This window comes from Streptomyces sp. XM4193 (assembly GCF_023072595.1).
Classification (GTDB): domain Bacteria; phylum Actinomycetota; class Actinomycetes; order Streptomycetales; family Streptomycetaceae; genus Streptomyces.
In genome coordinates this window covers 288,358-402,191 of sequence record NZ_JALLGK010000002.1, presented here as the reverse complement: position 1 = coordinate 402,191, position 113,834 = coordinate 288,358, and the positions used below count along the sequence as shown (strand labels likewise).

At 72.1% G+C, this 113,834-nt stretch carries 100 protein-coding genes, 1 tRNA gene, 2 pseudogenes and 1 riboswitch (2 of these 104 only partly in view); of the genes and pseudogenes, 46 read left to right on the top strand and 57 right to left on the bottom strand.

Annotated elements, in window-relative coordinates; all coding sequences use genetic code 11:
- From MTQ01_RS09015 to MTQ01_RS09000, 4 genes are all read right to left on the bottom strand, one after another.
- Positions 1–23, bottom strand: partial view of an alpha/beta fold hydrolase gene (locus tag MTQ01_RS09015; protein WP_247488390.1) — the start only. Its footprint begins 877 nt before the window's first position; only the first 23 of its 900 coding nucleotides appear in the window; it begins with the start codon at positions 21–23; its stop codon lies beyond the left edge, outside the window.
- A 162-nt stretch (positions 24–185) separates the two neighbouring features.
- A complete protein-coding gene (locus MTQ01_RS09010) occupies positions 186–401 on the bottom strand; it encodes a DUF397 domain-containing protein (RefSeq protein WP_247488387.1) in 216 nt (71 codons plus the stop codon).
- A 111-nt stretch (positions 402–512) separates the two neighbouring features.
- Complete coding sequence (locus tag MTQ01_RS09005; RefSeq protein WP_247488385.1) at positions 513–725, bottom strand: DUF397 domain-containing protein; 213 nt, start codon at positions 723–725, stop codon at positions 513–515.
- Positions 722–1,555, bottom strand: coding sequence for a helix-turn-helix transcriptional regulator (locus MTQ01_RS09000; RefSeq protein ID WP_247488383.1), 834 nt, complete (start codon positions 1,553–1,555; stop codon positions 722–724). Before MTQ01_RS09000 ends, MTQ01_RS09005 begins: the two co-directional genes overlap by 4 nt.
- A gap of 173 nt (positions 1,556–1,728) precedes the next feature.
- On the opposite strand from MTQ01_RS09000, the gene MTQ01_RS08995 reads away from it, so the two are divergent.
- The 3 genes from MTQ01_RS08995 to MTQ01_RS08985 all read left to right on the top strand — a co-directional run bounded on the left by MTQ01_RS08995 (position 1,729) and on the right by MTQ01_RS08985 (position 3,480).
- On the top strand, positions 1,729–1,929 hold the full coding sequence (locus tag MTQ01_RS08995) for a hypothetical protein (protein ID WP_247488381.1): 201 nt from the start codon (positions 1,729–1,731) through the stop codon (positions 1,927–1,929).
- A complete protein-coding gene (locus MTQ01_RS08990; protein WP_247488379.1) occupies positions 1,926–2,336 on the top strand; it encodes a hypothetical protein in 411 nt (136 codons plus the stop codon). Before MTQ01_RS08995 ends, MTQ01_RS08990 begins: the two co-directional genes overlap by 4 nt.
- A 376-nt stretch (positions 2,337–2,712) precedes the next feature.
- Entirely contained in the window at positions 2,713–3,480 is a 768-nt protein-coding gene (locus tag MTQ01_RS08985) for a hypothetical protein (protein WP_247488377.1), read from the top strand.
- A 51-nt stretch (positions 3,481–3,531) separates the two neighbouring features.
- Here MTQ01_RS08985 and MTQ01_RS08980 read toward each other — a convergent pair whose 3' ends face one another.
- From MTQ01_RS08980 to MTQ01_RS08970, 3 genes are all read right to left on the bottom strand, one after another.
- A complete protein-coding gene (locus MTQ01_RS08980) occupies positions 3,532–4,734 on the bottom strand; it encodes a bifunctional RNase H/acid phosphatase (RefSeq protein ID WP_247488375.1) in 1,203 nt (400 codons plus the stop codon).
- Positions 4,735–4,828: 94 nt separating this feature from the next.
- Positions 4,829–5,572, bottom strand: a complete 744-nt coding sequence (locus MTQ01_RS08975) for a zinc ribbon domain-containing protein (RefSeq protein WP_247489156.1) — start codon at positions 5,570–5,572, stop codon at positions 4,829–4,831.
- Positions 5,569–6,432, bottom strand: coding sequence for a Nif3-like dinuclear metal center hexameric protein (locus MTQ01_RS08970; protein ID WP_247488373.1), 864 nt, complete (start codon positions 6,430–6,432; stop codon positions 5,569–5,571). Before MTQ01_RS08970 ends, MTQ01_RS08975 begins: the two co-directional genes overlap by 4 nt.
- A gap of 172 nt (positions 6,433–6,604) precedes the next feature.
- On the opposite strand from MTQ01_RS08970, the gene MTQ01_RS08965 reads away from it, so the two are divergent.
- Positions 6,605–8,293, top strand: coding sequence for a hypothetical protein (locus MTQ01_RS08965; RefSeq protein ID WP_247488371.1), 1,689 nt, complete (start codon positions 6,605–6,607; stop codon positions 8,291–8,293).
- A gap of 251 nt (positions 8,294–8,544) precedes the next feature.
- Here MTQ01_RS08965 and MTQ01_RS08960 read toward each other — a convergent pair whose 3' ends face one another.
- Entirely contained in the window at positions 8,545–10,014 is a 1,470-nt protein-coding gene (locus tag MTQ01_RS08960; protein ID WP_374207697.1) for an MFS transporter, read from the bottom strand.
- A 182-nt stretch (positions 10,015–10,196) separates the two neighbouring features.
- On the opposite strand from MTQ01_RS08960, the gene MTQ01_RS08955 reads away from it, so the two are divergent.
- The 3 genes from MTQ01_RS08955 to MTQ01_RS08945 all read left to right on the top strand — a co-directional run bounded on the left by MTQ01_RS08955 (position 10,197) and on the right by MTQ01_RS08945 (position 12,971).
- Positions 10,197–10,838, top strand: a complete 642-nt coding sequence (locus MTQ01_RS08955; protein ID WP_247488368.1) for a class I SAM-dependent methyltransferase — start codon at positions 10,197–10,199, stop codon at positions 10,836–10,838.
- Complete coding sequence (locus MTQ01_RS08950; protein ID WP_247488366.1) at positions 10,835–11,908, top strand: N-acetylmuramoyl-L-alanine amidase; 1,074 nt, start codon at positions 10,835–10,837, stop codon at positions 11,906–11,908. The genes MTQ01_RS08955 and MTQ01_RS08950 overlap by 4 nt, the downstream gene beginning before the upstream one ends.
- A gap of 184 nt (positions 11,909–12,092) precedes the next feature.
- Positions 12,093–12,971 carry a DUF5336 domain-containing protein gene (locus tag MTQ01_RS08945; RefSeq protein WP_247488364.1) on the top strand — a complete coding sequence of 293 codons (879 nt, stop codon included), beginning with the start codon at positions 12,093–12,095 and terminating at the stop codon, positions 12,969–12,971.
- 316 nt (positions 12,972–13,287) lie between these two features.
- Here MTQ01_RS08945 and MTQ01_RS08940 read toward each other — a convergent pair whose 3' ends face one another.
- The 3 genes from MTQ01_RS08940 to MTQ01_RS08930 form a co-directional block, all read right to left on the bottom strand.
- Entirely contained in the window at positions 13,288–14,376 is a 1,089-nt protein-coding gene (locus MTQ01_RS08940; protein WP_247488362.1) for a prenyltransferase/squalene oxidase repeat-containing protein, read from the bottom strand.
- On the bottom strand, positions 14,373–15,113 hold the full coding sequence (locus MTQ01_RS08935) for a class I SAM-dependent methyltransferase (protein ID WP_247488360.1): 741 nt from the start codon (positions 15,111–15,113) through the stop codon (positions 14,373–14,375). The genes MTQ01_RS08940 and MTQ01_RS08935 overlap by 4 nt, the downstream gene beginning before the upstream one ends.
- 114 nt (positions 15,114–15,227) lie before the next feature.
- On the bottom strand, positions 15,228–16,550 hold the full coding sequence (locus tag MTQ01_RS08930) for a glycosyltransferase family 4 protein (RefSeq protein WP_374207661.1): 1,323 nt from the start codon (positions 16,548–16,550) through the stop codon (positions 15,228–15,230).
- Between the two features lie 292 nt (positions 16,551–16,842).
- Between MTQ01_RS08930 and MTQ01_RS08925 the strand changes: the two genes are divergently transcribed.
- The 6 genes from MTQ01_RS08925 to MTQ01_RS08900 all read left to right on the top strand — a co-directional run bounded on the left by MTQ01_RS08925 (position 16,843) and on the right by MTQ01_RS08900 (position 23,732).
- The gene (locus tag MTQ01_RS08925) at positions 16,843–17,472 is read left to right on the top strand and encodes a TetR family transcriptional regulator (RefSeq protein ID WP_247488359.1); all 630 of its coding nucleotides are present in this window, start codon (positions 16,843–16,845) and stop codon (positions 17,470–17,472) included.
- Positions 17,473–17,637: 165 nt separating this feature from the next.
- A riboswitch (cobalamin riboswitch) is annotated at positions 17,638–17,747 on the top strand.
- A gap of 172 nt (positions 17,748–17,919) precedes the next feature.
- Complete coding sequence (locus MTQ01_RS08920; protein ID WP_247488358.1) at positions 17,920–19,209, top strand: prenyltransferase/squalene oxidase repeat-containing protein; 1,290 nt, start codon at positions 17,920–17,922, stop codon at positions 19,207–19,209.
- Positions 19,209–19,988 (top strand): SCO2322 family protein, encoded by a 780-nt coding sequence (locus MTQ01_RS08915; RefSeq protein ID WP_247488356.1) that lies wholly within the window; start codon positions 19,209–19,211, stop codon positions 19,986–19,988. The genes MTQ01_RS08920 and MTQ01_RS08915 overlap by 1 nt, the downstream gene beginning before the upstream one ends.
- Positions 19,985–21,142 (top strand): energy-coupling factor transporter transmembrane component T, encoded by a 1,158-nt coding sequence (locus MTQ01_RS08910; protein ID WP_374207659.1) that lies wholly within the window; start codon positions 19,985–19,987, stop codon positions 21,140–21,142. The genes MTQ01_RS08915 and MTQ01_RS08910 overlap by 4 nt, the downstream gene beginning before the upstream one ends.
- A complete protein-coding gene (locus tag MTQ01_RS08905) occupies positions 21,139–22,749 on the top strand; it encodes an ABC transporter ATP-binding protein (protein WP_247488355.1) in 1,611 nt (536 codons plus the stop codon). The genes MTQ01_RS08910 and MTQ01_RS08905 overlap by 4 nt, the downstream gene beginning before the upstream one ends.
- On the top strand, positions 22,746–23,732 hold the full coding sequence (locus MTQ01_RS08900) for an ECF transporter S component (RefSeq protein ID WP_247488353.1): 987 nt from the start codon (positions 22,746–22,748) through the stop codon (positions 23,730–23,732). The genes MTQ01_RS08905 and MTQ01_RS08900 overlap by 4 nt, the downstream gene beginning before the upstream one ends.
- A gap of 119 nt (positions 23,733–23,851) precedes the next feature.
- Here MTQ01_RS08900 and MTQ01_RS08895 read toward each other — a convergent pair whose 3' ends face one another.
- Positions 23,852–26,059 carry a bifunctional glycosyltransferase 87/phosphatase PAP2 family protein gene (locus MTQ01_RS08895; RefSeq protein WP_247488350.1) on the bottom strand — a complete coding sequence of 736 codons (2,208 nt, stop codon included), beginning with the start codon at positions 26,057–26,059 and terminating at the stop codon, positions 23,852–23,854.
- 349 nt (positions 26,060–26,408) lie between these two features.
- Here MTQ01_RS08895 and MTQ01_RS08890 point away from each other — a divergent pair, with 349 nt between their 5' ends.
- Positions 26,409–26,786, top strand: coding sequence for an antibiotic biosynthesis monooxygenase (locus tag MTQ01_RS08890; protein ID WP_247488347.1), 378 nt, complete (start codon positions 26,409–26,411; stop codon positions 26,784–26,786).
- Between the two features lie 60 nt (positions 26,787–26,846).
- On the opposite strand, the gene MTQ01_RS08885 is transcribed toward MTQ01_RS08890, so the two are convergent.
- Positions 26,847–28,868 carry an MFS transporter gene (locus tag MTQ01_RS08885; protein WP_247488345.1) on the bottom strand — a complete coding sequence of 674 codons (2,022 nt, stop codon included), beginning with the start codon at positions 28,866–28,868 and terminating at the stop codon, positions 26,847–26,849.
- Between the two features lie 521 nt (positions 28,869–29,389).
- On the opposite strand from MTQ01_RS08885, the gene MTQ01_RS08880 reads away from it, so the two are divergent.
- Positions 29,390–30,061 carry an HAD-IA family hydrolase gene (locus tag MTQ01_RS08880; RefSeq protein WP_247488343.1) on the top strand — a complete coding sequence of 224 codons (672 nt, stop codon included), beginning with the start codon at positions 29,390–29,392 and terminating at the stop codon, positions 30,059–30,061.
- A gap of 96 nt (positions 30,062–30,157) precedes the next feature.
- Here MTQ01_RS08880 and MTQ01_RS08875 read toward each other — a convergent pair whose 3' ends face one another.
- Positions 30,158–30,739 (bottom strand): TMEM165/GDT1 family protein, encoded by a 582-nt coding sequence (locus MTQ01_RS08875; protein ID WP_247488341.1) that lies wholly within the window; start codon positions 30,737–30,739, stop codon positions 30,158–30,160.
- Positions 30,740–31,448: 709 nt separating this feature from the next.
- Between MTQ01_RS08875 and MTQ01_RS08870 the strand changes: the two genes are divergently transcribed.
- A complete protein-coding gene (locus tag MTQ01_RS08870) occupies positions 31,449–32,123 on the top strand; it encodes an HNH endonuclease family protein (RefSeq protein WP_247488339.1) in 675 nt (224 codons plus the stop codon).
- Positions 32,124–32,311: 188 nt separating this feature from the next.
- Here the strand turns inward: MTQ01_RS08870 and MTQ01_RS08865 are convergent, their stop codons facing one another.
- On the bottom strand, positions 32,312–32,995 hold the full coding sequence (locus MTQ01_RS08865) for a superoxide dismutase family protein (protein WP_247488338.1): 684 nt from the start codon (positions 32,993–32,995) through the stop codon (positions 32,312–32,314).
- A 205-nt stretch (positions 32,996–33,200) separates the two neighbouring features.
- On the opposite strand from MTQ01_RS08865, the gene MTQ01_RS08860 reads away from it, so the two are divergent.
- Positions 33,201–33,845 carry a VTT domain-containing protein gene (locus tag MTQ01_RS08860; RefSeq protein ID WP_247488337.1) on the top strand — a complete coding sequence of 215 codons (645 nt, stop codon included), beginning with the start codon at positions 33,201–33,203 and terminating at the stop codon, positions 33,843–33,845.
- 166 nt (positions 33,846–34,011) lie between these two features.
- On the opposite strand, the gene MTQ01_RS08855 is transcribed toward MTQ01_RS08860, so the two are convergent.
- Both MTQ01_RS08855 and MTQ01_RS08850 read right to left on the bottom strand, forming a co-directional pair.
- The gene (locus MTQ01_RS08855) at positions 34,012–34,563 is read right to left on the bottom strand and encodes a flavoprotein (protein ID WP_247488335.1); all 552 of its coding nucleotides are present in this window, start codon (positions 34,561–34,563) and stop codon (positions 34,012–34,014) included.
- A gap of 203 nt (positions 34,564–34,766) precedes the next feature.
- A tRNA-Val gene (locus tag MTQ01_RS08850) sits at positions 34,767–34,838 on the bottom strand.
- Between the two features lie 111 nt (positions 34,839–34,949).
- Here MTQ01_RS08850 and MTQ01_RS08845 point away from each other — a divergent pair.
- From MTQ01_RS08845 to MTQ01_RS08835, 3 genes are all read left to right on the top strand, one after another.
- A complete protein-coding gene (locus MTQ01_RS08845) occupies positions 34,950–36,209 on the top strand; it encodes a hypothetical protein (RefSeq protein ID WP_247488333.1) in 1,260 nt (419 codons plus the stop codon).
- Between the two features lie 198 nt (positions 36,210–36,407).
- Positions 36,408–36,629 carry a zinc ribbon domain-containing protein gene (locus tag MTQ01_RS08840; RefSeq protein WP_247488331.1) on the top strand — a complete coding sequence of 74 codons (222 nt, stop codon included), beginning with the start codon at positions 36,408–36,410 and terminating at the stop codon, positions 36,627–36,629.
- Between the two features lie 190 nt (positions 36,630–36,819).
- On the top strand, positions 36,820–37,422 hold the full coding sequence (locus MTQ01_RS08835) for a DUF4383 domain-containing protein (RefSeq protein ID WP_247488329.1): 603 nt from the start codon (positions 36,820–36,822) through the stop codon (positions 37,420–37,422).
- Here the strand turns inward: MTQ01_RS08835 and MTQ01_RS08830 are convergent.
- The 3 genes from MTQ01_RS08830 to MTQ01_RS08820 are packed head-to-tail and all read right to left on the bottom strand — an operon-like array spanning position 37,346 to position 41,981.
- Positions 37,346–38,191 (bottom strand): HAD family hydrolase, encoded by an 846-nt coding sequence (locus MTQ01_RS08830; RefSeq protein WP_247489150.1) that lies wholly within the window; start codon positions 38,189–38,191, stop codon positions 37,346–37,348. The two genes, MTQ01_RS08835 and MTQ01_RS08830, sit on opposite strands and share 77 nt — an antisense overlap.
- A gap of 47 nt (positions 38,192–38,238) precedes the next feature.
- Positions 38,239–40,815 (bottom strand): phosphoribosyltransferase, encoded by a 2,577-nt coding sequence (locus MTQ01_RS08825; RefSeq protein ID WP_247488326.1) that lies wholly within the window; start codon positions 40,813–40,815, stop codon positions 38,239–38,241.
- Positions 40,812–41,981 (bottom strand): HpcH/HpaI aldolase/citrate lyase family protein, encoded by a 1,170-nt coding sequence (locus MTQ01_RS08820; RefSeq protein WP_247488324.1) that lies wholly within the window; start codon positions 41,979–41,981, stop codon positions 40,812–40,814. The genes MTQ01_RS08825 and MTQ01_RS08820 overlap by 4 nt, the downstream gene beginning before the upstream one ends.
- A 257-nt stretch (positions 41,982–42,238) precedes the next feature.
- Here MTQ01_RS08820 and MTQ01_RS08815 point away from each other — a divergent pair, with 257 nt between their 5' ends.
- Positions 42,239–43,240: a TerD family protein gene (locus tag MTQ01_RS08815; RefSeq protein WP_247488322.1), complete on the top strand. Its 1,002-nt coding sequence runs from the start codon at positions 42,239–42,241 to the stop codon at positions 43,238–43,240.
- A gap of 277 nt (positions 43,241–43,517) precedes the next feature.
- On the opposite strand, the gene MTQ01_RS08810 is transcribed toward MTQ01_RS08815, so the two are convergent.
- Together MTQ01_RS08810 and MTQ01_RS08805 are read right to left on the bottom strand one after the other, a co-directional pair.
- Entirely contained in the window at positions 43,518–44,267 is a 750-nt protein-coding gene (locus MTQ01_RS08810) for a Tellurium resistance (RefSeq protein ID WP_374207658.1), read from the bottom strand.
- A 176-nt stretch (positions 44,268–44,443) separates the two neighbouring features.
- Complete coding sequence (locus MTQ01_RS08805) at positions 44,444–45,592, bottom strand: DUF475 domain-containing protein (RefSeq protein ID WP_247488320.1); 1,149 nt, start codon at positions 45,590–45,592, stop codon at positions 44,444–44,446.
- Here MTQ01_RS08805 and MTQ01_RS08800 point away from each other — a divergent pair.
- A complete protein-coding gene (locus MTQ01_RS08800) occupies positions 45,537–45,692 on the top strand; it encodes a hypothetical protein (protein WP_247489238.1) in 156 nt (51 codons plus the stop codon). The two genes, MTQ01_RS08805 and MTQ01_RS08800, sit on opposite strands and share 56 nt — an antisense overlap.
- Here the strand turns inward: MTQ01_RS08800 and MTQ01_RS08795 are convergent.
- The 4 genes from MTQ01_RS08795 to MTQ01_RS08780 all read right to left on the bottom strand — a co-directional run bounded on the left by MTQ01_RS08795 (position 45,679) and on the right by MTQ01_RS08780 (position 48,318).
- Positions 45,679–46,257 carry a TerD family protein gene (locus tag MTQ01_RS08795; RefSeq protein ID WP_247488318.1) on the bottom strand — a complete coding sequence of 193 codons (579 nt, stop codon included), beginning with the start codon at positions 46,255–46,257 and terminating at the stop codon, positions 45,679–45,681. The genes MTQ01_RS08800 and MTQ01_RS08795 overlap by 14 nt on opposite strands.
- A gap of 174 nt (positions 46,258–46,431) precedes the next feature.
- Complete coding sequence (locus MTQ01_RS08790; protein ID WP_247488317.1) at positions 46,432–47,007, bottom strand: TerD family protein; 576 nt, start codon at positions 47,005–47,007, stop codon at positions 46,432–46,434.
- Between the two features lie 108 nt (positions 47,008–47,115).
- The gene (locus MTQ01_RS08785) at positions 47,116–47,574 is read right to left on the bottom strand and encodes a peroxiredoxin (RefSeq protein WP_247488315.1); all 459 of its coding nucleotides are present in this window, start codon (positions 47,572–47,574) and stop codon (positions 47,116–47,118) included.
- A 303-nt stretch (positions 47,575–47,877) separates the two neighbouring features.
- Positions 47,878–48,318 (bottom strand): DUF3052 domain-containing protein, encoded by a 441-nt coding sequence (locus MTQ01_RS08780; RefSeq protein WP_211041986.1) that lies wholly within the window; start codon positions 48,316–48,318, stop codon positions 47,878–47,880.
- Between the two features lie 581 nt (positions 48,319–48,899).
- On the opposite strand from MTQ01_RS08780, the gene aceE reads away from it, so the two are divergent.
- Positions 48,900–51,632, top strand: a complete 2,733-nt coding sequence (gene aceE, locus MTQ01_RS08775; RefSeq protein ID WP_247488313.1) for a pyruvate dehydrogenase (acetyl-transferring), homodimeric type — start codon at positions 48,900–48,902, stop codon at positions 51,630–51,632.
- Positions 51,633–51,901: 269 nt separating this feature from the next.
- Here aceE and MTQ01_RS08770 read toward each other — a convergent pair whose 3' ends face one another.
- The gene (locus tag MTQ01_RS08770; RefSeq protein WP_374207657.1) at positions 51,902–52,264 is read right to left on the bottom strand and encodes a peptidase inhibitor family I36 protein; all 363 of its coding nucleotides are present in this window, start codon (positions 52,262–52,264) and stop codon (positions 51,902–51,904) included.
- A 574-nt stretch (positions 52,265–52,838) separates the two neighbouring features.
- Here MTQ01_RS08770 and MTQ01_RS08765 point away from each other — a divergent pair.
- From MTQ01_RS08765 to MTQ01_RS08755, 3 genes are all read left to right on the top strand, one after another.
- The gene (locus MTQ01_RS08765) at positions 52,839–53,486 is read left to right on the top strand and encodes a TetR family transcriptional regulator (RefSeq protein WP_247488311.1); all 648 of its coding nucleotides are present in this window, start codon (positions 52,839–52,841) and stop codon (positions 53,484–53,486) included.
- Positions 53,487–53,731: 245 nt separating this feature from the next.
- Positions 53,732–54,937 (top strand): alpha/beta hydrolase, encoded by a 1,206-nt coding sequence (locus MTQ01_RS08760; RefSeq protein WP_308294374.1) that lies wholly within the window; start codon positions 53,732–53,734, stop codon positions 54,935–54,937.
- A 47-nt stretch (positions 54,938–54,984) separates the two neighbouring features.
- Positions 54,985–55,890 carry a DUF4429 domain-containing protein gene (locus MTQ01_RS08755; RefSeq protein WP_247488309.1) on the top strand — a complete coding sequence of 302 codons (906 nt, stop codon included), beginning with the start codon at positions 54,985–54,987 and terminating at the stop codon, positions 55,888–55,890.
- A 498-nt stretch (positions 55,891–56,388) separates the two neighbouring features.
- On the opposite strand, the pseudogene MTQ01_RS08750 reads toward MTQ01_RS08755, so the two are convergent.
- Positions 56,389–56,802: pseudogene (locus tag MTQ01_RS08750) on the bottom strand (MerR family transcriptional regulator); the annotation flags it as partial.
- 302 nt (positions 56,803–57,104) lie between these two features.
- Here MTQ01_RS08750 and MTQ01_RS08745 point away from each other — a divergent pair.
- Positions 57,105–57,923: a serine hydrolase gene (locus MTQ01_RS08745; protein ID WP_247488307.1), complete on the top strand. Its 819-nt coding sequence runs from the start codon at positions 57,105–57,107 to the stop codon at positions 57,921–57,923.
- Between the two features lie 152 nt (positions 57,924–58,075).
- On the opposite strand, the gene MTQ01_RS08740 is transcribed toward MTQ01_RS08745, so the two are convergent.
- On the bottom strand, positions 58,076–58,789 hold the full coding sequence (locus MTQ01_RS08740; RefSeq protein WP_247488305.1) for a pirin family protein: 714 nt from the start codon (positions 58,787–58,789) through the stop codon (positions 58,076–58,078).
- 71 nt (positions 58,790–58,860) lie between these two features.
- Between MTQ01_RS08740 and MTQ01_RS08735 the strand changes: the two genes are divergently transcribed.
- From MTQ01_RS08735 to MTQ01_RS08715, 5 genes are all read left to right on the top strand, one after another.
- Entirely contained in the window at positions 58,861–60,066 is a 1,206-nt protein-coding gene (locus MTQ01_RS08735; protein WP_247488303.1) for a helix-turn-helix domain-containing protein, read from the top strand.
- A 94-nt stretch (positions 60,067–60,160) separates the two neighbouring features.
- The gene (locus MTQ01_RS08730) at positions 60,161–61,147 is read left to right on the top strand and encodes an ACP S-malonyltransferase (protein ID WP_247488302.1); all 987 of its coding nucleotides are present in this window, start codon (positions 60,161–60,163) and stop codon (positions 61,145–61,147) included.
- Entirely contained in the window at positions 61,144–62,148 is a 1,005-nt protein-coding gene (locus MTQ01_RS08725; RefSeq protein WP_247488300.1) for a ketoacyl-ACP synthase III, read from the top strand. Before MTQ01_RS08730 ends, MTQ01_RS08725 begins: the two co-directional genes overlap by 4 nt.
- A gap of 41 nt (positions 62,149–62,189) precedes the next feature.
- Positions 62,190–62,435, top strand: coding sequence for an acyl carrier protein (locus MTQ01_RS08720; RefSeq protein ID WP_247488298.1), 246 nt, complete (start codon positions 62,190–62,192; stop codon positions 62,433–62,435).
- Between the two features lie 85 nt (positions 62,436–62,520).
- Positions 62,521–63,786 carry a beta-ketoacyl-[acyl-carrier-protein] synthase family protein gene (locus MTQ01_RS08715; protein ID WP_247488296.1) on the top strand — a complete coding sequence of 422 codons (1,266 nt, stop codon included), beginning with the start codon at positions 62,521–62,523 and terminating at the stop codon, positions 63,784–63,786.
- A 343-nt stretch (positions 63,787–64,129) separates the two neighbouring features.
- Here the strand turns inward: MTQ01_RS08715 and MTQ01_RS08710 are convergent, their stop codons facing one another.
- The 4 genes from MTQ01_RS08710 to MTQ01_RS08695 all read right to left on the bottom strand — a co-directional run bounded on the left by MTQ01_RS08710 (position 64,130) and on the right by MTQ01_RS08695 (position 67,869).
- Positions 64,130–64,438, bottom strand: a complete 309-nt coding sequence (locus tag MTQ01_RS08710) for a hypothetical protein (RefSeq protein WP_247488294.1) — start codon at positions 64,436–64,438, stop codon at positions 64,130–64,132.
- The gene (locus tag MTQ01_RS08705; protein WP_308294373.1) at positions 64,435–64,794 is read right to left on the bottom strand and encodes a WhiB family transcriptional regulator; all 360 of its coding nucleotides are present in this window, start codon (positions 64,792–64,794) and stop codon (positions 64,435–64,437) included. The genes MTQ01_RS08710 and MTQ01_RS08705 overlap by 4 nt, the downstream gene beginning before the upstream one ends.
- A gap of 147 nt (positions 64,795–64,941) precedes the next feature.
- Entirely contained in the window at positions 64,942–65,322 is a 381-nt protein-coding gene (locus MTQ01_RS08700) for a hypothetical protein (RefSeq protein ID WP_247488291.1), read from the bottom strand.
- A gap of 249 nt (positions 65,323–65,571) precedes the next feature.
- Positions 65,572–67,869, bottom strand: coding sequence for an ATP-dependent DNA helicase UvrD2 (locus tag MTQ01_RS08695; protein WP_374207656.1), 2,298 nt, complete (start codon positions 67,867–67,869; stop codon positions 65,572–65,574).
- 228 nt (positions 67,870–68,097) lie between these two features.
- Here MTQ01_RS08695 and MTQ01_RS08690 point away from each other — a divergent pair, with 228 nt between their 5' ends.
- A complete protein-coding gene (locus MTQ01_RS08690) occupies positions 68,098–68,352 on the top strand; it encodes a glutaredoxin domain-containing protein (protein ID WP_216815021.1) in 255 nt (84 codons plus the stop codon).
- A gap of 165 nt (positions 68,353–68,517) precedes the next feature.
- Here the strand turns inward: MTQ01_RS08690 and nudC are convergent, their stop codons facing one another.
- The 5 genes from nudC to MTQ01_RS08665 all read right to left on the bottom strand — a co-directional run bounded on the left by nudC (position 68,518) and on the right by MTQ01_RS08665 (position 78,780).
- Entirely contained in the window at positions 68,518–69,459 is a 942-nt protein-coding gene (gene nudC, locus MTQ01_RS08685) for an NAD(+) diphosphatase (protein ID WP_247488289.1), read from the bottom strand.
- A gap of 69 nt (positions 69,460–69,528) precedes the next feature.
- Entirely contained in the window at positions 69,529–70,959 is a 1,431-nt protein-coding gene (locus tag MTQ01_RS08680) for a dipeptidase (RefSeq protein WP_247488287.1), read from the bottom strand.
- Positions 70,960–70,968: 9 nt separating this feature from the next.
- The gene (locus MTQ01_RS08675) at positions 70,969–74,553 is read right to left on the bottom strand and encodes an ATP-dependent DNA helicase (RefSeq protein WP_247488286.1); all 3,585 of its coding nucleotides are present in this window, start codon (positions 74,551–74,553) and stop codon (positions 70,969–70,971) included.
- 144 nt (positions 74,554–74,697) lie between these two features.
- Positions 74,698–78,168 (bottom strand): ATP-dependent DNA helicase, encoded by a 3,471-nt coding sequence (locus MTQ01_RS08670; protein ID WP_308294385.1) that lies wholly within the window; start codon positions 78,166–78,168, stop codon positions 74,698–74,700.
- Between the two features lie 204 nt (positions 78,169–78,372).
- The gene (locus MTQ01_RS08665; protein WP_247488282.1) at positions 78,373–78,780 is read right to left on the bottom strand and encodes an MGMT family protein; all 408 of its coding nucleotides are present in this window, start codon (positions 78,778–78,780) and stop codon (positions 78,373–78,375) included.
- Positions 78,781–78,971: 191 nt separating this feature from the next.
- On the opposite strand from MTQ01_RS08665, the gene MTQ01_RS08660 reads away from it, so the two are divergent.
- Together MTQ01_RS08660 and MTQ01_RS08655 are read left to right on the top strand one after the other, a co-directional pair.
- Positions 78,972–81,935 carry a flippase-like domain-containing protein gene (locus MTQ01_RS08660; protein WP_247488281.1) on the top strand — a complete coding sequence of 988 codons (2,964 nt, stop codon included), beginning with the start codon at positions 78,972–78,974 and terminating at the stop codon, positions 81,933–81,935.
- A gap of 160 nt (positions 81,936–82,095) precedes the next feature.
- Entirely contained in the window at positions 82,096–83,739 is a 1,644-nt protein-coding gene (locus tag MTQ01_RS08655) for an alpha/beta hydrolase (RefSeq protein ID WP_247488279.1), read from the top strand.
- 157 nt (positions 83,740–83,896) lie between these two features.
- On the opposite strand, the gene moeZ is transcribed toward MTQ01_RS08655, so the two are convergent.
- From moeZ to MTQ01_RS08620, 7 genes are all read right to left on the bottom strand, one after another.
- Positions 83,897–85,075, bottom strand: a complete 1,179-nt coding sequence (gene moeZ / locus MTQ01_RS08650; protein WP_247488278.1) for an adenylyltransferase/sulfurtransferase MoeZ — start codon at positions 85,073–85,075, stop codon at positions 83,897–83,899.
- Between the two features lie 68 nt (positions 85,076–85,143).
- Positions 85,144–85,986: a spherulation-specific family 4 protein gene (locus MTQ01_RS08645; protein ID WP_247488275.1), complete on the bottom strand. Its 843-nt coding sequence runs from the start codon at positions 85,984–85,986 to the stop codon at positions 85,144–85,146.
- Positions 85,974–86,888 carry an NAD(P)-dependent oxidoreductase gene (locus MTQ01_RS08640; RefSeq protein ID WP_211039460.1) on the bottom strand — a complete coding sequence of 305 codons (915 nt, stop codon included), beginning with the start codon at positions 86,886–86,888 and terminating at the stop codon, positions 85,974–85,976. Before MTQ01_RS08640 ends, MTQ01_RS08645 begins: the two co-directional genes overlap by 13 nt.
- A 328-nt stretch (positions 86,889–87,216) precedes the next feature.
- Entirely contained in the window at positions 87,217–88,401 is a 1,185-nt protein-coding gene (locus MTQ01_RS08635; protein ID WP_247488274.1) for a hypothetical protein, read from the bottom strand.
- Positions 88,398–90,374, bottom strand: a complete 1,977-nt coding sequence (locus MTQ01_RS08630) for a DUF3492 domain-containing protein (RefSeq protein WP_247488272.1) — start codon at positions 90,372–90,374, stop codon at positions 88,398–88,400. The genes MTQ01_RS08635 and MTQ01_RS08630 overlap by 4 nt, the downstream gene beginning before the upstream one ends.
- 232 nt (positions 90,375–90,606) lie before the next feature.
- On the bottom strand, positions 90,607–91,995 hold the full coding sequence (locus MTQ01_RS08625) for a DUF3152 domain-containing protein (protein WP_247488270.1): 1,389 nt from the start codon (positions 91,993–91,995) through the stop codon (positions 90,607–90,609).
- Between the two features lie 43 nt (positions 91,996–92,038).
- Positions 92,039–93,031 (bottom strand): alpha/beta fold hydrolase, encoded by a 993-nt coding sequence (locus MTQ01_RS08620; RefSeq protein WP_247488268.1) that lies wholly within the window; start codon positions 93,029–93,031, stop codon positions 92,039–92,041.
- Positions 93,032–93,234: 203 nt separating this feature from the next.
- Between MTQ01_RS08620 and MTQ01_RS08615 the strand changes: the two genes are divergently transcribed.
- The 4 genes from MTQ01_RS08615 to MTQ01_RS08600 all read left to right on the top strand — a co-directional run bounded on the left by MTQ01_RS08615 (position 93,235) and on the right by MTQ01_RS08600 (position 95,254).
- On the top strand, positions 93,235–93,480 hold the full coding sequence (locus MTQ01_RS08615; RefSeq protein WP_247488266.1) for a hypothetical protein: 246 nt from the start codon (positions 93,235–93,237) through the stop codon (positions 93,478–93,480).
- Positions 93,481–93,661: 181 nt separating this feature from the next.
- Positions 93,662–94,327: a TetR/AcrR family transcriptional regulator gene (locus tag MTQ01_RS08610; protein WP_247488263.1), complete on the top strand. Its 666-nt coding sequence runs from the start codon at positions 93,662–93,664 to the stop codon at positions 94,325–94,327.
- Between the two features lie 136 nt (positions 94,328–94,463).
- Positions 94,464–94,691, top strand: a complete 228-nt coding sequence (locus MTQ01_RS08605) for a DUF3107 domain-containing protein (RefSeq protein WP_247488261.1) — start codon at positions 94,464–94,466, stop codon at positions 94,689–94,691.
- Positions 94,692–94,957: 266 nt separating this feature from the next.
- Positions 94,958–95,254, top strand: a complete 297-nt coding sequence (locus tag MTQ01_RS08600) for a hypothetical protein (protein ID WP_247488260.1) — start codon at positions 94,958–94,960, stop codon at positions 95,252–95,254.
- 161 nt (positions 95,255–95,415) lie between these two features.
- Here MTQ01_RS08600 and MTQ01_RS08595 read toward each other — a convergent pair whose 3' ends face one another.
- A complete protein-coding gene (locus tag MTQ01_RS08595) occupies positions 95,416–96,144 on the bottom strand; it encodes a ferritin-like fold-containing protein (protein ID WP_247488258.1) in 729 nt (242 codons plus the stop codon).
- A 314-nt stretch (positions 96,145–96,458) separates the two neighbouring features.
- Between MTQ01_RS08595 and MTQ01_RS08590 the strand changes: the two are divergent.
- Positions 96,459–98,030 (top strand): annotated as a pseudogene (locus MTQ01_RS08590) (DEAD/DEAH box helicase); the annotation flags it as partial.
- 30 nt (positions 98,031–98,060) lie between these two features.
- A complete protein-coding gene (locus tag MTQ01_RS08585; RefSeq protein WP_247488254.1) occupies positions 98,061–98,906 on the top strand; it encodes an alpha/beta fold hydrolase in 846 nt (281 codons plus the stop codon).
- Between the two features lie 93 nt (positions 98,907–98,999).
- On the opposite strand, the gene MTQ01_RS08580 is transcribed toward MTQ01_RS08585, so the two are convergent.
- The 4 genes from MTQ01_RS08580 to MTQ01_RS08565 all read right to left on the bottom strand — a co-directional run bounded on the left by MTQ01_RS08580 (position 99,000) and on the right by MTQ01_RS08565 (position 102,252).
- Entirely contained in the window at positions 99,000–99,605 is a 606-nt protein-coding gene (locus tag MTQ01_RS08580) for a MarC family protein (protein ID WP_247488252.1), read from the bottom strand.
- A gap of 190 nt (positions 99,606–99,795) precedes the next feature.
- A complete protein-coding gene (locus MTQ01_RS08575) occupies positions 99,796–100,641 on the bottom strand; it encodes a PHP domain-containing protein (protein WP_247488251.1) in 846 nt (281 codons plus the stop codon).
- A gap of 293 nt (positions 100,642–100,934) precedes the next feature.
- Positions 100,935–101,573 (bottom strand): DUF6758 family protein, encoded by a 639-nt coding sequence (locus tag MTQ01_RS08570; RefSeq protein WP_247488249.1) that lies wholly within the window; start codon positions 101,571–101,573, stop codon positions 100,935–100,937.
- Between the two features lie 43 nt (positions 101,574–101,616).
- A complete protein-coding gene (locus tag MTQ01_RS08565; protein WP_247488247.1) occupies positions 101,617–102,252 on the bottom strand; it encodes a suppressor of fused domain protein in 636 nt (211 codons plus the stop codon).
- Positions 102,253–102,745: 493 nt separating this feature from the next.
- On the opposite strand from MTQ01_RS08565, the gene MTQ01_RS08560 reads away from it, so the two are divergent.
- Together MTQ01_RS08560 and MTQ01_RS08555 are read left to right on the top strand one after the other, a co-directional pair.
- Positions 102,746–103,879 carry a magnesium and cobalt transport protein CorA gene (locus MTQ01_RS08560; RefSeq protein ID WP_247488245.1) on the top strand — a complete coding sequence of 378 codons (1,134 nt, stop codon included), beginning with the start codon at positions 102,746–102,748 and terminating at the stop codon, positions 103,877–103,879.
- 210 nt (positions 103,880–104,089) lie between these two features.
- A complete protein-coding gene (locus tag MTQ01_RS08555; RefSeq protein ID WP_247488243.1) occupies positions 104,090–104,626 on the top strand; it encodes a hypothetical protein in 537 nt (178 codons plus the stop codon).
- A gap of 222 nt (positions 104,627–104,848) precedes the next feature.
- On the opposite strand, the gene MTQ01_RS08550 is transcribed toward MTQ01_RS08555, so the two are convergent.
- A complete protein-coding gene (locus MTQ01_RS08550) occupies positions 104,849–105,547 on the bottom strand; it encodes a hypothetical protein (RefSeq protein WP_247489140.1) in 699 nt (232 codons plus the stop codon).
- A 194-nt stretch (positions 105,548–105,741) separates the two neighbouring features.
- Between MTQ01_RS08550 and MTQ01_RS08545 the strand changes: the two genes are divergently transcribed.
- A complete protein-coding gene (locus MTQ01_RS08545; RefSeq protein WP_247488241.1) occupies positions 105,742–106,914 on the top strand; it encodes an Mrp/NBP35 family ATP-binding protein in 1,173 nt (390 codons plus the stop codon).
- Between the two features lie 117 nt (positions 106,915–107,031).
- Here MTQ01_RS08545 and MTQ01_RS08540 read toward each other — a convergent pair whose 3' ends face one another.
- The 5 genes from MTQ01_RS08540 to sigE form a co-directional block, all read right to left on the bottom strand.
- Complete coding sequence (locus tag MTQ01_RS08540) at positions 107,032–107,697, bottom strand: hypothetical protein (protein WP_374207654.1); 666 nt, start codon at positions 107,695–107,697, stop codon at positions 107,032–107,034.
- 257 nt (positions 107,698–107,954) lie between these two features.
- Positions 107,955–108,449, bottom strand: coding sequence for a sec-independent translocase (locus MTQ01_RS08535; protein WP_247488237.1), 495 nt, complete (start codon positions 108,447–108,449; stop codon positions 107,955–107,957).
- 121 nt (positions 108,450–108,570) lie between these two features.
- Complete coding sequence (locus MTQ01_RS08530) at positions 108,571–110,403, bottom strand: trypsin-like peptidase domain-containing protein (RefSeq protein ID WP_247488236.1); 1,833 nt, start codon at positions 110,401–110,403, stop codon at positions 108,571–108,573.
- A 132-nt stretch (positions 110,404–110,535) separates the two neighbouring features.
- On the bottom strand, positions 110,536–111,465 hold the full coding sequence (locus MTQ01_RS08525; RefSeq protein ID WP_247488234.1) for a zf-HC2 domain-containing protein: 930 nt from the start codon (positions 111,463–111,465) through the stop codon (positions 110,536–110,538).
- Positions 111,462–112,148, bottom strand: coding sequence for an RNA polymerase sigma factor SigE (gene sigE / locus MTQ01_RS08520; RefSeq protein WP_247488232.1), 687 nt, complete (start codon positions 112,146–112,148; stop codon positions 111,462–111,464). Before sigE ends, MTQ01_RS08525 begins: the two co-directional genes overlap by 4 nt.
- Before the next feature lie 316 nt (positions 112,149–112,464).
- Between sigE and MTQ01_RS08515 the strand changes: the two genes are divergently transcribed.
- On the top strand, positions 112,465–113,148 hold the full coding sequence (locus tag MTQ01_RS08515) for an O-methyltransferase (protein WP_247489139.1): 684 nt from the start codon (positions 112,465–112,467) through the stop codon (positions 113,146–113,148).
- A gap of 168 nt (positions 113,149–113,316) precedes the next feature.
- Here MTQ01_RS08515 and MTQ01_RS08510 read toward each other — a convergent pair whose 3' ends face one another.
- A complete protein-coding gene (locus MTQ01_RS08510) occupies positions 113,317–113,484 on the bottom strand; it encodes a DUF3117 domain-containing protein (protein ID WP_181354972.1) in 168 nt (55 codons plus the stop codon).
- Between the two features lie 285 nt (positions 113,485–113,769).
- On the opposite strand from MTQ01_RS08510, the gene MTQ01_RS08505 reads away from it, so the two are divergent.
- Positions 113,770–113,834: the start of an enoyl-CoA hydratase/isomerase family protein gene (locus tag MTQ01_RS08505; protein ID WP_247488230.1), read on the top strand. The gene runs 724 nt beyond the window's last position; 65 of the gene's 789 nt are visible here — the first part of the coding sequence; its start codon is at positions 113,770–113,772; its stop codon lies off the right edge, out of view.

Here is a 113,834-nt window from a genome sequence, read left to right as displayed (position 1 = left end):
GGTTCCCTCACTCCGTGGTCCATGGTCCCGATTGTGGCGCCCGAGGCAGCCCGGGCGCGCCCGGTTTTCGTCCGGTCCGGGCCCACGATCCCTCACCCCGTCCGATGGAACGCGACACTTCAGAACACGGTGACGCCCTTCCGTCCAACGGAAATTGGCGGAATCGAGCGGCTGAGCAAAGCCGTTCAGAACGCGTCGTTCTTCAACGCGGAGACGAAGCCGGTCCATCCGCTGCGCGGAATCCTCAACACCGGGCCATCGGCACGTTTGCTGTCACGGACGGCAACAGGGCCACACCCACCGGCATGCGCCGGATACCACTCCAGGCATTGACCGCCTTCGGAAGTGCTGTGGGACGACTTGATCCACTCGCCCAGTGATGCGTGTTCGTCTGCGTTCATGGACGCTCCTTCAGCAACACGGAGAGAACCGACGTGCAAACCCAAGCCATCGACCCACCCCACCACAAGCACCAAGCGGCCCGGGCCGACACAGAGACACAACGAAGCGCGTCAGAGCACGTCGTTCTTCAACGCACAGACGAACCCGACCCATTCATCCTGCGAAAACCTCAACACCGGACCATCAACGTGCTTGCTGTCACGGACAGCAACAGAGCTGGCTCCACGAGCAAGCGCCGGAGCCCACTCCAGGCACTCGCCGCCCGCCGAGGTGCTGTGGGAGGACTTCCACCACTCGGAAACCGGGCCTCGATTGGCGCTCATAGGTACTCCTTCAGGATTGCGCCTATAAAACTGCGAGAACGTTCGGTCGACAACGCGTTCGCCCGCAATCGATCGTAGCCGCGCTGAGCGTTGCTGACACCAGCTGGATGGTCGAACAGCCGCCCCCCGCGCGGGTCTTCGGAGTAGAGGACAGCGGGAAGATCGGAGAACCTCAGGAGTGTGAACGCCACGCTGTGGGCACCGTCCGCCCCAGCTTCGAAGGGCATGACCTGGATATCGACGCCTGGTCGGTCCGCGAGAGACAGCAGGTGCTGAAGCTGTGCCGTCATCACGGATCGCCCGCCCACGAGCGTGCGCAGACATGCCTCATGCAGCACCGCCCAGAGGTGCGGCGGCCCAGCACCATCGAGGATCCTGCGCCGATCCATTCGAGAAACGGTCTTGCCCTGGATCACCTCTTCCGGCTCGCTCGGATGACCGGCTCGAAAGATCGCGTACGCGTACTCCTCGGTCTGACACAGGCCCATGATCGTTGTGGTGGAGAAACCCAGGATCTCGCTCGCTCTGGGTTCGAGTGCCAGGTAGGGCGTGAAGTTGAGCGGGTGATCGCTCTCCGTCAGACGGTCCAGCAACCCGCCGAACAGGCCGTTCGTACCGAAGACCCGGTCGCATCCGACCGCGAACTTCGTACTGGGCGGGAGTTTCCCGCTCTCGATCTGGCTGACGTACGACTCCGAGTAGCCGATGGCCCTGCCGAGCTGCTTCTGCTTCAGCTTCCGACCCAGCCGCACTCGCCTGACGTCCGCTCCGAATCGTTGAAGCGGAGTGAGACGAGGACTGAAGTCCTCCGGCCCGGTCTCTTCCCCCATCGGGACGACCTCCCCCTCTTTCCTCACAGGGCGTTTCCCATGACATGTCCCCCTTGAGTAAAACAACTGAAGTGTCGCCATTCTAGGGGCAGTTGCGTTCTCTAGGTAGCGGTTCGAGCACAGAGGGTGCTGAGCCCGGCTCCGGTGCGGGCCGACGACGAGAGGACGGCGCCATGGAAGAACCGGACGCGGCAGAGGTCGGCGGAGCGGAGGCGCAGCCGGGCCAGGACGGTGGCGAAGGCGTGGAGAGCCGGGCGCAGTGGCAGATCAAGGAGGTCGGCGGGGTGGAGCCGTTGAGCCTGGCGGAACTGCGTCACCGCTGCGCGCTGCTTTCCGCCGAGATCCGAGCCCATCTGCGCGGACGTGCGCGATGACTTCCGCGTACCGGCACGACGGGCGCCTCCGCACCTACGGCTACCGCTGCGAACTCGTCGCCTGCGCACCCGAATTGGGCACCTCCTGGCTGCTCGCCCGTGAGGTCCGGCCGACGCCGAGACTCGCCGTGCGCTGGCTGCGCGAACAAGCCGCACGGGTGTCCCGCTCGCTCGGCCAACCCGACGAGGCGTTCACACAGACCCTCGCCGCCGTCGCCCGGGAGCCTCTCTCCGCTCTGCCGCACGAGATCGAACTCCACGTCGACCAGAGCCTGTTGACGACACTGACCGCCGGTGAGCCCATCGCTCTCTGCTCAACGGTCGGCGACACGCTCTCGCCGTCCGATCGCAGGTCGCGCGGATTGCGGGTGGGGTACGTGCTGTCGGCGCTGCCGATCCCTTCCTGAGTCCGCCCCGGGGCTCTCCCAGATCCGGGAACGGCGTCCGATGCGTACAGCCGCAAGGGAGGGAGGCGGGCCGGCGGAGCAGTGGCGCAGACCGGATTCGGGGCGAATCACCTGGCGCGGGGTCGCCTCGGGGTATCCGGGATCCGTAGGCTCCGGGGGTCACTTGTGTGTCGTGGAAGGGCGTCCGATGACCGTGAACACTTCCGCGTCGGTGCGCCGGGGCCGTCTCCATGCCCCCGCGGTGCGCACAGCCGCGGTGGCGCTGCTGGGCGCCCTCGCTCTCGGCGCAGGCACGTCGCCGGCAGGCACGTCGCCGGCGGGCGCGGTGTCGGCGGGCGCGGTGTCGGCGGGCGGGGTACCGGCGGGTGCAGCCAAGGTGAGCCCGACCGCGGCGGTGGTCCCGGCGGAACGGGTGACCGACGCCGGGCGCGGGCCCACGGCGGCGGAGCTCACCAAGCCGCAGCGGGACGCCATGAGCGAAGTGGCGGAGCCGCGGGCCGAGTTCTCCGCAATTAGGCTCCTCGTCGAGCGTCGCGACGACGACGCGCTGAGCTCCGAGGTGCTGGGCGTCGTACAGAACAAGGGCGAGCGCCCTCTCCTCGTCGATGCACGGGGGGAGGTCTACCGGGAGGGCATGGACGACTTCCGGCGCAACAACGAGATCTTCGGCACGGACGACGAGTTCGCCTACAACCGCAACTGGGAGGACGAGTCGGCGAAGCTCGATCTCGTCACGGTGTCGGCCAAGGTCGAGCCGGACCGCACCCCCTGGTATCTGGCCGGCGGAGCGGCCGCAGTGCTGGCCGTCGGCGGGCTGCTCCTGTGGCGCCTGCGAGCCCGGCGCAAGCTGGAGGCCCACTTCGACGCCCTGCGTCGCGAGGGGCCGGACCCCGGCCCCGCAGGCCGGAACCCCGCGGACCGACAGTCGGAGCCGCAGTCGGACCGGCCCGGCGAGCACAACGACAGAGCCGCCGGCAACGGAGAACTCCACGACAGAGCCGCCGGCGATGGAGACGGCAGCGACGGCCCCCACGAACGGGACCACCGCGACGAGACCGGCCCGCCCGCCGGCCCCTCCGGCGCGGAGGGCCGACCGCGACCCGACGGGACGGACGGCAACGGCCCTGATCCCGGGGGCCGTTGAGCCGCCGCGCCCCCTTCGGCGGGCGGCGTCAGCGGTCCTGCCGCCGGTCCGTCAGCGCAGGTGTGCGGTGTCGTTGAGGAGGCGCAGCGAGGCGTTGCCGTCGGAGTAGTAGGCGACGGCGGACAGTGAGGCCGCCGACAGCTCCATCCGGAACAGCGCCTCGGGCGGCGCGCCGAGGGCGAGCCGGACCAGGGTCTTGATCGGGGTGACGTGGGTGACCAGGAGGACCGTACGGCCCGCGTATCGGGCGAGCACCTTGTCGCGGGCGACGGCCGTACGGGCGGCGACCTCCGCGAAGGACTCGCCGCCGCCGGTGGGTGCGGCCTTCGGGTCCGCGAGCCAGGCGTCGAGATCGTCCGGGTACCGGTCCTTCACCTCGGCGAAGGTCAGGCCCTCCCAGTCGCCGAAGTCCGTTTCCCGCAGGTCGTGTTCGGTGCGCACCGAGAGTCCCAGGCGCTCCGCCACGGCGTCGGCGGTCTGCGCGCAACGGCGCAGCGGCGAGCTGACGATCGCCTGGACGGTGCCGCGGGCGGCGAGCGAGGCGGCGACGGAACGGGCCTGGCGCAGCCCTGCCTCCGACAGCTCCGGATCGCTGCCGCCGCTGCCGGAGAAGCGCTTGTGCGGGGTCAGCGCGGTCTCGCCGTGGCGGAGCAGGACGAAGGTGGTCGGGGTGCCGAGATCGGCGCCCCAACCGGCCGACGGCGGGGCGAGGGCGGTGGACGCGCTCTCCGCTGCCTCCGCCGCGGCGCCGGCCGCTGCCGCGCTCGCGGACGCGGCGCCCGCAGCCTTCGCGTCGGCGGCCTTCAACTCGGCGGTGGAGCTGGAGGGTTGCCACTGCTCGCCGCGTTTGCCGGCGTCCATGGCCTCGTTGGCGAGCTGGTCGGCGTGCTTGTTCTCGGCGCGCGGGATCCACTGGTACGTCACCGTGCCGGAGGAGTGGATCCGCTGGGCCTCGGCGGCGAGCGGACGCATGTCGGGGTGCTTGATCTTCCAGCGCCCCGACATCTGCTCGACGACCAGCTTGGAGTCCATGCGGACCCGTACGTCCGCCTCCGGGTCGAGCTCGTGGGCCGCGCCGAGGCCGGCGATCAGGCCCCGGTACTCCGCCACGTTGTTCGTGGCACGGCCGATGAACTCGGCGCGCTCGGCGAGGACTTGACCCGTCTCGGCGTCCATGACGACCGCGCCGTAGCCGGCCGGTCCCGGGTTGCCCCGGGAGCCGCCGTCCGCCTCCACGATGAACTGCTGTGCCATGGCTGTGTGTTCTCCCCGCCCGTCACCGTCGTGTGCGTCCTCGACGCTTCAACTCCCCTGCCGCGGAGATGTGTTGAAGCGCCGACCTCCGCGTCTAGAGCCCCGAGTCGGAGGTGCGGACCAGGATGCGGCGGCAGTTCTCGCAGCGCAGCACCTCGTCGCGCGCGGCGGCCCGGATCTCGTTCAGCTCGGTGATGTTCAGCTCCAGCCGGCAGCCCTCGCAGCGCCGCTGGAAGAGCTTCGCGGCGCCGACGCCGCCCTGCTGGGCGCGGAGCTTGTCGTAGAGCTTCAGCAGATCGTCGGGGACCGAACCCGCGACGACCTCCCGCTCCTTGGTGACACGGGCGGTCTCGGCGTCCAGCTCACCGGTGGCCGAGGCGCGGCGCGCGGAGGCGTCGTCCACCTTCGTCCGCACCGAGGCGACGCGGTCCTGGAGCTCGGAGACACGGGCGGCGGCCGCCTCGTTGCGCTCCATGATCTCCAACACCACGTCCTCCAGGTCCTGTTGGCGCTTGGCCAGCGAGGCGATCTCGCGCTGGAGGCTCTCCAGGTCCTTGGGGCTGGTGACGGCGCCGGAGTCCAGGCGCTGCTGGTCGCGGACCGAGCGCTGGCGCACCTGGTCGACGTCCTTCTCTGCCTTGCTCTGCTCGCGGGCGGTGTCGCCCTCCTCGGTCTGCGCGGCGACCAGGAGGTCGCGCAGCTGGGTGAGGTCGGCTTCGAGCGCGTCGATCTCCGCGTGTTCGGGGAGGGTCTCGCGCTTGTGGGCGAGCTGCGACAGCTTGGTGTCCAGGTCCTGTACGTCGAGGAGGCGGACCTGGTCGGCGGGCTCGGAGTTCAGTTGGGGGCTCCTGGGTACTCGTAGTCGTGGTGAAGTCCGGAGGCCGCGTGCGCGGTCCAGGGATCGGTGACCAGCCGGGAGACGTGCGTGCGCAGTCCCCAGCCGTGGCGCTCGGAGAGCGCGTCGAGCTGCGCGGCGGCCTGCTCGCACCACGGCCACTCGGTGGCCCAGTGCGCCGCGTCCACCAGCGCCAGCGGTGAGCGCTCCTGCGCCTCGGAAGCGGGGTGGTGGCGCAGGTCGGCGGTGAGGTAGGCGTCCACTTCGGCGGCCCGCGCCTGCTCGAAGAGACTGTCGCCGGAACCTCCGCAGACCGCGACCCGGCGGATCATCGCGTCCGGGTCGCCCGCGGCGCGCACGCCCTGCGCGGTGGCGGGCAGATGGGCGGCGGCGTGCTGGGCGAACGCGGCGAGCGAGAGCGGGGTGTCGAGCTCGCAGACGCGTCCGAGTCCCCGACGGCCCTGCGGGTCGTCCGGGTCGGGCACCAGCGGCGCGAGCACCCGCAGGTCGAGGGCGCCGGCGAGTGCGTCGGAGACTCCGGGGTCGGCGCGGTCGGCGTTGGTGTGGGCGACGTGCAGCGCGGTGTCGGCCTTGATCAGCGTGTGCACGACGCGGCCCTTGAAGGTGTGCGCTCCCACCGTCGTCGTACCGCGCAGATAGAGCGGGTGGTGGGTCAGCAGCAGATCCGCACCCAGCCGGACGGCCTCGTCGGCGACGGCCTGCACCGGATCGACCGCGACCAGCACGGTGCCCACCTCGGCGTCCGGGTCTCCGCAGACGGTGCCGACGGCGTCCCAGGACTCGGCCCGCTCGGCGGGCCAGAGCGCGTCCAGAGCTGTGGTGAGTTCGGAGAGTGTCGGCACGGGGGAAAGGCTACCTGCCGCGGCGGGAGCCGTCCGACCGGTGGCTCACGCACATATCCGGGTGGTCGCACAGCGGTTTGACGCAGCCACCACGCGTAAGGATGAAGTCGCGTCGCGCCTTCCTGCGCAGCGGTGCGCCACCCCTAGCGTCGTCGCCGGAGGTGTTCGCCCGATGACAGCGTGTGCAAGCGAGATCACGGTACTTGGCGGCGGCAACGACAGTTCGACACGTGGTCCGTCCGGCCGGCCCGAGGTCGACAAGAGCCGGGAGGACGGCCGCGCGGGTCCGCAGGACGGCCGCAGAGGCTGGGAGTTGGCCGCCGACGGCTCGTACGCGGCCCGGCTGGCCGGCACGGCGGAGCGCGGACTGTACGTGGAACGCTGGGCGTTGGGCGACAGCGACGCCTACACCGTGGAACTCCCCGTCGACCGCCCGGAGACGCCCGGCAGCGCGCTGCTGGCGCTGGCCGACGGCCGGGTGCTCGTCGCCCGGCCGGGCGACGGCTCGCACGAGTTCTCGCTGCTCTACCCGACCGGTCCCGGCACCGGCCAACTCCCGCTCGGCGCGGTCGAGTCGGACCGGCTGACGCTGCTGCCGCCGTGCCCGGACGGGAACACCGCCCACGCGCTGGTGCCCGGCTTCGAGACCACGGCGATCTGGCTGGTCGCCGGTGCCGACGCGCCGCGTCCGGTGGCGGACGTTCCCGGTCACTGCCTGGACGGCCAGTGGCTGGACCCCTCCGGCCGCCTGCTGGCGCTGAACCGGCGGGACACCGCCGGGCGCACCACCACGGTGGTGGCCGACCTGGCGCGCGGCGGCGAGGTCAGTCCGCTGCTGGAGCTGGGCGAGCGCAGCAACGACCGACTGCTGCTGGCCGACCCGCACAGCGGGCTGCTGCTGGTCTGCTCCGACGCGCCCGGCCGGATGCGGATGGGCTGGGGTGTGCTCGGCAGCCACCTGCCCGTGCGGTTCCCGCAGGCGCTGCACCAGGAGGAGCTGCGCCTGGTGCCCTTCACCGTGCAGCACGGTCAGCAACTCATGCCGGAACGCTCGTCGGTGGCGCTGCGCGCCCAGGGCCCGAACGGGACCTGGGTCGCGCTGTGGCGCCCCGGGCAGCGCGGGCTGCGGCATCTGACGGCGCCCCCCGGCTGGCTGCCCGGCGCCGGCGCGTTCGGCGCCGACGGCGAGCTGCGACTGCCGTACGCCCAGGGCGGCGTACGCGGGGTGGCGCGCATCGGGCGCACACCGGCGGCACGCCCCGCCGAGGGGCAGAGGCAGCCGGGGGCCGGGTACGGGCCCGGCGCCGGCGGCCGGGGACTCGCCGCGCGCGGACACGACGGCGCGCACGGGCAGGGGCCCGGCGCAGCCGACGGGCCCCGTACGGGCGGTGCGCTTCGTACGTCCGGTTCGGGCGGTGCGTCCGGTGCGGGAGGCGCGGGAGGCGCGCTCCGTACGTCTGGTGCGTCCGGCGCGGGAGGTGCGGGCGGTGCGGGTGCGCCCGGTGGGCCCCGTGCGGACGGCACCTGTGGCGGCGCGGACGCGGGTGGTGAACCGGGAGCGATGGGACGGCCGTTCGTTCCCCAGCCGGTGAGCGGACCGGTGAGCGTCCCGACCGCGCCCTCCGCACGCACGGCGCACGGCGGGCCGACGGCGGCACCGGACAGGTCGGCGACGGTGCCGGCCACACAGGCAGACGGTGCGGGGCACGGATCGGCGGAGCCGTTCCCCGCACCGTCACCAACCGAAGGAAGCGGTACGACGGTTCGCGGCAGCGGCTCCGCGCGTCTGTTCACACCGGTGCCGCTCCAGCAGGCACCGCTGGCCGCCGCCGCGGCCGGGAGCACCGGCACCGGGGGCTGAACCCGCCGCGGAGCAACGGCCGTTCCGGCGGCGGTGCCGGTGCTCCCGGCCGCGGACCGGCCTGCCCAGCCGTACCCGGCGTGCCCAGCCGTGCCCAGCCGTGCCCGTCGACGGTCGGCGTGCCCGTCGAGGACTCTGAGACGTTCGAGGTGCGGCGGAGCGGCGCAGCCGGAACGCCCGGTGCGCCCGCTGCGTACGTCGGCCGCCGGGCCGTCGTGCTGGTGGGAGCGCCGCGGTCGACGGGCGGCGTCTCAGCGGTGGACGCGGCGGAGTCGGTGCGCCAGTCCGCGCTGCCCGCAGCGTCCCGGCAGGAAGCCGAGCATCACCAGTACCGCCACGCCCAGCAGCCCCGCGCTGGCGGCGAAGGCGTGTGCGAAGCCGGCGGCCAGCTCGCCGGGGTCCTCGCTGCCCGCCGTGCGCGAGGCGGCGATGGTGGAGAGCACCGCCAGGCCCAGTGCACCGCCCATCGTGCGGGAGGTGTTGATCAGCCCGGACATCAGTCCGGCGTTCTCCGGCGGTGCGCCGGTGGTCGCGAGGGTGGCCAGCGGCGTACCGGCGAGGCCCGCGCCGAGTGCGATCAGCATGCTGGGGACGAGCACGGTGAGGGGATAGCTGCCGCCCTCGTGCATCCGGGTCTGCCACAGACAGCCGACGAGCGAGACGAACGAGCCCGCCATCGCGAGGTTGCGGGCGCCCGCGCTCGCCATCAGGCGCGGCGCGATCTTGGAGCCGACGACGATGGTGAAGGAGGCGGGCACCAGGCCGAGTCCGGCCTGGACCGGGCTGTAGTCGAGCACGTTCTGCATGTAGAGGGTCAGGAAGAACCACATGCTGAACATGGCGGCGCCGTTCACCAGCATCGCGACGTTCGAGGCCGACACCGAGCCGCTGCGGAAGACCCCGAGCGGCACCAGCGGCGCCCGTACCTTCGACTCCACCAGCACGAAGAGGCCGAGCAGCAGCAAGCCGAGCGCCAGCGGACCCAGCGCCTGCGGCGAACCCCAGCCGACCGTCTCGGTCTCCACCACGCCGTACGCGGTCGCGCCCAGTCCGACAGTCACCAGCAGCGCGCCGGGGAAGTCCAGGCGGCGACCGGTGCGCACCCTGCGCTCCGAGAGCCACAGCGCCGCGGCGAGCAGTACGACCGCACCGACCGGAACGTTGATCAGCAGCACCCAGCGCCAGGAGAGCGTCTCGGTCAGCACTCCGCCGACCAGTCCGCCCGCCGCTCCGCCGCCCGCGCCCACCGCCGTCCAGGTGCCGATGGCCCGCGCTCTGGCGGGACCGTCGGGGAAGGAGGAGGTGAGGATGGTGAGCGTGGCGGGCGAGAGGATCGCCGCGCCCACTCCCTGGGCGCCCCGGGCGGCGATCAGCTGCCATCCCTCCTGGGCGAGCCCGCCCGCCAGGCTGGCGAGGGTGAACAGGCCGAGCCCGGCGAGGAAGGTGCCCTTGCGTCCGAAGAGGTCGGCCGCTCTGCCGCCGAGCAGCATCAGTCCGGCGAAGGTGATGGTGTAGGCGTTCAGCACCCATTGGAGTCCGGCCGCGGAGAGACCGAGGTCGGCGCGCATCGACGGCAGCGCCACGTTGACCACGGACACGTCGAGCACCACCAGGAACTGTCCCGCGCAGGCCGCCAACAGCACCGCCCAGCGCCGGGGCTTCGAGGGCTGCGGGATCTTGGTCAGCGGGGTGTCAGCGGTCGACTGCGGCATGCTGCACATCGTCCCACCTGTCATGCACCCCGCACCCCCGGCGAGGTGTTCCTGCAAGTGGTGCGCCCGGAGCGGACGGCAGGAAGGGTGCGCGCCCCGCCGAGCCCTCCCGCAACCCGGCGCCGATGCGCCGCGGCGGGCCCGCACCCCGGGCTGGGCGGGTGCGCCGGGATGCGGCAGCATGGGCGCCCATGACCACTCCCCCGGCCGAGATCCTGACGGCCTTCGAAGCGGCGAAGGGCTTCATGCCCCGCGACGAGGGCATCGCCCTGTACGAAGCGGCGACGCGGGCCGCCCGGTTGGGGCTGCCGCTGCTCGAAGTCGGCACCTACTGCGGGCGTTCGACGATCCTGATCGCCGAGGCCGCCCGGGCGGCCGGCGTACCGGCACTCACCGTCGACCACCACCGGGGCAGCGAGGAGCAGCAGCCGGGCTGGGAGTACCACGATCCGGAGGTCGTGGACCCGCAGGTGGGGCGGATGGACACGCTGCCGACCTTCCGGCGGACGCTGCACGCGGCCGGCCTGGAGGAGCACGTCGTCGCACTCGTCGGGCGCTCACCGCAGATCGCCGCCTTCTGGACGACGCCGCTGGGCCTGGTCTTCATCGACGGAGGGCACACCGAGGAGCACGCGAACGCCGACTACGAGGGGTGGGCGCCCCAAGTGGCCGTCGGCGGACTGCTGGTGATCCACGACGTGTTCCCCGACCCCGCCGACGGCGGCAGGGCCCCGTACCTCGTCTGGCGCCGAGCGCTCGACTCCGGTGCGTTCACCGAGGTGTCGGCCACCGACTCGCTGCGGGTGCTGCGGCGGGTGGCGGAGGGCGTATGAGGTGGCGCGGGGGCCCGGGTCCCGACGAGGCCGGCGGCGAGCCCACCGACACCTTCGGGCCAGGTGACGGGACCGGCTCCGGGGGCGGTTCCGGGAGCGGACGTTCTTCCACGGCGCGCCGGGTCTTCACCGCCCTCGCCGTGCTGCTGCCGCTGGGGCTGGTGGCCGGGCTGCTGTGGCTCGACGGCCAGCGCGCCGACGACGCGAGCGAGCGGGCCGGCGGCGACGGCGGAACGAGCGCCGAGTCCCCCGAGACGGCCGGTGGTTCGGACTCGGAGGGCAAGGGCGGTTCGCCCGGCCCGAAGGAGTCGGACGGCTCGGACGCCGATGCCTCCGAGCGACCGTCCCCGGGGGCGAGCGGCTCCCCCGAGAGCCGAAAGTCCTTGCGCGGCACCACTGTTGTGCTCGACCCCGGCCACAACCCCGGCAACCGCAACCACGCCTCGGAGATCAACCGGAAGGTCGACATCGGCACCGCCCGCAAGGAGTGCGACACCACCGGCACGGCGAGCAACGACGGCTATCCGGAGGCCACGTTCACGCTCCAGGTGGCGCGCAAGACCCGCGCGCTGCTCGAACAGCGGGGCGCCACCGTGGAGTTGACCCAGGACGACGACCGGCCGTACGGGCCCTGCATCGACGAGCGGGCCCGCATCGGCAACGAGGCGAAGGCCGACGCCGTGGTCTCCGTGCACGCCGACGGCTCGATGGCGCCGGACAACCGCGGCTTCCACGTGATCGCACCGCACCGGGTGCGCGGCGGAGAGGCCGACACCTCGCGGATCGTGGGTTCTTCGGCCAGACTCGCGGGACGTCTGGCGGACAACTTCCGCAAGGCGACCGGGATGCCGGCCTCGAACTACCTCGGCAGCGACGTCGCGGCCACCGGTGTGACAGTCCGGGACGACCTGGGCGGACTGAATCTGTCCAAGGTGCCCAAGGTGTTCCTGGAATGCGGCAATATGCGACACAGCAAGGACGTTGCCTTGCTCACAGATGACCATTGGCAGGGGAAGGCAGCCCGGGGAATTGCTGACGGCATCACTGCCTACCTGGTAGGAAACCGTTAGCGAGCGGTGGCCGCAGCGGTGTGTGCGAGATCCCGGGTGCCACCGGCCCGCTCGACGTCCGCCGGTCGGCGCCCACAGGCAGCCGTCTCCGGGGGGAGGCAGTCGCCCGCTCCGCGCTTCCGTACGATGGTGGCCGCCCCCGTACTGACCAGACCATGACGAGACGACCAATGAAGGATCTGACGTGAACAACCGCTCGCTCACACGAGGCGACCTCATCGTAATCGGAGCAGCGGTACTGCTCTTGGTCGCCTCGTTCCTGGACTTCTACGAATTCAAGGGTGTCGTGGGGGGAGAGTCCGACAGCCGCAACGCCTGGTCGAACTTCTGGTTCCCCGCGCTCTTCTCGATCTACCTGGCCGGTGTCATCGCGGCGGGCCTGACGGCCGGTTCGCGTTTCGTACCCGCGCACCTGAAGGTGCTCGGCCTGACGCTCGACCAGTGGGGCCTCACACTGGCGATCTTCACCGCCTGGACCGCGCTCTGGACTCTGTTCGCCAACCCGCTGGGCGCCGAGGAGGCGCTCGACATGGGGATCGGCCAGATCCTCGGAGCGATCTTCGCCGTGGGTCTTGCCGTGGCCGCGGTCCTGAACCAGCTGCTGGCCCCGCTCAAGCTGCCGATCAGCGGCGGCCCGTCGGCGCCCGCCAGCCCGTACGGCCAGCAGCCGCAGGCCGGTTACGGCTACCCGGGCGCCCAGCAGCCCGGCATGCAGCAGCCCGGTGCGCAGCAGCCGCAGGGCGGCTACGGCTACCCCGGCGCCCAGCAGCAGCCCGGTGCCCAGCAGCCCTACGGTCAGCAGCAGCCGCAGCAGGCCGCCCAGCCGGCCGCGCAGCAGCAGCCGCAGGCCGCGGCGCCGGACCCGAACTTCCAGCCCTTCTGGTTCGCGGTACCGGTCGCCCGTCCGCTCTTCGCCGAGGACGGTTCGCAGACCCCGGTCGCCGAACTCGCCCCGGGCACCTGGTACCTGGCGGTGGAGCAGCGCGGTCAGGCGCTCGTCGCCCAGACCCAGGACAACCGCCGCGGCATTCTGCAGGACACCTCCGGCATCCAGCGCGGCTGAGTCTCCGGCACGCACCACGAGACGGCCCCGCCGCTCCCCCTCACGGGGTGCGGCGGGGCCGTCTCGCTGTGACAGCGCCCGTTGCGGGCGGTACGCCGTACGCCGTGCCCCCAACGGGCGCCCGGCCCGGGGGTGTTGGGGTGCCGGCCGCAGCGCACGGGCCCGGGGACGTTCAGCACCCGCGGGCGCCCGCAGCTCCGGCACGGGCCGGCGGCCGCGTACGCCCGGTCACATCACGACGCTGCACTTGCGGCGTCCCGCTGCGAACGGGCGGTCGTCCCGCAGCCGACGGGCGGACGGACGGCCGCGGGGCGGTTCAGCTCGCGGCGGGCGGGCGGCAGCAGTCCGGCGGGGCGAGGCCGCGCGGCAGGCGCTCGGCGCCGAAGACCTGCACGGTGGCCTCGTCGCCGCCGAGCGCGGCGACCGCCAGCAGCAAGGACGCCGCGGTCCAGGCGGTCTGCTCGCGGGGCCACACCGCTCCGTCGTCGAAGACGTAGCCGGTCCAGTAGAGGCCGTTGTCGGCGCGCAGGTGCTGGATCCAGCGCAACACGTCCAGCGCCCGGTCGGATTCGCCCATCACCCAGAGGGCCAGGGCGAGTTCGGCGCTCTCCCCGCCCGTCACCCAGGGGTTGGGGACGACGCAGCGCACCCCCAGGCCCGGGACCACGAAACTCTCCCAGTCGGCCTCGATGCGCCGTTCGGCGGCGGAGCCGGTGAGCGCCCCGCCGAGCACCGGGTAGTACCAGTCCATCGAGTAGCGGGACTTGTCCAGGAAACGCTCGGGGTGGGCGGCGATGGCGTGGCCCAGCCGGCCGACCGCCAACTCCCAGTCGGGCTGGGGCTCTTCGCGGTGTTCGGCCAGGGCCAGCGCGCAGCGCAGCGCCTGGTAGATCGAGGAGCTGCCGGTGAGCAGCGCGTCGGTCACGGGGGTGCCGTCGCTCTCCCGCTTCCAGCCGATCTCGCCGCCGGGCTGCTGGAGTTCGAGCACGAAGTCCACCGCTCGGCGCACCACGGGCCACATGCGGTCGAGGTAGGCGTCGTCGCCGGTGGACAGGTAGTGGTGCCAGGCGCCGACGGCCACGTACGCGCAGAAGTTGCTCTCCCGGCCGCGGTCGGTCGGTTGGTCGGCGTCGCCGTCGTGGTAGGCGGCGTACCAGGCTCCGTCGGGGAGTTGGTGCTCGGCGAGCCAGTTGTACGCGGCGCGGGCGGCGGTGTGCTCGCCCGCGGTGTCCAGCGCCATGGCGGCCTCGATGTGGTCCCACGGGTCCAGGTGGTGGCCGCGGAACCACGGGATCGCGCCGTCCTCGCGCTGGATCGCCAGGATGCCGGCCACGGTGCGGCCGGCCTGCTCGGCGGTCAGCACCCCGGGCAGCACGAGCCGTTCGGTGCGCTCGGGGCTCGTCACGCGGAGACCTTCGACCGGTGCGGCTTGGTCGCGTAGACCACGAAGCTCTTGCCCATCACCGGGTTGAGCGCCTGCTCGGCGACTCGGGTGAGCAGCGGCTTCTTCATGATGTCCCAGACCAGCAGACGGTGGTACGCGCGCACCGGCAGCGCCGCGTCGTCGCCGTCGCGGTCGACGCCGAAGGCGCACTTGAGCCACCAGTAGGGCGAGTGCAGCGCGTGCGCGTGGTGGCTGCCGTACGGGCGCAGCCCGGCGCCCTTCATCCGCTCGACCAGCTGCTCGCCCTTGTAGATGCGGATGTGGCCGCCCTCGACCTCGTGGTAGGCGTCGGACAGCGTCCAGCAGATCTTCTCGGGGCCGTAGCGCGGGACCGTGACGGCGATCCGGCCGCCGGGGCGCAGCACCCGGACCATCTCGGCCAGTACGCCCTTGTCGTCGTGGATGTGCTCCATGACCTCGGAGATGATCACGACGTCGAAGCTGTCGTCGGGGAAGGGCAGGGCGAGTGCGTCGCCCTCCATGGCGGTGGCGGTGGCGCCCGCGGGTGCCTCGCCGGCCTCCTCCATCGCCGCGAACCACTTGGCGACCTCGCGGATCTCCTCGCTGTTCTGGTCCAGGGCGACGACCTGGGCGCCGCGCCGGTAGCACTCGAAGGCGTGGCGGCCCGCGCCGCAGCCCAGATCGAGCACTCGGTCACCTGGCGCGAGGGGGAACCGGGAGAAGTCGACGGTCAGCACGGTGCACTCTGCTTTCGTCCGGGGGTGCGGGATGGATGTACGGGGGCGATGGATCGGTTGGGGTGGATCGTCGCGCGGTCGCGGGCGGGTCCGCGCCGCGGCTCCGACGGCGGGTCAGCGGGCGGCGGCGCCGCGCGCGACGGCCTCCCGGTAGCGGTCGGCGGTGCGCAGGGCCGCCTGCTCCCAGGTGAAGCGAGCGAGAACACGTTCCCGTCCGGCGGTGCCGAGGCGGGCCCGCAGCTCCTGGTCGCCGAGCAGTCGACCGAGCGCCGCGGCCAGCGCTCCGGCCTCGCCGGGCGGCACCGCGAGGCAGGTCTCCCCGTCGGGTCCGGCCACCTCGGGGATGGCGCCGCCGGTGGTGGCGACCAACGGCGTGCCGGTGGCCATCGCCTCGGCGGCCGGCAGCGAAAAGCCCTCGTACAGCGAGGGAACGCAGGCGACCTGGGCGCTGCGCAGCAGGTCGGCGAGCTCCCGGTCGGAGATGCCCTTGACGAACTCGACGGCCCCGCCCAGCCCGTACCGCTCGATGGCGGCGGCGACCGGTCCGTCCTCGGCGCGCTTGCCGACCACGACCAGATGGGCGTCGGGGTGCTCGGCGCGGGTCTTGGCCAGCGCCTCGACGAGGTGGACAAGCCCCTTGAGGGGCACGTCGGCACTGGAGGTGGTGACGATGCGGCCCGGCACGGTCGGTACGGCCGGGTCGGGCGAGAACAGCCTGCTGTCCGCGCCGATGTGCACCACGTCGACGCGTTCGGGCCGCACACCGAGGTGTTCGACGATCTCGCGGCGCGAGGTCCCCGAGACGGTCAGCACCGAGGGCAGCCGCCGGGCGACCCGGCGCTGCATGCGGGTGAAGCCGTACCAGCGGCGGACCGAGGCGCGGCGGACCGGGCCCTGCGCGGCGTCGAGGTCCAACTGCCGGTCCACGGTGATGGGGTGGTGGATGGTGGTCACCAGCGGCGCGCCGAGATCGCCCAACAGCCCGTACCCGAGCGTCTGGTTGTCGTGGATGACGTCGAACTCCCCGCGTCTGGCCGCCAGATGACGGCGGGCGCGCAGCGAGAAGGTCAGCGGCTCGGGGAAGCCGCCGGTCCACATGGTGGCGACCTCCACGGCATCGACCCAGTCGCGGTACTCGCCGGGCCGGGGCGTGCGGAACGGGTCGGGCTGACGGTAGAGGTCCAGCGAGGGCAGCTCGGTGAGGGGGACGCCCTCGTCGAGCACCGGGTAGGGCTGGGCGCCGATCACCTCGACGCGGTGGCCGAGCCGGGCCAACTCCCGCGAGAGGTGGCGGACATAGACGCCCTGCCCGCCGCAGTACGGATTGCCCTTGTAGGTGAGGAGGGCGATGCGCAGGCCGCCGTCGCCCACCGGACCGTCGGCGAGGTCTGCGGCTGCCTGTCGCGGAGACGGGTCCCGTACGGCCTCAGCGTTCACACGCGGCCCTTTCTCACTGGCCAGCCGGGATTCCACGACTGGTTACTCGCCGGAAGCTTCTGTGTGAGCGTAGTCGCTCGCGATAAGCTAGAACAAGTTACAGAAGTGCGTTCCGGTGAGGCGTCCTCACTGAGTGCGCGTCTTCGGTGCTCACCGCACGAATCTACCGGCCGGTCACCTCGCCCGCCGGGGCGGAACCGGTGATTCCCACCACCACGGGCCGCTTCGCCGGCCCGCCCGGAGTGGGTCTCGTGCTCGCTCACCTCGTCAGATCCGGAGCTGTTCCCCCCTCATGACCACACCGTCGAACCCGTCCGCTGCCACTCCCCTGACCGAGCGCCAGGAGGAGCGCCGACGGCGCATCCTCAAGGCCGGCGTCCGGCTGGCCAGGCGCGGCGGGTTCGACGCCGTGCAGATGCGCGAGGTGGCCGACTCCTCCCAGGTGGCGCTCGGCACCCTCTACCGGTACTTCCCCTCCAAGGTCCATCTGCTGGTCGCCACCATGCAGGACCAGCTCAGGCAGCTGCACGACGGACTCCACCGCAGACCGCCCACCGACGCCGAGCCCGCCGCCCGGGTGGCGAACACTCTGATGCGTGCCTTCCGCGGGCTCCAGCGCGACCCTCAGCTGGCGGACGCGATGGTGCGGGCCTGCCTGTTCGCCGACCGCTCGGTCAGCCAGGAGGTCGACGTCGTCTCCCAGCTGACCAGGCGGATCATCCTGGACGCGATGCGTCTGGAGGGGCCGCCGAACGCGCAGCAGATGGCCGCGGCCCGGGTCGTGGAGCACACCTGGCACTCGACGCTGATCACCTGGCTCTCCGGGCGGGCGTCGATCGGCGAGGTGAAGGCCGACATCGAGACGGTCTGCCGGCTGGTCGAGCTTCCCGCCGCCACCCCGATCCCCGACGACCGGGGCTGACCGCCCGCACCGGCTGCGGAGCCCGCCGCGCACTGCCACCGGACGGGCGGCGCGGGACGTGCGGTGCGGAGCGGGCGTCCGGTGTGCGGGCGATGGGCGGGCGTCCGGCGGGTGGCGTTCGGGCCGGCGCTACAGTGGCCGGTGCACAACGCACGTCCACGCACGGGGGAAGCCGGTGGGAATCCGGCGCTGACCCGCAACCGTCAGCGGACCGTACGCCCCGGGCGCCCGACGCCCGGACCCGGCGGCGTACGCGCCCGCGAGCCGGAGCACCCGCACGTGGACGCCAGGCGGGCGCGTCGACGGCGGTCGGGGTGCCCGCGGCTCCCGGCACGACGGTGCCGGCACCGTCGCGGAACGCGGATGCTGAGCCCGGCAGAGCCCCACACGCGGTGTGGCCTCTCCCGGTGCGCGGTGACCGCGGCCGCTCACCGAAAGGCATCGAGAATGTTCCTGCGTCGCAGCGCGGCGGTCCTCGCCGGCGCGGCCCTGCTGGGCTCGGCCGGTGTCCTCGGGGCGCCCGCCGCTCTGGCCGACGAGTCGCCCTCGCCGAAGCCGAAGCTCCCCTCCGGCCTGTACGGGAGCGCCGACCCGCAGTACGACGGGGTCTACCGACAGTCCCTCGCGCTCCTCGCGCAGGACGCGGTCGGCGTCGTACCGGCGAAGAAGGCGGTGAACTGGCTGGCCCAACAGCAGTGCGACGGCGGGTCGTTCACCGCCTACCGCCCCGACCCCGGCGAGCCCTGCGGCAGCGGCTCGGGCGAGGACGCGGCCGACACCAACGCGACCGGCGCGGCCGTACAGGCGCTGGCCCGGCTCGGCGGTCACGGCAAGACCGTCGCCGCCTCGGTGACCTGGCTGAAGTCCGTGCAGAACAAGGACGGCGGCTGGGGCTACAACCCGGGCGGCGACTCGGACGCCAACTCCACCGCGCTGGTGGTCGGCGCGCTGGCCGCCGCGGGCGAGAAGCCCGGCGAGGTCGTCTCCAGGACCGGTGACCGCACGCCCTACGACGCCCTGCGCGCACTCCAGTTGGGCTGCGACGCGGATGCGGGCGAGCGCGGTGCCTTCGCGTACATGCCGGAGAAGGGCGAGCTGGCGGCCAACGACGCCGCGACCGTCGCCGCCGCGCTGGCTGCACACGGCTCCGGTTTCGCCTCCGTCGCCGCGGACCGGCCCGCGGCGGCCGAGGACGGCGACGCCACCGAGGTCGCCGCGCCCTCCTGCGGCGAGGACGACACCTACGCGCAGAAGGACAGCGCCAAGGCCGCCGCCGCGTATCTGAGCGGCGCGCTGAAGGAGAACAAGGGCTTTCTGCCCTCGGTCACACCCGGCGCGCAGGACCAGCCCGACCACGGCAGCACCGCGCTCGCCGCCCTGGCGCTCGCCGGCATCGGCGAACCGGGCGCGGCGGCACGGCCGCTGGGCTGGCTGGAGAAGAACATCAAGGGCTGGGACGGTGTCGCAGGCAACCCGGCCGCGCTCGCCCAGCTCGTGCTGGCGGTGCACGCCTCGGGCGGCGACGCGACCGACTTCGCCGACACCGACCTGGTGAAGCGGCTGAACGCCACCGGCCCCGAGCCGGAGAAGTCCGAGCCCGAGGACGCCGGCGCGGACGAGGCCGAGGAAGACGACGGAGGATCGAATCTCGTGCTGTGGATCGTGGGAGTGGCGCTGGTCGCCGGTATCGGCCTGGGACTGCTGATGAGCATGCGCAAGGGCGGCAAGAACAGCTGATGCGCATCGAGTGCGTCCGTGCGTCGGTGCGGGCCGGGTCGCTGGTGGCCGTCGCCGCCGTCCTCTCGCTGGTGGCGCCGGTGACCGGCGCCGTGCCGGCGGAAGCGGCGGACGGCGGTTACCGCTACTGGTCGTTCTGGACCGCGAGCGAACAGGGCGAGTGGCGGTACGCCCAGCAGGGGCCCGCCGGGCTGCGGCCCGACGACGGCGAGGTGGTCGGCTTCCGCTTCACCGCGAGCCGCGACGCCGGTGACGGTGCCGGTGACGGCGCCGGTGACGGCGACAGCGAGACCGGAGGAACGGGCGACGGCCGGGGCGACGGTGCGACACCGCGGCCGAGCGCGGACTTCCGGGAGATCTGCGCGGACACCGGCCCCGCGGCCGGGAAGAAGCGCGTCGCACTGGTCGTCGACCCCGGGACCGTGGCCGACGCGCCCTCCGGCGAGAAGCCCCCCGAGCCACACACCGCCTGCGCCCTGCTGGAGCCCCGCGGCAGTGCGGCGGACGCGCTGGCGGCCGAGGCCCCGCCGCTGCGCTACGACTCCTCGGCGCTGCTGTGCGCGATCGAGGGCTACCCGAAGTCCGGTTGCGGCGAACGCATCTCGGGCGCCGGCAAGGACGAACCGGACAACTCCGGGGACGACCGCGACGGTTCGGGCGCCGACGGAGGCGACGCGGTCGAGGACGGCGGGCCGACCGCGCCGCTCTACATCGGTGTCGGAGTCCTGATCCTCCTCGCCGCGGGGGCCGCCCGACAGGTACGGCGCCGCCGCCCGTGAGCCCGGTTCACACCTCGCGGCTGGCGGCCGGTCTGCGCGCGCCCGAGGACAGCCGTGCCGCCGCGCTGCACGCCGGCGCGTGGTGGCTGTGGGCCCTCGGGCTCGCCACCGCGGCCTCCCGCACCACCAACCCGCTGCTGCTCGCCCTGCTCGTCGCGGTCTCCGGGTACGTCGTCGCCGCCCGGCGCACCGACGCCCCCTGGGCACGGGCGTACGGCACCTTCGTGAAGCTGGCGCTGCTGGTGCTGGCGATCCGGCTGGTCTTCGCGGTGCTGCTCGGCTCGCCGATCCCGGGCACCCACACCCTGTTCGTACTGCCCGAAGTCCCGCTGCCCGACTGGGCCCAGGGCGTACGGCTCGGCGGCCGGGTCACCGCCGAGGGGCTGCTGTTCGCGTTCCAGGACGGTATGCGGCTGGCCACCCTGCTGATCTGCGTGGGCGCGGCGAACGCGCTCGCCAATCCCGCCCGACTGCTGAAGTCCCTGCCCGGAGCGCTGTACGAGGTCGGGGTCGCGGTGGTCGTGGCCATGACGTTCGCCCCGCACCTGGTCGCCGACGTGCAGCGGCTGCGGGCCGCGCGACGGCTGCGCGGACGCAGCGACCGAGGAGTGCGGGCGATCCTCCAGGTGGCGCTGCCGGTACTGGAGGGGGCGCTGGAGCGCTCGGTCGCCCTGGCCGCGGCGATGGACGCACGGGGGTACGGGCGCAGCGCCCGAGTGCCGCGCTCGGTGCGGCTGTTCACCAACGTCCTCACCCTCGGCGGGCTGCTGGGGGTGTGCGCGGGCACCTACGGGCTGCTCGCCGCCGAGGGAGCGGTCTTCGGTCTGCCGCTGCTGCTCCTGGGACTCGCCGCCGCGCTCGCCGGACTCCGGCTCGGCGGCAGACGCGCGGTGCGCACCCGCTACCGGCCGGACCGCTGGGGTCCGCGCGCCTGGCTGGTCGCGGCCTCGGGCGGCGCGGTCGCGGCGGCGATGCTCTGGGGTGCGGCGAGCGATCCGCAGCTGCTCAATCCGCCCGCGGTGCCGCTGGCAGCGCCCGAACTCCCGCTGTGGCCCGCCGCGTTGACGCTGCTGGGGCTGCTGCCCGCCGTGGTGGCACCACGGCCGCCCGACGCGGGCGCGGACCGCGCACCCACGAAGGAGGACAGCCGATGATCCGCTTCGAGGAGGTCTCGGTGCACTACGAGGGCGCCCCCGCGCCCGCGCTCACCGGCGTCGACCTGACCGTCCCCGAGGGCGAACTCGCCCTGCTCGTCGGCCCGTCCGGGGTCGGCAAGTCGACGCTGCTCGGCACGGTCTCCGGGCTCGTCCCCCACTTCACCGGCGGCACGCTGCGCGGGCGGGTGACCGTCGACGGCCGCGACACCCGTACCCACCGGCCGCGCGAACTGGCGGACGTCGTCGGCACAGTGGGCCAGGACCCGCTCGCGCACTTCGTCACCGACGTCGTGGAGGACGAGCTCGCCTACGGAATGGAGTCGCTCGGGCTGCCGCCGGAGACGATGCGCCGACGCGTCGAGGAGACCCTGGACCTGCTGGGCCTCGCCGAACTGCGCGACCGGCCGATCGCCTCGCTCTCCGGCGGCCAGATGCAGCGTGTCGCCATCGGGTCCGTCCTCACTCCCCACCCGCGGGTGCTGGTCCTCGACGAGCCGACCTCCGCACTCGACCCGGCCGCCGCCGAGGAGGTGCTGGCCGTGCTCCAGCGCCTGGTCCACGACCTGGGGACGACGGTGCTGATGGCCGAGCACCGGCTGGAGCGGGTGGTGCACTACGCCGACCAGCTCGTCCTGCTGCCCGGCCCCGGCGAGCGCGCCCGGTCCGGCGAACCGGCGGAGCTGATGGCCCACTCCCCGGTCCGGCCACCGGTCGTGGCGCTCGGCCGGCTCGCGGGCTGGACGCCGCTGCCGCTGTCGGTGCGCGACGCCCGCCGCCGGGCGTCCGGCCTGCGCGAACAGCTGGCCGACCGGCAGCCGGAGACCGAACGTCCGGTGCCGGGCGAGGAGTTGGCGCGCACCCAGCGGCTGCGGGTACGGCGCGGCCGCCGCACCGTGCTGCACGAGCTGTCGCTGACCGTACGGGCCGGGGAGACGGTGGCGCTCATGGGCCGCAACGGCGCGGGGAAGTCGACCCTGCTGCGCGCCCTGGTCGGCGGCCACGAGCCGGCCGGCGGCACCGTACGGGTCGGCGGACTGGAACCGCACCGCACGCCCCCGGGCGAACTGCTCCGGCACGTGGGCCTCGTGCCCCAGGAGCCCCGCGACCTGCTGTACGCCGACACCGTCGCCGCCGAGTGCCGGGCCGCCGACCGCGACGCGGGCGCCGAGCCGGGCAGCTGCCGGGCGCTGACCGCCGAACTGCTGCCGGACATCGCCGACGACACCCATCCGCGCGACCTCTCCGAGGGACAGCGGCTGGCGCTGGCCCTGGCGATCATCCTCACCGCCGCTCCCCCGCTGATCCTGCTGGACGAGCCGACCCGGGGACTGGACTACGCCGCGAAGTCGCGACTGGTGACGGTCCTGCGCGGACTCGCCGCCCGCGGCCACGCGATCGTGCTGGCCACCCACGACGTGGAGTTGGCCGCCGAGTCCGCCGGGCGGGTGCTGATCATGGCGCAGGGCGAACTCGTCGCGGACGGTCCGACCGCCGAAGTCGTCGTCTCCTCACCGGCGTTCGCACCGCAGATCGCCAAGATCCTCGCGCCGCAGCGCTGGTTGACGATGCCGCAGGTCCGGGCGGCGCTGGCGGACGACCGATGAGCGAGCGGCACGAGGCGGACCCGGCGACTCCCGCCGAGGGGCCCGGCAGCACGTCGGGCGGCACCGGCGGGACGGCACCGGACGGGCAGGCGCGGGAGCGGCGGGCACGGGACCGGCAGGCGCCGGACCGGCAGGCGCGGGCCGTCCGGCTCGGCGGGCGTTCGGCGTTCGCGCTCGGGCTGGTGTCCGCGGTGGGGGTGGTGGCCTTCGGCTGGCCGCTGCTGGCCGACTCCGCCTCCGGGCTCGCCCACTCCCGGGACGCCCCCTGGCTCTTCGCCGCGCTGCTGCCGCTGCTGATCGCCGTGGTCGTCGCGACCATCGCCGACACCGGGCTGAACGCCAAGGCGGTCGCCATGCTCGGGGTGCTGGCCGCCGCCGGCGCCGCACTGCGACCGCTGGGCGCGGGCACGGCCGGACTCGAGCCGATGTTCTTCCTGATGGTGCTCGCCGGCCGAGTGCTCGGCCCGGGGTTCGGCTTCGTCCTGGGCGCCGTCTGCATGTTCGCCTCGGCGCTGCTGACCGGCGGCGTCGGCCCGTGGATGCCCTTCCAGATGCTCTCGATGGGCTGGGTCGCGATGGGCGCCGGACTGCTGCCGGGCGCCGACAACCTGCGCGGACGCGGGGAGTTGGCCCTGCTCGCGGTCTACGGCGCGGTGGCCTCGGCGGCGTACGGGCTGGTGATGAACCTCCAGGGCTGGACCTACATCGCCGGGCTGAGCAGCGGTATCTCCTTCGTGCCCGGCGATCCGGTGACCGAGAACCTGGCCCGATTCACGGCGTACTGGCTGGCGACCTCGCTCGGCTGGGACCTGCCCAGGGCGCTGCTCACCGTCGTACTGACGCTGACGCTCGGCGCGACCGTCCTGCGGGCGCTGCGGCGAGCCACCCGGCGGGCCGCCTTCGACGTGCCCGACGTGCCCGGCCGGCCCGACGTGCCCGACCTGCCCGGCCGGCCCGACCGGCCGGCTCCGGCCGCGGACTGAGCCGGCCACCCGCAGCCGGGGCCCGGTCGCACCGGGGTGGGCCGTACCGGAGAGCCGGTACCGGCGCCGGCCGATACGGGTACGTACCGGTGCCGGTGCGAACAGCCCGGTGGGTCGGCTCAGTTGAGTACGGGCTCGGAGCCGGCGCCGTCTCCGTCCTGGTCCGCGTCCTTGTCCGCACCCGCGGCACCGGAGCCCGCGCTCCTGCGGGCCGGGACAGTCACCCGTTCACCGGCCTCGCGCGGGCGCGGGGCCGTCGACCGCGCGGAACCGGCCGTGAGCGGCTCCCGCCCGTCGTGCGCGCCGTCGGAGTCGCCGTCGGCCGAAGCATCCCGGCCGCTGCCGGCCTCCGCCCGGTCGGCGGCGTCCGCAGCGGGCGGCGCCCCGGTGTCCGCGTCGGCACCGGACAGGGCGGCCGAACGGCCGGGGCCGAAGCGCCGCCAGAGGCCCGCCAGCACGAACCCGGCGGCCACCACCACCGCGCCGCCGGCGGCGTCCAGCAGATAGTGGTTCGCGGTGCCCATCACCACCACGGTGGTGAGCAGCGGATACATCCAGCCCAGCAGGCGCGCCCAGAGCCAGGGGCTGGCCCGGATGAGCACGATGCCCGCCCACAGCGACCAGCCCACATGCAGCGAGGGCATCGCCGCGTACTGGTTGGAGACGCCGGTCAGCACGCCGAAGCTCGGATCGTCGAAGTCCTGCGGGCCGTTGATGGTGTCGACGTAGGAGTGGTCCGGCATCAGCCGCGGCGGTGCGAGCGGGTAGAGCAGGAAGCCGACGAGGCCCAGCAGCGTGGCGTAGCACAGTGCGTTGCGCGCCCAGCGGTAGGTCGGCGGGCGGCGCAGATAGAGCCAGGCGAGCACGGAGACGGGGACCAGGAAGTGGAACGCCCCGTAGTAGAAGTTCATGCTGCTCTCGAGCCATGCCGTACGAGCCACGACCTCGTTGATCCACAGCTCCCAGTCCAGGTGCAGTGCCTGCTCCAGGTCGAGGATCTGCTGACCGTGCCCCTCGGCGATCTCCCGGCTGTCCGGCGCCAGCGAACGCACGTAGGAGTACGCGAAGTAGCCGACCCGGATGAGCAGCAGCTCCAGCATCAGATGCGGTCGGCTGAACGGGCCGGACGGCTCGGGGTTGTCCCAGGCGGGCGAGGTGCGGGAGACGAACGGCAGCGCGAGCGCGGCGGCGAGCGCCACCAGCAGCGGCGCGTTCTCACCGAGCGGGGCCAACCAGGCGATCTTGGGCACCAGCGCTTCGGAGCTGAGGCTGAGCACCATGACGACCAGCACCGGCCACACCAGCCGGTCGCCCTTGCGGCGACCGATCCGGCCCACCAGCGCGAGCAGGATCCACAGCTGCTGGTGCTGCCAGGCGACCGGCGAGACGGCGACGACGACGCAGCCCACCAGCGCCGCCGCCAACAGCAGTTGACCGTCCTGCGCATACCGGACGGCACGCCGCAGACCGAGCACGACCACGGCCGCGGCGAGCAGCAGGAAGAGCACGATCTCCAGCGGCCCCGACAGCCCGAGCCGCAGCAGCAGACCGTGCAGGGACTGGTTGCCGACCTCGTCGGGAGCGCCGCCGAGCCCCACTCCGGCGAAGTGGCCGAGCCAGTAGTCCGCGGAGGGCGCCGGCATCGCCGCCCAGGCGACCAGCGAGGCCAGCAGGAACGTCGCCGTTCCGGTCAGCGCCTCGCGCCGTCTGCCCAGCAGCCACAGCAGACCGGCGAACAGCAGCAGTACGGGCTGGAGCGCCGCGGCCAGGCCCACCAGCAGACCGCCGACCGGCACCACCGGCGAGAGGTCGCGCCAAGCCGGTCTGGCGCCGTACACCACGCCGAGGAGCGCCAGCAGCGTCGGCACGACGCCGGCCTCGCCGGTGGAGAACATCGACCGCACCGGCTCGGAGACCAGCAGCACGGCCAGGCTCAGCGGCAGCGCGTACCGCAGTGCCGCGCCCGCGGGGCCGTCCGGCATCCGCCGCAGCGCCAGCACCGCGAGGGCCGCGACCAGGGCGAGCAGGCCGAGCGCCCACAGCACCTCGAAGAGGTCGCGGTTGAGCGCGGCGAACGGCCGCAGCAGCGCGGCTGCGAACGGCGTGCCGGTGAAGGCGTCGTTGTCGTAGACGGCCTGCGGGGAGGCGGGCGCACTGTTGCGCGCGAGCCAGGCGGTGACCTCGGTCAACCGCGGCTCGTGGGAACCGCTCCAGGTCACCACCAGCTGCCGCACTGCCAGTGCCCCGGTCACGAGCCACAGCAGTGCCACTGTCACGATGCTCCGCGAACGCAGCCGCACGGCCCGCTCGCCTGTCTCTTTGCTCAACTCACGTCCCCGTGCCCAGCCTCGTCCGTCCCCCACCCGGGGAACTGTCGTCCCGGATGTCAGACGCAGGACATCACTCTGTCACCTGACCGGAACCCAGTATGAGTCGACCCGAGTCCGGCCGCACAAGCCCGTCAGCTTTCCACGCCGCTCCCCCGCGGTCGAATCCGTCCGCCGGCCGGAAGCTCACCGGCACACCGTCCGGCCGGGTTGCGGAAGAGCCGCAGGGACGCGGTCGCCGGGCCCGCGGGACGGCGTGCGATCGTGGTTCTTCCAGGTCGGACGCCTGCTCGCGGGGTGAAACGGGCGCGGCGCGAGACCAGTCGTGACGAGGACAGGAGTGCCGGCCGTGAGCGTCGTCAAGATCAATCTGCTCGAAGTTCCCGAGGAGCAGCGGGAGGTGCTGGAGAAGCGCTTCGCCTCCCGTGCGGGGACCGTCGACAGCGCGGACGGCTTCGAGTGGTTCGAGCTGCTGCGCCCCGTCGAGGGCACCGACACGTACCTGGTGTACACCCGGTGGCGCGACGAGGAGTCCTTCCGGGCGTGGATGGAGGGCCCGATGAAGGCCGCCCACCAGCGCGGCGCCGGGCAGTCCGGCGAGAGCGGGAGCGGGCAGTCCGGCGAGAGCACGGGCGGCGAGGGCACGGGCGGCGAGCGGCCGAAGCCCGCGGCCACCGGCTCGACGCTCTGGTCCTTCGAGGTCGTGCAGCAGGCGGCGCCCAAGTAGCACCGGGCGGGGCGGCAGGGGCGGCGGGGACGGTCCTGTCGGCTTGGCTGCGGGGCGCGATCAGACGTCCCGGACATGGTTGCGGGGCGTCTCGTTGCGCCCGCCGCCCAGCTCGTCGGACAGCTCGTGCACCAGCTCGTAGAGATCGCGCGGGCGGTCCGGCCCCCACCAGTCGCCGAGGAGTTCGCCGAGCGCCTCCTCGCGCGCCTGGGCGACCCTGGCCGCTGCCTCCACCCCGCGCTCGGTGAGCATCAGCGGGATGCCCTCGCGGTAGGCGAGTCCGCGTTCCTCCAGCTGCCGCGCCCCGTGCGCCACCACTTCGCGGTCCAGTTCGTGCCGGTCGGCGATGAGGGCGGGTTCGACGGCCCCGTGGCGCCGTATCCGCAGCAGCAACCACCCCGCGGCGGGCCGCAGGTCCAGGCCGGCCCGCTCGGTGAGGCGCGCGTACAGGTCCCGCCGCCCCTCCCGGCTGCTGAGGACGCTGAGCGCACGGCACAGCTCGTCGCGGGACGAGCGTTCGACCGGGTTGGCGCCCAGTGTCTGGCTTCCCTCCGGCGCCTGCACGCTCTTGCGCAGCGGCGTCTCCTTCAGGAACCAGGCCAGCGCGAAGGCCAGTGCGGTGATGGGCGCGGCCCAGACGAAGACGTCGGTGATCGACTCGGCGTACGCGTGCAGCGCTCCGGTACGCGCCTGCGGACCCAGCTCGGCGACGGCCCTCGGGTCCTCCTGCAGGGACTCCGGGGTCACGCCGGGCGGCAGCCGCTGTCCGGCGAGCACGTCCTCCATCCGCGGGCCGAGCTTGGCGGCGAAGATCGCGCCGAACACCGAGACCCCGACCGAGGCGCCGATGGAACGGAAGAACGTCGCGGCGGAGGTGGCGACCCCGAGGTGCGCGTAGTCGACCGTGTTCTGCACGATCAGGACCAGCACCTGCATCACCAGGCCGAGCCCCAGGCCGAAGACCAGGAAGGCGCCGCTCATCTGCCAGTTGGTGCTGTGCTCGTCGAGGTTGTGCAGAAGCAGCAGCCCGACCGTCATCACGGCGGTACCCAGGATCGGGAAGACCTTCCACCGGCCCGTACGGCTCACCAGCTGGCCCGAGAGCGTCGAGCTGGTGAGGATGCCCAGCACCATCGGGAGCATGTGTACACCCGAGAGCGTGGGCGAGACGCCGTGGACGACCTGGAGGAAGGTCGGCAGGTAGATCATCGTGCCGAACATCGCGAATCCGATGACGAAGCCGATGAGCGAGCTGATGGAGAAGGTGGGGTTGCGGAACAGGTGCGGCGGCAGCACCGGTTCCACGGCGCGCCGCTCGACCCGCACGAAGGCGTACAGCAGGACCAGCGCCGCGGCCGACAGCCCGTACACCTGCGCCGAGGACCACTCCCACTCGGTCCCGCCGAGCGAGGTGACCAGTACCACGCAGGTGGCGACCGAGGCGATGAGCAGCGTTCCCAGGTAGTCGATGTGATGCCTGCGGTCCGGTACCGGGATGTGGAGCACCGCGGCGATCACCACCAGCGCGAGCGCCCCCAGCGGGAGGTTGATGTAGAAGACCCACCGCCAGCTGAGATGGTCGACGAAGAGCCCTCCCAGCAACGGGCCGAGCACGCTGGTGACACCGAACACCGCCCCGAAGAGGCCCTGGTAGCGCCCGCGGTCCCGCGGCGGCACCAGATCCCCGACGATCGCCATGGAGAGCACCATCAGACCGCCGCCGCCCAGCCCCTGGATCGCGCGGAAGGCGATCAGCTCCACCATGGTCTGAGCGAGACCGCACAGCGCCGAACCGATCAGGAAGATGACGATGGCGCCCTGGTAGAGCCTCTTGCGCCCGTACTGGTCGCCGAGCTTCCCCCACAGCGGAGTCGCCGCGGTCGCCGCCAGCAGATAGGCGGTCACCACCCAGGAGAGATGGTCCATGCCGCCGAGGTCGCTGACGATGGTCGGCAGCGCGGTGGAGACGATCGTCTGGTCCAGAGCCGCGAGCAGCATGCCCATCAACAGTGCGCCCAGGGCGAGGTACAGAGTGCGCTTGTCCTGGGCGCTTCGCTCCGGAGTCGGGGGCGCCTGCGTCATCTCTCCATGCTCAGCCCTGAACGGCAGGACGTCCTGCTGAGCGGCGGGACCCCACGGGCGTCGGCCTCGGGTGGCGGTTTCCCGGCGTGAGCGAGTGCCGGCCCGGGGGCGGCGGGGCGCCTCTGGCGGCAGGTTGCGGAGGGGAGGCGGAGTGCGGGCGGCACCTCGGAGAGGCGGGCGAAAACGGGCACAAGCGGTCCCTCGACGGGGCTGGCGCGGCCGGGACAGGTTTTGTACAGTGGAGAAACAAAGTGGCTCCGTTCGTTCCCGCTCCTGACAGCGGGTATCCCTGACCGGCGGACGGAGCCACTGATGTACCCGGGCCCGGAGCCCGCGCTCCGGGCCGTCCACTCCGCCGAGGCCGCCGCCCCGTCCGCGAGCGGCGCCTCCGTACGATCGCAGGAGAGATTCGCGCCGCGATCGGATCCGTCCCGGATCAGTACGCGCCGCGGACCAGTACGCACCGCAGATCCGTACGCACCGCCCAGGTCCGTACGCCCAGCGACCCGGAGCACGTCACCATGACCGAAGCCACTCTGCTCACCACCCGCGCCCTGCTGCTCGACATGGACGGCACCCTGGTCAATTCGGACGCCGCCGTGGAGCGGGTCTGGCGCGGCTGGGCGGCCGAGCACGGCGTCGACCCCGAGCGGGCCATCCGGCTCGGCCGCGGACGCCAGGGGTACGCGACCATGGCGACGCTGCTGCCGGACCGTCCGCTCGCGGAGAACCTCACGGACAACCGCCGTCTGCTCGCGCAGGAGGTCGAGGACACCGAGGGCGTCGTACCGATCCCCGGAGCCCCGGAGTTCCTCGACGCCATCGCCACCGCGCCGCACGCGCTGGTGACCTCCGCGAGCCTGGCGCTCGCCGAGGCGCGGATGGGCGCCGCCGGACTCGCGGTGCCCGAGCTGCGGATCACCGCGGAGTCGGTCGGTGCGAGCAAGCCTGATCCCGAGGGCTTCCTGAAAGCCGCGGCCGAGCTCGGCTTCGCCCCCGCGGACTGCCTGGTGCTGGAGGACTCGGTGGCCGGCGTGAGCGCCGCCCGGGCCGCCGGAATGCCCGTACTGGGCATCGGCGCCCATCTCGCCGACTCCGCGCCCACCGCCCGGGTGCCCGATCTGACCGCGGTGGGCGTCGAGTTGCTGCCGGACGGGCGGGTGCGGCTGCGGCTCGCGCCCCACCACGGCTGACGCTGTCCGCGGCCCGGCCGCCGCCCTTCGAACACTTCGGGCCCCGCCCCGGTACCGGACACGCACCGGGCCGGGCCGGGGCCCGAGGCGGTTCGGTCAGCCGGCGACCGCCTCGTAGAGACTCCACAGACCGAGCACGGCCATGACACCGGCCGCGACCCTGGTGATGAGACCCAGCGGTACGCGCTTCATCAGCGCCCGGCCGCCCACGATGCCGATCGCCGCCACCGCCCACAGCGCCAGCACCGCGCCGACCGCCACCGAGAGCGGACTGTCGTAGCGGGCCGCCAGGTTGGCGGTCATGATCTGGGTCAGATCGCCGAACTCGGCGACCAGGATGAGCATGAAGCCGCTGCCCGCCACCTTCCAGAACGACTGGTCGGCGGGCTTCTTCACCTCCCCCTCCTCCTCGTCCTTGTGCCGCAGCAGAAGGAACGCGCCGGTGAGGAAGAGCAGTCCGACGATCGTCGCCAGCAGCCGCTGCGGCAGCAGGCCGAGCAGACTGCCGGCGGCGATGGCGAGTGCGACGTGCACGGCGAAGGCGGCGGCGACGCCGACGAAGACATAGGACGCCTTGAAGCGGGTGCCGAGCACCAGCCCGGCGAGCGCGGTCTTGTCGGGAAGCTCCGCGAGAAAGACGACACCGAACGTCACCGCGGCGACGCTGAAGCTGAACATCTGGGGATCCTCGTCGATTGGGCCGTACCGAGGACCGGGCGAAGAGCGCAGACTTCGGCACGGCAGTGTGCAGGACACTGCGGCCGAAGGTCTCGCTGGCGCACCGCACGCGGTGCGCTCCGGGCGCCGGGGCGGTGTGAACCGCCCAGTGTGTCGACGTTCCGGCGAAGAGCTACTCCCCTTCAGGTCGTCCACCCTACGACACCCACCCGCGCCCGAACCACCCCCGCAGCCGCCCCCGCCACCACGCCGCGGACCTCCCGGAACGGGCCGCCCGCGGTGTGCGCCGCACGCGCCGAACGCCCCGATCGCCCCGGACGCCCGGGGAGCGGGCAGGACCGACCCGCTCCCGTACGGCGAGCGACGCGCACGTACCCGGGAGCGCGCGGTGGTGTGCGCCCGAGCCCGGACCCGGGCCCCTCTCACCTCTCGGCGCTCGCGCGCACTCCGGAACACCTGCCCGAACTCCCGTTCCCGCGCGGCCGGTCGGTGTCCCCGCACGCCGGTCCACCGGGGGCGGAACGTCTGCTTCCTCGGGAACCGACCACCACAGAACGGGCGTTCACCCGATACACCCCTTGCCCTGACGTGCTCATGTCGCCACTCTGTTACCTGCGCACCGCCCCGCCGCAACCTGACGGGGCCAGCATGCCTTCGGGCCCCACACCCCGGACGGCATCCGACTTCCCCCCACTCGCAGGGAGTTCCCATGGCAGAGAACGACAAGTCCACCGCTCGCGGCTTCTACGCGCGTAAGCTCCGCATGCCGGCGATCGCGGCCGCGGCGGCGGCCGGACTCCTCGGCGGACTCGCGCTCAGCACGCCGGCGGCCCAGGCGGCGCCGCCCACGCCGCCCAGCAAGGCCGAGGCGCTCAGCCTGCTCAACGGGCTCCCCGTCGCCGCCCCCGGCTCGATGGACGGCTACGACCGCGACCTGTTCCCGCACTGGATCAGCCAGGGCGACAACTGCGACACCCGCGAGATCGTGCTCCAGCGCGACGGCACCAACGTCGAGACCGACGACCAGTGCCGCGCGGTCGGCGGCAGTTGGTACTCGGAGTACGACGACACCACCGTCAACGACTCCTCCGACATCGACATCGACCACATCGTGCCGCTGGCCGAGGCCTGGCGTTCCGGCGCGACCGACTGGTCGGAGTCCAAGCGCCAGTCGTTCGCCAACAACCTGACCGCCGCTCAGCTCATCGCCGTCTCCGCGAGCTCCAACCGCTCCAAGGGCGACAAGGACCCGGCCGACTGGATGCCCCGCGCCGGCTACCAGTGCGTCTACGCGCGCTCCTGGGTCGGTATCAAGAGCGACTACGCGATGAACGTCGACGAGGCGGAGAAGGCCGCGCTGACCAGCGCGCTCAACGCCTGCTGACCCCGGCCCCGGGCTGTTCTCCCGACAGCCCCTGCCGGCCGCCTCCCAGCCGGCACGCAACGCCGCGGCCCCGAGCGACGGTTCGCTCGGGGCCGCGGCGTCGGTCGCCCGCTGCCCGGCGGCTGCCGGGCCGACCCGGCGGACGGCGCAGGTACGGCGCCCGGCCGGCCGCCCAGGGCGTCAGCCGGTCAGCCCGCGGCGGCGAACGGGACGTTCACACAGGCCAGTCGGGCACCGGCCTGGCCCGCGTGCCCCTCCTCCGTGTGCGTCGAGTGCTCGTGGATCACCACCGAACGCGCCCCGCCCTCGCGGAAGTTCCACTTCTGCTTGGCCGACGCCCGTCCCGAGCCCTCGGCGTCGCTGTCGAAGTCGAGCCACACCTCGTTGCGCGGATTGGCGTGGGCGGGATCCACCGACGGCTGCACCGGGTCGACCCGGTGCTGGTAGTGCGGGCCCGAGTCGTCCGGCCGGGCGCCGCAGGGCTTGGTGTGCACATGTGCGCCGAACGAGCGGTCGGACTCCAGCCCGTCCACCCACAGCATCACGCCGGTGCCCTTGCCGGTCAGCCGCTGCGCCACCGTCACGCCCGAGCCGACCGGCACCGCGCTGTCGTAGGTGACCGCTGCAGGCACCCGGCCGTCCCCGGCCTTCTCGAAACTGCCGCCCGCCGCGATCCAGCTTCCCCCCGGCGCACGCTCGGATTCCGGGGACGTCTGCGGCGCGTACTGGGCCGACTGGTGACGCAGCGGCTCCTCGTGGTCGGTCCTCGCACCCGTACCGGTCGCCGTCGCCGTGGCGGCGGGCGCCAGCAGCGCCACCGCTCCCACGGCCGCCAGCAGCGCCCGGGTCCCGTTCCTCGTCGGCATCGCCATCTCGTACTCCTCCACTGGGGGTTGCGCGCCCGAACGGGACGCGCGTCGGGCGGTGCGGCGCACCGTGGTCCCGCGGGAGCCACTCTCCTCGCGGTGTGCCTCCCGGTCGGCGAACTCCTCCCCAAGGGGACCGTGTGAGGGACCCCGGCGTAGTCTTTACGGCGGTAAGCCGCTCCGACGTCGGGGCTGACACGGGGAGTAGCGGGTGCTGGACGCTCTGGGGACTTTGATCTACGAGCCGTGGATCTACGTCCTCATCGTGACGTCCGTGCTCCTCGACGTGTTCGTGCCGTTCCTGCCCAGCGGTTACCTGGTGATCACCGCCGCCACCGCCGCGGCCGGCACCACCGCGGCCGACGTCGCGACCCTCACCTCGCCGCCGCCCTCCGCCGCCCATCTGCCGGAACTGGTGTTCCTGCTGCTCTGCGCGGCCACCGCGTCCGTACTCGGCGACGTCACCGCCTTCCTGCTCGCCCGCCACGGCGGCGCACGCTTCTCCGCGCACATCGAACGGTCCCGACGGCTGAGGCGCGCCCATCGCAGGCTCGGCGACGTCGTGTTGAAGGGCGGCGGCTCGCTCCTCGTCCTCGCCCGCTTCGCGCCCGCCGGCCGCACGGTGATGAGCGTGGCCTCCGGCGTCACACAGCGCCCGGCACGGGAGTTCGTGCCGTGGTCGGCGGTCGCGGCGCTCGTCTGGGCCGGCTACAGCGTCGGTCTGGGCTACGTGGGCGGCCGTCTGCTCGGCGTCAACTGGGGCACCACGGCCCTCTCCCTGGTGGCGCTCCTCGCGGCCGGCTCGGTGGCCGCGTTCGTCCTCACCCGCCACCGCCCCTCCTCGGCCGCCGCCTGACCGCTCGGCGAGGGAGCGCGCCGGGCGGACGCCGTTCCTTCGGCCCGGCGAGCGACACCGCCACCCGCAGTGGCGCCAGCACCGGCACCGGGACGCCGGGACGCACACCGTACGACCGGTGCATCGGGCGCATCCGGGCGGCCGGGGTCCGGCCGGGTCCCGGACCCTACTCGGGCCGCCCGGCGGCGAGTTCGGCCGCGGCGTTCAGTGCCAGGCTCCAGGGGTAGCTGTCCGGCTCGCCCTCCCCGGGCGGTCGGGGCACGTACCCGTCCGGGCCGCCCAGAAGTACGCGCACCCCTGCTCCGCGCAGCGTGTCCACGGACCGGTCGAACTGGGGATGGCGGGCGTACTCGCTGTTCACACACGGCATGACCACCAACGGCCGCCGTCTGCCGATCACTTCGACCGCGTGCCCGGTGGCCCAGTTCGGGGTGAGGCCGAGCGCGATCGCGTTCACGGTGTTCAGCGTCGCCGGGGCGATCACCGAGACGTCCGGGTCCGGCCAGGGGCTGGTCTCGCCCAACATCCGCTGTGCGGAACGGATCGGGCGCCCGGTGAGCTCCACGAGCCCGTCCAGCTCGTCGGCGATCCACGCCGCCGCGGTCGGAGTCAGGCCCAGGCAGACCTCCCAGCCCTCGCGCTGCGCCAGGCGAACCGCCCGATCGAGGTGCTGCACCGGCTGCGCGGCGCACGAGAGGAGATACAGAACGCGGCTCATGGAGACAGTCCACCACAGGCCCGCACCCCCGAACCCCGACCAACCCGACCGCCCCCAGGGCCGGTTGGTCCCGCCCACCAGGAGGCCGACGAGAAGGGGAGAGGGGGAGCCACCACAGACCACCAGTCGCTCAGTCGGTCGCTCAGGACGCGCCAAGGGCCCGTCGCTGACCTGCGACGGGCCCTTGGTCAGAAGTTCTGGAGTGGGCACAACTGGGATCGAACCAGTGACATCTTGCTTGTAAGGCAAGCGCTCTACCGCTGAGCTATGCGCCCCTGCGAATGCGCTGACAGCGTACCGCACCGGGCCCCTCCGACTTGGCCGTGGGGATGGGACAATGACCTTCGGCTTCAGGGCGTCGCACGGGAGAGGATTGCGTGACAGGGATGAGTGGGGGCGGTGCCAGGCGCTGGGGCTTCGGCAGCGGACGGGTGGAAGGTCTGCGGGCGGACGCGCAGGCCGCGAAGGACGCTGCCGCGGCGGCGTTCTACGAGCTGGACACGGCCCAGCGCGATCTGCGGATCTCCATCGAGACCATCACGGCGGTCGACAACTCGCCGCCGGCCCGCAAGGCCGCGGCGGATTTCGCGGCCTTCGGCGAGCGGATCGACACGAACAGCCACGAGTACATCAACGTCGTCGACGCTCATGATCTGGACCGGGACGGCCTGGACTCCGCCGCCGCCTCCCGGGCTCTGCACGATCTGAACCGGGTCAAGGGCCGGCTGGAGCAGACCAGGACCGACCTCAGCCGCTTCGCCCACAGCCTCGGCGAGTTGCTGGAGCACGCCGAGAGCCAGCTCGCCCAGGTCGCCCCCGCGGTCGAGCGCGGGCGCCAGGCGCTGCTCGCCGCCACCCAGGCGCTGGACGGGGTGCGCGCCGCGGGGCTGAACTCCGACGACCTGGCCGCGCGGCTCGCTCAGCTCGGGCCGGAGCTGACCAAGCTGAACCAGGGCGCCGGGCAGCACGGCGTACGCCCCACGATCCAGCGCGCCGAGCAGGTGCAGCGGCAGGCCGAGGCGCTGGCCGAGGAAGCGAGGCGGCTGCCCGAGCAGGCCGTCGAGCTGGACCGCCGTCTGGCCTCGTTGCGCACCCGGGCCCAGGCACTGGCCAACCGCGCGGAGAAGGTCGACCCGGTCCTCAGCGAACTGCGCCGCCGTTTCAGCGCCGCGTGCTGGCAGGACCTCCAGCAGGTGCCGGAGCAGGCGCAGCGCGCGTCCCGGCAGGCGGAGGAGAAGCTGCGGGACGCCCAGCGTGCCCGGCAGGAGCAGCGCTGGGGCGACGCCGGCGATCTGCTGGCGTCCGTACGTGCCGTGTTGGCCACCGCCGACGATTCGGTGGCCGCCGCGGGCGAGCGGCTCCAACGGCTCAACGAGGTCTCGTTCAGCCGGGAGAAGGAGACCGAGCAGGTCAGGTTCGCGATCAGGGACGCGCAGCGGCTGGCGATGGCCGGGCGCAGCACCCCAGAGCCTCGGCACGCCGGTCCGCTGGACAGCTCGGTGGAGCGGCTGGAACGGGCGGTGGCGGCGCTGGAGACCGGTGGCCGCCACCCCGACTACTGGCAGTTCCTGGTCGAGTTGGACGCGATCAAGGAGACGGTCGGCTCGGTGGTGCAGAACATCCGCGAGTCCCGCGCGGGCGATTAGGCGCGGTGACCACGAGCGTTGTCGGCCCGGTGGCCCGTTCACGCGGTGGTCGGGCGGGACAGGGTGGGCGGGACGGACGGGACGGACACCAGGGGCTGGCGGGACGGACGGGGCGGGCCGGGTTGAGCGGGCCGGGTTGAGCGGGCCGGGCGGCTGCCGCGTGCGGCGGGACGGTCGTGGCGGGCTATCCTGCCCGCTATGCCGAGATACGAGTACCGCTGCCGCGAGTGCGCCGCCGTTTTCGAGCTGAGCCGGCCGATGGCCGAGTCCGGCGCGCCCGCCAACTGCCCGCAGGGACACGGGGACACGGTCAAGCTGCTGTCCGCCGTCGCCGTGGGCGGTACGGCTGCCGGCGCACCCGCGCCCGCCGCCGCGTCCGGAGGCGGAGGCGGCTGCTGCGGTGGCGGCTGCTGCGGCTGACCCGCCGCACTGCCGGGCCGGGCCACCGTCCGACAGCCGCCTCGTCGGCCCGTTGGCCCGGCTGCCCCGCTGACCCGCCGCGCTGCCGTCGTCCGCGGGCCGGAGATGCAGGTCACCGGACTGCGCTTGTCCTCGTGGCGACGGGCGCCGATGCTGGAAGAGCCCTGACTTCCACGGCGAGGAGGCGGCCATGGCGTTCGCCCAGCCCCTTCGGCGGCAACTGAACATCCAGCTGGACGAGCATCTGCCGGTCGACAACGGTCTGAGTCGGGTCTACCGCTTCGGCTCCGCACTCGTCGGCCTGGTGCTGCTGACGTTCGGCGTCCTCGGTCTGGTGGACCGGCTCGGGTTCTTCAGCACCGGCAACGACACCGTCGGCGGACTCAGCACCAACGGAGCGCTCAGTGTGCTGTCGGTCGTTGTCGGCCTGCTGCTCCTGGTCGGCGCGGTGCGCGGCGGGAACTTCGCCTCCACCCTCGACATCGTGCTGGGCATCGCCTTCCTGCTCAGCGGCTTCGTCAACCTGGCACTGCTGGAGACCAGCGCCAACATCCTCAACTTCGGGCTGCAGAACGTGCTGTTCAGCTTCGCCGTCGGCCTGCTGCTGCTGATCTTCGGAATGTACGGACGGGTCTCCGGCGGGCTCGACCACAGCAACCCGTACTGGCGCGCCCGCCACCCCGAGGAGGCCGAGCGGGAGCGCCGCGCGTACGCGTTCAGCCGGCAGCAGTACGCAGCGCCTCGGCCAGGATCATCTCCCCCGCGTGTACTCCGCGGACGTCCAGAGCGGTGATGTGCTCGGACTGCCAGCCGCAGTCTGCGAGTTCACCGTGGCCGGGGCGCCAGCCGAGGTCGGCGGCGTCCAGCAGATCGGCGTCCAGCAGTGAGTCCCCGGCCGCGGCGACGGTCTCCGCGCCCGTTCTGCGGGCCACCTCCCCAAGCGCCGCGCTCTTGGTGAGCGGGGCCGGTACGGCGTAGATCTTGCGCCCCTGCAGGGAGACGGACCAGCCGCGGGGCCGGGCCCAGACGGCCAGCTCCTTCACCCAGTTCGGCGGCAGCTGCTCGCGGTCGACCACCAGATAGGCGAAGAGGTCCTCGGCGACCCGGTCCTTGAGCAGCCAGCGCTCGTCGCCGGTGCTTCGCAGGTGCGCGCGCACCTCCTCGAGCGGTGCGCAGTCCCGCGAGAGCGAACGCCGCACCTCACGGTGCCAGTCCCGGTCGCTCTCGCCGTCGACGAGCAGATGGCCGCCGTTGGCACAGATCGCGAACCGCGGTGGCGGTCCCGGCAGGTGGACCCGGGCGTACTGCTCCCGGGTGCGGGTGGTCGCGGGAACGAACTCGGTGCGGCCCGCGACCTCCACCAGCGTGCGGGCGGCGGTCTCGGTCATGTACGAGAGCGGGCGGGAGCCGTAGACCTCCACGCACAGCAGCCGCGGCGCCTGTGCGTCCGGCACGGTGAGGCCGAGCGCCGCGGCGGAGTAGATGAGCGTGCGGTCCAGGTCGCTGGCGAAGAGGGTGTGCCGCCGCTCGGTGCCCGCAGAGCCGGTCGGGGGCGTCGGCACCGCCGCCGGAGTCCGGGGCCGGGGCTCGGTCGAGGGGTTCGGGGTGCTCACGAGGCGGCCTTTCCGTCGGCGCCGGTGGCGCCCCTGGTGTAGCGGGGGTGGATGATTCCGACGCAGCTGTACGGGAGTTCGTCGACCTCCTCGACGGGGACCCCGCGCTGCTCGGCGAGCAGCCGTACGTGGTCCAGGTCGGCCCCCGCGCCTCGGCGGGCGAGTACGCGCCACGGAACGCGGCGCAGCAGCACCCGGGTGGTCTCGCCGACACCCGGCTTGACGAGGTTGACGTCGCCGATGCCGTACTCGCGGCTGATCCGCTCCACCGCGCGCCAACCCTCCCAGGTGGGTGTGCGATCGGCGGCCGACAGCGCGGCCGATTCGGCGCAGGAGGACTCGAAGGTCTCCTCGAAGTGTGCGCAGATCGAGTCCAGGAAGTGGTGCGAGAGGTCGGCGTCCGCGAGTTCGCGGTAGAACTTCCCGCCGTGGAAGTCGTTCTCACCGACGAGGTCGGCGCGGAGCACCGTGCGGGAGATCAGCCCGGAGACCGTGGAGTTGAGGCAGGCGGAGGGGATGAGGAAGTCCTCGCGGGTGCCGTAGGTGCGCACACAGGAGCCGGGGTCGGCGAGCACCGCGAGACGCGGGTCGAACTCGGGGTGGGGCGCCAGCGCCTCGGCGAGCTCGGCGGTGATCGCGCCCTTGCCCGTCCAGCCGTCGACGAAGACCACGTCCTGCGGGTGGTGGTGGGTGGCCAGAAAGCGCAGAGCGGTGGTGTCGATACCGCGTCCGCGCACGATGGACAGGGCGTAGTGCGGCAGTGTGAGGCCGTGCCGGCGCTGCGCCCAGCGGCGCATCAGCACGCCGACCGGGGTGCCGGCCCTGGCCAGCGAGACCAGCACGGGCAGCCGCCCGGCGGCGCGCGCGGCGGCTCCCACCTTCTCCAGATGCTCGGTGAGCACGGTCTCGGTGACCGTGCCGATGGCGTGCGCGACCCGGCGTGCGGAGCCGGCGAGTGCGCTGTGGAAGAGCTGCTGGTACTCCTGGCTGGGCTGGTACTCGACCGGCAGCGACTCGGCGTAGTGCGCGCCGCCGCTCTGGATCGCCTCCTCGCGCTCCTCGGTCGGCGCCTCCAGCGTGACGTCCGAGAGGTCCTGGAGCAGCCAGCGGCACTCGGACGCGTCGTAGGAGGAGAAGTCCGGGCCGCCCAGCGGCCGGGGCAACGGGAGCCGGGAGGGCAGCACGGCGAACAGCAGCCGCGGCGTGTGCTCCGCGAGCCGGGCCAACAGCCCGTCGGGCGCGTGGAGTTCGGCCGTGTCACCGGTGGAGTCGGTGACGGCGACGATCGCGTCGAAGCCCGGGCCGTCGGTGCGGTGCACGTTGTAGGCGTAGCGCGGTCCCGGACCGTCGGCCGGGTTGTCGTGCGCGGGGAAGGTGAGCCGGGTGCGGATCGCGTAGCCGGGGTCGTCGACCGGGAGCACCGGGGAACGGGTGGTGGTGGAGTAGCGCACCTCGGCGTCGATCACACCGGTGAGCGCGTCGGCGAGCCGCAGCGGCGCGTACATCAACTCCTCGCTGCCCAGCACCAGTACGCGTCGGGCGTCGGCCGGGATCGCCGCGGCGAGGCGGTCGGCCATCGCGGGCAGCGCCGCCTCCAGCCGGGCCCGGTGGGCGGGGGTGAAGCCGTGCCGGCCGCCGTCGGGCAGGCCGAACGGCCAGTGCAGTTCGACGCGTTCGGGGGTGGCCGGGCTCGGCCGGGTCGGCCCGGGCTCCTCGGCGCCCTCGTGTGCGGCGACCAGCTCCCGGCCGCGTTCCAGCACTCCGGGCGGGAGTGCGACGGAGCCGCGGGCCAGCGCCACCACGTCGACGCGGGCGCCCAGTTCGGCGGCGAACTTCTCCAGCGCGGCACGGTCCTCGGCGGCCCGCATGTCCACCAGCGCGACGATCACGTACCGCTCGCGGGGGCGCACCGCGTGCAGCGCGGCGATGGTGTTGCGGATGGTGCGGCCCGTGGAGAGCTCGTCGTCCACCAGCACCAGCGGCCCGTCCCCGGTCAGCAGCTCGGGGTCCTGCGGCAGCAGCAGATGGGAGGTGTGGTGGGAGTGCTCCTCCTCGAAGCCGCCCGCGGAACGCGCCCCCGGAACCGGCCTGCGGGTGGAGTGCAGACAGGGAGCGCTGCCCATGCCGTCCGCGACGCAGTGGCCGAGGCCGGTGGCGGTCTCGGCGTAGCCGAGCACCACCGCGCGGGCGGCCTCCTGGTGGCCGAGCAGCTCGCGCACCCGTACGCCCAGGCCGAGCCCGGTGCCGTAGATCAGATCGGGGCACTGCGGGACGTGCTTGCCGAGCACCCGCGAGACCAGCAGATGGGCGCGACGGGGGTTGCGGCGCAGGGCGAGGCCGAGCAGATCGCCGATCCCCTCCCCCTCCAGACGCACATCCAGTCGATCGGTGACCCACTGGCCGCTCCACGGCTCGTCGGCGCCGGGTGCGGTGGACGGGTCGGCGGTCGGCGCTCCGGCGGTCGGCGCCCCGGCGGCGGGTGCGGTGGACGGGCCGGGGTCGCCGGAGGACGGGGTCGTGCCGGAGGAGTTGTTCACACGGTTCGCCTGATCTGTTGTCCTGAAATCGCTCATGCCAGGCTCGCCCCCAGCAGGTCGACGAAGTCCACGCCCTCACGCGCGACTCCGAAGACCTCGGCCCTCAGCAGAGTCCTTTCTGCCCAGGCCCGGTGGGGCTTCACCTCATTCATCTTGTTGGTGTAGGCGGACCGCACGACCCCGCCTCCGTTGCACTCGGGGCTCAGCACATCAGTGGCGTCGCTGAACTCCTCGTGGCTGACAACCGACAGTGCGTGCACCGGCGCGACATGGCTGGGGTGGATGCAGGTCTTCCCCTGGAGACCGTTCACCCGGTCCAGTTGGATCTCCCGGAGCAGCCCGTCCATGTCCTGTGCGATCAGATCGGCGCGCAGCTCGTCGGCGCCCCGCCCGGTGAAGGGGGTGCGCCGCAGCTGCGGTTTGAACATCCGCTCCTGGTGCCGGAAGTACTCCCAGACCGGGCCGGTCACGGTGAAGCCGGTGCCGTCGGAACGTCCGAAGACATTCACCACATCGGAGATGACCGCGGTCACGGACTTGACGTCGTAGGCGGTCATGTCGGGGCTGCGGCGCAGCGCGTAGGCGGAGCAGAAGTCCGTCACTCCCAGCCGCAGCGCCAGGATGCGGTCCCGGTACTTCTCCGCGACGCGTGCGATGCCGTGCAGCGTCTCGGCCCTGGACTCCAGATACAGCAGCTCGGGCGATTCCAGCACCGGCATCGCGAACAGCCGCTTCCCGCAGGCGCTTTCGGCCGCGGTCAGCGCCTCCAGGAACACGACGCCGCGCTCCTCGGTGAACTTGGGCACCACGAACCCCGACAGCAGCGCCACCGACTCACCGAGGCGGGCGGTCAGAGAGGTGATCTGCTCCGCCTCCCGCACCCGTACGAAGAGCAGCGGCAGGCTGTCGGGCGACGCGGTCGCGTGCAGCTCGGCGAACTGCCGCACCAGATTCGCCTCGGCCGGGACCACCTGGTCGTCCGGTATGGAGTCCTCGAGGCACAGAACCATCGAGACCACACCGTGCCGGGCGGCCTGCTTGAGGATGTCCGCGGCGAGCTGGGGGCGGTTGGCGGGGCTGTAGAGGGTGGCTCCGAGCGCAACGGAAAGGGTCTTCGCGGGAGAGTCCATGTGGAACTCCCCAGGCTCCCGATGGAAGAGCAGTTGCCTGGATTCTGGCCCAATGTGCCGGAAATGGCGCATGGTGCTCCTGTCTCACGTGCATCACGGGCCACTCCCTGCGCGACCCAACAGGCCATCGTAAGACCGGCGTCCGACAGTGTGTTTGAACGAAGGAGGAAGTCCGGGTGAAAATGGGGTAACCGGACTGTCACAGGACCGGAATCCGGGAACCGCCGGGAGACCGAGCGCTCCGGCGCCCCCGAAGACCGTGTGCGCCGCACCGACGCGGCACCGGCAGCGCGTTGTCGTCTCCGGAGCGAGCAGGCAGGATGGCAGGCATGACGCACCTGATGACCAAGGGCTCCAACATCCAGCTGTACGCCACCGCGGTGCGCGCCGTGCTGCGTTGGACGCCGGGCGCCGGCGCCCCGGACATCGACGCGTCCGCCCTGCTCCTCGGTCACGAGGGCGTCGTGCGCGACGACACGGATTTCGTCTTCTACAACCAGCCGCGCCACCCCTCCGGGTTGGTGCGGCACCTGGCCAAGACGCACGAGCTCGAAGGGCTGACCGACACCGTCGAGGCCGATCTCGCCGCACTCGACCCCTCGGTGGACCGGGTGCTGCTCGCCGCGTCGGCCGACGGCGGCACCTTCGCCGAAGTGCCGGGCGGCCTGCTGCTGTTGCTGCGCGACTCCGGCACCGGCGAGACGATCACCCGCTTCGAGATCGTGCCGGAGACGGGCGAGGAGACCGCTCTGATCTGCGGCGAGCTCTACCGCCGGGACGGCAGCTGGAAGTTCCGCGCGCTGGGCCAGGGGTACACCAGCGGGCTGATCGGCCTGGCGACGACCTTCGGCGTCTCCGTCGACGACGGCGAGGGCGGCGCAGGCGGGGAGGACAGCGCGGACTCCGGGGACGGCGGCTTCCTCGACCTCTCCTCGGACGGATCGGTGCCGCCACCCCCCTCCGGCCCGCCGCAAGCACTGGTCCCCGCGCAGGCCGGCGTACCCCAGCCTCCGTCCGAGCTCGAGATTCCCGAGCCGGACCCGGTGCCGGCGCCCAGGCCCGAGCCGATCCCCGAGCCCGGGCCGACGCCGGACCCCGTACCCGCGCCCGAGCCGCCGCCCGCACCGCCGGTGCCGGACCGCGCCGCCGCCACCGTCGCGGCAGCGCCGCCCGGCTACGGCTACCCGCCGCCACCCCCCGGAATGCCCCCGGTGCCCGCGTACGGGGCCGGCACCGTCGCCCCGCCGCCCGGACCCGCGTACGGCTATCCGCCGCAGCCCGACCCGGCATTCACGCTCCCCCCGCAGGGCCCGCAGTTCGTCAACCGCTAGCTGTACGTCTCCACCGGGGGCTTCAGCGGCTGCCCGGCCGGGGCGCAGTCGTGTCGGGACGTCCAGCACGGGCATGCGCCGTCCCGCGGGGCTCGTGGGCGACGCAGGGCGACACGTGGGAGGCGGGCCGCTGTGGGCTACCGCGCGCGGGGGCGCCACCGTACGGGCACGCCGGTACGGCCGGGCAGCCGCTTCGGTGCGGCGCCCGGCCGGTGGTCGCCCGGTTCGGTGGTCGCTCGGTCGGTCGGTGGTCGGTCGGCTGCCCGGCTGGGGGCGGTCAGCGTTTGCCGGTGGACTTGTAGCCGCGTCCCCAGGTCATGCCCCAGCCGTAGAGCCGGTCCAGATCCGCCTGGAAGCCGTACACATAACGGACTTCACGCCGGACCATGAGCTCACCGTCCTTGTTCTCGATCAGCATCACAGCGCAGGAGCGTGCCTGCGGCGCCCGCTCGGTGAGTCTGACCTCCACCTGCGGACCGTTGCTCGGCACCAGCGTGACGAGGGCGTTGGTGCGCTCGAAGGCAGGCGTGGCGTCGTAGACGTAGACGAAGATCAACAGCCGACTGAACTGCTCGCTCTGGTCGCAGTTGATGTAGAGGGTCTCCCCCGAGCCCGAGCCGAAACGGTCGTCCCCGGTGAGCTTGAGGTACGGGGGCTCGTTGAGGTCGCCGAGCAGATCGCCCAGCGGCTGGACGACCCCCTTGCGGCCGTCCTTGAGCTCGTAGAGGCAGGCAAGATCGAGGTCCACATTGACCATGCCCTGGGTGTGACCGGACACCGGCTCCGGCTTGAGCATCTGCAGCGGGTGCCGCAACGAGCCCTTGCGGCGCCGGCGTTCGTTCATGTCGGGCTGGCGCATCTGCCAGCTGAGATTGACGCGCATCGTGCCGCTGTCGGCGCCCTGCGCCGTGAGCGACATGGAGGGATTGCGCTTGGTCAGCTCCGTGGCATAGCCGGTGCCCACCATCTCGAAGCTCTGCCCTCTGGTCCCACCACCGGTGCGAAAGTGCTCCCACAGAGAGACCATGTGTGCCCCCAATTGTCCCGTCGCCGGATGCCCAACTGCCGCGGGGCGGCTGTCGGTTGGCTGTCCGGGAGGAACTTCTCCCGGCGCCGTCGACGGCCGCCCCGCACACAGGGTTCCGCATTCGAGGCTGTCTTTACACCCGGCTTTACCCGGTGTTCACACAGCGAGACGCGCAGCTACACGTCCGAGGTCACCTTGGCTCTCTCCGGGGCCTCTCCCCCGCCCCCGTCGTCGTCCCCGCGGTGCAGTTTGTTGTACCGGAGCGAGGAGGCGAACGAGAGGCCGATCAGCACCACTCCGAGCAGACCCGTGATGACCTCGCTGATCTCCCAACGGACCGTGATCAGCAGGATCGTCGCGAGCGCACCGATCGCGTAGTGCGCACCGTGCTCGAGGTAGACGTAGTCGTCCAGCGTGCCCTCGCGCACCAGGTAGACGGTGAGCGAACGGACGTACATCGCGCCGATGCCCAGACCGAGCGCCATCCAGAAGATGTGGTTGGTGACCGCGAAGGCACCGATCACACCGTCGAAGGAGAAGGAGGCGTCCAGCACTTCCAGGTAGAGGAAGAGGAAGAACGCCGCCTTGCCCGCGACACCCACCGCGGTGCGCTCCTTGCCGGAGCGGCGCGCGGCTTCCTCCGCCTCGTGCTCGCGCTCCTCCTCCTCTTCGAGCTTGCCCTCGAAGTGGCTGGAGAGTCCGTTGACCAGGAGGTAGGTGACCAGACCGGCGATACCGGCCAGCATCACCGTCGCGGACTTGTCCTCATGACCCCCGTACTGGTGCGCGACCGGCGCCATCACCACGGCGGTGCCCAGCAGCGCGATGAGTGCCAGGCAGACGGAGAGGCCGTCGACACCGCCGAGACGGGCCAGCGGACGCTCGATCCACGGCAGCCACTTGTGCTCCCGCTCCTCGAAGAGGAAGTTCAGGAAGATCATGAGCAGGAACATGCCACCGAAGGCGGCGATGCCCGGGTGAGCGTCCGTCACCATCTGCTCGTAGGTTTCCGCGTCGTTCATCGCCAGCTCGACGGCCTCGATCGGGCCCAGCTGGGCACTGATCGCCACGATCGCGACGGGGAACACCAGACGCATACCGAAGACAGCGATCAGAATTCCGATGGTGAGGAAGATCTTCTGCCAGAAGGCATTCATCTTCTTCAGCACACCGGCGTTGACCACGGCGTTGTCGAAGGACAACGAGATTTCCAGGATGGAGAGGATCGCCACGATGGCGAAGCCCTCCCACCCCCAGAAGTATGCTGCGATGGCCAAGCCAGCGGCGGTGACGCCGAAGGACCAGCCGAAGGTTCTCAGAACCACTGGTTACCCAATCTCTCTCATCGAGATCCCCCGCGCGCTCGAACCGCCGAACGGCGGGCCGCTTCAGGTCGTCAACGAAGCGCGCTTCACGAGACGTTGACTCCGAAGTCTAGGGCGATACCGCGAAGCCCCGACGCGTACCCCTGCCCGACTGCACGAAACTTCCACTCGCCGTTGTAGCGGTAGAGCTCGCCGAAGATCATCGCGGTCTCGCTGGAGGCGTCCTCGGTGAGGTCGTAACGGGCCAGCTCGTTCCCGTCGGCCTGGTTCAGCACGCGAATGTAGGCGCTGGTGACCTGCCCGAACGTCTGACGCCTGGCGTCCGCGTCGTGAATGGAGACGGGAAATACGATCTTGTCGACCTGCTGGGGCACCAGCGTGAGATCGACCAGCATCGTCTCGTCGTCGCCACCGCCGGTGCCGCCGACCAGCTCGTCACCGGTGTGCTCGACGGAGCCCTCCGGGCTCTTCAGGTTGTTGTAGAAGACGAAGTACTCGTCGCCGAGCACCCGGCCGCCCGCGCACAGCAGTGCGCTCGCGTCCAGGTCGAAATCCGCGCCCGTGGTGGCACGGGACTGCCAGCCGAGACCGACCTGGACCTGCGTCAGATTCGGCGCGGCCTTGGAAAGAGAGACATTGCCCCCCTTGGCGAGCGTGACACCCATCTCTGCTGCTTCCTCTCCCCGGTGTTGCCGCGATCAGTTGGTTGTACGTCACATTGCCCGGCGCCGCACACCTACCGCTTCGGGAGGTGTGCGGCGCCGGAAAGCCGTGACCGGACTCGGGCATCGACGACGCTGACGCGCCGCGAACGCCCCGCCCGGGTCTGCGTGCGTCGGTCAGACGTTGACGCCGAAGTCCTGGGCGATGCCGCGCAGGCCGGAGGCGTAGCCCTGGCCGATGGCACGGAACTTCCACTCCGCGCCGTGCCGGTAGAGCTCGCCGAAGACCATGGCCGTCTCGGTGGAGGCGTCCTCGGTGAGGTCGTAACGGGCCAGCTCGTTCCCGTCGGCCTGGTTGACCACGCGAATGTAGGCGTTGCGGACCTGACCGAAGCTCTGCTGGCGGGTCTCGGCCTCGTAGATGGAGACCGGGAAGACGATCTTCTCCACATCGGCCGGCACACCGGCGAGGTTGACCTTGATCGCCTCGTCGTCGCCGTCGCCCTCACCGGTGATGTTGTCACCGGTGTGCTCGACGGAACCGTCGGGGCTCTTCAGGTTGTTGAAGAAGACGAAGCTCTGGTCGTTCGCGACCTTGCCGGTGGCGTTGGTGAGCAGCGCACTGGCGTCCAGGTCGAAGTCGGCACCGGTGGTGGTGCGGGCGTCCCAGCCGAGACCGACGAGCACGGCGGTCAGGTTCGGGGCTTCCTTGGTCAGCGAGACGTTGCCGCCCTTGCTGAGGCTGACTCCCACGAATCCTCCTAGTAGATCGAAATGCGGAGCACTGCGTGCCCCCGTTCACGGATGCCTGTGGTGGTAACGAATCGATCCTAATGATCGGTTCCCGCTCGCACCCAGGCCTTACAGGCTCTTGAGCGCCTGTACGTACTCGTTCAGGTCACGCGCGTCCGGCAGTCCGTTGGTGACGGTCCAGCGCACGACTCCCTCCTTGTCGAGGATGAAGGTGCCGCGCACCGCGCAGCCCTTCTCCTCGTCGAAGACGCCGTACTCCCGCGACACCCGGCCGTGCGGCCAGAAGTCCGACAGCAGGGGGTAGTCGAGCCCCTCCTGCTCCGCGAAGACGCGCAGCGAGAAGGGCGAGTCGTTCGAGACCGCGAGCAGCTGGACGTCCTCGTTCACGAAGTGCGGCAGCTCGTCGCGCAGAGCGCACAGCTCGCCGGTGCACACCCCGGTGAAAGCGAACGGGTAGAAGAGCAGTACGACGTTCTTCTCGCCCCGGAAGTCCGAGAGCGACACCGATTCGCCGTGCTGGTTCCTCAGTTCGAAGTCCGGCGCCTTCGTACCAACCTCGACCTGCATCGAGTGCGTTCCCTCCCGTAGCGACCCAAAGTGACGGACTCCACCCTATGCCCGGGCGCCCGGGGACACAGAGCGCCCCCGAGGTGGTCTCGGGGGCGCTCTGTGTCCGGGCTGCACGCGGACGACGTCGGAGCACTCCGGGAATCACGGGAGTGCGCCGAGTCGATGAGGTGGCTCGTCGAGCGCTCGACAGCTCGCTCTGCCGGCCACTCTTGCGCTACGTGGGCAGCTCCGGTGCTCCGTCGAGTCGACGGGCTCGGCGAGGATCGATCCGCCGGCGGGAGGGCCGGCCTGTCGGCCTGATCAGCTCTTGCCCGAACGGCTCGCGTTGGGCGTGACCAGACGGCTGCCGGTCCAGTCCTTGCCGACGTTGAACGGCTTCGTCTGCTGGAGTCCGGCTGTCTGCGCGGCCTCACCGATCTCGCTCGCCACGACGAAGCCGTCACGGCCCGTCTTGGGAGTCATCAGCCAGATCGGGGACCCGTCGTCCACCAGCGAGATGGCGTCCACCAGCGCGTCCGTCAGGTCGCCGTCGTCCTCTCGGAACCACAGGACTACAGCATCGGCGAGGTCGTCGTAGTCCTCATCCACCAGCTCGTTGCCGGAGATGGCCTCGATTCCCTCACGAAGTGCCTGCTCGGTGTCGTCGTCGTAGCCGAGCTCCTGGACCACCTGTCCGGGCTGGATCCCCAGCCTCACGGCGGGGTTGGTCCGCTCCTCCGCGTGGTCCGCGGTCGCGCTCACGGATTGCCTCCTACTCATGTTGCGAAAGTACCTGTGCCCTTGCGTAAGCGCGAGATCTCCCGCGAGAACGCATAGTGCTTCGCCGTAGTCCACACGTGCCAGGCGAATCGCGCAAGTACCCGGCAGCCTGACCGGGCCGGACGCACCTCTCCCCGGCCGCCCGGAGGCACTGTGCACACACCTCCGCGACCGCCGCCGGAGAAATACGTTCAGGGAAGAGTAAAAAGCATTCGGTAACGAACTCCGCACCCAACGGAGTTGACAGGTGCCCTTAATTTCGGCACTCCGCACCGAGACGCCCGAGACGAGTGAACCGGACTCTCGCCGCCCTTCTCCGTGAGGCTCAGCGAGGGTGTGCGCAATTCGTTTCCACTGCCTTCACCACGCCGCGCACAACGAGCTCTCCCGGCGCCCGCGTAGGCTTCCTCCGACCGGGCCCACGGCCCTGGCAGGGCCGGCCCGCGCGAATTGAAGCGTCCCCTGCGGTTACCCCTGAGTAAAGGTGACGTACGCGGCCCATCGGTCCACGATGGGAGTCGGCGCGATACCAGCAGAGCACCACCAACCAGCAAAGGAACAGCGTGGCTTCCGGATCAGATCGCACCCCGATCATCATTGGCGGCCTTCCCAGCCAGGTCCCCGACTTCGACCCCGAAGAGACCGCCGAATGGCTCGAGTCGCTCGACGCGGCGGTGGACGAACGCGGCCGGGAGCGTGCCCGCTACCTGATGCTCCGCCTCATCGAGCGCGCCCGCGAGCAGCGGGTCGCCGTGCCCGAGATGCGCAGCACCGACTACGTCAACACCATCGCCACGGCCGCCGAGCCGTACTTCCCGGGCAATGAGGAGATCGAGCGCAAGGTCCTCAACGCCACCCGCTGGAACGCCGCGGTGATGGTCTCCCGGGCGCAGCGCCCCGGGATCGGTGTCGGTGGGCACATCGCGACCTTCGCCTCCTCCGCCTCCCTCTACGACGTGGGCTTCAACCACTTCTTCCGGGGCAAGGACGGCGGGGACGGCGGCGACCAGGTCTTCTTCCAGGGCCACGCCTCGCCCGGTATCTATGCGCGCGCCTTCCTGCTGGACCGGCTCACCGAGCAGAACCTCGACGGCTTCCGGCAGGAGAAGTCCAAGGCGCCGCACGGGCTTTCCAGTTATCCGCATCCGCGCTCGATGCCGGACTTCTGGGAGTTCCCCACGGTGTCGATGGGCCTCGGTCCGATCGGTGCGATCTTCCAGGCTCGGATGAACCGTTACATGGAAGCCCGCGGTATCGCCGACACCTCCGCCTCGCACGTCTGGGCCTTCCTCGGCGACGGAGAGATGGACGAGCCCGAGTCCCTGGGCCAGCTGACCATCGCCGCCCGGGAGAACCTCGACAACCTCACCTTCGTCGTCAACTGCAATCTCCAGCGGCTGGACGGGCCGGTGCGCGGCAACGGCAAGGTCATCCAGGAGCTGGAGTCCGTCTTCCGCGGCGCCGGCTGGAACGTGATCAAGCTGATCTGGGACCGGTCGTGGGACCCGCTGCTGGCCCAGGACCGTGACGGCGCCCTGGTCAACAAGCTCAACGCCACCCCGGACGGGCAGTTCCAGACCTACGCGACCGAGACCGGCGAGTACATCAGGGACCACTTCTTCGGGGGCGACCGCCGGCTGCGCTCCATGGTCGAGAACATGACCGACGAGCAGATCCTCCACCTGGGTCGCGGCGGCCACGACCACCGCAAGGTCTATGCGGCCTACAAGGCCGCCAAGGAGCACAAGGGCCAGCCGACGGTGATCCTGGCGCAGACCGTCAAGGGCTGGACCCTGGGCCCGAACTTCGAGGGCCGCAACGCCACCCACCAGATGAAGAAGCTCACGGTCGAGGACCTCAAGCGCTTCCGGGACCGGCTGCGGCTGCCGATCCCCGACAAGGCGCTCGAGGACGGCGTCCCGCCCTATTACCACCCGGGTCGCGACTCCGACGAGATCCAGTACATGCACGACCGCAGGCAGGAGCTCGGTGGCTATGTGCCCACCCGTGTCGACCGCTCCAAGCCGCTGACACTGCCCGGCGAGAAGACCTACGCGGCGATTCGCAAGGGCTCGGGCTCTCAGCAGATCGCCACCACGATGGCCTTCGTGCGGCTCCTCAAGGACCTGATGCGGGACAAGGAGATCGGCAAACGCTTCGTGCTGATCGCGCCGGACGAGTACCGCACCTTCGGCATGGACTCCTTCTTCCCGTCGGCGAAGATCTACAACCCGCTGGGGCAGACCTACGAGTCCGTCGACCGGGAGCTGCTGCTCGCCTACCGCGAGTCGCCGCAGGGCCAGATGCTGCACGACGGCATCTCCGAGGCCGGCTGCACCGCGTCCCTGATCGCCGCGGGCTCCGCGCACGCCACCCACGGTGAGCCGCTGATCCCGATCTACGTCTTCTACTCGATGTTCGGCTTCCAGCGGACCGGCGACCAGTTCTGGCAGATGGCGGACCAGCTTGCGCGCGGCTTCGTCCTGGGCGCCACCGCGGGACGCACGACGCTCACCGGGGAGGGCCTGCAACACGCCGACGGCCACTCTCAGTTGCTCGCTTCCACCAACCCGGCCTGCGTCGCCTACGACCCCGCCTTCGGCTTCGAGATCGCGCACATCGTCAAGGACGGTCTGCGTCGGATGTACGGCGAGAACGCCGAGGACGTCTTCTACTACCTCACGGTCTACAACGAGCCGGCTCAGCAGCCCGCCGAGCCCCAGGACGTGGACGTCGAGGGCATCCTCAAGGGGCTGCACCGCTATCGGCCCGGCACCGACGGCGAGCTGCCCGCGCAGATCCTGGCCTCCGGCGTCGCCCTGCCGTGGGCGCTGGAGGCCCAGCAGATCCTTGCCGAGGAGTGGAACGTCAAGGCCGACGTCTGGTCCGCGACCTCGTGGAACGAGCTGCGCCGCGACGCGGTGGAGGCCGAGCAGCACAATCTGCTGCGCCCGGACGAGGAGCAGCGCACGCCCTATGTGACGCGCAAGCTGGAGGGCTCGCAGGGGCCGTTCGTGGCGGTGTCGGACTGGATGAGGTCCGTGCCCGACCAGATCGCCCGCTGGGTCCCGGGGAGCTACCAGTCCCTGGGCGCCGACGGCTTCGGCTTCGCGGACACCCGGGGCGCAGCGCGTCGGTACTTCCACATCGACGCACACTCCATCGTGCTCGGAGTGCTCTCGGAGCTCGCCCGCGCGGGGCAGATCGACCGCTCGGCGCCGAAGCAGGCGATCGACCGCTACCGGCTGCTCGACGTCGGTGCCGCCGATCCCGGCCCGGCCGGCGGCGACGCCTGAGAAGGCACTGCGCAGCAGCGCGTCAAGACGGAGTGGGCCCGGTCGCCCGGAGCACGGTGCGGTCGGGCCCCTCCGCTGTGTGCATTCGCTTCGCTGTGGCCGAGAAGCGCAGCGGCAGCTCGGGGCAGCAGTGCGAGACTCCGGGCAAGCCCGGTGGCAGGCCCGCCGACCGGCGGAGGGCCCGAGGCGCAGGAATCGGCGGAACGTGCGCGAGCGGCGGCACCGACCGGCGGACGCATACCGTGCGACGGCCTGAAGCCCGCGCCCCATCAGCGCTCCCAGAGGGTGAACGCGCGGACGGTGTAGGGCGCTTCGGGCACCCAGGACCCGGACGGATAGGTACTGAAATCGCCGGTCGTGTCGCACACGGCGCTCTGGTAGACGGTGACCGGACGGCCGGTGCGGTTCACCAGCGAGCCGGCCGTCGTCCCCTTCGGAAGCGGGGTGCACTCCTCGGTGGTGAGGCCGAGCAGCTCGTGGTGGGTGCGTGGGCCGCCGTAGTCGGCGCGGGGCCACAGACACAGCTCGCCGGCCGCGCACTCCGCCGCCGGCGGTGAACCGGCACGCGCCGCACCCGGCAGTGCGAAGAGGGTCGCCGTCGTCCACACGATCACCACCAGCAGCCGTGCCACCCGAGCACCGCTTCGGCGTGCGACTGCCGACAGCCGGCGGTCCGGCGCCGAACGCCCCGCCGCCGGCAGCCGGTTGGCGAGGCGCCGGGCAAGCCCGGCCGCGCGAGCGGGAGTTCGCGGACGGCGGCGTGACTGCGATTCGGAGAAGGACTGGGCACCGGGCCCAACGGCGGCGTGCGGGACGGGCTGTGGGACGGAGCGCGGATCGCGGAGCGGAGTGCAGCGCGCGGCCTGCTGCCGGCTGCGGTGCGGGGCGTGCTGCGGGGTGCGCTGCGTGCGGGTGTGCATCCTCTCGGTGTGCATCCTCTCGGTGTGCATCCAGCGGGTGTGCATCGTTTCGGTGCGCTGTGTACGGGTCGGCTGCACGGCGGTGTCCCTTCGTGGTCCTCGAAGCTGCTTGCCGACCTCAGAGTCCGGCCGTGCGAGGCGATCACCAAGGGATCCGGGCTTCGTTCACCGGTACGGATGGTGGAGTTGTGCACAACTCATGAGTAATCCACAGCGACAACCGGGTGGCACATTCGTGCGAGCCGACGCGGCTAGAGTTGATCAGCACAGCAAGGGAGGTGAGCGGGTGGCCGGCCTGCGCGAACTCAAGAAGCAGCAGACCAGGGACGCCCTCATCCGCGCGGCGCACGAGCTCTTCGTGTCGCGGGGTTACGAGAGGACCACCGTCGAGGAGATCGCAAGTGCGGTGGATGTGTCGGAGCGCACCTTCTTCCGCTACTTCGCGGGCAAGGAGGACGTCGTTTTCGCCCTCCAGGAGACCGTGGAGGAGCAGTTCCTCACACTGCTGCGAGGTCGTCCCGCTCATGAGCCTCCGCTCGTGGCGCTGAGAGCGACTCTCGAGGAAGTCCTGGAGCGGGTCGGGGAGTCGGTCGCCGCGGTCATCCCGATCGATCTGCACCTGCGGATGTGGCAGCTCATCGAGACGACCCCCGCTCTCATCGCGGTGCAGTCCTGGCGGAGCCTGGAGACCGAGGAGCGGTTGGCCCGGGCGATCGCCGAGCGAGCGGGGACGAGCGTGGAGGACGATCCGCGCCCGCGGGTGCTGGTCGGCGCGTTCTTCGGCGTGCTGCGGATCGCGATGCAGCAGTGGGGACAGAGCGAGGACGCCACCGTGACAGGAGCGATGCGCCAGGCCCGTAGCTTCCTCGATCACATACCCAGCGTCTTCGAGCCCGGTTGGGCCCCGCAGCCGCAGACCTCGCCGACCTCGTGAGCCACGAGCGGCTGCTGCGACCGCCGCGGGGCATCCGGGCAGGATGGGCCGGACCGCACACAGCGAAACGCATCACACGCACCAACAGCCGCCACACGCACTGCCATGCATCTCACGCATCACCTGCACGCAGCCGACCAAGCAACTGACAACCGCCGGACAACAACTACGGGGAATGTGAGGCGAGTCACGACTCCCGCCGAGTCGACGACGGCGTCTCCTATGGTGTGCCTCCAGTGACCTCTTTGCGCAGACGAATGGACCTCAGCAATCCGCTCGCCGGCCTCGCCGTGCCGCACAGCGGCGAGCGCGCCGGTACCGGATGGCGCGTAGCCCTGACCATCGCCGTGGTCTTCGTGCTTCTCGCGACGGCCGGTTGGACGGCGGTGCAGAACCAGCACCGGCTGCCCAGCCCGCGCGAGGCCGCACTCTCCGTCTGGGCGGAGAGCTCCCTCGAAGGGCGCCCGCTGCCGGACCCGGAAGCAAGGCCCGCGGAGGTGCGTCGGTTCTTCCGCTCTCTGAGCACCAACGAGCAGCGCGGCCTCGCCGAGGAGCACCCGCTGATCGTCGGAAACCTCAACGGCGTTCCGGTGCGGCTGCGTTACGAAGCGAACCGGCTCGCGCTGCACCGGGCGGTCGCCGTCGAGCGCGAGCGCAAGACGGACGAACGGCTCACCGAGGCCGGGCAGCACGACGCCGGGCGCAGGATGAACAGGTTCACCTCGCTCCTGGAGGGCGACCGGCAGATCCTCGCCTTCGACCCGACCGGTCGCGGCCGTGCCGCGGAGGTCTTCGGGAACCTCGAGAAGGCCGAGCGGGTCTCGGTGATAGTCCCCGGTGTGGACACCGAGTTGCTGACGTTCGAGCGCACCCAGCTGAAGTACACCGCCCCGGTCGGTATGGCGCAGGCCGTCTACGAAAGCGGCAGGAGACAGGCGCCCGAGGTCGGCACGGCCACGATCGCCTGGGCCGACTACACGGCGCCGCGCGGTGTGGGGATGAGCGCCGCCACCGGCGACCTCGCCGAGGACGGCGCGACCCGGCTCAACGAACTGCTGCGGGCGCTGCCCGGCGATTCGACGGTGGCGCTGATGTGTCACAGCTACGGCTCCGTGGTCTGCGGTGTGGCCGGGCCCAGGAGTCCGGCGAGGGTGACGGACGTGGTCGTCGCAGGCAGCCCGGGCATGCGTCTGGACAGTGCGTCCGAGCTGGGCGGGAGCCGCAGGCTGTGGGCGATGCGCGCGCAGGGCGACTGGATCGCCGATGTTCCCCATCTGAACTTCGGCGGTATCGGCCACGGTGCGGATCCCGCCGAGCCGGGGTTCGGGTCGCGCCGTCTGGCCACCGCGGACGCCTCGGGCCACACCGCGTACTTCGAGCCGGGGACAGGTGCTCTGGCCAACCTTGCGGCCGTCGGAACCGGTAGCTACGGCTCCACTACCTCCTGGTAAACGCGGATGGTCCCGGAGACGGGACTCGCGGCCGACCGCCGCATACGATGGGCCGCATGGGTGACGTACTGGCTGGAATTCACTCCTCCTGGGAGTTCGACACAGACTCCGTGCTCATCCGCTTCGAACGGGGGATCCGCACGCCCAAGCTGTTCCACGTGCTGGGCGAACGCCGCATCCCCTACGAGGCGTTGAGCGGCGCAGAGCTGCTGCCCGGAACCAGACGCGGGACGGTCGTGCTTCGTCTGACCCCGCGCGTCGGCGCCGACCCGCTGGTGGACGCGGCCGGAAGTCAGCTCAAGGAGAGGTGCGACCCGTATCGGCTGGTTCTCCCGGCGGACCGGGAGGTGCTGGCCGAGTACTACCTGGGCGAGCTGCGGAGCATGCTGCCCGCCGACCGCAGTGAGCCTGCGGAGCGCTATCTCGTCGACGCCCCGCAGGCTCCGCTGAGCTTCAAGGGTTACGACGGCAAGGCCGCGTTCGACGGCCGGTCGGTGACCTTCCGCTGGTTCTGGACCGGCGCCTCCTCCGCGAAGTGGAAAGCCGGCGACCAGCGGTTCCAGGTAAGCGAGCTCAGCGACGTCGAGTGGCGCTCTCCCGAGGTCTTCAACGGCTACCTCCGACTGCTCCCGCACGGCACGAAGGAGGAGCAGGAGAAGCCGGAGCCGGAGCACGACCCGTTCGCGATCGTCTTCGGGCTCGGTTACGGGCTGGTGCACGAGTCGCTGCCGTTGGCGGCGGCGGTGCTGGCAGCGGTCCGGGCCGCGGAACCGGCATCGGTGCGCAGCCTCGACAAGGCCCGATGTTCGATCGGCGGTGCGGATGAGCCCGTGCGTTCCGATCCCGCCGATATCGCCGAGCGCATACGGCACCTGGGAGAACTGCACTCGGCGGGGCTGCTGACCGACAAGGAGTTCGCGGGCAAGAAGGCGGAGCTGCTCGCCGAGCTGTGAGCCGCTGCTGAGTCCGGCCCGCGCAGAAGCGTCGGCCGTCCGCGGGCGAACGCCGGTCACCGGATCGCGACAGCACCAAACATTTCCCGGCAGCTGCGGGTGCCGTCCCTTTCGGACCGCCCGGGCGAGCCCTCGGCCGGGCCGGGCAGCCGGTCGCGTCACCGCCTCGGAAGAGGTGCCGCTCCCGAGGACATGTCCCGGCCGACGATGTGCACCGCCGGGCTTCGAGCCGCTGCCGGCCCGGGTCCGTGGGCCCAGCTCATGCGCCTGCAGCCCAGGCCCTGGGCACCGACCGCCGGCCCGCCCGGCCGAGGCGAGTGGTGGGAAGCGCGGTCGCGGTCATGCGTTCTGCCGCCGACTCGGCGACGCACAGGCGGCCCCACGGCGGTCGATCCCGTCCCCACGGCAGTCGATCCCGTCCTCGGGACGGTCGACCCCGGTCTCATGGCACTCGGCACCGGGCTCGTATCGGCCGCTTCCGGACTCGCGGCGGTCGATCTTGGACTCGTAGTGGTTGATCTTGTAATCGAGGACGGCCATGGTCTCCCGAAGCCCCGCGATCTTCCGCTGTGCTTCCTCGCGGGTGCGGCTGAGCAGCAACAGGCGCTCCCGCAGGGTCGCCTCACCGGCCCTGATCAGCTCGGCGTAGCGCACCATGTCGGCGACCGCCATACCCGTGAGGCGCAGCTTTGCGACCAGGTCGAGCCACTCCATGTCCCGGTCGGAGAACCGGCGTTGGCCGGTGTGGGTGCGGTCGATGTGCGGCATCAGCCCGATGCGTTCGTACCAGCGCAGCGTGTGCGCGCTCAGGCCGGTCCGCTCGGCCACCTCGCTGATGGTGTAGCGGGGCCGGTCGCCGGGTTCGTCCGAAGTCTGCTGATGGACCTGCCGGTTCGGGCCCGGCTGCGTCATCGTCATGGCGACGACGCTAGAGCCTTCGAGTGCACTCCAGGCAAGCGGGTGATTCCACCCACGGCGGCGGCCTCGCGACGGGCCGGTGCGCACGGCGGAACGGGGCGGGACGGGACAGGTCGTGGGGCGACGCGGGGGCAGGCGTGGCGTGCGCGCGGGGGCGGACGCGGGGTGCCGCGCGGGACGGGGAGCGCCGGAGAGTGACGGGAGCGCGGCGAAACGGCAGCCGTGCCGGGGAGTTGGACGGATCGTGTGACGGAGCGCGCGCGGGCCTGTCGGAGGTGCGCGTTAGGCTCGACGCCATGGACAGCCTGCGCAGAATCGACAGCTGGCCGGTCACCACCGCTGCTGCCGCCGTGGTGCGGAGCAGCGGCGAGGTCGTCGGCACGCACGGTCCCACCGACCACCGCTTCACGCTCGCCTCGGTGACCAAACCGCTGGCGGCGTACGCCGTGCTGGTCGGCGTCGAGGAGGGCGCGGTGGAGTTGGACGAGCCCGCGGGGCCCGAGGGCTCGACGGTGCGGCATCTGCTGGCGCACGCCTCCGGGCTCGCCGTCGACGAGCCGACGGTCAAGGCGGCGCCCGGCACCCGGCGGATCTACACCAACGCCGGTTTCGAGGTGCTGGGCGACCATCTTGCCCGCGCCACCGGCATCCCGTTCGCCGAGTACCTGCACCAGGGCGTGCTGGAGCCGTTGGGCATGAGTTCGACGGAGCTGCGGGGTTCCCCGGCTCGTGCGGGTGTCTCCACCGTCGCGGACATGGCCCTGTTCGCCGCCGAGTTGCAGGCGCCGCGGTTGCTCGCACCGCAGACCCTCGCGGAGGCCACCGAGGTCGCCTTCCCCTCGTTGCGCGGCGTGCTGCCCGGGTACGGCCCGCAGACCCCCAACGACTGGGGCCTGGGTTTCGAGATCCGCGACCACAAGTCGCCGCACTGGACGGGCAGTTCCTCCTCGCCTCGCACCTTCGGGCACTTCGGCCAGGACGGCACCTTCCTCTGGGTCGATCCGGAGGCGGGCGCCGCCTGTGTGGCGCTGGCGGACCGGCCCTTCGGGCAGTGGGCCATCGAGGCGTGGCCGCCGCTGACCGACGCGGTCCTGGCGGAGCTGCGGGCGGGCTGACCTCCTCCGGCCGGCCCGGGGCCGACCAGCCCCTGGCCGGGCACACCGGCCGGGTCCCACACGGGCGTGCTCCCCGCGGGCACGCCCGTGTGTCACAGCGCGGACGGCAGCGCTTACGGCTGCGGAAGCGCCGAAGCGCCGCCGCTCCGGAGTCAGCCGTAGGTCGGTTCGGTGTGCATCTCCCACACCAGGCACTCCGCTCCGCCCCTGGCCACCGCGAACAGCTCCGCGCCGCCCGTGATCCGGGCTGCGTCGCCGGCGGCCAGGCGTGCCGGTTCGGCGCTGCCGGCGCCGGAGGCGAGGGCCGATTCGGCAGGGAGCACGTCGAGTTGGCCGCGGACCACGTGGAGGTACCGCCAGGGCGCCGCGGGCAGCGCGCTTCGTTCGCCGTCGACGAGACGGCGGGTGTGCAGCACCGACTCGGAACGAGGCAGGGCGTACGGCGTGCCGTCCGAGATGCCGCGCACGATCTCGTACTCCGGCGGCACCCCGAAGACGCCGGGGACGAGCCACATCTGCAGAAAGCGCAGTGGCACATCGGCGTCGTTGCGCTCGACGTGGCGTACGCCGGAACCGGCGCTGAGCCGCTGCACGTCGCCGGGGAGCACCGTGCTGGTGCGGCCGGTGGAGTCGCGGTGGGTGAGCTCGCCCTCGACCACCCAGGTCACGATGTCCAGATCCCGGTGCGGGTGCTCGGCGAATCCGGCTCCGGGCGCCAGCAGCTCTTCGTTGCAGGCGACCAGCAGGCCGAAACCGGTGTTCGCCGGGTCGTAGTGTCCGGAGAAGGAGAAGGCGTGCCGGGTGTGGATGCCGGAGTCGCCGTCGCCTCCCGCGTACCGTTCGTCAGCTCTGTGGACCCTCAGCATGTGACCAACCGTACTGCCGCCCCCGCAGCCCCCGGGCGCTTCATCGCGCTGCGATGAGGCAGGCTTGTCCCGTGTCCGATTCAGCTGAGTCCACGCCCCCGCCCGCCTCGGAGCATCCGCACGCCGCCACGCTGCGGCGGCTGGAGCACTCCTCGGGGAAGCTCGCCGCCGCCGCGATCGCGCAGATGGACGACCAGCTCTCCTGGTATCGCGCGATGCCGCCCGAACACCGGTCGTGGATCGGGTTGGTCGCGCAGGCGGGCATCGCGGCGTTCACGGAGTGGTTCCGCCGTCCCGAGACACCGCAGGCGATCAGCACCGATGTGTTCGGCACCGCGCCGCGCGAGCTGACCAGGGCGATCACTCTGCGTCAGACGGTGGAGATGGTGCGGACGACGATCGAGGTCATGGAGTCCGCGATCCACGAGGTCGCGGCGCCGGGCGACGAGGCGGTGCTCAAGGAGGCTCTGCTCGTCTACTCGCGCGAGATCGCCTTCGCCACCGCCCAGGTGTACGCGCAGGCGGCCGAGGCTCGCGGCGCGTGGGACGCCAGGCTGGAGTCGCTGGTGGTCAATGCGGTGCTCTCCGGCGAAGCCGATGAGGGGACCGTCTCGCGGGCGGCTGCGCTGGGCTGGGACTCCCCCGAGCATGTGGCGGTGGTGCTGGGCAACGCCCCCGACGGTGACAACGAGTTGACCGTCGAGGCGATCCGCCGGGCCGCCCGGCAGGCGAAACTCCATGTGCTCACCGGGGTGCTCGGCGACCGGCTGGTCGTGATCGCGGGCGGTTCGGACGAGCCGTTGCGCACCGCGAAGTCCCTGATCGGCCCGTTCGCGGCGGGACCTGTGGTCGCCGGACCGGTGGTGGGCGACCTGCTGTCGGCGACCCGTTCCGCGCAGGCCGCGGCGGCCGGTCTGCGGGCGAGCGCCGCGTGGCCGGACGCCCCTCGCCCGGTGCTCGCGGACGATCTTCTGCCGGAGCGCGCCATGGCGGGTGATCCCACTGCCAGGGCGCTTCTGGTGGAGGAGATCTACAGACCGCTGGAAGAAGCGGGCTCGGCGCTGTTGGAGACGTTGAGTGTCTACCTGGAGCAGGCCAGCAGTTTGGAAGGCGCCGCCCGGATGCTCTTCGTCCACCCCAACACCGTGCGCTACCGGCTGCGACGCGTGACTGACGTCACCGGCTGGTCGCCTTCGGACGTCCGCTCGGCATTCACTCTCCGTATTGCCTTGATTCTGGGGCGACTTGTCGACGGGGAGAGCCAATCGACGGCGTGAATACGCCCTTTGTGGAGGCTGCACAATTCCCCTGACCGTTCTTCGTTCCGGTCCTCACCGGCAGCCACAGCACTCCGCGGGAGAGAGTAAGAGGGTGCTCGTACTCGTCGCTCCTGGCCAAGGCGCTCAGACGCCCGGCTTCCTCAGTCCCTGGCTCGAACTGCCCGGTGTCGCCGACCGCCTCGGCGCATGGTCCGACGCCATCGAGCTGGACCTCGTCCACTTCGGCACCGAGGGAACCGCCGAGGAGATCCTGGACACCTCGGTGGCGCAGCCTCTGCTGGTCGCCGCCGGGCTGATCTCCGCCCGGGCGCTGCGCGAGTCGGACGAGTCCTCCGGCCCGGTGCGGATCGGTGCGGTCGCGGGCCACAGCGTGGGCGAGTTGACCGCCGCGGCGGTCGCCGGCGTGCTCAGCGAGGAGGAGGCGCTGCGCGTCGTACGCCGACGGGGCCTGGCGATGGCCGAGGCCGCGGCGAAGGTGCGCACCGGAATGGCCGCCGTGCTGGGCGGGGACCAGGACGAGGTGGTCGCCCACCTGGAGAAGCTGGGGCTGACCCCGGCCAACGTCAACGGTGCGGGCCAGATCGTTGCCGCCGGTACCGTCGAGCAACTGGAGGCGCTGAAGGCCGACAAGCCGGCCGGCGCCCGAGTCGTCGCGGTGAAGGTCGCCGGCGCCTTCCACACCGAGCACATGGCACCGGCGGTGGAATCGCTGCGACAGGCCGTCGAGGAGCTCTCGCCCCGCCCCGCAAGCATCCCGCTGGTCTCCAACCGGGACGGTCGACTCCTCACCGACGGTGCGGAGTTCATCGAGCGGCTGGTCGCCCAGGTGGCCAACCCGGTGCGCTGGGACCTGTGCATGGAGACCTTCGCCGCACAGGGGGCGACGGCGCTGATCGAGCTCTGCCCCGCCGGAACACTGGCCGGTATCGCCCGGAGGGCGATGCCGGAGGTGGCCCGCGGGACTCTGAAAACGCCCGCCGATCTGGCCGCGGCGCACGCCCTGGCCGTTGAGCACGGCATCGAGGACGGCACGGCCGGCCAGGACGGCGCCGTCGGTCAGGAGGGCACCACCGTATGACCGCCAAGATCAAGCCTGCGCAGGGAGCCCCGGCAGCACGGATCATCGGTGTCGGCGGATACCGCCCGCACCGTGTAGTGCCGAACGAGGAGATCCTCGAGCACATCGACTCCTCGGACGAGTGGATCCGCTCCCGCTCGGGCATCGCCACCCGGCACTGGGCCGGTCCGGACGAGACAGTGGTCGAGATGACGCTGGCCGCCGCCGGCAAGGCTCTGGCCGACTCGGGCACCACCGCCGAGGAGATCGACGCGGTGATCATCGCGACCGTCTCGCACTTCAAGCAGACGCCCGCGGTCGCCACCGAGATCGCCTACCGACTGGGTGCCGGCAAGGCCGCCGCGTTCGACATCTCCGCGGCCTGTGCCGGGTTCGGTTACGGACTGGCGGTTGCCAAGAGCCTGATCGTCGAGGGCAGCGCCACCCGCGCCCTGGTGGTCGGCGTGGAGAGACTCTCCGACCTCACCGACCGCACCGACCGCTCGACCGCCTTCCTCTTCGCCGACGGTGCCGGCGCGGTCATCGTCGGCCCCTCGGACGAGCCGGGCATCGGCCCGACGGTCTGGGGATCGGAGGGCGACAAGTCCGACGTCATCACCCAGACCGAGCCCTGGGACCGGTACCGCGACGAACACCTGGAGCGCTTCCCCGCGCTGCGGCAGGAGGGCCAGACGGTCTTCCGCTGGGCCGTGTTCGAGATGGCGAAGGTCGCGCGACAGGCTCTGACCGCCTCCGGGCTGACCCCCGAGGACCTGGACGTCTTCATCCCGCACCAGGCGAACATGCGGATCATCGACTCGATGGTGAAGACCCTCAAACTGCCGGATCACGTCGCGGTGGCACGCGATGTGGAGAGCACCGGCAACACCTCGGCCGCCTCCATCCCCCTCGCCATGGAACGGATGCTGGCGACCGGGCAGGCCAAGAGCGGCGACACGGCGCTCGTCATCGGCTTCGGGGCGGGCCTCGTCTACGCGGCGACGGTCGTTACCCTCCCTTAGTCCCTATTTCTCACCGAACACACCCAAAAGGAGAGCCAGTTATGGCCACCGCCGAGAACGTCCTCGAAGGTCTCGCCGAGATCGTCAACGAGATCGCCGGAATCCCGACCGAGGACGTCCAGCTGGACAAGTCCTTCACCGACGACCTGGACGTCGACTCGCTGTCCATGGTCGAGGTCGTCGTCGCCGCCGAAGAGCGTTTCGACGTCAAGATCCCGGACGACGACGTCAAGGGCCTGAAGACCGTCGGCGACGCCGTCGACTACATCCTCAAGCACCAGAGCTGAGCGCACTCGAGCGCCTGTCGCCGCCCGGCGGACGCCGGGGGGCGGGCCACACCGCACACCCCCTAACAGTGGAGACAAGAATCCCGTGAACACGGCCAATCGCACCGTGGTCGTCACCGGTATCGGCGCAACCACACCGCTGGGTGGCGACAGCGCTTCGACCTGGGACGGCCTCGTCGCCGGACGCTCCGGCGTGCGCGCGCTCAGCGAGGACTGGGCCGCCGAGCTCAGCGTCCGCATCGCCGCGCCCGCCGCCCAGGAGCCGTCCGAACTGCTCCCCCGCCCGGTCACCCGCAAGCTCGACCGGTCAACCCAGTTCGCCGTCCTGGCCACCCGGGAGGCCTGGGCCGACGCGGGCCTGGAAGGCAGGGCGGGCGAGGCCGGAGCACCGGTCGACCCGGCACGGACCGGCGCCGTCGTGGCGTCCGGCATCGGCGGGGTCACCACGCTTCTCGCGCAGTACGACACGCTCAGGGAGAAGGGCGCGCGACGCGTCTCCCCGCACACCGTGCCGATGATGATGCCCAACGGCCCGTCGGCCAACGTGGGTCTGGAGATCAACGCCCAGGCCGGCGTGCACAGTCCGGTCAGCGCCTGCGCCTCCGGCGCCGAAGCCGTCGGCTACGCCATCGAGATGATCCGCAGCGGCCGCGCCGACGTGGTGGTCGCCGGCGGTACGGAGGCGGCGATCCACGCGCTGCCCATCGCCGCCTTCTCCAACATGATGGCGATGTCCAAGAACAACGACGAACCGCAGAAGGCCTCCCGGCCCTACGACGTCGGACGCGACGGGTTCGTGCTCGGTGAGGGCGCGGGCGTGGTGGTGCTGGAATCGGCCGAGCACGCCGAGCAGCGCGGCGCCCGGGTGTACTGCGAGGCGCTCGGACAGGGGCTGTCGGCCGACAGCCACCACATCGCCCAGCCGGAGCCCAGCGGTCGCGGCATTGCCGCGGCAGCACAGAATCTGCTGGAGAACAGCACGCTGAAGCCGTCCGAGCTGGCCCACCTCAACGCACACGCGACCTCGACCCCGCAGGGCGACCTCGCGGAGATCAAGGCGCTGCGCAAGGTGCTCGGCGACGATCTCGACGGAGTCGCCATCTCGGCCACCAAGTCCATGACGGGCCATCTGCTCGGCGGGGCCGGAGGCATCGAGACGGTGGCGACGGTGCTGGCGCTCCACCACCGCCTCGCGCCGCCGACGTTGAACCTCGACCAGTTGGACCCGGAGGTCGACGCCGACATCGTGCGCGGTGAGGCACGCGCCCTGCCGTCGGGGACGATCGCCGCGATCAACAACTCGTTCGGGTTCGGCGGGCACAACGTCGTACTGGCGTTCCGCTCCGTCTAGGGCTCGCAGACGCGGACCGCACCGCGGTCGCGGCGGTGCCGGGTCGATCGCGAACAAGAACCACAGCGAAGGGCGCTCGCCCGGGTCCTCCCGGTCGAGCGCCCTTCGCGTGCACGGCGCCCACCCGTGCCGATGTCCGTGCATGGTACGGCTGTTGAGACTGCTGAGGGGTGGTGGACCGAACGATCACGTTCGGTCCACCACCCCTCAGAGCTTTCCGCCGGGCAGAGCTGCGGGCAGCCGCCCGGCGGCGCCACCCGTCCGTCCGCCGCGATTCGTCACGGTCCGGCGAACGGCCTGCGCGCGAGGGCGATTTGAGGGCCGCGGCCCGGCGCCGTCGCGGTCACTGCATCACCGCCATCGCGAGCGCGCGGCGTGCGCGGAGCGAGGCGCGTTCGGCCTTCCGCTGCATCCGCTGGGCGGTGAGCAGGCGTTGGCCGGTCCGTTCGGACTCGGCCTGACGCAGTGAGTCCTGCATTCGGGTTCTGCTCAGACTTTCTGGCATGAGTTGCATCTGACGGTTCCTGTTCGTGCTCAGTCCGGTCGAGGGCGACCGGTGTTCAAAGGATCTGGGGAGCAGCTGCGCGATCTGGGCGTGCTGCTCGGCTGTTCCGTACGGGGACGGGCGATCGAGGGAACCCGGGGCGTTCATGCCGAGACCGGGTTCTTGCGGGGACGGCCGCGGGGCCGCTTGCGTGCCACGACGACGCCCTGGATGAAGAGTTCGCCGCCCCAGACACCCCAGGGCTCACGACGGTCCTTCGCGCCGGCCAGGCAGGCCGCGCGCAGCGGGCAGGTCTGGCAGAGCGACTTCGCGTACTCGACGTCGGCCGGCGCCTCGGCGAAGAAGACCTCGGGGTCGTAGCCGCGACAGGGTACGGCGGTGCCGAGGCCGTCGATGGCCTCGTCGAGCTCGTTGAGGGTGGTGAGGGCGGTCAAGTGGTCCTCCGTGGGATCAGGCGAGTTCAGGTCGGTCCGAGATGACGGCACGTGCGTCGGCGTGTGCACTGTTGGCTTCCTCGTCGTTGTTCGTCTGCTGTCGTCCAGGTGTGCCGGGCGACTTGTGCGCCCCGATGGTGTCGGGGCAAACAGAAGGGCCGCGGATCCCGGTGTGGGTTCCGCGGCCCTGGAGAGGTGCCGACCTGATCTCGCCGATCAGGTTGGTGATCTCCAGGGGTCAGGCCCACGGAAGGCCCACATCGTGTGGTGCTGAATGCTGTGCTGCTGGGAGTTCTGCTTCTGGGACTTCTGCTTCTGGCCGGCATCCGCTGCTGCCATCGCTGCGACGCGGACAGAGGAGACCTCTGCCGCTACTGCTGCGGATGCCTTGGTCGGTCGCTCAATGGCGAGGCCCTCATAGCCGAAGACCTCTCCACCGAAGGCCACTCCACCGAAGAACTCGGCGGCGCGGCGCTCGCCGCGGAAGCGCAGCTTGGCCAGCGGGGCGACGGACACACCGATGCCACGGAGGCCGGCGACGCTCGGGCATGCGGAGACGACCGAACGGGCTGCCAGGGTTGTGGTCTTGATCTCCATGTCGATCGCCTCCTCTCGGCGCTTCAGGGGCCGGACCGAAGTCGGGCCCGACGTTTTCGGGATGTACAGCAGGGCAGAGCCGGAGCGGGAAAAACCCGCTCTCTCCACGTCACAGAGGCTATGAGGCTTGTAGCGGCGGGCGCAAACTATTTTTCACTCTCGTTCGTCACAGTTCTTGTGACAGAGCCCGGAGCGACGCTCTCCGTTTGGTTGGCGAGCCGTTCTCAGCCCGGTCCACAAGCCCCTCTCTCACTCCGGCGCGGGCTCGTCGCCGGGCTCGGGAGGGCTCTCCTGCAGCTCCTCCCCCGCGCACAGGGCCAGGACGTCCGCGCCGTACTGCTGGAGCTTGCGCGCCCGCACTCCGGGGATCCGGCTGAGCTCTGCGGCGGTGTCCGGGGTGGCCTCGGCGATGGCCATGAGGGTCTTGTCGGTGAAGACGCAGTACGGCGGCTGACGCAGCAGTGTGGCCTGGCGAGAACGCCACACCCACAGGCGGTCGTAGAGCTGCTCGTCCAGATCGGAGGGACAGTCCTCGCAGCGCAGCAGCTTGATCTCCCCGGCGTCGGTGAGTGTCCGGCCGCAGACGCGGCACCGCGCGGTCGTGCGGCCGGCTCTCGCCCTGGGTCTCTCGGCCCGCTCCACTCCGCCCGCGACAGGGCGCCCTCCGGACGCGGAGGAGGCGCCCACCGAGCTGCTGCCCGAGCGCAGGCCCTCGAGGAAGCGGCTCGGGCTGCGGCCCGCCCGGCCGCCCGGCGAACGGGCGAGCGCCCAGGACAGTGCGAGATGGCGCCGGGCTCGGGTGACCCCCACGTAGAGAAGCCGGCGCTCCTCCTCCAACTGCTCGGGCGTTTTCGCGTAGGTGATCGGGAGCATCCCGTCGGTCAGGCCCACCAGGAAGACGGCGTCCCACTCCAGGCCCTTGGCCGAGTGCAACGACGCGAGGGTCACGCCTTCCACTCTCGGCGCGTGCTGCATGGCCGCGCGCGCCTGGAGCTCGGCGACAAAATCCCCCAGCACTGCCTGTGGTTGGCCCTGGGCCAGCTCCTCCGCCAGCCGCACGAGCGCCGCCAGCGACTCCCATCGGTCTCTGGCCGCACCCGAGGCCGCCGGGGCGCGCGGAGCCCATCCCACCGGGCCGAGCACCGCCCGCACCTGGGAGGCGAGGTCCTCCGCGCCGTCGAGCAGGGAGTCGTTCCGGCCGGCCTTGGCGGCGCCGCGCAGCTTGGTCTCCGCCTCGCGGACCTCGGGTCGCTCGAAGAAGCGCTCGGCGCCTCGCAGTTGGTACGGCACCCGCGCGTCGGCCATCGCCTGCTCGTACAGCTCGGACTGGCCGTTCGTCCGGTAGAGCACGGCGATCTCCGCGGCCCGCACCCCCGAATCCAGCAGCTCGCGCACGCGCTTGGCGGTGGCGTCGGCCTCCGAGGGCTCGTCCGGGTACTCGGTGAAAACCGGCTCGGGGCCGCGCTCCCGCTGGGAGACCAGCTCCAGCCGGTGCCGCGCCGCACGCCCGGAGGCGTGCGCGAGCAGGCCGTTGGCCAGGCGGACGACCTGGGGCGTGGAGCGGTAGTCGCGCACCAGCTTGACCACGGTCGACTGCGGATACCTGACGCGGAAATCGAGGAGGTAGTCCGCGGTGGCGCCGGTGAAGGAGTAGATCGTCTGGCTGGCGTCGCCCACCACGCAGAGGTTGTCCCGGTCGCCCACCCACAGCTCCAGCAGCCGCTGCTGGAGCGGGCTGACGTCCTGGTACTCGTCGACCACGAAGTGCTGGTACTGGCCGCGCACCTGGGAGGCGATGTCGTGGCGGTCCTGCAGGATGCCGACGGTCAGCAGCAGCACATCCTCGAAGTCGATGGTGCCGCGCTCGCGCTTGAGCTGCTCGTACGCCGTGAAGACCTGCGCCACCTCGGCCGGATCGCGCGGGGGCGTGCGGCCGGTCTTGGCGAGAGCGGCGGCGTAGTCCTCGGGGACCGTCCTGGTGACCTTGGCCCACTCGATCTCGGAGGTGACGTCCCGCAGGTCCGAGCGCTCCAGCCGCAGCCGGGAACGCTTGGCCGCCTCGTGCACCAGCCCGGCCTTGCGCTCCAGCAGACGAGGCAGCTCGCCCCCGATCGCCCTAGGCCAGAAGTACCGCAGCTGCCGCAGCGCCGCGGAGTGGAAGGTGCGTGCCTGGACGCTGCCCGCACCGAGCTCGCGCAGCCTGCCCCGAAGCTCCCCCGCGGCGCGGTTGGTGAAGGTCACCGCAAGAACGCCGGCCGCGGGCAGGATGCCGGCCCGGACCCCGTAGGCGATGCGGTGGGTGACCGCCCTGGTCTTGCCGGTGCCGGCGCCGGCGAGCACGCAGACGGGACCGCTCAGAGTGGTCGCCACCTCCCGCTGCTCCGGATCGAGACCTTCCAGCACGCCGTCGGCGGATTCGGGCGGGGCCGGGAGGAGACCGAAGGAGCTCGGGGAGCCGTGTGCGGCCGGGCTCGGGGCGGGAGCCGGGGCGGGCAGGTGCGCAGGGGCGGAGGGGGTGGGAGGAGTCGGCTGTGGTGCGGCAGTCACACGCCCATGCTGCCAGTACCGCCTCGCGGCCGTGACGGTTGTCCACAGCCGTGAAGGGTTTGTCATACTGCCGCAGCCGTCGGGCGGCGCGAAGTCCGGGAATGCTGGGCGCCGCCCGCTCGTTGCGTCTTTCGGAGCCCGCGCCGCCAGTCGGCCCGCGGCCCCGCGACCGCACTGTCCACCGGCCTGCCCAGGCACGGCCGCCACATCCGAGGGAGCACACCACCCATGTCCGCAAGCGTGACGATGTACAGCACCACCTGGTGCGGCTACTGCCGCCGTCTTAAGGGCCAGATGGACCGCGAGGGCATCGCCTACTCGGAGGTCAACATCGAGCACGACCCGGCCTCGGCGGACTTCGTCGAGAAGGCCAACGGCGGGAACCAGACGGTCCCCACCCTGCTGGTCGTCTCCCCCTCGGGCACCGAGACCGTCATGACCAACCCCTCACTGGCCCAGGTCAAGCAGGCGCTGGCGGCCTGATTCCGCCGGGCCGGTCGGGCCGGCGAAAGGCAGGTCGGGTCGGCCCGCGAAAGCCCGCGGCCGCGGCCAGCCGGAGGCCCGGCCGCTTTGCGCACCCCTCCGTCGGCGCGCCGGTCCACCGTTGCGCACACGGTGGCCCGGAGCCGGTGGCGGGTGCGCACCGCGCTACGGCAGCGGGACCGGAAGCGGCTTGCCGTACCAGAGCTCGACCAGCCGCGCCGCGATCGAGATCCCGGCGGGCGGATGCACCGCGCCGCTCTCGATCGCGGTGCGCAGATCGTCCCGGGAGAACCAGCGCGCCTCCTCGATCTCCTCGCCGTCCACCCGGATCTCCGATGAGCCCGCCCGCGCCATGAAGCCCAGCATCAGACTGCTGGGGAACGGCCAGGGCTGGCTGGCGACGTACTCCACCTCGTCGACGACGACTCCCGCCTCCTCGAACACCTCGCGGACCACGGCTCGTTCGATGGACTCCCCCGGCTCGACGAAGCCCGCCAGCGTGGAGAAACGCCCCTCCGGCCAGTGCACCTGCCGACCCAGCAGCGCCCGGTCCCGGTCGTCGGTGACGAGCATGATGACGGCGGGGTCGGTACGCGGGTAGTGCTCCGCTCCGCACGCCAGGCACCGGCGGATGTGACCGGCCGCCGCGATCGTCGTGCGCTCGCCGCAGCGGGAGCAGAAGCGGTGCATCCGCTGCCAGTTCTCCAACGCGACCGCGTGCACCAGGAGTTCACTGTCCCGCGGGCCGAGCAGAGCGCCCGCCTCCCGCAGTCCGGCCGGTCTGGCGTCGTCGTCCATGCGCCCCGGGAGGGTGTCCTTCTGGAGCGCGAAGTAGCGCACGCCGTCGGTGTCGGTCCCCAGGAAGTACCGGTGGGCCTCGGTGAACGGCGCCTCGAAGGAGGGTGTGGTCACCAGCTCGGTGCGCCCGTCGTCGGTGTCCACGACCAGCGCGCGGCCGTCGGACACCACGAAGCAGCGGGTGCTCGGGTGGCTCCAGGCGGCGCCGAGCCACGCCTCGTCGAGCCGGTGGTTCGCGCCCCGGTCGATGCCGCCGTTCACGGTCAGCGGCACCTGGTGGGCGATGGTACGGGCGGTCCTGGAGGTCACTGCGGTCTCTGCTCCCTGTGGAACTCGCGGGCGGTCTGACTGCTGCTCATGCTCGGGCGGACACCGGGTTCACGGTCCGGGCGTGGTGGGCCGCCGCGCGGATGCGGGACGCAGGTGGGCGCCCAGCTCCTCCCAGAGGTGTGCCGCGGCCTCGGCACCCTTGCGCAGAAGGTCGATCTCCACCTTCTCGTTGGGCGCGTGCCAGCCGTCGGAGGGAATGGAGATACCCAGGAACAGCACCGGTACGCCCAGAATGTCCTGGAGATCGGCCGCGGGCCCCGAACCTCCCTCCCTGGTGAAGCGGATCGGCTGCTCGAACGCCCTGCCCATGGCCGTCACCAGGGCACGCAGCGCGGGGTGGTCCAGCGGCGTCAGACAGGGCCGGGTGGAGCCCCAGAAGGTCAGTTCGTGCCGGACACCGGCCGGCAGAGTGGCAGCCACCCAGTCTCGCAGCGACTGCTGGATCCTCTCCTGGTCCTGGCCGGCGACCGTGCGGAACGAGAGCTTGAGCTGTGCCGTCGCCGGGACGATCGTCTTGCCGCCCGGCCCCTGGTAGCCGCCGCCGATTCCGTTCACCTCGGCGGTGGGGCGCGCCCAGATCCGCTCGAGCGTGGAGTAGCCCTCCTCGCCGAGTGTGGCGCCGCTGTGGGCGGTGCGCAGCCACGCCGACTCGTCGAACGGCAACTCGGCGAAGAACCGGCGCTCCTCCTCGGTGAGTTCGACGATCCCGTCGTAGAAGCCGGGCACCGTGACCCGGCGGCGCTCGTCGTGCAGCGCCGCGGCCAGCGTCGCCGCCGCCTCGGCCGGGTTGGGCACGGCACCGCCGAAGGAACCGGAGTGGATGTCCTGGGCCGGGCCGCTCAGATCGATCTGGCAGTCGATGAGCCCGCGCATCCCGGTGCACACGGTCGGGGTGTCGGCCGCCCACATCCCGGTGTCGGAGATCAGCGCGACGTCGCACTCCAGCCGGTCGGCGTGCGCGCGCACGAGAGCGGGGAAATGCGGTGAACCGGACTCCTCCTCCCCCTCGATCAGCAGCTTCAGCCCGACGGCGGGAGCGGTGCGGCCGGTGGCGGCGAGGTGGGCGGTGACGCCGAGGGTGTGGAAGTACACCTGCCCCTTGTCGTCCGCGGCGCCCCGGGCGAAGAGGCGTCCCTCGCGCTCGGTCGGCTCGAAGGGTTCGCAGTCCCAGCCGTCGCTGCGCTCGGCGGGCTGTACGTCGTGATGGCCGTAGACGAGCACGGTCGGGGCGTCCGCCTCAGCGGCCGGCCAGTGCGCGAAAACCGCGGGCAGGCCCTCGGTCTCCCAGACCTCCACCGTCGGGAAACCGGTGCGGCGCAGCGACTCGGCCAGCCACCGGGCGCTGCGGTCGACATCGGCCGCGTGCTGCGGGTCGGCGGAGACCGAGGGGATGCGCAGCCACTCCCGCAGCTCGTCGAGGAAACGGGGAAACCCGCTCGTCACGGCGTCGCGGACGGCGCTGTCCGGGGTGTCGCTCATTCTTCGAGCCTATCCGGCCGACGGTGGGTGCCGGTCGCCCGCCCTTGGCTCGACCCCGGTGCTCCCGGACGGGTCGGCCTGCGGCGCCGGGTCCGCCGCGCCGGGACCCTCCGGCGGCTCCGGCAGCTGCTCGTGCGCGCTGCCGGTCAGCAGCAGTCGCTCCAGCTCCTGTCTGCCGGGGAGCCCGGCGGGGCGTACCACCTCACCACTTCTGACATGGACGAACGCCGCGCGCACGGCGTCCAGCGGCAGCCCGTGCCGCTCCGCCCAGGCCAGCCGGTAGATCGAGAGCTGCAGGGGGTCGGCGGCTCGGCGGCGGCCGGTCTTCCAGTCGACGATCTCGAAGCCCTCCTCGTCCCGGTAGACCGCGTCGATGCGGCCGCGCACCACCCGCCCGGCGAGCACCAGCTGGAAGGGCTCCTCGACCGCCCAGGGAGTGCGATCCGCGTACGGTGTACGGCCGAACGCCTCCTTGAGCGCGGCGAGCTCGCGCTCGTCCGCGATCTCCACGGGCTCGGCGCCGGGCCCGTGGTCACCGGCCCCCGGCAGTTCCTCGGGGCCGAGCATCGGCAGGGTCAGCTCCTCGAACCTCGACTCGATCCAGGCGTGGAACCGGATGCCCCGCCGGGCGGCGTCCGGCTGCGGGGGGCGCGGCATCGGTCTCACCAGCTCGCGTGCGAACCGCTCGGGGTCGGCGTTGAGCCGCATCAGCTGGGAGGCGGTCAGCGAGGGCGGCAGCGCCACCTCGTGCACCCGGCGGCGGGCGCGGCGCAACTCACCGGCGAGCGCTGTCAGATCGCGGTCCCAGGAGGCGGCGAGCCGACGCTCCTCGGGGGTGAGGCCCTCGGCCTCCGCGGGCGCCTCGTCCGTACGGCCCGGCTGTGCGGCCGAGTCCTGTCGGCCTCCCCCGCTCAAGTGCTCCCCGCGCACCTCTTCCCCGCCGGGCTCCTCCCCGCGGGGCTCTTCCTCGCCGGGCTCTGCGGCAGGCTCCTCGCGCGGGCGCGGCAGCCGGCCGGCGCCGAGCGGCTCCTGCGCGTACGCCTCACCCTCCTCCGGGTGCCGCACGGGGCCGGACTCCAGCCGGGCGAGCACCATCGCGGCGGCGGTGCGCCGACGCGCCAGCGCCTGCGCGTCCAGCGGCATGGGCCACCGGCGCTCCTCCGCCTCCGCGGCGAGGGCCGGATTCTCCTCGCCCTCGCCGGGCGCCGGCGCCCACACCTCCACCTCACCGTGTGCGGGCTGCGACTCCACATGTGCGCGCACCGCCTCCAGGAAGGCCGACGGGCCGCGCGGCTTCTTCTGCGAAGGACCCCACCAGTGGCCCGAGGCCAGCAGCAGCGAACGCGGCCGGGTGAACGTCACATAGCCCAGGCGCAGTTCCTCGGTCGCCTGGTGGTCGGTGAGGGCGGTGTCGTAGCGCGTGCGGTCCTTGGCCGTCCAGCCCCCCAGCTCGGGCAGCGTCGAGGCGTCCCCCCGGAGCGGGTGGGGCAGTACGCCGGCGCCGGTCAGCCAGGACGTCTGGCCCCTGCTGCTCGGGAACTGGCCGCCGACCAGCCCGGGGGCGGCGACCACATCCCATTCGAGGCCCTTGGAACGGTGTGCGGTCAGGACCTTGACGGTGTCCTCGCCGCCGGGCAGCGAGCTGTCCATGCCCTTGTCGTAGCGCTCGGCCATCCGCAGGAAACCGAGGAAGGCCAGCAGCGTGCTCTCGCCCTCCAGGGAGGCGAAGCCGGCCGCCACGTCCAGGAACTGGCCCAGAGTCTCCCTGCGCCTGGCCGCCAACGCCTGCGGGGAGGCGGCCAGTTCGACCTCCAGGCCGGTCGTCGACAGTACGCGGTGCAGCACGTCCATCAGCGGATCGGCGAGCGATCTGCGCAACTCCCTGATCTCGGCGGCGAACCGCGCGAACCGCACCTTCGCGGCCCGCGAGAACGGCAGCTCGTCCTCGTGCCCCTCCGCTTCGAGGAAGGTGTCCAGCGCGTCCGCGAGGGAGAGCACCTCGGCCGGGTCCGTGCCCTCGACCGCCGCGGCCAGCCGCTGGTCGGCGTCCTCGAAGCGGCCGCCGCGGGGCGGCAGCAGCAGCCGGGCCCGGCGGCCGAGCAGCGCCAGGTCGCGGGGCCCGATCCGCCACCGCGGACCGGTCAGCAGCCGTACGAGCGAGGCGTTGGCGGTGGGGTCCTGGAGGACCTCGCACATCGCCACCAGATCGGCGACCTCGGGCAGGTGCAGCAGTCCGGAGAGGCCGACGACCTCGACGGGCAGACCTCGCGCCGTCAGCACGGACTGGATCTCGGCGAAGTCGGCGGCGCCCCGGCACAGCACCGCGATCTCGCCGGGGGGCGTACCGGTGCGCACCAGGTGGGCGAGCGAGTCGCCGAGCCACTCCAACTCCTCAGCGTGGGTGGGCAGCAGCGCGCAGCGGGCACGCCCGTCGGCCTCCGCTCCGGGCGCCGGACGCAGTGCGTGCACGCCCTGGTGGCGCTCGCGCAGCGGTACGGCGAGCTCGTTGGCCAACGAGAGCAGCCGGCCACCGCTGCGGCGGTTCTCGCTGAGCGAGTAGCGGTCGGCCGGGGTGCCGTCGCGGGCCGGGAAGTGCAGCGGGAAGTCGTCGAGGTTGGCGACGGAGGCGCCGCGCCAGCCGTAGATCGCCTGGCACGGGTCGCCGACCGCAGTCACGGGGTGCCCGCCGCCGCCGAACAGCCCGGCGAGCAGGATGCGTTGGGCCACCGAGGTGTCCTGGTACTCGTCGAGCAGGACGACGGCGTACTCCTCGCGCAGCAGCCGGCCCACCTCCGGCACGTCCCGGGCCAGCCGGGCGGCCACCGCGATCTGGTCGCCGAAGTCCAGCAACTCGCGACGGCGTTTGCGGCTGCGGTACTCCTCGACCAGCCCGAGCAGCTCCAGCCGCCCCCGGACCGTGCGCGGCACCTGGCGCAGCGCGGCGTTGGTGAGCCTGACCTCCCCGCTCTCCAACAGCGCCAGCAGCTCGGTGTCGTGCGCGCGCAGCTGCTCCGGCTCGACCAGGTGCTCGGCCAACTCGCCGTCCAGCGCCAGCAGCTCGCTGACCAGCGTCCCGAGCGATCTGGTGAGGGACTCGTAGGGGCCGGGCGCGGAGCGGAGCACGGACGCGGCCAGCTGGAACCTGGTCGCGTCCGCGAGCAGTCGGGCACTCGGCTCCACGCCGAGCCGCAGCCCGTGGTCCTTCAACAGTCGCCCCGCGAACGCGTGGTAGGTCGAGATCGCCGGCTCGCCCACCGGCTCCTGCGGCCCGAACCCCGCGTCCCCGGGCGGCACTCCGGGCGGCAACGCGGCCTCGCCCAGCACCCCGGCGCTGGTCAGCGCCCTGCGCACCCGCTCTGCCAGCTCCGCGGCGGCCTTGTTGGTGAACGTCAGGCCCAGCACCTGCTCCGGTGCGACCTGCCCGGTGCCGACCAGCCACACCACCCGGGCCGCCATCACCGTCGTCTTCCCGGAGCCGGCGCCGGCCACGATGACCTGCGGAGCGGGCGGCGCGGTGATGCACGCCAGCTGCTCCGGGGTGAACGGGATGCCGAGCAGCTCCTTGAGCTGGTCGGGACGGTCGAGCTGTGCCACGAGTAGAGACCGTAGCCGAGGGCACTGACAGCGAACGCCGCCGGTGAGTGCCCGCTCCCAACGGCCCGCGGAGCGGCGGCACTTGGGTCGGTGCAATCGGCACGGGTCCGGCGCGGCCGCCGAAGGTGGGCGAGGGCGGGCCCGTCACTCCACGGTCTGGCGGCCCTCCGGGCGCGCGCTGCACGCCGCGCGGAACGAGCAGTTCGCGCACTGCCGTCCCGGTGTGGGAGTGAATCGCTCCTCCAGTACGCGCCCGGCGGCGGTCGCCAGCAGGCCGCCCAGCCAGTCGCCCTGTTCCGCAGCCTCGGCCGAGCCCGGTTCCGGCGCGCCGGCCGAGCCCGGTTCCGGCGCGCCGGCCGGGTCCGAGGTCTCCGGGCGCTGCGCCTCGGGCTCCGCACGCGCCGCCCCGATACCCGCACCCTCTGTGACCGCCTCCCCCTCCGTGGGCGCCTGCGGCAGGGGTTCCTGGCGCTGGACCGCGGGGAGGGCGTCACCGCCGTCCCGCTTGGGTGCGCCGAGCCGCAGATGCACCAACTCGGCGCCGCCGGGCTCCGCCTCGGGCGAGAGCTCCTGCAACGCCCGCTGGTAGACCGCCAGCTGTGGATGACGGTCCACCTCGGCAGCGGTCGGTTTGGCCGCTCCGGTCTTGAAGTCCACGACGTACACCCGCCCGTCGCCGTCCTCCTCGACCCGGTCCACCGTTCCGCGCACCCGTACCCGCACCTCGCCCGCGGCGAGCGTCACGTCGAACTCGCGCTCGCTCGCGACGGCTCGGCGCCCGCCGCGGTCGAGCACGTGCCAACGCAGAAAGCGCTCCAGCGCGGCACGGGCGCTGTCGCGCTCCTGGTGCGATTTCCACGGCGCGTCGAAGGCGAGCGCGTCCCAAACCGAGTCGAGACGGGCGAGCAGCACGTCCAGATCGGCCGGAGTGGTGCCCGAGGCGACCTCGTCCGCGAGCACGTGGACGACGTTGCCGAAGCCCTGTGCCGCGGTGGCGGGTTCCTCCGCGCGCACTTCGCGGCCGAGGAACCACTGCAGCGAGCAGGCGTCCGCCAGCTGTCCCAGCGCACTGCCGGAGAGCGCCACCGGCTGCTGCGGATCGCGCAGCGGGACCTCGCTGCGCGTCGGTTCGTACAGCCCCCACCAACGCTGCGGATGGGCCACGGGTACGAGCGGGTTGCCGTCCTCGTCCCGCAGGTCGGCGAGGGTGGCGAGCCGTTCGGCGGCGGCGGTGCGCAGCGCCTCGCTCGCCCGGGGGTCGACGGTGGTGGCGCGCAGCTCCGCGACCAGCGCGGCGACCGACAGCGGACGCACCGGCCGCACCGTGCTGTCCTTCGGCTCGACGCCCAACTCCTGGAGGAATCGCGAGGGTTGGTCGCCGTCCTCGGCCGCCGCGCGCACCGCGGTGACCACCAGCCGCTCCTTGGCCCGGGTGGCCGCGACGTAGAACAGACGGCGCTCCTCGGCGAGCAGCGCGCCGGCCGCCATCGGCTCGGCGAGACCCGTGGGCCCTATCCGGTCGGCCTCCAGCAGCGAGCCGCGGCGGCGCAGGTCCGGCCAGAGCCCCTCCTGCACACCGGCGACCACCACCAGCGACCACTCCAGCCCCTTGGCGCGGTGCGCGGTCATCAGCCGTACGGCGTCCGGCCGCACCGCGCGGCCCGCGAGCGTGTCGGCGGCGATGTCCTGGGCGTCCAGCTCCTCCAGGAGGTTGAGCGCGCCGCGACCGCCGGTGCGCTCCTCGGCGCGGGCGGCGATCTCGAAGAGCGTGCAGTGCGCGTCCAGATCGCGGTCCGCGTGCCGGCCCGCGGCGCCGCCCCGGCGGGCGGTGCGCTCCAGCCGCTGCGGCCATCCGGTGCCGTCCCAGAGCTCCCACAGCGCCGCCTCGGCCGTACCGCCGCCGGCCAGCAACTCCCGCGCCTTGCGCAGGAGCAGACCGAGCCGGTGCGCGCCCTGTGCATGGCTGCGCTCGTGGGCGACGAGGCGTTCGGGCTCGGCGAGCGCGCGGGCCAGCAGTTCGTCCGAGGGCCTGGGCACGGTGTGTCCGGCGGCACGTTCCTCCTCCCGCAGCGCACGGCCAAGACGGCGCAGGTCGGCGGCGTCCATCCCGCCGAGCGGCGAGGTCAGCAGGGTCAGCGCGGTCTCGGTGTCGAGCCAGCAGCGCGGCGCCTGCTCGGCCGTACCGGCGTCCCCTAGCCCCTGCGCCGCGTGCTCCGCGACCGGCGCCGGGCCCACGGACTCCCGCGAACTCCCGTCCTCCGCCCGCTCCTCGGAATCCGCGGCAGCCGCCTCGGCGACCGCGCGCAACGCGGTGAGCAGCGGCGCCACGGCCGGCTCGCGCCGCAGCGGGAGATCGTCCCCGGCGACGTCCAGCGGGACGCCCGCGGAGATCAGCGACCGCCGCAGTCCGGGGATCGTCCGCTCGCCGGCTCGCACCAGCACCGCCATCTGCGACCACGGCACGCCCTCCTCCAGATGCGCCCGGCGCAGCACGTCGGCGACGGTGTCCCGCTCCGCGCCCTGCGTCGGGCAGGTGTACACCTGGACCCGCCCGCCGGGCCGACTCGCGGTGAGCGAACGGTGCGCCCGTACGGCGTCGGCGGGCAGCCGCGGCAGCGGCATGCGCCGGGCCAGCTCCCGGCCGGCGGCGAGCACCCGGGCGGGCGCACGGCGGCTGGTGCGCAGTACGGCGACGCGGGCGGGCGACCCGTCCGGGCGGCGGAAGGTGTGGGGGAAGTCGAGGATCCCGTTCACGTCCGCGCCGCGGAAGGCGTAGATCGACTGGTCCGGATCGCCGAGGGCGACCACGGTGCGGGCGCGCTCCGGCGCACCCACCAGGGCGCGCACCAGCCGCACCTGCGCGGGATCGGTGTCCTGGTACTCGTCCAGGTAGATCGCGTCGTACGCCCGGGCGAGGGTGTCCGCGGCGCCCTGCGGGCCCTGGCGCTCGGCGAGCAGGACCGCGCGGTGCACCAGCTCGGCGTAGTCCACGACGCCCTGCAGATCGAGCACGTCCAGGTACTCCGCGAGGAAGGACGCCGCCGCGGACCAGTCGGGGCGGCCGGCCCGGTCGGCGAACGCCGTCAGCTGCCCGGGGCCGAGTCCCAGCTCGCGGCTGCGCGCCAGCACCGCGCGGACCTCGTCGGCGAAGCCGCGGGTGGTCAGACACGCGCGCAGCTCGTCCGGCCAGCGGGTGCGCACCCGGCCGCCGCGCGCCAGCTCCTGCTGCCCGGCGAGCAACTCCCTGATGTAGAGGTCCTGTTCGGGACCGGAGAGCAGCCGCAACGGCTCGGCGAAACGGTCGGCGTCCTGGTGGGCGCGGACCAGCGCGTAGCAGTACGAGTGGAACGTCGTCGCCTGCGGTGCGCCGCCCTCCAGTCGCGCGGCCATCCGGTCGCGGAGCTCCACCGCCGCCCTGCGACTGAAGGTGAGCACCAGGATCCGCGAGGGGTCGGTGCCCTCCGCCACCCGGGCCGCGACCGATTCGACGAGTGTCGTCGTCTTGCCCGTGCCCGGGCCCGCGAGCACCAGCAAAGGTCCACCGGTGTGGTCAACCACAGCGCGCTGCGTTGCGTCCAGACGAGGTAGACCGACCTTGACCGGCGGAGTGCGCACCAGTCGGTACGCGGGGGACTTCGGGTACGAACTCACGTGTCTCGCCGGTCCTGGGGTCTGTTCTGGTTGGTGCCGACGGTACGCCAGGCGCTCACCGAACCGCGGCGGGCCGGAGGTACCCCGTACGGACGCCCCATCGAATGAGCCTTGGCGCGATGACGGAAGCTGGTGGATGTGAACAGCCGTACCGGATGGCTGGAGCGCTCAGTCGCTCTGCCCGTCCCATCGTGCGCGGCGTACGTCCACTCTGGGCACCGCCTGCCCGGCGGTGGCGCGCGCCGCCTCGCGCAGCGGGGTGCCCTCCGCGCGATACCGCTCCAGCGCCCGGCGCTCGGAGCCGGGCAGCAGAACGCCGTCGGCGCGTATCACCCGCCACCACGGCACGGCGCCGCCGTAGAGCGCCATCACCCGGCCCACCTGCCGCGGGCCGCCGTCGGCCAGCCACTCGGCGATGTCGCCGTACGTCATCACCCGGCCCGGCGGGATGCGCTCGGCGACACCGAGGACGCGCTCGGCGAAGTCGGGGATGGCGTCCGGGTCGTATGCGGGATCGTCCGCACGGTCGGCGGCTGCGGAGTCCGGTGGGGCAACGGGGCGATGCGGGACGGGCATGTCGGCCATGGTGCCGCACACCACCGACAGTCCACCGCTCCCCCGCTTTCCCCGCTCTCGGCGCACGGCACGCTCACACCGCCTCTGACCTGCGTTTTCACCTGCGCGTCCGGCTGCCGCCGAACTGTCAGCGCCACCCTGATGTGTGGCCCCCGTGTCAGCTCGTGCCACCATCGTGCGGGCGGTGACGCGTGATACGGGACCACAGAGACCAGTCGGAGCAGCAGGGCGGAGAGTTCTCCCGGGGGGAGAGCGGCTCCGGCGATCCGCGGGGTCCGCAGCCGGACGGGGCCGCTCCGCTCACGCCCGACCGAGCCGCCACCGAGACGGAGCCGCGCACCGCGGCGCCGGGCACTGACGGACCCGCGGAGCCCGACGACACCCCCGTCCCCACCGAGCCCGGGCCCGACGGGGCCACGGAGCCCGGAGCCACCTCCGGTGCCGCCGCAGAACCTGCCGAGGATGCGGCGGCCGACGGTCCGGCCGACGCCGAGAAGGCCCCGGCGCCCCCCGCCCGCCAGGAGAGCCCCTCCTTCCGGAAGCCGTCGGCGACGCCCCGAAGCAGCGGGTCGGGCTCCGACGCGTCGACCTCCGAGCGGTTGGAGAAGGACGAGCCGCTCCTCGCCGCGCGCGCCCACCGGCCCCCCGACCTGCTCCGCTTCCTGCTCGGCATCCTCGGGATGGCCGTGGTGCTGGGCATCGCCTACTTCGCCCACGCCACCACCGCGGGGCTGGAGGAGGACATCGACAAGGGCGCCGGCCAGGCCCCGCCGCTGGTGATCAGCTTCACCGCGGTGATCTCCAGCGTCGCCGTGCTCCTGGTCCCGGTGGCGTTCGCCATCGAGCGGCTGATCAAACGCGACGGACTGCGGATCGCCGACGGTGTGCTCGCCGCGGTGCTGGCGCACGGCGTCTCCCTCGCCGTGGCGCTGTGGGTGGCCAAGGTGGCGCCGGTGCCGATCCAGGACGCGCTGACCAAGAACGCGCCCTCGGGCGGGCTCACCGACCCCGTGCACAACTACCTCGGCCCGGTCATCGCCTATATGACGGCGGTCGGCATGGCCCGGCGCCCGCGCTGGCGGGTGCTGCTGTGGGTGGTGCTGCTCACCGACGCGCTGTCCATCCTGGCCAGTGGCTACATGACGACGCTGGCGATCGTCCTCACCCTGCTCATCGGCTGGACCGTCGCCTACGGAACGCTCTACGCGGTCGGTTCGCCCAATGTGCGCCCCACCGGCCAGGGCCTGCTCGCCGGCCTGCGCCGGGTCGGCTTCCGGCCGGTCAGCGCACTGCACACCGAGGAGCCGGGCGTCGGTTCGGGCGAGAGCGAGCGCGGACGCCAGTACCTCGTCACGCTGGAGGACGGCGCCCCGCTGGACGTCACCATCGTCGACCGGGAGCAGCAGGCGCACGGCTTCTTCTACCGCGCCTGGCGCCGCCTCGCGCTGCGCGGCATCACCCAGCGCCGCAGCACACAGTCGTTGCGGCAGGCGCTGGAGCAGGAAGCGCTGCTGGCGTACGCGGCGATAGCTGCGGGCGCCAACGCCCCCAAGCTGATCGCCACTTCCGAGCTCGGCCCGGACGCCGTGATGCTCGTCTACGAGCACACCGGCGGGCGTCCCCTGGAGGCGCTGCCCGACTCGAGGATCACCGACGAGCTGATGTGTGCGGCCTGGCAGCAGGTGCGTGCGCTCCAGTCGCGTCGGATCGCCCACCGCCGGCTCACCGGCGAGGCGCTGCTGGTCGATCCCGAGGGGACGGTCTACCTCACCGACCTCCGGGGCGGTGAGATCGCGGCGGGCGATCTGGTGCTGCTGATGGACGTCGCCCAGCTGCTGACGACGTTCGGCCTGCGGGTGGGCGCCGACCGCGCGGTGTCCGCCGCGGTGGAGACCCTCGGGCCGGACGCGGTCGCCGACAGCCTCCCGCTGCTCCAGCCCATCGCGCTCAACCGCAGCACCCGCACTACGCTGCGACGGCTCTCCAAGGAACGGGCGGACCGGGAGCGGGAGGCGGTGCTGGCGGCCGCGCAGGCGCGCAAGGAGGCCAAGACGCACCCCGCCGAGAGCGACCCCGAGGGGCGCAAGGCGGCAAAGGCCGAACGCAACCTCCAGAAACGCCAGTTGGAGCAGGCGCTGGAGGACGCACGGGAAGAGGACCTGCTGACCCAGATCCGCGAGGAAGTGCTGCGGATCCGGCCGGAGGCGACGATAGTCCCGGCCCGGCTGGAGCGGATCAAACCGCGCACGCTGGTCACCTCCATCGCCGGCGTCTTCGCGGCGTACTTCCTCCTCACCTCCTTCGCCCACGTCAACCTGCCCGATCTGGTGGGCGACGCGCACTGGGGATGGGTGGCGGCCGCAGCCGTCTTCTCCGCGTCCAGCTATCTCGCGGCGGCGCTGAGCCTGCTCGGTTTCGTACCCGAGAAGGTGCCGTTCTGGCGGACGGTGTCGGCGCAGGTGGCGGGGTCCTTCGTCAAGCTCGTGGCACCCGCCGCCATCGGCGGTGTGGCGCTCAACACCCGCTTCCTGCAACGGGCCGGACTGCGGCCGGGGCACGCGGTGGCGAGTGTGGGGGTCTCCCAGATCTTCGTGCTGACCTGCCACATCACGCTGCTGCTGTGCTTCGGCTATCTGACCGGCAAGGAGCAGGCGGCGTCCATCCCGCCCTCTCGCACGGTGATCGCCGGGCTGTTGACGGTCGCGGTGCTGGTGCTGATCGTGACGGCGGTGCCGGCGCTGCGGAAGTTCGTGACGACACGGGTGCGTTCGCTGTTCGCGGGTGTGGTGCCGCGGATGCTCGACGTGGTCCAGCGGCCGAAGAAGCTCGCCAGCGGCATCGGCGGCATGCTGATGCTGACAGTGGTCTTCGTCGCCTGTCTCTACTCCTCGATCCAGGCGTTCGGCGGCGAGGTCAGCTTCGTCGTGGTGGCGACGGTCTTCCTCGCGGGCAACGCCCTCGGCTCGGCAGCACCCACCCCCGGCGGTCTGGGCGCGGTGGAGGGTGCGCTGTTCGCCGGTCTCACCACGATCGGCAAGCTGGACTCGGCGACCGCGCTGTCGGCCGTACTCCTCTACCGGGCCCTGACCTTCTGGCTGCCGGTGCTGCCCGGCTGGATCGCCTTCTCCCGGCTCACCACGCGCAAGGCCCTGTAACCCCGCGCCGGGCGCCGCAGAGGTACGGCGCAGGCGCGGCGAAGTCGAGCGCTCCCGCGCGTGCACCGGGGCGCGCGACACTCACCCGTACGCCCCGCGCAACGGGCGTGGGTCCCCGGCGCGTACGGAGGATGGCACTCCGCGACATTGGGGAGCTGCGATGCCATCAGCTGTCAGCAGAGGTCTGTCCGTGGCGGTCGCCACCGTGCTCGCCGCAGGGGGCGCAGCCGCCTGCAGCGGCGCCGAGAGCAGTCCGATGACCGGTACGGCCGCACAGCGGGACGCGTCCCCCGCGGCCACCGGCGCCAAGGACCTCCCCTCGAAGTTCACCGACCAGAAGCTGGACTGGAAGAAGTGTCCGGAGACCGGCGGCGACGGACTGGTCGGCGGCGAGCTGGAGCCGATGCCGAACGGCGCGCAGTGGCAGTGCGCCACCCTGAAGGCGCCGCTGGACTACGCGGACCCGGACGGCGAGACGATGGACCTGGCCCTGGTCAGGGCCCGCACCAAGGCCTCCGGCGAAGAGCGCCTGGGCTCCCTGCTGTTCAACTTCGGCGGGCCCGGCGGTTCCGGTGTCAGCACACTGCCGCCCTCCGGACCGGAGTTCGCCGAGCTGCACAAGCGGTACGACCTGGTCAGCTTCGACCCCCGCGGCGTGGGGGCCAGTTCGGGCGTGAAGTGCCTGGACGACGAGGAGCTGGACGAGTACTACCAGGAGGCCAAGACCCCCACCAACGAGAAGGAGGGCAGACAGGCCTTCCGCGACCAGGAGCGGTACGCCCGGGCGTGCGCCGAGAACAGCGGCAAGGTCCTGCCCTACGTGGGCACCGAGTACGCGGCCCGCGACATGGATCTGATGCGGCAGGTGCTCGGCGACGAGAAGCTGAACTACTTCGGCATCTCCTACGGCACCGAGCTCGGCGGCGTGTACGCGACGCTCTTCCCCGACCGCGTGGGGCGTGCGGTCTTCGACGCGGTGGTGGACCCCTCGCAGACCCCGGAGCAGAGCAACCTCGGGCAGGCGAAGGGCTTCCAGCTCGCGCTGACGAACTATCTCAAGGCCTGCGAGGAGGACGGCGAGGACGGCTGTCCCATCGCCGACAGCCCCGAGGACGGCGAACGGCGGATCAGCGAACTGCTCGAGCAGTTGGAGAAGAAGCCGCTGGAGACCGCCGACCCGGCCGGGCGGAAGCTCAACGGATCACTGGCGTCCAGCGGCATCGCGCTCGCCCTGTACTCCGACGACTTCTGGGAGGTCCTGACCGAGGGCCTGCAGACGGCCATGGACGACGGTGACGGCACCATGCTGCTTCGGCTGAGCGACCTGCTCAACGGCCGCAGCGACGACGGCAGTTACGACAACAGCCAGGCCTCGCTCACCGCGATCGCCTGCGCCGACACCAAGCCGCGGTACTCGCTGGAGGACGTGCAGGACAAGCTGCCGGAGTTCGAGAAGGCCTCACCGGTCTTCGGGACCATGACGGCGTGGAGCATGAGCGCCTGCCACGGCTGGCCGGTCAGGGGCGACAAGGACCACCCCGAGATCGACGCCGAGGGCTCGGAGAAGATCCTGCTGATCGGCGCGACCGGCGACCCGGCGACCCCGTACGAGGGCACCAGGAAGATGGCCGAGGCACTCGGTGAGGACGTCGCGGTGGAGCTGACCTTCGAGGGCGAGGGGCACGGGGCGTACAACAGCGGCGACCGCTGCGTCCAGAAGCGGGTGAACACCTATCTGCTGGAGGGCAAGCTGCCCGAGAACGGCACCACCTGCAAGGCGAGCGGGTCCGGCGGCCGGCCGTAACGACCCGAAGGGCCCGAGGAGTTGTTCACGCGCCTGATCGTCGGCAGGTCGCGGAAGAGCCGGTTCAGGCGGTTCAGGCGGTTCGGCCGCCTTCGGCGAAAGAGCGCGGGGGCGGGACACGGCAGACGCACCGTGCCCCGCCCCCGCGGCGCTCGTCTCAGTAGATCGGCTTCTCCGGCTCGATCTGGTTCACCCAGCCGATGACGCCGCCGCCGACGTGGACGGCGTCGGAGAACCCGGCGTTCTTCAGCACCGCGAGGACTTCCGCGGATCGGACACCCGTCTTGCAGTTCAAGACGATCTTCCGGTCCTGCGGCAGATCCTGGAGCGCGGTGCCCATCAGGAACTCGTTCTTCGGGATCAGCCGGGCGCCCGGGATCGAGACGATCTCGAACTCGTTCGGCTCGCGGACGTCGATCAGATCGATCTTCTCGTCGCCGTCGATCCACTCCTTGAGCTGCGCCGGAGTAATGGTGGACCCGGCCGCCGCCTCCTGCGCCTCCTCGGAGACGACACCGCAGAACGCGTCGTAGTCGATCAGCTCGGTGACGGTCGGGTTCTCGCCGCAGATCGCGCAGTCGGGGTCCTTGCGCACCTTGACCTGGCGGTAGCTCATCTCGAGGGCGTCGTAGATCATCAGACGGCCGAGCAGCGGCTCGCCGAAGCCCGCGAGCAGCTTGATCGCCTCGTTGACCTGGATCGATCCGATCGAGGCGCAGAGCACGCCGAGCACACCGCCCTCGGCGCAGGACGGCACCATGCCGGGCGGCGGGGGCTCGGGGTAGAGGCAGCGGTAGCAGGGGCCGTGCTCGCTCCAGAAGACCGACGCCTGGCCGTCGAAGCGGTAGATGGAGCCCCAGACGTACGGCTTGCCGAGCAGCACGCACGCGTCGTTCACCAGGTAGCGGGTGGCGAAGTTGTCCGTGCCGTCGACGATCAGGTCGTACTGGCTGAAGATGTCCATCACATTGGACGACTCCAGCCGCTCCTTGTGCAGATTGACCTGCACGAGCGGGTTGATGCCGAGCACCGTGTCCTTGGCCGAGTCGGCCTTGGACCGCCCGATGTCGCTCTGGCTGTGGATGATCTGGCGCTGCAGGTTCGACTCGTCGACCTCGTCGAACTCGATGATGCCCAGGGTCCCGACCCCCGCCGCGGCCAGGTACATCAGCGCGGGAGAGCCGAGACCGCCGGCGCCGACACAGAGCACCCGGGCGTTCTTCAGGCGCTTCTGACCGTCCATCCCGACATCCGGGATGATCAGGTGGCGCGAGTACCTGCGGACCTCGTCGACGGTGAGCTCGGCGGCTGGCTCGACCAGCGGTGGCAGCGACACGGAGACCTCAGCAAAGGTTGAGAGGGGACAAACGCTTGTTCTCACCGGCAACACTGCCACGCGCCGTCTCATTCCCCGGCATCAGGTCCGAGCTTCGAGACGATTTCGTCCCAGTAGCCGGGCAGCGACTCCCAGGGGTCGAGCCCCTGGTGTCGGGTGCGGTCGGTGAGGTAGACGGTGCCGGCGCCCTGCCAGCGCGCGATCCGCACCGCCTCGTCCAGATGTGTCGCCGGCACCCCGTGGACCAGGTGGCAGAAGCGGTGCGGCGGGTGGTCCGCCGTCCACTGGGCCGCCTGGGACCAGCGGTAGTCGTGCCAGGGCCCGCTGAACGTGACGAGCTGGTCCGCCAGTTCGACGTAGTCGCGGTGCGGGTGGCACTCCGGATCGAGCACCATCCGGTGCCGCACGCCGTCGCCTCCGCCCCTTCCGTCCCCTCCGTCGCCCGCCAGAGCCCGCAGCGTGGTGGTCACCCGCTCCACTCCGGCGAACCCCTCCGGATCCGCCGGGGCGCGAGCGAGATAGAAACCGTCCACGCCGTACCACTCCAGGAAGTGGTGGGCCTCGCGCAGCACTTCGCCGAAGTCCCGGGCTCCCCGGCGCAGGTCCAGCCGGCCGAGCACCTCGACGCCCGCCCTGCGCAGCGCGGCGATGGCGGAGGCGCAGTACGGGTCGGCCCGGGCCCCGGCACCGCCGGCCGCGACATGGACCGCGACCCAGTCCAACGGCACACCGGGGCGGGCCAGTTCGGCCCACTCCACCGGCGCCACCAGCGGATGCGCGTACCCCGGCACCCCCAGCCCCGGCCGGTCGGCGACGGCGCCACCGCCGCCGACCGGGGCGCTGCCGGCGGACGCACGGGCGGCGAGGAAGGCGCGCGCGGCGCTGCGGGAGGGCGGCCTCAGATACGACATGCGGCCTCCATCCAGATGTCGGCGAGCGACTCCTCCAGGCCGATCCTCGGCCGCCAGCCGAGCCGGTCGCGGGCGGTGCGGATGTCGGCCTGCTGCCAGACCCCGCAGCCGTCCGGGTACGGGGGCGCGTGGACCAGGCCGAGCTGCGGCTCGTCCAGCTCGTTGATGGCTCCGGCGAAGCCCGCCACGCGGGAGAGCAGCGACGTCGCGTCGCGCAGCCGAACGGCGCGACCGGTGCCGATGTTCACCACACCCTGGGCGGCCGAGAGCGCGGCGGCGTGCACCGCGCGGGCGACGTCGCGCACGTCCACGAAGTCACGCTGGACGGCGAGCCCGCTGAGCTTCAGCTCGAACTCGCCCTGCTGCATGGCCCGCCGCATCGACTCCGCCAGCCGACCCAGCGGAGAACCCGCAGGGGTGCCGGGGCCCGCGGGTGAGAAGACCCGCAGTACCAGCGCGTCCAGCCCGGAGCCCAGGACCAGCTCGGTGGCGGCCAGCTTGCTCACCCCGTAGGGCCCGCCGGGTCTGGGCAGGGCGTCCTCGCTGGTGGAGGAGCCCGGCTGGGACGGCCCGTACTCCGAGGCGCAGCCCACGTGCACCAGGCGCGCGGTGCAGCTGCTGCGCCGCATCGACTCGCAGACGGTCGCTGTGGCAACGGTGTTGTGCCGGGTCAGCTCCCGTGCACCGCCGCGGATCGCGCCCGCGCAGTTGATGACGACTCCGGGGTGCACCGCGTCCAGGAAGCGGGCGAGCGCACCCGGACTGCCGGTGGAGAGGTCGAACCGCACGTCGGCGTCGTCCCTCCGGCCCAGCGCCGTGAGCTGCACCGCCGGGTCGGCCAGCAGCCGGTCGGCGACGAAACGTCCGAGGAAGCCGTTGGCTCCCAGCAACAGCACCCTCATCGCACCCTCACATCCCACCGCACGGCGCCGCTCGGGCTCTGCTGACTGGTCATTTCTCGTCTCTCCTTCGTCAGGGGTCCATCAGTCGTGGGCGGGTCGGACCGTCTCGGTCGTCCGACCGCGCCGAGGTCGGTACGGGGCGCGGCGCCGGAGCCACATGCGTCCGGCTGGGCGGCGGTACGGGTACGGGCGGGCCGGTGCCGGCCGGACCTGTCCGGACCGCCGGGCACGGATCGCTCCGGGGCGCGGCGCCGGCGGGCGGCAGCGAGCCGGCCGGGTGAGGCAAGCGGGCCCGGTGACCGCCGTCCTGCGGGCGAGCTTTGCGCGGCTACCCCGGCCAGGCCCGTCGGTGCGCGCACGCACCGGTGAGCAGCCGGCCCGCGCGGATCAGCGCTCCCGTGGCCACCACCAGGCAGATCAGCGCGGGGACCGCCGCCTCGCCGTACGCGGTCGCCGGCAACTCCACCGGCGTGCCGAGCGGTTCGAGGCCGGGCAGCCGCGCGGCGAACACCAGCGTCAGCGCCAGGAGTTCCAGGGCCGCGGCGGTCGCGAGCACACGGCCCGCGACCCGGCCGAAACCGTGGGCGCAGAGCAGCAGCGCCACGAAGAGCAGCAGCCCGAGCGCGGTCACCGCACTCCACTCGGCTCCGGCGGGCCGGTGGCCGAGGAGGCCGTGCGTCAGCTGCCACAGCAGACCGACGGCCGCGGCGAACCCCAGCACCGCCAGCGCCAGCAGCGGTCGCACCGAGGCGGCGAACGCCGAGAGGCTCTCGCTCTCGGCCAGTCGCCACCGGGCTCGCAGGGCGAACCACCGGGCGAAGCCGAGGGCGGCCGCCACGGACCAGGCCAGCGTCAGCGGCACGCACCGGGAGGCGATCTCGGGGAACGCGTCCGGGCCGCCCGCCAGTGCCGCACGCAGCAGCGCGTCGCCGTAGAGCGCGTAGCACAGCAGCACTGTCGCGGCGCTCACGGCGAGCACAGAGAGCGCGGCACCGCGCAGCACGTACACCAGCGAGAGGAGTACCGCCGTGACCCCCAGCGCGGCGACGACGCCGGGTGCCGAGGAACCGGGCTGCGGGAGGGAGAGCGCCAGCACCGTGGCGGTGCACAGGGCTCCCGGCAGCAGCAGACCGGCCGCCCGCCACCGGCCGCGTGTACGGCGCCCGGCTCCCGGCGCCGTCCGCGTACGGTCCGGCGGGTGCTCGTGCCGGCTCTCGGGCCCGCGCTCGCTCTCCGGCGCGGGGCTGCGTGCGTACAACTCCTCGGCGAGGGAGAAGACGTCCCGGTGACGGAAGCGCGCGGCGCTGCGGTCGGTGAGTCCGTCGGCCTCCAGACCGACCGCGATCTCGAGCGGATCGACGGCCCGTTCGCACAGTCCTCGGTGTCTCTCCATCAGGCCGCGCACCGGGTCGACGGACCCCGCTCCCGCCCCCGCGCCGGGGCGCTCGGGCGCGGCCAACGCGCCGGTCGCCGCGGCCGGTTCGGGTGCCTGCGGTTTCTGCTGTCCGTTCATCCGGCTTCACCCCGCAGCGTGGAGCCGGCGCCCACTGCGCGCGCGAGATCGACGCCGGCCGGCGCCTGCGCCGCCCAGCTCGGGCCCTCCGCTCCGGCCGCCACCGGTGCGACCGCCCGCTGCTCGCCGTCGACCAGCCGTACGGCGAGCTGCCCGTCCGCGGTTCTGGCGAACGGTTTCACCTCACCGCCCAGCGGCTCCCTCGACCCGGCGTCCGGCTGCCGGTAGGAACGACGGGAGATGAGTTCCAGGTAGATGCCGTGGAAGGCCGCCACGTTCTGTTCCACGGTGAAGAGCTCCATCGCCCGGGCCCGCGCCGCGGCGCCCAGCCTGGCCCGGCGCTCCGGATCGGCCAGCAGCGCCAGGCACGCGTCGGCGAACGGCTCGGGGCGGCCGGGCGGCACCAGCAGACCGGTGCCGCCGATCACCTCGGCCGCCGCACCCACATCCGTGCAGACGATGGCGCGCCCGCTGAACATCGCCTCCACCAGCGCCGGGGGAAACCCCTCCACTGCACTGGATCTCACCACCACGGTGGCCCGCGCGTACGCCTCCGCCGCGGTCGGCACTCTCTCGTCTCCCAACTTCGCGAACTCCACTGCCGCTTGACCGTCCGCGGCCGGGGGAAAGAGCCGATCGGCCAGCTCCCGGCACTCGCGCGCACAACTCGGGTCCACTCCGGTACGCGTCTCCACCAGCAGCAGTCGCACCCCCGGCCGGTCCGCGCGCACCCGGGCGAAGGCGTGCAGCAGTCCGCGCACGTCCCTGGCCGGATCGCACTGTCCGACCCACACCAGTGTGGGTGCGGCCTCCTGGGCCCCGGAATCGTCGGGGACGGTCACGAAGGGGGCAGCGTCCATTCCGGAGTAGACGGTGCGCAGTCTGCCCCGCTCGGCGCCGCACCGCTCCTGCCAACCTCTCGCATGCGCGTTGCCCGGCGTGATCACCTCGGCCCGCCGGTACGCCTCGACGGCGAGCCTGCGCTGGAAGGAGCCGAGCAGCGCGCGCACTCCGGCCGCGGCACCGACACTGCCACCGGCTGCGCTGCCGACGCCGCTGATACCGCCGACCCCGCTGATACGGCTCCCGGCGACCGGGCGGCCGGCGGCACCGTCGGCAGCGACGCCCTTGCGCGTCCCGCCCCGGACACCGACCGGTCGAGCCGCGCCCGCGAACCCGGCGAGGCTCTCCAGATGGTGTTCGCGCAGCCGGACCCCGTACTCGGTGATGAGCAGCGGGGTGCCGAAGGACCGTCGGGCCAGCAGCCCGGGCAGGGCCGCGAGGCCGCCGCCCACCGCGTGGCAGAGGTCCACCCCGGCCAGTCCCGCCTCCTCCTCGGTGCGGACGTGCGCCGGCCGGTCGGCGCGCGGGCCGTACCAGTCGAGGGAGAGGGGACGCAGCGCACGTTCCAGCCGTTCCAGTACGGCGAGCAGATCGCTCACGCCGGTGGCGCGCACCACCCGCGAGGCGCTGGGGGCGTGCGCTGCCGCTTCCAGAAGCCGTACCGCCTGTTCGGAGCGGAGGGCGGCACCGAGGCCGCGGTGTTCGGCGGCGAGATCGGCGAGCCCGTAGAGCGCATCGGCGAAACGGTCCTCCTCGGACGAGGCCTCGGACGACGCCTCGTCGGCGGCTCGCCCCTCGGCGGTGCCCGGGGAGGGGGCGCAGAGCGCGTGGGCGAGCCGGGAGAAGTGTTCGGCGAACCGCTCGGCCGACTCACCGTGGTAGGCCCTGCCCCTCGACCGGTTCGCGGCCGGGGCCGGTTCGCCCCAGAGGGGGGCGGTGCGCACCCGGCGCACATGTGCGGGCAGTCCGTGGCTGCCGTACCAGCCCGCTTCCTCCTGCCGCCGCCCGCGACTGAGCGCGTACACCTCGAACTCGTGGCTGCCCAGTCCACGCACCAGCCGGTCGCACCAGAGCACCGACTCACCGCGTGCGTACGGGTAGCCACCCTCCGTCAGCAGTGCGATGCGCATGGACGTACCCCCGAATCTTTCTTCGAGACCGGCCGCGTCCGGACGAGTCGCCCGGGTGGCGTTGCGGGACGACGCTATGCGCGCTGTGCGGGGCGATGCTGGACGGTTGTCCGCCGCACCACTGGAAGGGGTGAACAAGCGTGACTATTCACCGGCGCGGACGTTCGGCGGAACCGCCCGCCGGTGTACGGCGGCACTCCCCGCCGCGCACCGTCCGCGGCCCGACTCCCGGTTACGCGTCCGGGTGCGGCCAGGCGTTGGGCCGGCACGTGCGCCCGTCGGTCGACAGGTACTTGGTCTGCTGCATCATCACGGGCGCCAGCGCGCCCTCCTTGGAGCAGCCGACGTGGTTGAAGCCGAGCCGGTGGCCGACCTCGTGGTTGATCAGCATCTGCCGGTACGCGAACATCCGGCTGTCGCCGAAGGTCTTGGCCCCGCGAGCCCAGCGGTAGGCGTTGATCATGATCCGGTCGGTCGCCGCGGAGTCGCAGGAGACGTTGTCCTCGGTGGTGTCCAGACCGGACTTCGCACACCACACCGCGGTGGTGCCGGGGCTCGCCAGCGTCACCACGAAGTCCGCCTTCCCGGAGGAGACGCGCTCGAAATCCCGCTCGCCCCCGTTGGCCCAACTCCGGTCGTCGTTGAGGGTGGTGTGCACGGCGCGGGCGAGCAGCTTCCCGTCCAGCCCGAGCCCCTTCTCCACATCGACCCGGTACCTGAACTTGGTGCCGACGCCCGGGCCCTTGTTGCCGCCCGCGATCGCGGTGAACTCGCCGCTGCCCTCGTGGTCGGGCTTCATCGGCAGCAGTGCGGCCATCTGCTGCTCGTAGCCGACCGGGCTCGGAGTGGCGCTCGGCGCCGGCTCGGAGGGGGTGGGCCGACCCTCGGAGCGCGAGGCCGAGTCCTCCGCGGGACGGTCCGAACCGTCACCGGCCGCCTGGCCCCGGGAGTCGTCGTCGCCCGAGGCCACCTGGCCGGCCACTATCACCGTGAGCACAGTCGTGATCGCCGCGGCGGCGATTCCGGTCACCGTGCGGCCGCGGCGGCCCTTGGCGAAGTCGTTCCTGGAAACCTCTGGTTCCTCTGGTTCCTCGGTGTGGCTCTGACGGGGAGGTCGGTGCGGGCCGTGCGGGCCCTCGGACTGCGCGGGTATGCCCGGGAATTCGGGCGCGTCCCCGGCGCCCCGGGACGTGGCGCCGCTCGGCGGCACCGCGGTCGGACCCGTCCCTGCGGACGCAGGACCGGAGCCGTGCGGATTCCTCCGCCGTACGGGCGCGCCGGCTGCGAAGACGTCGTCGAGAGCGCTCGTGCCACCGGCAGGGGTGTCCCCGAAGGGCCGGCGGTCGAACGCGTCCAGGTAGTCCTGACGGGGCCCGGCGGAACGCTGCGAGGGCACCGCGGGCCCAGCCGCACGAGGCGCGTCCTCCCGGTGCTGGGGATGGCCCGCGCGCGCCGGACGGCTGCGGGGATCGAAGCCGTCGAAGGAGTCGGACGCGGACCTGGAACGCTCGGGGGCTCCCGTCGCGAACGAGCGCTCCCCGGCCTGCCCCTGCGGTGCGCTGCGCGGCCTGCCCTCCGCGGCCTGCTGCGGCGCGGGTACCTGATCGGGGCCCTCGCTCACCAGGGGTATCTCCTGGGTGCGACCGAAACCTCGACGCGGGCGGCTATGGCGTCCCACGCGTCGCCTCAACTCCTGCCCGTTCCGAATCGGCCATCAACTGGCGGAAAGCTCCCGCCACCAGCTCCGGGTACTCCATCATCGCGACATGACCCGCGTCCGGCAGTGCCAGCAGACGCGAGTCACGGAACACCCTGCACGCTTTGCGCGCCATACGGAAGCCGACCAGCTTGTCGCGGCCCCCGTACACCAGGAGAGTAGGCGCCAGAACCCGTCCGGCCTGCCTCCACAGGGCGTGTTGCCCACCCAGGGTGTACGAGTCGACGACTCCACGGGCGGACGCCGCAAGGGAATCCCAGAAGTACGGGAGAAGCAACCTGCGTTGGTACTCCTCCACCGCCGCCTCGAAGTCCTCGGACGCGACCCGGCTCGGATCTCCGTAGCAGAGGCCGAGCACCGCCCTGGTGCGGTCCGCCGGTGACCAGTGGCCGGTCAGCCTGCGGAAGAGCCGCACCGTACCGGGTACGGCGAGCAGCGCGGTGGGCAGTGCGCTGCGCTGCGGTCGCAGCTCCGGAAGCGCGGGCGAAACCAGCGTCAGAGTGCGGACTAGATCGGGGCGCAGGGCTGCGACCCTGGTGGCCGCGGCGCCCCCCATCGAATTGCCGAAGAGGTGGACCGGACCTCGCCCGGCGGCGTCGAGATGTCGGATGACGGCTCTGGCATGCGCGCTGAGCCCGTAGTTGCCGTCCTGGGGCGGCGGGGAGTCGCCGAAGCCGGGCAGGTCCACCGCCTCGCCGTCGACCGTGCCGGCCAACTCGGCCATCAGCGCCGACCAGTTCTGCGACGAGCCGCCCAGGCCGTGCACGTACAGCGCCGGGGGAAGTGTGCGGTCGGCGTTCTCGCGACTGCGAACGGCCATGGTGCAGCCGGGCAGTTGGACGGTGCGCCGGGTCTCCCCGGCACGCAGTCTCGACTCGCCGCGCGACGGCAGCCCGGCGGCCGTCTCGACAGTCGGGACGGGTAGACCGGTGGAATCCATGGATCAATGTTACGGCTCGATCACTTTGGCTCGGGGGTGTCGGCGGTCACATCCCGCCCCGGCGCCCAACAAGCGGCCGAGCGCCGCCCGTTTGCCCGGAGCCCGGAAGCTGTGATCCGGACGCAGGGGCCGCCCGCGCCGACAGGTCATACGCTCGAGGGGAGACCTCGCACTCGACGAGGGTTCCGAGGAGAGGAGTCGTCATGCCGGTGGACCCAGGCAACCCCGACACCTTCGAGGATGCGGAGGGCGGTTTCGACCGCGGCGGCGGACAGGCGGGCAGCAGCACCGGCCCGGAGGTCCCGGAGGCGGACGCGGCGGAGCTCCGGGCGCAGATGCTGGAGGAGAGCGAGGCCCCGCCCTCTGGCCCGGCCCTCGGGGAGGCCGACCCCGCGGACGCCGCCGAACAGGCGCGCACGGTCGCCGACGAGGACGACGAATACCGCTGAGCCGAAACGGAATCTCACGCTCAGTGAGCGACGAGTTAACGGACAAATCCGTGCGTTTACCACAGTTCGTCAAGGTCAGCGGGAAAATTCCCTCCTCCACGCCGCGCACAGTCCGGTTACCGAAACGTACGATGGCCGACGCGGCGCGAACCAGCGCGCGGTCAGAACCAGGGAGGCAGGCGTGAGCGCCATCGAGCAAGCGGAGGCACGTCCACGAGGTACGCGCCTGCCGCGCCGGGCCCGACGCAACCAGCTGCTGGGAGCGGCCCAGGAAGTGTTCGTCGCGCACGGCTACCACGCGGCGGCCATGGACGACATCGCCGACCGGGCAGGCGTCAGCAAGCCCGTGCTCTACCAGCACTTCCCGGGCAAGCTCGACCTCTACATGGCGCTGCTCGACCAGCACTGCGAAGCGCTGATCCAGTCCGTGCGGACCGCGCTGAGCTCCACTTCGGACAACAAGCTGCGCGTGGCGGCGACGATGGAGGCCTACTTCTCCTACGTCGAGCACGAGGGCGGCGCGTTCCGGCTCGTCTTCGAGTCCGACCTGACCAACGAGCCCGCGGTGCGGGACCGGGTGGACAAGGTCAGCCTCGAGTGCGCCGAAGCCGTGTGCGAGGTCATCGCCGAGGACACCAACCGCCCCTACGACCAGTCGATGCTGCTGGCCATGGGGCTGACGGGCATGGCCCAGATCACCGCCCGCTACTGGCTGGGCTCGGGCCAGTCCATCCCCAGGAACGCCGCAGCGGAGCTCATCTCCTCGCTGGCCTGGCGCGGCATCGCGGGATTCCCGCTCCAGGACACCGAGGAGAGCGACGGCGCGCAGACCCCGCCCGAGGCGTAGCCCGACACCGGCCGGCAGCGGTCCGTGTTCGCTGCCGGCGTGGCGGCCGGGCGCTTCACGCTGTCGGAGCCGGGCTAATCTGGCCAGGTACGGCGCGGTCAACCGCGCATCCACTGACGGTCGGAGGGACTTAGCCGTGGAGGTCAAGATCGGCGTGCAGCACGCACCCCGAGAGCTCAACCTGGAGAGCAAGCAGACCGCCGAGGAGATCGAGAGCGCGGTCGCCGACGCGCTCACCGGCAAGAGCGGTCTGCTCGCCCTGGAGGACGAGAACGGCCGCAAGGTACTCGTCCCGGCGGACCGCCTGGCCTACGTCGACATCGGCGAGACCAAGGCGCGCAAGGTCGGTTTCGGCGCGGTCTGAGGCGCGGGGTGCGCCCGCCGCGGTGTGTGGAGCAGCAGGCCACACACACCGCGCAGCGCCTCTGACCGACCCGCGGGCGAAGGCGCGCGACCGACCCACCACGGCGCTCGACACGCAAGTGCGGGACGCCATGCGGCCGGTGTGAACGGCGGCCGGGAGTTGAAGCTCCCGGCCGCCGTTTCGCGTATGGGTCGGACGGGGTAGTACCGAGTCGTCCGGATTCGCGCCGCGGCCACCGGAGGTGCCGCGCGACCAGGGAGGTTCACATGCTCGGAGAGCTGTTCGGCTCCGCGCTCCTCGGACTTGTCCTCGCTCTGGCCGCACTGCACTGGCTGCCCCTGCGCTTCCCCGACCACCGGCTCGTACTGGCCACCGGCCCGGCGTCCGCCGCCGGTGGCGGGCTGATCGCGTGGGCCGTGCTCGGTTCGGGGCATCTGCTGCTGGCGCTGCTGATCGCGACGTCCGTCGCGGCCGTACTCGTCTCGCTGCTCATGGACAACGGACGGGCGCCGCGGCCCGGTCCTGCCGACCCGCGGCTCGCGACCGCCGGCAGACCCCGCTGACCCACGGGCCCGCACCCGCGGCGGGCCTCACGGGGTGGCGTCACGACCGCCGCTCCGAACTCTCCGTCACCGCTGTCCGGTTGGCGCACGGCCCTGTCGCCTCCTCGACTGGCAGCGACCCGAGCGGTCCTGCGAGGAGAGCGACGGGCCGTCCGGATCGTTCAGGCGGCCAGCCCGAGCGCGGCCATTCGCTTGGTGTGCGCCTCGGTGATCCGGGAGAACATCCGACCGACCTCGGCCAGATCGAAGCCGTCCGCGACCCCGCCGACGAGCATCGTCGACAGCGCGTCCCGGTCGGCCACCACCCGCTGGGCCTGGGAGAGAGCCTCGCCCATCAACCGTCGCGCCCACAGCGCGAGTCGGCCGCCCACCCGCGGGTCCGCCTCGATGGCGGCGCGCACCTTCTCCACCACGAAGTTCGAGTGCCCGGTGTCGTCGAGCACGTCCAGGACGAGCCGGCTGGTGTCGGCGTCCAGGCGCACGGCCACCTCGCGGTAGAAGTCCGAGGCGATGGAGTCGCCCACGTACGCCTTGATCAGGCCCTCCAGCCAGTCGGAGGGTGCGGTCTGGCGGTGGAACTCGTCGAGCGAGGCGACGAACGGCTCCATGGCGTGCGTCGGGTCCTCCTCGATGTGGGTCAGTCGCCGGCTCAGCGCGTCGAAGTGCTGGAACTCCGCCGAGGCCATGGCGACGAGCTCGGCCTTGTCGGCGAGGTTCGGCGCCAGCTTCGCGTCCTCGGCGAGCCGCTCGAAGGCGGCGAGTTCGCCGTAGGCGAGCACGCCGAGGAGGTCCACCACCGCGGCCCGGTACTGCGGGTCGGCCGCGGCCTCCTCCCAGCTCTTCGAGGCGATGGCCGTCGGGGCCTTCTCGGGGGTCTCAGACGTCTCCATGCCCGGCACAATAGCCCGCTCGGCCGGGGGTGCAGGAGGCGAGGGCCGCACTCGGGAGGGGCTCGGCGCGGTGGTGTGAGCCATTCGTCCCGGTACACCTGCACGATTTGGAGGTACAGTGATATAAGCCCGTCGATCACCGGCGGGTTCGCGCATGAACGCGGATGCCCGGTCGGTAGCACGATCGGCTCCGACCAGACCGCCCTCCCCACCTTCGAGGGACCGCTCGCGTGATATGAGCGCTTGAGCGAGAGCTAGTGGTCCTGCGCCGCGTGGCGAACACGCAGGTGCGGTACGACCCGCCTCGCCGACTTGTGTCGCGTCTCACAGAAGAGGCAAGCATCCTGTCCACCACGACTTTCCGCTCCCTCGGAATTCTCTCCGAGACGGCCGAGGCCCTTGAAGCCGTCGGCATCACCACTCCCTTCCCGATCCAGGAGCTGACGCTTCCGGTCGCCCTCGCGGGCAAGGACGTCATCGGCCAGGCGAAGACCGGCACGGGCAAGACCCTCGGTTTCGGTCTGCCGCTGCTGGAGTCCGTCGTCGTCCCCGCCGACGTCGAGGCGGGCCGGGCGCAGCCCGAGCAGCTGAGCAACGCCCCGCACGCGCTGGTCGTCGTCCCGACCCGCGAGCTGTGCCAGCAGGTCATGAACGACCTGCTCACCGCCGGCAAGGTGCGCAACGTCCGCGTCGTCTCGATCATCGGCGGCCGTCCGCACGAGGCCCAGGTCGAGGCACTCAACAAGGGCGTCGACATCGTCGTCGGCACCCCCGGCCGCCTGCTCGACCTGGCGGGTCAGCGCAAGCTCGACCTCAGCCAGATCCGCGGGCTGGTGCTGGACGAGGCCGACGAGATGCTCGACCTCGGCTTCCTGCCGGACGTCGAGAAGATCATCGAGAAGCTGCCGGTCAAGCGTCAGACGATGCTGTTCTCCGCGACGATGCCCGGCCAGGTCATCTCCCTGGCGCGGCGCTACATGTCGCAGCCCACGCACATCCGTGCGACCTCGCCGGACGACGAGGGCGCGACCGTGGCCGCGACCAAGCAGCACGTCTTCCGCGCGCACAACATGGACAAGCCGGAGATGCTCTCGCGCATCCTCCAGGCCAAGGACCGCGGTCTGGTGATGGTCTTCACCCGCACCAAGCGCACCGCGGCCGACCTGACCGAGCAGCTGACGCGCCGCGGCTTCGCGGCCGGCTCGGTCCACGGCGACCTCGGCCAGGGCGCGCGGGAGCAGGCGCTGCGCGCGTTCCGCAGCGGCAAGGTCGACGTGCTGGTGTGCACCGACGTGGCGGCGCGCGGTATCGACGTCGAGGGCGTCACCCACGTCGTCAACTACCAGACGCCGGACGACGAGAAGACCTATCTGCACCGCATCGGCCGCACCGGCCGCGCGGGTGCGACCGGCACCGCGGTCACGCTCGTCGACTGGGACGACATCCCCCGCTGGCAGCTGATCAACAAGGCGCTCGGCCTGACCCACAACGACCCGCCCGAGACCTACTCCACCTCGCCGCACCTCTACGAGGAGCTGGGCATCCCGGAGGGTACGAAGGGTGTGCTGCCGCGCGCCGAGCGGACCAGGGCCGGGCTCGCCGCGGAGGAGCTGGAAGACCTCGGCGAGCCGGGCGGCAGGGGCCGCGGTCGCAGCGCCAAGGGTGCCGCGCAGCCCAAGGAGAGCGAGCGGCCCCGCAGCCGCTCCCGCTCCCGCACCCGCCGACGCACCCGCAACGGCGAGCCCGTCAGCGGTGCGCAGGGCGAGGAGAGCAAGAGCGCTCCGGCCGCCAAGCAGAGCGCCGAGGCACCTCGCGCCGAGGGTGAGGGCGGTGCCCGCAAGCCGCGGCGTCGCCGTCGTCGCACCCGCGGCGAGGCCGGGACGCAGTCCGCAGGCTGAGGCGGGTAGCGTCGCGGCATGAGTAAGCCGCCGACGCTTGAGCTTCCCGAGGGCGCCCACGCCCGACAACTCCGTACGCCCCGCGGTGAGTTCGCGGCCCACGAGGCCGGCGAACCCACCCGGGGCACGGTTTTGCTCGTACCGGGTTTCACGGGCAGCAAGGAAGACTTCATCACGCTGCTGACGCCGGTGGCGGAGGCCGGGTACCGCGTGGTCGCGGTCGACGGCCGCGGCCAGTACGAAAGTGCGGGCCCCCAGGAGGCTTCCGGGTACGCGCAGCCGGAGTTGGCCGCGGATGTGTCGGCCCAGTGCGACGCGCTCGGCGGCGGGGTGCATCTGCTCGGACACTCACTCGGCGGACTGATCTGCCGGGCCGCCGTGCTCGCCGAGCCGAAGGCGTTCCGTTCCTTCACGGTGATGAGCAGCGGACCGGCCTCCGTCGGTGACCAGCAGCAGGAGCGGCTCAAGCTGCTGCTCGGGGCCCTCCCGGTGCTGGACATGGCCGCCATCTGGCAGGCGATGCGCGATCTGGACCCGCCGGAGGCGGCGGACGCGCAGACCCCGCAGGCGGTGCGGGACTTCCTCCGGCGGCGCTGGATGGCCACCGACCCCCGCCAACTGATCGCGGGCGCGGAGCAGTTGCTCTCCGAGCCGGACCGGGTGGACGAACTTGCCGCGCTGGACCTCCCGTACCACGTGCTCTCCGGTGAACGGGACTACGCGTGGCCGGTGGAGCTGATGGACGACATGGCGCACCGGCTCGGCGCACGGCGTTCGCTGATCCCGGGAGCGGAGCACTCGCCGGCGGTGGAGAACCCCGCAGCCACCGCACAGGCGCTGCTCGCCTTCTGGCAGCAGCACTGACACGTCGTCGCCCGGTCCTCGCCGTCGCGGGGCCGGGCGGCATTGTCGGGGCACGGACGCCGGGACGGGCCGCGAGCGCCGGGCCGGCCGGGATCAACCGCCCCTGATGAACTGGGTGACGCCGTTGGCGATCTGCTGGACCGCGATCGCCGAGAGCAGCATGCCGGAGAGCCGGGTGACCAGTACGACGCCGCCCTCCTTGATCACGCGCACGATCGCCAGGGAGAACCGCATCGTCAGCCACAGCACCAGGTGGATCGCGCCGATCGCGCACCACACGGCCGCGTTGCCGGCCAGGTCGTCGGCCTTCTCCACCGCGAGGATCACCGCGACGATCGCACCGGGGCCGGCGAGCAGCGGCATGCCGAGCGGTACGAGCGCGGCGTTGACCTCCTTGGTCTGCTTCGGCTCGTCGGTCTTGCCGGTCAGCAGGTCCAGGGCGACCAGCAGGAGCAGCAGCCCGCCGGCGACCATCAGCGCGGGCATCGAGACATGGAGATAGTCCAGGATCTGCTTGCCCACGAGGCCGAACAGCGTGATGACGCCGCAGGCGACCAGAGCCGCCTGCCAGGCCATCCGCCGCTGCACCTTCACCGGTCGCCCGGAGGAGAGCGCGAGGAAGATCGGCGTGATGCCGGGCGGATCCATGATCACGAAGAGCGTCAGAAAGAGTGAGCCGAAGACGGCGGCGTCGAACACGGTGGGGCCTCGAATGGGTGCGAACGGTTTGGGAGTGAGTGCGACAGCGCGCGCAGCGAACAGCCCGACGTCCTCGGCAGACGCGCTGCGGTCACCGGACGCGGTCGGCGCGGGAACGGGCGCGCAAGGACGGGCGCGAACCGCCGGGCAGTGCGCGAGAGGTGCCGGGCCGCGGCACGGGAGCGGTGGTTCAGCCGGTCAGCGGCGCGGCGCCTGAGCCGCGGTCGGCGATCTGGACGTACACATCGGGCTCTGTGGTGTGCTCGCCGAGCTGGCAGGCTTTCCGAGCGCCGTGGTAGTCGCTGGAGCCGGTGGTGAGCAGGCCGAGTTCGCCGGCGAGCCCGCGCAGTCTGGCTCTGACGTCCCGATCCTGCTCCGGGTGGTCCACCTCGATGCCGTCCAGTCCTGCCTCGGCCAGCTCCGCGATGGCGCTCTCCGGCACGCACTGCCCGCGTTTCGCCGCGAGGGGATGTGCGAAGACCGATACGCCGCCGGCGGCTCTGATCATGCGGACCGCACGGAAGGGGTCCAGCTCGTGTTTCTCCACGTAGGCCCGCCCGTCACCGCCGATCCACTCCGAAGTGAAGGCGTCCGAGACGGAGTTCACCACGCCGCTCTCCACCATGGCGGTGGCGATGTGCGGCCGTCCGATGCTGCCGTCCCCCGCGATCTCCAGCACCCGGTTCCAGGTGATCGGCACGCCGAGCTGTCGCAGTCTGTCGACGATGCCCCGGGCGCGCGGAACCCGGTCGTCCCGCAACAGATCGCGTTCGCGGGCGAGTTCGGGCTCGGCTGGGTCGAAGAGGTAGCCGAGCAGATGCAGACTCACACCGTTCAGCCGGCAGGAGAACTCGGTTCCGGTGACCAGCGTCAGCCCGGACGGCAGTGCCTCCGCGGCCTCCCGGTGGCCGGCGACGGTGTCGTGGTCGGTGAGCGCGACGACGTCCAGACCGCGTGCGGCGGCGTTGCGCACCAGCTCGGCGGGGGTGTCCGTACCGTCCGAAGCGGTGGAGTGCGTGTGCAGATCGATGCGCACAGCGGCTCCCGGTGTTCGGCGGACAGGACGACAGCGATTCTATCGAGGCGGCGACCGGTGCCGGGCCGGGTTCGGCGTGAGGCCGGACACGGTCCGGCGGCGTGCCCGCGGCCGGCGGGCGGGACGTCGGGACGTTCGGACGGACGCGGCGACCTCGCGGAGCCTGCGGAGCCCTGCCGACGTGCCGAACGGACGCGCCGTATCGCAGACGCGCCGGCGGTCTACGAGCCGGCGTTGGTACGAGCCGTCGTTGGCACGTCGTCGGAGGGGCGTCCGGGCGGACGGCCGGGAGATCAGTCGAGCAGTCGGGGCGAGAGTGCGCCGCAGGGCAGCAGGTCGACCTCGGCACCGGCGTCGCGCAGATCGGTCAGTATCAGATCGTCGTAGAGGACCATCCCGGACTCCATCGGCCACACGACCGCCCACAACCACAGTCCGCGGGCCTCTCCGGCGAAGACCGCGCGGTCCTCGGGCGCTCCGTGGACCTGCCACAGCGGGGTCGGGCGTCCGGCCGCGAAAACCTTCGTGCGGGGCGCCTCGCCCATCGCCAGCGCAGGGCCGGGGTCGGGTCCCGGGATGCCGGCGTACCGCGCGCCCAGGCCGACGCCCAGTTCCTCGGCGATCAGCAGCAACTCCCCCGGCCCGCCCAGCGGTCCGGGTCCCGAACAGGCGACCGCGGTGGCTCGGCCCCCGCTGCGGTCGTCGCCCGCCGACGCCACTCCCGTGTAGAGCCAGCCGAGCGGCAGCGGCCACGGCATCCAGACCGGAACCCGGGTGCGGCTGACCACCACGCCGAGCGCTTCCACGCTTGGCGGGACCACTGGTTGCAACGGATGCACGGTGCCGTGCTCGTCGCACTGCCAGGAGTCGTCAAAAAGGCCGGGCGCCCTGACCCGACCACCGCATTTCGGGCAACTCGGTTCGCCCCTCATGGGGCCTTACGGTCCTATCCCCGGGGCCCTTCGTCAAGGACGGTCACCCGGTCAGTGGTACCGACCGGCGCGCCGGATCGCGCAGATCCGTGCCCTCGGCGAGCCAGCGCTCCTCCAGCGCCTGGGCACCGTGAACCCGCTTCCACGCCGCCTCGTTGGGCGTCATCGGGAGCAACGGCAGAAAACGCACCGGATCGTGTGGTTCTTCCAGCTCCAAGTCCGTTACCAGGCCACCCGATTCGGCGACCAGCACCGAGGTGAACGGAGCGCCGGGCCACAGCGGCTCACCCACGTCCAGCGAGGCTCCCGGCGCCACGACGACGCCCTCCACCTGCGGAGAGGCGGCCAACACCGCAAGCGGTCGGAGCAGTTTGTCGGTGTCGGGAACGTCCTCGGAGGTGGCGGATCGCGCACCGGACCGGCTCAGGGGGCGTACGGAGAGCAGCAGTTCGGCGCGTGGCCCGCGGTCCGGATCGGCGAGCGCCGCGGTCGGATCGGTCATCGGCGCTCCCGACATGCCGAGGGTGGCGTACCGCAGCACGGGTCCCTCGGCGCTGTCGGCGGTGAACCGCAGCACCTCGATCCGCTCGGTGCCGAGGAAGGTCACCGCAGCACGTGCGTCGGGCTCCCCCAGCTCGCTGACCAGCCGGGCTTCCACCAGTTCGAGAACGCGATTCATACGGCGAGTTTATGGCGTGCAGGCCGGGCCGGTGGAGGCGGCAACGGGCTGGTATGGATTGAGCAAAGAGCCGCCCGAGAGCAGGCCGGATGCGGCTTTCGGGCCCCTGTGCCAGTGTTACCGTTGAGCGTCCGTCAGGCATTGCTGATCTTCCCCGAGAGGGGACTGGCCGGAGGAGGTGGGGCTCTCGTGGATCTTCCCAGTCGACCATCCGGCAGCAGCCACTCTCCCGATCCGGCAGCGTCCTGACTCGCTCGGCAACGCCCGGAGAATCCGGTCCGATGGTGCACACCACGACCTCTCGGCGACTTACCGCAGCTACGTTCCGCGTCTGTTTTCCACTCGCGCTTTCGTCGTAGCCCTGCGGGCCGCTCCCTGAAACGGGACCGGCCAAGCCCCGCGGACCCGGCATTCCCCCGCACGCCCTGCGCACTCCTCGCCGCTGACGGTCCACACCGCCACCGTCCTCCCGCGCCCCGCGAAGGAGTTCCGCATGTCGATGATCCGTGAACTGCGTTCTGTCGTCCGTCCCTCGTTGCGGCGCGAGCGTCGGACACCGCACGAGAGGCCGCTCGGTTCCACCGTCGCGCTGCCGAGCGCGGTGGTGGACTGCGCCGTGTACCGCGAGGGGCGGCGGGTCGCGGAGTGCCTGCGTCCGGAGGAGGCGCTGCGGCAGGTGCGCCGGGGCACCGGGGAGTTCGTCTGGATCGGGCTGCACGAACCGACGGAGGCCGAGTTCGCCGGAATCGCCGCCGAGTTCGGCCTGCACCCGCTGGCGGTGGAGGACGCGGTGCAGGCCCACCAGCGGCCCAAGCTGGAGCGGTACGACGACTCGGTCTTCACCGTCTTCAAGACGGTCCACTACGTGAATCGCGCGCTCACCGCCGGCGCGGTCGAGCAGGAGCGCGCCGCCGCGCAGGTGGTGGAGACGGGCGAGGTCGCCTGCTTCACGGGGCTCGACTACATCATCACCGTGCGGCACGGCGTGCAGGGCTCGCTGCGGGCGCTCCGACACCGGCTGGAGCAGGACAGCGAGCGCCTCGCGGCAGGACCGAGCGCGGTGCTGCACGCGATCGCCGACCAGGTGGTGGACGGTTACCTCGCGGTGGCGGCAGCCGTCCAAGAGGACATCGACGAGGTGGAGATCGACGTCTTCTCGCAGTCGGGCGCGGCCGGGCGTCGCGGCGGTGACGCGGGCCGCATCTACCAGCTCAAGCGCGAGGTGCTGGAGTTCAAGCGCGCCGTCTCCCCACTGCTGCGGCCCATGCGTCAGCTCAGCGAGCGGCCGATGACAATGATCGAGCCGGACATCCAGAAGTACTTCCGCGATGTGGCCGACCATCTGGCCAGGGTGAACGAGCAGGTGCTCTCCTTCGACGACCTGCTCAACTCCATTCTCCAGGCCAACCTGGCGCAGGCCACGGTCGCGCAGAACGAGGACATGCGCAAGATCACCGCCTGGGCCGCGATCTTCGCCGTACCGACGATGATCGCCGGGGTGTACGGCATGAACTTCGAGGTCATGCCGGAGACGGAGTGGACGTACGGATATCCGATGGTGATGGCGTTCATCTGCGCCGCGTGCTTCGCCATTCACCGGGGCTTCAGGCGCAACGGCTGGCTCTGATCCGCTTCCGGTCCTCGCCAAGTGCACGACCGGGGAGCGGAGTCGGCTGCGGGTCGATGTGCGGATCGGTGTGAAGTCGGGGTGCGGAGTCCGGGGTGCGGAGGTGTGTGCGCGTCCGGTGCGCGGGCCGCGCGCTGCGCTGCCGGCTCCCCGCAGCGGACGGAACCGCCTCCGCCTTCGGATGTTCGGGCCCCGCGATAGGGTCGGCGCATGACCGAGACCGCTGATCAGCCACTCCTCTCGCGGGCACTGATCGAGGAGACGGCCAAGAAGTCCGGGCTGCTCTGGGTGCGCGGGCCCTACGGCCCTTCGCGCGCGCTGTGGCACGTGTGGCACGAGGGTGCGGTGTGCCTGGTGACGGGCCCGGGCGAACAGCCGGTCGACGGGCTGGGGCTGACGGAGGGCAACACCGCCACGGTGACGGCGCGCAGCAAGGACAAGGGCGGCCGGCTGGTCGCCTGGCCGGCTCGCGTCACGGAGCTGGCGCCCCGCTCGCCGGAGTGGGAAGCGGCGGTGACCGAGCTGAAGGGCAAGCGGCTCAACGCCCCCGACTCGGAGAATCTGACCGCTCGTTGGGCCTCCGAATGCCGGGTGCTCCGGCTGGAGCCCGCGGGCGAGCCGACGCAGCGTCCCGGTGCGATGCCGGACGGCTCCACCGCGGCCGTACCGCTCCCGACCCCGGCCACCACCCGGAACCCGGCGCCGGCCGGGTTGCCGAAGCTGCTCTTCCGCCGCCGGCGGAAGTAGGCCCGGACGACCGCGAGTTCCCGGAGTTCGCGCCCCGCCGCCGTACGGCCCGATCAGCGGAAAGCCCGTCCGCGGTGGGCGGCTCGTCCCGGTGGCAGCTTCGTTCGCGCCCCGCCGCCGTACGCGCCGACGGGCGCGGAGGTCGACAGCCGCTGTGCGCCGCAGTGAGACGCGCGCCGGGTCCGCCGGGCCCAACTCCCCTACGAGCACGCGCAGTTGCGTTCAGCCGCCGCTGAGACCGCTTCCCGCGCCCGGCTCGCCGTGGTCGACGGTCTGCTCCTTCTTCGGCTTGCGCAGGGTGAAGTCCTTGCCCCACTCGGCCATCTCCACCACACCGGCCCCGCCACCGCGCTCCAGACGCAGCGGGTAGGGCTTGCCGACCAGCGCCACGTCCAGGGTTCCGCCACCACCCTCACCGGCCATGACCTGCACGGTGCGTACGCCGCCGATCTCGTTGCGCTCCCCGACCTCGCGCTCGCCGTCCAGGCTCAACAGCCCCTCCAGCAGCACCTTCATATCGGTGAAGGCGCTCAGCTGCTTGTACGAGGGGTCCTCGGAGTGGACGCGTACGTACTTGCCCTCCAGCTTGCCGGCGGCCTGCTTGTCGGCAGCGCTCTGCTTGCCGCCCTTGCCGTCGTGGGCCCAGAAGTCGGCGTCCGCCTTGAGGTAGAGCGATTCGGCGAGCCGCAGCAGCTCGAAGCGCGGCCCGTCCTTGGCGGAGACCTCGCCGACGCCGCCGTTCTCCTTCAGCCGCATGTCGATCCGGTACGAGCTGCCCTTGCTGACCACCGTGCCCGACAGCCGCACCGCGTCGGCGCTCTCGGCGCTCTTGCGGGCCTTGGCCTCGATCTGCTTGGCGGTGAGTTTGCCCACTCCGTTGGTGCCCTCGTCGGGGTCCTGCTCCTCGCCACAGCCGGTCATCGCACCGGTGAGGAGCACCAGCCCCAGAGCGATCGCCGAGCGGCACACGGCTCGAGAGGGAGGTACTCGCTCGGAGTGTGCGCTCACAGACGTTCGTCCTCCCGGGTCCCACGGTTGTCGGAGCAGACGGCACCTTACCTTTTCGCGCCCGGGGACCATTCAGTGGAACCCCCGGGGCGCCGTACCATCGACGTATGGCTACCGACACGTACGGGCCCGCGTCCGGCGAATCACTCCCCACCGAGGACTCGGTGCGCGCCGCGCTGGCGACGGTGAACGACCCGGAGATCAACCGGCCCCTGACCGAGCTGGGCATGATCAAATCGGTCGGCATCACCGCCGGCGGCGCCGTCGCTGTGGAGGTCTTCCTCACGGTCTCCGGCTGCCCGATGCGCGAGACCATCACCTCCCGCGTCACCGAGGCCGTCGAACGCGTCGAAGGCGTCACCGCGGTCACCGTCACGCTCGACGTGATGAGCGACGAGCAGCGGCGCGAGCTCGCCGACACCCTGCGCGGCGGCAAGACCGAGCGCGAGGTGCCCTTCGCCCAGCCCAACTCCCTGACGCGGGTGTACTGCGTGGCCTCCGGCAAGGGCGGCGTCGGCAAGTCCTCGGTGACGGTCAACCTCGCCGCGGCGATGGCCGACGACGGGCTCAAGGTCGGTGTCGTCGACGCCGACATCTACGGCCACTCGGTGCCCCGGATGCTCGGCGCGGAAGGCCGCCCGACCCAGGTCGAGGACATGATCATGCCGCCGTCGGCGAACGGCGTGAAGGTCATCTCCATCGGGATGTTCACCCCGGGCAACGCCCCGGTCGTCTGGCGCGGCCCGATGCTGCACCGCGCACTGCAGCAGTTCCTCGCGGACGTCTACTGGGGCGACCTGGACGTGCTGCTGCTGGACCTTCCCCCCGGCACCGGTGACATCGCCATCTCCGTCGCCCAGTTGATCCCCAACGCGGAGATCCTGGTCGTCACGACGCCGCAGCAGGCCGCGGCCGAGGTCGCCGAGCGCGCGGGCTCCATCGCCGTGCAGACGCACCAGAAGATCGTCGGCGTCGTGGAGAACATGTCCGGGCTGCCCTGCCCGCACTGCGACGAGATGGTCGACGTGTTCGGCAGCGGCGGCGGTCAGCGGGTCGCGGACGGCCTGACCCAGACCACCGGCGCTCAGGTGCCGCTGCTCGGCTCGGTGCCGATCGACGTCCGGCTACGCGAGGGCGGCGACGACGGGCGGCCGGTCGTGCTGACCGACCCCGACTCCCCCGCCGGTTCCTCGCTGCGCGCGATCGCGGGCAAGCTCGGCGGCCGTCAGCGCGGACTGTCCGGGATGTCGTTGGGGCTGACCCCGAGCAACAAGTTCTGATCCCGCCGCCCACTGCGGGCGGTGGCATGAGTGGGGCGGACCACCGCGCGGTGGTCCGCCCCACTCATGCCCGCGGCGCCTGCGCGGTCGACGCCGGCGCCGCCTGCCCGATCCGCCTCAACCGCTGTACGCCGTCAGGTCCTTGACCGCGCTGAATCCCAGCCCGTACGCGCTCAGGCCGCGGCCGTACGCGCCGAGGTGCACACTGTCGCCTGCCGTGCCGGCCAGCACCCAGCCGTAGTCGGACTCGCGGTAGTGGAAGTCCGCGGGCACGCCGTCGACCGGCAGGGACAGGGTGCTCCAGCCCTCACCGCCGAGGTTGTCCGCGAGGTCCCAGGCGATGTCGGTCTGCTGGTCGAGCCAGGCCTGGCGCAGCGCACGCTCCATGTGGGTCGGCCAGGTGCAGGAGAGCAACCCGGAGCCGGCGAGCCAGGCCGCCGACGCCCCGCTCGTCGCGTCCAGCACACCCGTACCGTCGGCGCTGGCCCGCACCGGCCGGGTGGCCACGGTGACGACCACGGCGAAGCGCTGCACCGCGGGGTTGGTCTCGAAGCGCAGGGAGGGCTCCTCGCCGTGCCCCATGGCTCCGTGCTCCACGGTGCCGTCGAGGCCCGTACGGACCTGCCCCACCCAGCGACGACCGCTGAACGCCTCGTCCAGTCCGTACCAGGGGAACTGCGCCGCCTCCGCCAGCGCCGTCAACTCTGCGGTATCCGCTCTCCGCTGCGGAGCGGACGGACCGCCGGCGCGCCCAGGCGCTGTGGCCCGACTCGTTGTCTCCATCTGCGCGAAGCCTCCTTGTACCCCGTTTGTCATGGTCGTCATGCTCCCCGTTCGCCCCTCCGCTCGGAGCTGCCGCTCAACTGCTGCGGCGTGACGCTCCGTTGCACGGACAGGCTCCTGGGACCGACCCCGGACACAGGGAGGATAGCCACCTTCACGGCTCTCGGCGGGCATGACGGACATCACACCGCTTGCTTCGGCATACCGGCAACAGGGGGCGAAGAGGGCTCCGTCACCCCCGCGGAGCAGCAGAAAGCTCAGGTCGCGTCGGGGTCGAAAACCGGTGGAGTACCGGCAGCAGAGCCATTGACAGGCTTGGAGAGGTCAGGAGACTTTGTGAGGTTGGGCGTCTTGGCCGTCTCGGCCGCCTGCTCGCTCTCCGGCTTGCGCAGCAGCTCCGGCGGACCGTCCGAACCTCCGCCGTTCTTGTAGATGTTGACGGCGTCGCTGACCTCGTTCAGCTCTTTGCGCAGGTCCAGGCTCTCGCGCAGCTCCTTGATGCCCAGATCGTCGTTCTCCATCAGATGCTTCTGCGCGAACCGCTTGGGGTGCAGATCTTGGAACTCGAAGTCCTTGAACTCCGGACCCATTTCCTTGCGGATGTCGTCCCGCGCGGTGTCCGAGAAGCTACGCACCTTGCGGATGAAGCCCACGATGTCCTGAATGAGCTTGGGTAGCTTCTCGGGTCCGAAGAGCAGCATGCCCAGGATGATGAGCACCACCACTTCCATCGCCCCGATGTCGAAGATCACGGTGCCACTCCCTCAGAAGTTCCCTGCCTCCGGCCTGCGGAGGTCCACGGCGCCACGGTACCCGGCACTGGTGTGCGAGCGGGAGGGAGCGGGTCGAGTTCGACCCGGGCACAGCCGGCTGTCACCCGCTGCTCCCCGAACCGAGCGTCAACTTCACGCTGCGTTCCTTGCCCCCGCGCTCCACCGTCAGCTCCAGCTCGTCGCCGGGCTTGTGGCTGCGGATCTTGACGATCAACTCCTCGCCGCTGCGCACCCGGGCGCCGTCCACCGCGGTGATGAGATCGCCCTCCTTCATCCCCGCGTCGTCGGCCGGCCCGCCGGGCACCACGCCGGGCTGGTCGCCCTCGCCGCCACCGACTCTGGCGCCCTCCTCGGACTGGTCGGCGATGTCGACGCTGACACCGATCACCGGATGGGTGGCCCTGCCGTCGTTGATCAGCTCCTCGGCCACTCGCTTGGCCTGGTTGACCGGGATCGCGAAGCCGAGACCGACCGAACCGCCGCGCTGCTCGTCCGCACCGCCGCCACCGCCCTCGCCGCTGCGAATGGCGGTGTTGACCCCGACCACCCGACCTCTGGTGTCGACCAGCGGGCCGCCGGAGTTGCCCGGGTTGATGGGCGCGTCGGTCTGGAGCGCGTTGACATAGCTGATGTCCGTGCCGTCGCCCCGGCCGCCCGCGGTCACCGGACGCTCCTTGGCGCTGATGATGCCCGTGGTGACCGTGCCGGCCAGGTCGAACGGCGAGCCGATCGCCACCACCGGGTCGCCCACCTGCACGGACTCGGAGTTGCCCAGCGGAAGCGGACGCAGCCCGTCGACCCTGTCGACCTTCACCACCGCCAGGTCGTAGCCGCCGTCGCCGCCGACGAGTCGGCCGCGCACCGTCTCGCCGCCGTTGAAGGTCACCCCGATACGGCCGCCCTGGGCTGCGGAGCGCACCACATGGTGGTTGGTGAGGATGTGGCCCTTGTCGTCGAGGACGAAGCCGGTGCCCGTCGACTGCCCCGAACCGCCGCGAACGTGCAGGGTGACCACGCCGGGCAGCGTGGAGGCGGCGATACCGGCGACGCTGTCCTTGGGCCGGTCGCCCCCCTCACCGGCCGGCTGGGAGAGCGAGACACGGCCGAAACCGCCGTTGCGCTCGACATACATGCCGACCGCACCGCCGACCGCACCCGCCAGCAGGGCGACCAGCAGCGCGCCGACCAGCAGCGTGCGACCGCGGGGACCGCGGCCGTCACCGGAGCCGGTGGGCGGCGTCGGCCCCTCGCCGGGCCCGCCGGGAACGGCCCACGGGTCGTACCGGTGCTGCCCGCCGCCGGTGTGGGAGGCGTGTGAGGCATCGCCGGGCGAGTGCTTCCCGGGGTGCTGCGGGGTGTGTGCCACCGCGGCGACGCCGGTGCCGTGGGCGGGAGTGCCCGGCACGGGCGGTGCAGGCGGTACGCCGGTCCCGTGGGCCGGGGTGCCCGGGTGCGGGTGGGCGCCGGGCGCCGGAGTCCCGTGGGACGGAGTGCCGCCGGGCACGCCGTGGGCGGGTGTGCCGTGCGGTGGAACAGCCGTGCCGTGGGCGGGAGTCGGCGGCACGTGGGCACCCACCGTGTGCACACCGCCCGGAGGTGTGGAGCCGGGCGGGGGCACCGGGACACCGTGTGCGGGCGTCGGCTGCGCCCTGGGGTGCTGCACGGGCGGGGCGAGCGCCCACGGACCGGGACCGCCGTACGGGGGTGTGCCGTACGGGTCCTCGGGGTGCAGCGGAGTGGCAGCGGCCGGCACCCGGCTCTGCCCGGACCCCGTCCCCTGCGGCGGCACTTCTTCCGGCTCGGCGGGGGCGCCCGGCACATCGCGTGCCGACACCTCGCCGGTGGCACCGACGATCACGTCGTCGGAACCGGCGTTGCGACGCGGCCTGTTCCACCATTTCGGCCTCGGCTCGGAGCCGCTCGACTCATCCATGCTTTTCCCACACCTCACGCGTTCACCCGGGAGCCCTCCCGGGCACTGCCACTGACGAATTGAACCAGGCGCGCGAGGCGCCGCGCAGGCAACCGTCCGCCCCTGGACAACTCGGCGCCCGGGCGGCGGAGGTCAGGGGTGGGAGGCCGGCGGAGCACCCGAGCCGTCGGCGAGCGAACCGGGCGGCTGCGGGCCGGCCGGAGAACCGTTTGCGCTCGGCATCGCGTACGGTCTCGCTCCCGAACGCCCGCTGGCAGCGCCGTCGGTGGTCACCGGCACACCGCGATGTGCGACAGCCAGGGCCAGCGGGGGCGAGAGGAGCGGCAGGGATGCCCGGCCTGCGGCCAGCGGCCCGAGGCCCGGCGCGTATATCTCCTGGCCGCGGGAGCCGGCGGCCCACCCGGCCTGCTCCCTGAGCGCAGTCAGCGGACTGCTGTGCGTGGTGGGCTGTGCGTACGGGCCCGCTGCCCGCTCGGTCACGCCCGACTCGCCCCGCCGCTCGCCGCGCTCGACACCGGCCGCGGGGACCCTCGCGGGGGCGGCCGTCGTCGGGCTACCCGAAGCGCCCTGCCCGGAACTCACCACACCGCCCAGGGCGACTGCGGCTAGCGAGACCGCTCCTGCCGCAGCGAAGGCGAACCGGCGGCCCCGTGCCGTCCGCTCCGCCTCGGAGGGGCGATGGGTGCGGAAACCACGGGGGGAGTCGAGGACACCACCGCCGGAGAGCGCGCTGTGGTGGCCCGCTCCCGGGGTCAGGGGGTAGTGGATGCTCAGCCCGCCCGAGGCGCCCGGGCCGAAGTAGTCGACCGGCCCCTCCCGGCCCGCGCCCGGAAGGCCTTGGAGTCTGGCCAGCAGCCCGTCCGACAGGGGCGGCGGTGCACTGCCCGCGCAGACGCTCTTGACCCTGCGCTGCGCGTCGGCCTCGGCCTTGCAGTCGGGGCAGGTCGCCAGATGGGCGAGCACGCGTTCTCGGGGCTCGTCCGACAACTCGCCGTCGATCAGCGCCGCGAGCCGGTCTCCGAGGTGCAGCTCCACCGGTGTCGGCTCAGCTGAACCGCTCACCGCGCACCACCTTCCGCCAGGGGTGCGTCGACGGCTCCGACGGGCACCGGCTGCTCGACCACCGGGAGTTCGGACCTGCGGGCGGGCGAGCGGTGCTTGAGCGACTTGCGCAGCTGCGACCTGCCCCGGTGGATCCGGCTGCGCACCGTGCCGAGCTTGACCCCGAGAGTCGTGGCGATCTCCTCGTAGGAGAGGCCCTCGATGTCGCAGAGCACCACCGCCGCGCGGAACTCCGGCGCGAGGGTGTCCAGCGCGTGCTGGACGTCCGCGTCGAAGTGGGTGTCGTTGAAGTGCTGTTGAGGAGAGGGCTCGCGGCTGGGGAGGCGCTCGGCGGCGTCGTCGGCCAGCGCGTCGAAGCGGATCCGCTGCTTGCGGCGGACCATGTCCAGGAAGAGGTTGGTGGTGATCCGGTGCAGCCAGCCCTCGAAGGTGCCCGGCGTGTAGGTCGACAGGGACCGGAAGACACGGACGAAGACCTCCTGAGTGAGGTCCTCGGCGTCGTGCTGGTTTCCGGTGAGGCGGTAGGCCAGGCGGTACACCCGTGCGCTGTGCGTGCTGACGATCTCCTCCCACGAGGGAGGCGTCCACGTCTGACTCTCCGCGTCTTCGGCGAACACCGCTGTCGCGGGCGCCTTGGCGGACGCGGAAGTAGTGGCGGGACTGCGGTCAGCGTTGTCGGTCACAGATGTTGGCTTGCCGGAACACCAGCGGGGAAGCCGAAGCGCCCGCCGATCACCGGCCGAAGCCGCACCTCCCCTGTCGGCTCTGGTGGTGTCCAGTGGAGCACTCACCTTAGCCATCTGCCCCGTTAGCTCCGGATAAGCATTTTCGGACGGCTTGTGCACCGACCTCCTGTGCCCCAGTCCCATTCACGGACCCCCGTCACAACTGGCGCGTGCGCCACGCCTCGGTCACCTGATGGTTTCAACGCGCGATCCCGTATCCAGGTTCCCGGGGCCAGCGGATACAGTCACGTTGACGCACGTAGACCACGCAGACCTGGTCCACGGGGACAGGAGACGGACCATTACCGGCAACCGGCAGACGAGTTGGGCGTTCGCCGAAGCGTACGGCGTCGACCACGTCGACACTGCTGCGGACGCCGCACTCAGCTGGGCGCACAGCCGGGCCCGCGAAGCGGGACTGCGACCGGTGTCGGACGGTACGGGCTCGGCACTGCGGCTCCTCGCCGCGGCCACCGACGCCAAGGCCGTCGTGGAGATCGGCACCGGCACCGGCGTCTCCGGCATCCACCTGCTGCACGGTATGCGCCCCGACGGCGTGCTGACCACCGTGGACGTCGAGCCCGAGCGCCAGCAGTTCGCCCGCCAGGCCTTCCGCGCCGCCGGTTTCGCCGGCAATCGCGCGCGGTTGATCGCGGGGCACTCGCTGGACGTGCTCCCCCGCCTCGCCGACGGCGCCTACGACCTCGTCTTCTGCGACGCCGACCTCCAGGAAACTCTGGAGTACCTCGCCGAATCGCTGCGCCTGCTCCGCGCGGGCGGCCTGGTCTGCTTCGAGGGGGTCTTCGCGGACGGCCGCACGGTCGACTCCTCCGCCCAGACCGAGGACGTGCTCAAGGTCCGCGAACTGCTGCGCACGGTGCGGGACAGCGAGGAGCTGCTGCCGACGCTGCTCCCGGTGGGCGACGGGTTGCTCTGCGCGATCAAACGCACCCGCTGACAGCGCCGCGCAGCACGGCCACGCGAGCCCGTCCCGAACCCCGAACCCTTTCCGCCGCGCCCGATCGCCCACCGCGGACGCCGGCCCGGGGACGACGAGGCCCCCGGTACGGCGTCAACCGTCCCGGGGGCTCTCGTGGAAATCACCACAAGGTGCGTCGGCCGACCGCTAGCCGGTGACCTTCTTCAGTTCCTCACCCAGTGCGACCGCTTCATCCGGGGTCAGCTCGACGACGAGTCGTCCACCGCCTTCGAGCGGAACGCGCATGATGATGCCCCGCCCCTCCTTGGTCACCTCTAGCGGACCATCGCCCGTCCGCGGCTTCATGGCCGCCATGCTCGTTCCCCTTCCTGAAACCAGCTCGAACCAGCTCGTCGCAGGCGACAACCCAGATGTCACCGGCATCGAACACATCGCTTCACCACCATTATCCCGCATCGCAGGACCCGTTGACCAACATCGGCAGGCATCTTCTGTGCAACGCGCCCAGTCAAAACGGCATATACCGCTGCGACGCCCGTCATACTCCGCCACCGGCACGCCTCCAGTAGACACAGGTCACACCGCGCGTCGCCGTCGGACGACCTGTTCGCGCCCGTTGATCTCCGCCATGCTGGGCCCATGGCCGACACCGTTGCGCACGACACGACCGACGGCCTCGCGACGATCACTCTCAACCGTCCCGA

Coding starts and splice junctions, on each gene's coding strand:
- MTQ01_RS09010 (WP_247488387.1), bottom strand. CDS start 401: ATGAACGCAGACGAACACGCATCACTGGGCGAGTGGATCAAGTCGTCC.
- MTQ01_RS09005 (WP_247488385.1), bottom strand. CDS start 725: ATGAGCGCCAATCGAGGCCCGGTTTCCGAGTGGTGGAAGTCCTCCCAC.
- MTQ01_RS09000 (WP_247488383.1), bottom strand. CDS start 1,555: ATGGGGGAAGAGACCGGGCCGGAGGACTTCAGTCCTCGTCTCACTCCG.
- MTQ01_RS08995 (WP_247488381.1), top strand. CDS start 1,729: ATGGAAGAACCGGACGCGGCAGAGGTCGGCGGAGCGGAGGCGCAGCCG.
- MTQ01_RS08990 (WP_247488379.1), top strand. CDS start 1,926: ATGACTTCCGCGTACCGGCACGACGGGCGCCTCCGCACCTACGGCTAC.
- MTQ01_RS08980 (WP_247488375.1), bottom strand. CDS start 4,734: ATGGCACAGCAGTTCATCGTGGAGGCGGACGGCGGCTCCCGGGGCAAC.
- MTQ01_RS08965 (WP_247488371.1), top strand. CDS start 6,605: ATGACAGCGTGTGCAAGCGAGATCACGGTACTTGGCGGCGGCAACGAC.
- MTQ01_RS08960 (WP_374207697.1), bottom strand. CDS start 10,014: ATGTGCAGCATGCCGCAGTCGACCGCTGACACCCCGCTGACCAAGATC.
- MTQ01_RS08955 (WP_247488368.1), top strand. CDS start 10,197: ATGACCACTCCCCCGGCCGAGATCCTGACGGCCTTCGAAGCGGCGAAG.
- MTQ01_RS08950 (WP_247488366.1), top strand. CDS start 10,835: ATGAGGTGGCGCGGGGGCCCGGGTCCCGACGAGGCCGGCGGCGAGCCC.
- MTQ01_RS08925 (WP_247488359.1), top strand. CDS start 16,843: ATGACCACACCGTCGAACCCGTCCGCTGCCACTCCCCTGACCGAGCGC.
- MTQ01_RS08920 (WP_247488358.1), top strand. CDS start 17,920: ATGTTCCTGCGTCGCAGCGCGGCGGTCCTCGCCGGCGCGGCCCTGCTG.
- MTQ01_RS08915 (WP_247488356.1), top strand. CDS start 19,209: ATGCGCATCGAGTGCGTCCGTGCGTCGGTGCGGGCCGGGTCGCTGGTG.
- MTQ01_RS08905 (WP_247488355.1), top strand. CDS start 21,139: ATGATCCGCTTCGAGGAGGTCTCGGTGCACTACGAGGGCGCCCCCGCG.
- MTQ01_RS08900 (WP_247488353.1), top strand. CDS start 22,746: ATGAGCGAGCGGCACGAGGCGGACCCGGCGACTCCCGCCGAGGGGCCC.
- MTQ01_RS08885 (WP_247488345.1), bottom strand. CDS start 28,868: ATGACGCAGGCGCCCCCGACTCCGGAGCGAAGCGCCCAGGACAAGCGC.
- MTQ01_RS08880 (WP_247488343.1), top strand. CDS start 29,390: ATGACCGAAGCCACTCTGCTCACCACCCGCGCCCTGCTGCTCGACATG.
- MTQ01_RS08875 (WP_247488341.1), bottom strand. CDS start 30,739: ATGTTCAGCTTCAGCGTCGCCGCGGTGACGTTCGGTGTCGTCTTTCTC.
- MTQ01_RS08870 (WP_247488339.1), top strand. CDS start 31,449: ATGGCAGAGAACGACAAGTCCACCGCTCGCGGCTTCTACGCGCGTAAG.
- MTQ01_RS08865 (WP_247488338.1), bottom strand. CDS start 32,995: ATGGCGATGCCGACGAGGAACGGGACCCGGGCGCTGCTGGCGGCCGTG.
- MTQ01_RS08855 (WP_247488335.1), bottom strand. CDS start 34,563: ATGAGCCGCGTTCTGTATCTCCTCTCGTGCGCCGCGCAGCCGGTGCAG.
- MTQ01_RS08845 (WP_247488333.1), top strand. CDS start 34,950: ATGAGTGGGGGCGGTGCCAGGCGCTGGGGCTTCGGCAGCGGACGGGTG.
- MTQ01_RS08840 (WP_247488331.1), top strand. CDS start 36,408: ATGCCGAGATACGAGTACCGCTGCCGCGAGTGCGCCGCCGTTTTCGAG.
- MTQ01_RS08835 (WP_247488329.1), top strand. CDS start 36,820: ATGGCGTTCGCCCAGCCCCTTCGGCGGCAACTGAACATCCAGCTGGAC.
- MTQ01_RS08825 (WP_247488326.1), bottom strand. CDS start 40,815: ATGAGCGATTTCAGGACAACAGATCAGGCGAACCGTGTGAACAACTCC.
- MTQ01_RS08820 (WP_247488324.1), bottom strand. CDS start 41,981: ATGCGCCATTTCCGGCACATTGGGCCAGAATCCAGGCAACTGCTCTTC.
- MTQ01_RS08815 (WP_247488322.1), top strand. CDS start 42,239: ATGACGCACCTGATGACCAAGGGCTCCAACATCCAGCTGTACGCCACC.
- MTQ01_RS08810 (WP_374207658.1), bottom strand. CDS start 44,267: ATGGTCTCTCTGTGGGAGCACTTTCGCACCGGTGGTGGGACCAGAGGG.
- MTQ01_RS08800 (WP_247489238.1), top strand. CDS start 45,537: ATGGCCAAGCCAGCGGCGGTGACGCCGAAGGACCAGCCGAAGGTTCTC.
- MTQ01_RS08795 (WP_247488318.1), bottom strand. CDS start 46,257: ATGGGTGTCACGCTCGCCAAGGGGGGCAATGTCTCTCTTTCCAAGGCC.
- MTQ01_RS08785 (WP_247488315.1), bottom strand. CDS start 47,574: ATGCAGGTCGAGGTTGGTACGAAGGCGCCGGACTTCGAACTGAGGAAC.
- MTQ01_RS08755 (WP_247488309.1), top strand. CDS start 54,985: ATGGGCCGCATGGGTGACGTACTGGCTGGAATTCACTCCTCCTGGGAG.
- MTQ01_RS08745 (WP_247488307.1), top strand. CDS start 57,105: ATGGACAGCCTGCGCAGAATCGACAGCTGGCCGGTCACCACCGCTGCT.
- MTQ01_RS08740 (WP_247488305.1), bottom strand. CDS start 58,789: ATGCTGAGGGTCCACAGAGCTGACGAACGGTACGCGGGAGGCGACGGC.
- MTQ01_RS08725 (WP_247488300.1), top strand. CDS start 61,144: ATGACCGCCAAGATCAAGCCTGCGCAGGGAGCCCCGGCAGCACGGATC.
- MTQ01_RS08720 (WP_247488298.1), top strand. CDS start 62,190: ATGGCCACCGCCGAGAACGTCCTCGAAGGTCTCGCCGAGATCGTCAAC.
- MTQ01_RS08710 (WP_247488294.1), bottom strand. CDS start 64,438: ATGAACGCCCCGGGTTCCCTCGATCGCCCGTCCCCGTACGGAACAGCC.
- MTQ01_RS08700 (WP_247488291.1), bottom strand. CDS start 65,322: ATGGAGATCAAGACCACAACCCTGGCAGCCCGTTCGGTCGTCTCCGCA.
- MTQ01_RS08690 (WP_216815021.1), top strand. CDS start 68,098: ATGTCCGCAAGCGTGACGATGTACAGCACCACCTGGTGCGGCTACTGC.
- MTQ01_RS08680 (WP_247488287.1), bottom strand. CDS start 70,959: ATGAGCGACACCCCGGACAGCGCCGTCCGCGACGCCGTGACGAGCGGG.
- MTQ01_RS08665 (WP_247488282.1), bottom strand. CDS start 78,780: ATGCCCGTCCCGCATCGCCCCGTTGCCCCACCGGACTCCGCAGCCGCC.
- MTQ01_RS08655 (WP_247488279.1), top strand. CDS start 82,096: ATGCCATCAGCTGTCAGCAGAGGTCTGTCCGTGGCGGTCGCCACCGTG.
- MTQ01_RS08645 (WP_247488275.1), bottom strand. CDS start 85,986: ATGTCGTATCTGAGGCCGCCCTCCCGCAGCGCCGCGCGCGCCTTCCTC.
- MTQ01_RS08640 (WP_211039460.1), bottom strand. CDS start 86,888: ATGAGGGTGCTGTTGCTGGGAGCCAACGGCTTCCTCGGACGTTTCGTC.
- MTQ01_RS08635 (WP_247488274.1), bottom strand. CDS start 88,401: ATGAACGGACAGCAGAAACCGCAGGCACCCGAACCGGCCGCGGCGACC.
- MTQ01_RS08630 (WP_247488272.1), bottom strand. CDS start 90,374: ATGCGCATCGCACTGCTGACGGAGGGTGGCTACCCGTACGCACGCGGT.
- MTQ01_RS08620 (WP_247488268.1), bottom strand. CDS start 93,031: ATGGATTCCACCGGTCTACCCGTCCCGACTGTCGAGACGGCCGCCGGG.
- MTQ01_RS08615 (WP_247488266.1), top strand. CDS start 93,235: ATGCCGGTGGACCCAGGCAACCCCGACACCTTCGAGGATGCGGAGGGC.
- MTQ01_RS08600 (WP_247488260.1), top strand. CDS start 94,958: ATGCTCGGAGAGCTGTTCGGCTCCGCGCTCCTCGGACTTGTCCTCGCT.
- MTQ01_RS08595 (WP_247488258.1), bottom strand. CDS start 96,144: ATGGAGACGTCTGAGACCCCCGAGAAGGCCCCGACGGCCATCGCCTCG.
- MTQ01_RS08585 (WP_247488254.1), top strand. CDS start 98,061: ATGAGTAAGCCGCCGACGCTTGAGCTTCCCGAGGGCGCCCACGCCCGA.
- MTQ01_RS08570 (WP_247488249.1), bottom strand. CDS start 101,573: ATGAGGGGCGAACCGAGTTGCCCGAAATGCGGTGGTCGGGTCAGGGCG.
- MTQ01_RS08565 (WP_247488247.1), bottom strand. CDS start 102,252: ATGAATCGCGTTCTCGAACTGGTGGAAGCCCGGCTGGTCAGCGAGCTG.
- MTQ01_RS08560 (WP_247488245.1), top strand. CDS start 102,746: ATGTCGATGATCCGTGAACTGCGTTCTGTCGTCCGTCCCTCGTTGCGG.
- MTQ01_RS08555 (WP_247488243.1), top strand. CDS start 104,090: ATGACCGAGACCGCTGATCAGCCACTCCTCTCGCGGGCACTGATCGAG.
- MTQ01_RS08550 (WP_247489140.1), bottom strand. CDS start 105,547: ATGACCGGCTGTGGCGAGGAGCAGGACCCCGACGAGGGCACCAACGGA.
- MTQ01_RS08545 (WP_247488241.1), top strand. CDS start 105,742: ATGGCTACCGACACGTACGGGCCCGCGTCCGGCGAATCACTCCCCACC.
- MTQ01_RS08540 (WP_374207654.1), bottom strand. CDS start 107,697: ATGGAGACAACGAGTCGGGCCACAGCGCCTGGGCGCGCCGGCGGTCCG.
- MTQ01_RS08530 (WP_247488236.1), bottom strand. CDS start 110,403: ATGGATGAGTCGAGCGGCTCCGAGCCGAGGCCGAAATGGTGGAACAGG.
- MTQ01_RS08510 (WP_181354972.1), bottom strand. CDS start 113,484: ATGGCGGCCATGAAGCCGCGGACGGGCGATGGTCCGCTAGAGGTGACC.